The organism is Thiemannella venezuelensis (assembly GCF_014203605.1).
In the GTDB taxonomy this organism is placed as follows: domain Bacteria; phylum Actinomycetota; class Actinomycetes; order Streptosporangiales; family Streptosporangiaceae; genus Planomonospora_A; species Planomonospora_A venezuelensis.
Genome location: NZ_JACHJJ010000004.1, coordinates 56,160 through 167,761, shown reverse-complemented (window position 1 = coordinate 167,761; position 111,602 = coordinate 56,160). Strand labels below are relative to the sequence as shown.

Below are 111,602 nucleotides of genomic sequence, written 5' to 3'. Positions count from 1 at the left end.
GCGCCGGGCTGACCACCCCGGGTGACGGCTACACGGCCCCGCTGAGCGGGATGTCCACCCTGGGCGAGTGGCTCGCCCATCCCTCCGGCGGCGCGGCGCTGCGCAAGGTGCTCGGCGACGCGCCCGCCCTGGCCGCCCTCGACCAGGTGGATCCGGCGCTGCTCGGCATGGCCCTCGGCTTCCCGCTGATCAAGTTCAGTACCTTCGGCATCGGCCTGACCCCCGAGGTGGTGGACCGGCTCGTCGCCACCGCCCGGGAACTCGGCTCCGCCGCCGCTGCCGAGGGACTCGGCTCCGCCACTACTGCCGAGGGACTCGGCTCCGGCGGGGCGCGCTGAGCCGCACCCCGTGGCGCCCCGCCGTACCGGGCCGGAAGGGCACCGGTACGGCGGGCGCGCGTCGCGCCCGCCCGCGCCGGAGTGACCGGCGCGGGCGGAGCGGCCCGGCGGGACGCGGTCACCGGGCCGCCGAGCGGATCCGGTCAGGCGGGTGACAGCTCCTCGCGGACCGCCCCGGCCGGGAGCACGCCGGTCCGGGCGATCCCGCCCAGCCAGCGGGCGCTCGGCTTGACCGTCCGCGCGAACGTCTCGCGGTCCACCTCGACCAGCCCGAAGGTCGGCCGCCAGGAGCCCCACTCGTAGTTGTCCAGCAGCGACCAGTGCAGGTATCCGCGCACGTCGATCCCGTCGGAGATCGCGTCGTGCAGCCCGGTCAGGGCGCCGTGCGTGTACTCGACGCGCTCGGCGTCGTCCGCCGTCGCGATGCCGTTCTCGGTCACCAGGATCGGCACCCCCGGCAGCCGCGCCGCCGTGTGCCGTACGGCGTTGCCGAGCGCCGCCGGGTAGAACTCCCACCCCATGAGGGTCCGGCGGGCGTCGTCCGGCACCGGGAGCGCGCCGTCCGGCCCGATCAGCACGCGCGTGTACGCCTGCACGCCGATGAAGTCGTCACCCGCCGCGGCGTCCAGGAACCGGTCCTCGCGCGGCCACGCCCACGCGTCGCACTCCGCCTCCGCACCGCCGGCGGCCTCGAAGTTCTGGTTGGCGACCGTCCAGCCGGACTTGACGCCCAGCGTGCCGAGTTCCTCGCGTGCGGCGCGGTGGGCGGCCACGAGGGCGTCGGCCACCGCCTGGTCGGGCGGGGGCATGGCCCCGGCCACGCCCTCCTCGCGTTTGCCCTGCTTCATCATGCTGGCCACCATCGCGAGCATGTTGGGCTCGTTGATGGTGCAGACCCACTCGACGCCGTCCAGGATCGGCAGCACCGCGCGCACGTAGCGGCGGAACCGCTCGACCGCCTCGCCGGACGACCACCCGCCCGCCTGCTGGAACCAGAGCGGGCTGGTGAAGTGGTGCAGCGTCACCACGGGGGTCAGGCCGCGCTCCAGGCAGCCCTCGACCACGCGGCGGTAGTGCGCCAGTGCCGCCCGGGAGATCCGTCCCTCCACCGGCTCCACCCGCGCCCACTCGACGCTGAAGCGGTAGGCGGTCAGGCCCAGGTCCCGCACGATGTCGAGGTCCTCTCGCCAGCGGTGGTAGCCGTCGCAGGCGTCCCCGCTGCGCTCGGGCAGGCTCCCGCCGGAGCCGTTCTCCATCGCCCACAGGTCGCTGGCGACGTTGTTGCCCTCGGTCTGGTGGGCACTGCCTGCCGCCCCCCACAGAAAACCTTCCGGGAACGAGAGTCCCATACCGCCTCCCCTTGTCTGCCTCGACGTACGGGTCGACGCGAGGACTGGCAGAAAACCTACCATCTGGTTAGTTTTTGATGCACGGGAAGCCGGGACAAAAGGTCCGCGAAGGGATCCGCACGGTGCCCGTTCCCCCATCCGGACCGAGCAGGGGTGGACGTCGGGCACCATGGACAGGTGACTCAGGCGGTGGGCGAGGGTTCCGGCGGCGTCTCCGGCGCGCCGCCCGGACACCCGGACAGGGTCTCGGGCGTACTGCAGGGCCGCCCGGACACGGTCTCCGGCGCGCTGCCGGACCACCCGGGCACGGGCTCCGACCCCCGGCTCCGGATGCTGGCCGATCTCGTCGCGGACGGCGAGGTCGTGGTCCTGAGCGGGGCCGGCATCTCCACCGAGTCCGGCATCCCGGACTACCGCGGGGAGAGCGGCCGCAGGCGGCGGGCCGAGCCGATGACATACCAGGCGTTCACCGGCAGCGCCGAGGCCCGCAGGCGGTACTGGGCCCGCAGCCACCTGGGATGGCGGCACATCGCCCGCGCCGCGCCCAACGCCGGCCATCACGCGGTCACCGCCCTCCAGGAGCGCGGGCTGGTCGCCGGCGTCATCACCCAGAACGTCGACGGCCTCCACCAGGCCTCCGGCACCCGGGAGGTGGTCGAGCTGCACGGCGGCCTCGACCGCGTCCGCTGCCTCGGCTGCGGCGAGCGCACCCCCCGGCGGCTGCTCGACGAACGCCTGCGCGCGGCCAACGCCGACTGGCAGGCCGATGCCGGAGCGATCAACCCCGACGGCGACGCCGTGCTCGCCGACGAGCGGGTCGAGTCCTTCCGCGTCGTGGACTGCCTGGGCTGCGGGGGCGTGCTCAAGCCCGACGTGATCTTCTTCGGCGAGAACGTGCCCCGGGCCCGGGTCGAGGAGTGCTACGCGCTGACCGAGCGCGCCGGGCTGCTCCTGGTCCTCGGCTCCTCGCTGACCGTGATGTCCGGCTACCGGTTCGTCCTCCACGCCGCCGAGAGGTCCATCCCCATCGCGATCGTCAACCAGGGCCCGACCCGCGGCGACGCCCACGCCCTCCTGACCCTCGGCGTCCCCCTCGGCCCGGCCCTCACCGCCCTCCTCGCGGAGCTCGACCGGACGCCGTGACCCCGTCCGGGGCCGGCCGCCTCCCCGGTCCCGCACGGCCGCCTCGCAGCGCGGGTACGGCCGCCGCGCCTCAGGCGAGCCTGGCGAGCACGACGCCGCCGACGATCAGCGCGAGGGCGGCGACGCGGGTGACGGTGACGGGGTCGTCGTTCAGCAGGACGCCGAGGACGACCGCGCCGACGGCTCCGATGCCGGTGAAGACGGCGTAGGCGGTGCCGACCGGGACGCCGTCCATCGCCTTCGACAGCAGCCAGACCGCGCCGGCCGCCAGCACGAAGCAGACCAGGGTGGGAAGCGGCCGGGTGAAGTTCTCCGTCGGCTTGATGCTCTGCGACCAGGCGACCTCGACCAGCCCGGCCAGGACCAGGAACGTCCAGCTCACCGCTTCGCCTCCGCCAGGACGCCGAGCCGGGCCGCGGCGTGCGAGTCCGCCTGCCTGCCGCGCAGGTGCGCCAGGCCCGGGTCGATCAGGGCGTTGGTCAGCTCGGCGTGGACGAACACGACGTCCTCGACGGCGAAGTGCCCCTTGAAGAAGTCCCGCAGGTAGCGCTCCTCGTGGTCCACCGGCTCGCGGGGAGTGCCCGGCCCGTAGGCGCCGCCGCGGGCGCCGGCCACCACGAACCGGCGGCCGGCCAGGGACATCTTCGGGAAGGTCACCTGGTCGAGCCAGGCCTTGAGCGCCGACGGGATCGAGAAGTTGTACATCGGCGTGCCGATGAGCACGACGTCGGCGGCCACCAGCTCGTCCAGCAGCGGCGAGAGCACCGCCCACGCCGCCTCCTGCGCGGGGGTCCGCACCGCCTCCCGGTAGCGGCCGATCTCGGTGATGCCGTGCTCCAGCACGTGGTCGCAGAGCTCGGTCCACGCCTCGGTGATGTGCGGCACGGGGTCGGCCGCCAGGTCCCGGTAGGTGTAGCCCCCGTCCGGGTGGGCCGCGCGCCAGGTCTCGGCGAACGTCCGGGAGAGCTCCCGGGAGATCGAGCCGCGACGGGCGCTGGCGTCCAGGTGCAGCAGGTGGCCCATGGTGCCTCCCCTCGATTATATGGACACCGTGTCCACTTCGCCGAAGGTAGCGGATAAGCGGACACTCTGTCCATATATGCTGTGTCCCGTGGAGAGAGCCGACGCCGCACGCAACCGCGCCCGGATCCTGGAGGCGGCCGCGCGCCTGTTCGCGACCGCGGGCGCGCCGAACGTCACCATGGACGACATCGCCCGCGCCGCGGGGGTGGGCCGCGGCACCCTGTACCGGCGCTATCCGGACCGCGCCTCGATCGCCCTCGCCCTTCTCGACGAGCACGAGCGCGCCCTCCAGGAGGAGCTGCTGCGCGGCGCTCCTCCCCTGGGCCCCGGGGCACCGCCCGCCGAGCGCCTGGCGGCCTTCTACTCCGCCATGGTGCGGCTGCTCGAAGACCACGCCCACCTGGTCCTCGGCGCCGAGACCGGCCGTTCGCGGTTCGAGACCGGGGCGTACGGCTTCTGGCGGGCCCATGTCCGGTCCCTGCTGACCGCCGCGGGCCTGCCGGACCCCGACGCGCTGGTGGAGCCCCTCCTCGCCCCGCTCGCCCCGGAGGTGTACGGCTTCCAGCGCACGGACCGCGGCCTGACGCCCCGGCAGATCGCCTCCGCGCTGGCAGGGCTCGCCGCCGGGGTCCTGGGCGGGAACGGGGGCGGGCGCCCCCCGTCCTGAGCCGGTCCTACCGCCGCCGCAGCGCCTGCCGTACCTCCATCGACGCGAACCCGAGCAGGTTCAGACCCTGCCAGGCTCCGGCCGCCCGGCGACGGCATCGCGTGTTCCCCTCTTGGGGAGGTTCACCCGTGCCGGTCCGCCCGCGCGGGAGTGAGGACCTCTCCGGGGTCGGCCGGGGCGTGACCCGGGGCTCGGCTTACGGGGGCGGGGCACGGGATCCGCACGGAGAACGTGGCGCCCTTCCCCTCCCGCGCCGTGACGCTCGCCGTACCGCCGTGTGCGGCCGTGATCGCCGCCACGATGGACAGCCCGAGCCCGGCTCCGCCGTGATCCCTGGACCGGGAGGAGTCGGCCCGGAAGAACCGCTCGAAGACGTGCGCGCTCTGCTCCTCCGTCATCCCCGGGCCCTGGTCGGCGACCTCGATCACCGCGTGACCCGCCGTCGTCCCCACGCGCACGACGGCCGGGGTGCCCCCGGGCGTGTGGTGCAGGACGTTGGACATCAGGTTGGCCAGCACCTGGCGGAGCCGCGGCGCGTCGCCGAGCACCGGCACCTCGCCGTCGCACTCCAGGGTCAGGGGCCTGTCCGGCTCCCTCGCGCGCGCGTCGGCGACGGCGTCGGCCGCGAGCACGGCCAGGTCGACGGGCCGCATCTCCAGGGGCCTGCCCTCGTCGAGGCGGGCCAGCAGCAGCATCTCCTCGACGAGGGAGCCCATGCGCGTGCCCTCGGACTCGATCCTGTCCATGGCCTTGGCGAGGTCGTCGGGGCGCGAGGCCGCGCCCCGACGGAACAGTTCGGCGTAGCCGCGGATGGAGGCGATCGGGGTGCGCAGCTCGTGGGAGGCGTCCGCGACGAACCGGCGGAGCCGCTCCTCCGACGCCTCGCGTTCCCTGAACGCCGACTCGATCTGGCCCAGCATCTCGTTCAGGGCCAGGCGGAGACGGCCGACCTCCGTCCGCTCGTCGCCCTCCCCAACCCGCTGCGCCAGGTCCCCCCGGCCGATCGCGCGAGCGGTGACGGCGATCTCGTCGAGCGGCCGCATCACCCGCCGCAGCGTCCTGCGGGCGACCAGGGTGATGCCCCCCAGGACGCACAGCGTGACCACGGTCTCGACACCGGCCAGTCTGCCGACCAGGTCGTCGAACTCCGCGGTCCGCAGCCCCACGATGAGGATCCGGCCGTCGGCGAGCCGGGAACCGCGGATGTCCCAGTCCTCGACCCCGCCCCGCTCGCCGTCCACGCGGCCGACCACGGGCGCCTCGGCGGGGATCCTCCGCACCAGGTCCGCCAGGTCCGCGGCGGCGGGTTCGCCGTCGAGCGCGAGTGCGTCCGCCACCCGGCCGTCCGCGGTGCGGACCTGGAAGAAGGACGGGACCCCCCCGTCCAGGACGGCGGCCTTCATCAGCCTGTCGTCGCCGAGGGTCAGCGAGCCGAGCGGGCGCTCCTCGGCCAGCAGGCTCACGACCGCGTCACCGGCCTGCGCGAGCTTGCGCTTCGCCCGTTCCCCCGCGAAGTCGCGGGTGGCCTCGAACGTGGCCACGGCCATCCCCACCAGCCCCAGGGCCAGAAGCCCCAGCACCGCGATGGTGAGCCTGGTCCGCAGCAGCATTCAGGCCTCCCGGGGCAGGCGCATGATGTAGCCGACCCGCGGAACGGTGTGGATCAGCGGCGGGCCGCTGGCGTCGACCTTGCGGCGGAGATAGCTGACATAGGTCTGCACGACGCCGTCGTTGCCGCCGAAGTCGTACTCCCAGACGTGGTCGAGGATCTGCCTCTTGGACACCACCCTCCCCGCGTTCACCAGAAGGTACCGGAGCAGCTTGAACTCGGTCGGGGTCAGATCGATCAACGTGCCGTGGCGGCGCACCTCGTGGGCGTCCTCGTCTATCTCCAGGTCGGCGAGGGACAGCCGCGCGGATCCCTGTTCCGCGCGATGGGTGCGCCGGAGCACCGCCCTGATCCGTGCGATCAGCTCCTCAAGGCTGAACGGCTTGGTGACGTAGTCGTCGCCGCCGATCGTCAATCCCGCGATCTTGTCTTCCGGGGCGTCCTTGGCGGTGAGGAACACCACGGGGGCCTCGCAGCCGTCCCTGCGCAGCCTCGCGCAGGTCTCCATTCCCGAGCCGTCCGGAAGCATGACGTCGAGCACGATCAAATCTGGCCGGAAGGCGCCCACCTGACTGAGCGTCTCGGCGCCCGACCTCGCGATGGCCGTCTCGAAACCCTCGTACCGCAAGGCCGTCGCCACGAGGTCGGCAAGGTAGTGCTCATCATCGACAACCAGGATCCGGATTGTTTGCGTCACGGTCCCAGTGTCACCTGTCGTTCTGTGTAAACGCATAGAAAGACTATATTACTCGCGATGTAAAGTATGGATTACTCATAATGTGTAATCTCGTCCGAGCAGCTCCGGACCGTTCCCGCCGATTCGTTCCTCCAGCTCAGGAAATGCCTTCCCGTCCCGCCGCGGCCCGGTGCCGCTCCCGCGCCGAGCCGCGGCGGGGCCGCCTCAGTGCGAGGCGTGCGCGTTCGCGCCCGCGTCGGGGTGCGGCGGCGGCGTCGTGCCGGCCGGGCAGGTCACCCGCGGGTTCCACGGCTTGGCGAGCCCGGCGGGGTTGTACTTGTACAGCCAGAAGTGCTTGTCGAAGTGGATCGGCATCCAGCCGCCCGGACCGTGCGTCATCGGCACGTGGCCCAGCATCGGGCCCTCGAACGGCATGCCGAGCATGCTCGGCCGGTCGTCGTCGGTCGCGAGGTTCTGGTCCTCGTCGATCTTCCCCCACTCGGCGACGGCGAGCTCCATGCGCCCCGACGGCGTCCGCGTGTACACCAGGATGTGCGGGTGTTCGAGGTCGTAGACGCCGGTCCTGGCCGTCTCGTCGATGTAGGTGTGGTTGCCGAGGTGGAAGCCCATGCCGCCCACCCCCGGCTTCTCGACGCAGTACATCGTGTTGGGGCCGGGCGAGTAGCCGTCCGCGAGCGCCTTGTCGATGTCGCGGTACTTCAGGGTCGCGCGGTAGACGCGGGCGAGTTCCCGGGCCTTCCCGCTCTTCAGCACCTGCAGGGCGATGCGCGGCCCGTCCGGGACCCCCGCGAGGTACGCGCGCGTCTCCTTCATCGCCTTGGCGTCCGCGGCGCTCTGCGCGGGCGCCGGTCCGGGGTCGCCGCCCCCGGCGCGGTGGGTCCCGTGATCCGGGGCCGAGGCGCCCGCCATGCCCGACAGTCCGAGCATGACTCCGGCTCCGACCAGCCCGGAGGCGATCACGTTGGCCAGCCTTCTGTTCTTCCGGACAACCATCGTCGTCTCCTCTGTCGTCTCAGTCGCGCTGTGCTACGGCGAGCCAGGTCTCCAGCTCGCGGGGACCGCCGGGGAGCACCGCCTCCAGCACCTCCGGCCGGAGCGAGTGCAGCGTCCAGCCGTCGGCGAAGGCGTCCCGCAGGGTCTTCTCGTCCACCAGATGGGGGCCGGGGATCCGCGCCCGGTCGCTGATGCACAGCAGGTACACGGTGGCGCCGGTGCGGCAGACCCGGTGGAGGGCCGCCAGGTACCGGTCCCGCCCCGCCGGGTCCAGCGAGTGGAACAGCCCGACGTCGAGCACGGTGTCGAACCGGTCGTCGTAGCCGGCCAGCTCGACGGCGTCGGCCACCTCGAAAGGCACGTCCAGGCCCCGCCCGGCGGCCTTGTCGCGCGCGGCGGCGATCGCGGTGGGCGCGATGTCCACACCGGTGACCTTGTGGCCCCGCTCCGCCAGGTACAGCGCGTTCTCACCGGTTCCGCAGCCGGCGTCGAGCACCTGACCGCCGATCAGGCCGGCCTCCTCCAGCCGGACCACGGCGGGCTGCGGCCGACCGATCTCCCACGGCGGCGTCGCCAAGGGCGAACCCGTCGTCCCACCACCCTGATAGGCGGTGTCGAACCTGCTCTCCGTCATCGGCCTCTCCCTTTACTGGGTCTGTGCCTTTCGTTGTATCGGCGCTGTCTACATCCACCCGGACATCGCCTCCCCCCTGCGGAGGGGCTCAGATCCGTACGGCAGGCGGAAGACATTCCTTGAATGACCGGACATTCTGCGGAGAATGATTAGGGAACGCTTCCACGTGGCCGTCATCGGCGGCGGCATCGGCGGGCTCTGCCTCGCCCAGGGACTGCGCAGAGCGGGAGTGAGCGTCACCGTCTACGAACGGGACCGGTCGGCCGTGGACCGGAGCCAGGGTTTCTACCACATCCGGATCAGCCCCCAGGGTGCTCGCGCGTTGCACGACTGCCTTCCCCCCCGCCTCTGGGACGCCTTCGTGGCGTCCACGGTGAGCGGAGGGCAGGATTTCGCGTTCCTCACCGAGCAGATGAGGGAACTCCTGACGGTCAAGGCCACCGCCCAGCCCGACCCGGTCAGAAGCCACCACGCGGTGAGCCGGATCACGTTGCGCGAGGTGCTGCTGTCCGGGCTGGAGGACGTGGTCGTCTTCGGCAAGACCTTCGAGCGCTACGAGCGGGCCGGCGACGGCAAGGTCGTCTGCCATTTCGACGACGGCTCCACCGCGGTCGCGGACCTGGTGGTCGGCGCGGACGGCGGCAACTCGCGGGTGCGGCGGCAGTACCTGCCCCACGCCCAGCGGATCGACACCGGGATCATCACGATCGCCGGCAAGTTCCCCCTGACCGAGCAGACCAAGAAGCTGATCCCGGCGCGGCTCTACGAGGGCCCGAACAACGTCATCCCCCCCAGGGGCTGCGGGATGTTCATCGCCCCGCACGAGCTGGACGAGAACTCCCCCGAGTGGGACGCGACCAGCTATGTCCTGTGGGCGTACGGCTGCGCCCGGCGGATGCTGCCCGCCGGAGTCGACCTCCGCTCCTGCACGGGCGAGGACCTCCGGGACGTCGTCGCCGTGATGGTCCGCCAGTGGCATCCCGATCTGCGCACGCTCGTCACCGAATCGGACCCGCAGACCGTCGCCCTGCTGCCCATCCGCACGTCGGTGCCGATCGACCCGTGGGAGACCGGCAACATCACCCTGCTCGGCGACGCCATCCACAGCATGACCCCCATGCGGGGCATCGGCGCGAACACGGCGCTGCGCGACGGGCACCTGCTCAGCCGGTGCCTGACCGACGCGTGGAACGGCGAGAAGGATCTCCTGCAGGCCGTCGAGGAGTACGAGACGGCCATGCGGGAGTACGGCTTCGCCGCGGTGCGCGCGTCCCGCCGCACCGCGCAGCAGTTCGTCGCCGACAGCGGCCTGGGCCGGATCGCGTTCAAGCAGTTCCTCCGCTTCGCCGAGAGGTTCCCCTGGCTGAAGCACAGGATGTTCAACGACACCGGCCACCGGGAGAGCTGAGGCGTCCGCCCGCCGCCCGCCGTACGGCGGGCGGCGGGCGGACGGGCCAGGTCCGGGTCAGGCGAGCTGCGCCCACCAGCCCGACTGCGACTCGATCGACCGGTAGGCGCCGCCGTAGTAGAGCAGCGGGTCCTCCGCGGCTCCGGGCGCCGCCTCCACCATGACCACCCTGCCGATGACGATGTCGTGGTCGCCCGCGGCGACGATCTGCTCGGTGGCGCACTCGATGACGGCGAGCGTCCCGTCCAGCAGCGGCGTTCCCCTGAGCCCCTCCCGCGGGCGGATCTCACCGAAGCGGTCGAAGCCGGGCGTCGCGAAACGCTGGGAGATGTCGCGCTGCCCCTCCCCCAGCATGTGGACGGCGAAGGCCTCCGCCTCCGCGAAGGCGGGATGCAGGCGCGAGCGCCGGTTGACGCAGAACAGGACGAGGGGCGGGTCCAGGGAGACCGACGAGAACGAGTTCACCGTCATCCCCACCGGCCCGCCCGGCGACGCCGCGGTCACCACGGCGACGCCGGTGGCGAATCTGCCGAGCACCGCCCGCAGCGTCCTGGGCTCCAGCGGGTCCGTCGCGGGCGGGTCCATCGTGGGCGGGTCCATCGTGTCCTTCACGTGCCGGCTCCCTCTCTGGAACGACTCTCTGCGGGACGGCTCCGCCAACCGCTCCGGCGTGCCCACCAGGAGACGCCGTTCAGGAGCGGCACGGTGAGCGCCGTCGTGATGAGTGCGACGAGGACGAGCACCGTGAACAGGTACGCGTCGATGATCCCGAGCTGGAACCCGATGTTCGCGATGACCAGCTCGGTGAGTCCTCTGCAGTTCATCAGCACGCCCAGCGACAGGGCGCGCTCGGGCGGCAGGCCGGCGATCCGGCCCACCACGGTGACCCCGAGCAGTTTGCTGCCGACCGCCACGGCGAGGACCGCGGCGAAGACCAGCCACTCCGCCGCGGACGCGCCGAGGGCGCTGATCGAGGTGTGGATGCCGATGTGGGCGAAGAAGAGCGGGAGCAGGACGGTGAGGGTGATCCCCTCGATCCGCCCGGTCAGCCGCTCGACGACCGCGGACCTCCTCGGCATCATGATCCCGAAGAGGAACGCGCCGAAGATCGCGTGCACTCCGATGAGCTGCGTCACCACGGCGCTGGCGATGCTTCCGAGGAGCACGACGGGCAGCAGCGTCCCCTCCCCGGACCGGTCCTCCTCGCAGCGCCGTACCAGGGCGGCCAGCAGCGGCCGCACCAGGAGCGCCATCACCAGGACGAACCCGGCCGCGAGCACGAGGGTCATGACGGCCTCCGCGCCGCCGGCCGCCCCGGAGCTCGCCAGGACGAACGCCAGCACGGCCCAGGCCACCACGTCGCCGATCACCGCGGAGGTGAGGGCGAGCGTTCCGGTGGCCGTCCCGGCGAGCCCCTTGTCCCGCAGGATCCTGGCCAGTACGGGCAGCGCCGTGATGGATATCGCGAGCCCCATGAAGAGCACGAACGTGGACGGGGACGCGGCGGGGCCCGCGTGGTCCCGGAAGAGGGGGATCGCGAGCGGGATCGCGCAGAGGAAGGGGACCGCCAGATTGCTGCTGCCCACCGCCGCGGCGAGCGGACCGGCCCCGCGCAGCCGGTCGGTGCGGAGCTCGCACCCCAGCAGGAACATGAACGCCACCAGGCCGAGCTGGGCCGTCATGTCGAGGGCCCCGAGGATCTCCTCGGGGAACACCCAGGCCCAGGCCCCGGGGCTCACCGCGCCCAGCAGGGTGGGCCCCAGCAGGATGCCGGCGAGGATGTCGCCCACGACGGGCGGCTGGCCGAGCCGCCCGACGAGGGCGCCGACGGTGTGCGTGGAGGCGACCACGAGGATGACCGCGAGCAGGAAGTGGGTCGCGGGCTCCCACTGCCCCAGCACCCGGGAGGCGGCCTGCTGCGAACCCGTCCCCCGCCCGTCGCCGCCCATGCTCAGCACGTAGGCGACCGAGAGCGCGGTGGCCCCCAGCAGGACGGCGACGGCCAGCCGGAGCCGTCCGTTGCGCGCCCTGCCGGTGAGGCCTTCGACCGCGTCCAGTTCCTTCGTCACCACGCGCGATCACGGTCTCCGTCGCGTGCCGCAGCGGTCATCGCGGGGCTCCGGGCGGGAAGTGACCACCCCCGGGCAGCGTGGCGAGGTAGCGCATCTCCTCGGGCCCCTCGGTGCCGAGCCAGCCGAACAGCTTCATCAGCGACGGAGGCTGGGGGTAGATGAAGCGGTGGTCCCGCTCGTCGAGACCGATGAAGGGCAGGACCGCCTCGGACTCCTGGACGAGCTTCATGAGCTCCCGGCCCGCCTCCGTGGCATCGCGCTCGGACCGGTCGACCGCCTCGCACAGCCGCACCATCTCGGCGAACAGCTCCTGGTAGGCCGCGTTGTCCGGGACGAAGGAACCGGGGTACGGCGCCTTCTCCATCTCCCGGAACACGTTGTCGTCGCCCGACGCCTGGTAGCGGTCCAGGAAGCGCTCGAAGCGCAGGTTGATCGGGATCTCCGCGGCGGCCCACACCCGGCAGACCGCGTTCCACAGCTCGTAGTCGGAGAAGGAGATGAACGAGCAGTTGACCATCTCGTCGTTGTACTTGATCAGACCGCTCTGCAGCTCGTCGATGTAGGCGAAGCGCTCCTGCGAGAAGTCGTCCTCCTGCAGCGCCTCCAGCAGCCGCCAGGCGAGCGAGTTGATCACTTCGCCCGTGTTGGTGAGGCCGCGCGAGTAGAGCGGGTCGATGAAGCCGGCGGCGTGCGACATCAGGCACCACCGGTGGCCCACGGTCTTCGTGGAGGTGTACTGGATCCGGTCGGTCGAGACCCAGGGCCGCACCGTCTTCGCGTCGGCGAAGATGCGCTCGAGCACCGGGTACCGGCTGACGTGGTGGTGGAACTCCTCCTCCGGGGTCATGTCGGAGGGCTTGGGGTAGACCCGCTCGTCGAAGGTGAGGCCCACGCTCACCAGGGGGTTCTTGGACCGCGGGTCGTTGTTGAACGGGATGATCCAGAACCAGCCGCGCTCGATGAGATGGTGCATGGTGCCCTGCTCCCACGGGATGGGGGGCATCTCGCTCTGGGGCATGTCCAGGCACTCGTCCGTCGGGCGCACGTCGAGCATGTGGGTGAACAGCGACCGCGAGTGGTGCTTCAGCGCGGACGGCTCGGCCCGCAGGCCCAGCTGCGTGGCCAGGGGGGAGCGGAAGCCGCTCGCGTCCACGAGGTAGCGGGCGGTGAACCGCTCGCCGCCCTGTCCGGTGATCTCCACCTCGTCGTCGCCGAGGTTCACCCCGGTGACGCGCAGGCCCTGCCGGGCGACGCAGCCGTACTTGATCGCCGTGTGGAACAGGTACGTGTCGCTGTCCTGCCGGTGCAGGTGGCTGGTCTGGAGCTTGAGCGAGGGCGGGCTGAACTGGTTGACCTCCCGGGGGTCCGGCTCCTCGCCCTCCCGGTGGATCATGAAGCCGAAGTTGCGCTTGGTGCCGAAGGTCGGGCCGATGTGCTCGTAGCACGCGTCGGTGGTGAGGAAGTTCGCCAGCTCCGGCACGCCGTACCGCTCCGCGAGCACGCGGAACATGTTCAGCGTGTAGAGGGTGGTCGACTCTCCGACGGCGAACCTGGGGTGCACCCCGCCGTCCACCAGCAGCACGCTGGCGCCGTTCTTGGCGAGGATGGCGCCGAGCACGGACCCCGCGATCCCTGATCCCAGGATGGCGACGTCGAACCGGGAATGTGTCATGGCTGCTCCAGATCGATTCAGGCGGCTTGGTGGCGGGGCGAGCGCAGCACGGCCGCGGAGTTGAACCCGCCGGTCCCGCGCGCGACGACGAGTGCCGTGCGGAGGTGCGGAGCCTCGCGGGCCTCGGTCACGAGGTCGAGCCCGTGCCCGCCCCCGGCGGCGTCGAGGTTCACCGAGGGAGGGATCACGCCGTGGGTGAGCGCGAGCGCCGCCCAGGCGAGGTCGAGGGCCGCTCCGCCGGAGTACAGGCGGCCGGTCATCGTCTTGGGGACGGTGACGGGCACCCGCCTCCCGCCGAAGACCTCGCGGATCGCCGCCGCCTCGTGGCGGTCGAGGGTCACGTCCCCGGAGCCGTCGGCGAAGACGACGTCCACGTCGCCGGGCGAGCACCCGGCGCGGTCGACCGCCTCGCGCATGGCCCGGGCGAGCTGGCGGTGGTCGGCGGGCGGCTCGGTGGGGTGGTGGGCGTCGTGGGTGGAGGCCGTGCCCGCGATCTCCGCGTAGACCTGCGGCACCCCGCGGGAGTGCGCCCTGGCCCACTCCTCCACGACGACGATGGCGCCGCCCTCTCCCGGGACGTAACCGCCCGCGTCCGGGGCGAAGGGGCGGTAGGCGGTCGCCGGGTCCGTGCTCCGGCTGAGGGTGTCCTGGCTCGACTGGCAGACGAGCGCGTACGGCGACAGCGGCGCCTCGGTGCCGCCGGCGACGACCGCGCCGGTCCCGCGCCGGATCAGCCGCTTCGCCTGGGCGACCGCCTCGATCCCGCCGGCGGAGTCGGCCACGAGCACCGAGCAGGCTCCCTTGAGCTGGTGGCGGATGGAGATCTGGCCGCTGCTCGCCGCGTAGAACCAGCCGATCGACTGGTAGGCGCTCACGGCTCGCGGGCTGTCCCGCCAGAGGGCCTGGATCTCCCGCTGGCCGAACGCGTTCCCACCCGACGCGCTCGCCGTCACCACCGACAGGCCGAACGGGTACTCCCTGTCCGGATCCAGGGCGGCGTCGTCCAGCGCCAGCCGGGTGGCGGCCAGCGCCATCCAGGTCCAGCGGTCGGTCTGGACGAGGAGCTTGCTCGGGACGAACTCGCTCTCGTCGAAGCCGGGGACCTCGCCCCCCAGGCTCACCGGGAGCCCGGAGGTGTCGAAGGTCGTGATGGGCCCGATCCTGCACGTTCCGGCGAGGGTGTTCTCCCAGTGCTCGGCGATGCCGATGCCGGTGGGGGCGACCACCCCGATCCCGGTGATCGCGGCGCGGCGGCTCATGACACCTCACTCGGCTTGGAGAACACCATGGCGGACTGGAACCCGCCGAACCCGCTGCCCGCCGAGAGCGCGTGGTCCACCTCGGCCTCGCGCGCCACGAGCGGCGTGTAGTCGAGGTCGCAGTCGGGGTCGGGGGTGGTCAGGTTCGCGGTCGGCGGGATGACCCCGCGGCTGACCACCAGGGCGCAGGCCGCCATCTCGATCGACCCGATCGCGCCCAGCGAGTGGCCGATCACCGACTTGATGGAGCTGATCGGGACCTGCCGGGCGGCCTCGCCCAGCGCCCGCTTGTAGGCGGCCGTCTCGTGCCGGTCGTTCTGCTTGGTGCCCGAGCCGTGGGCGCTGATGTAGCCGAGGTCGTCCGGGTTCAGCCGGGCGCGGTCCATCGCCTCCATGATCGCCTCCCCCAGCTCGAACCCGTCGGGCCGCAGGCCGGTCATGTGGAAGCCGTTGGCGCGGGCCGCGTATCCGGCGACCTCGCAGTACACCCGGGCTCCCCGGGCCAGGGCGTGTTCGAGCTCCTCGATCACCAGGATCGCGGAGCCCTCTCCGAGGACGAAGCCCTGGCGGCCCGCGTCGAAGGGGCGGGACGCCTGGTCGGGCTCGTCGTTGCGGGGGCTGGTCGCCCGGATGGCGTCGAAGCAGGCCACCGTGATCGGGGAGATCGGCGCGTCCGACGCCCCGGCGATCACGATGTCCGCCTCCCCGTCCTGGATCAGGGAGTGGGCGTGGCCGATGGAGTCGATGCCCGAGGTGCATCCGGTGGACACGAGCGCCGCGGGACCGTGCGCGCCGTAGCGCACGGCGAGCTCGGTGGCCGCGCTGGACGGGACGAGCGACTGGTACAGGAAGGGCATGGTGTGCCGGTGGTCGGTGACCCAGTCCCTTCCGTGGTTGCTGGCCACGACGTACTCGTCCTCAAGGGTGATCGTGGCCCCGACCGCGGAGCCCAGGCAGACGCCGAGCCTGTCGGTGTCGACCCTCCCCAGCTCCAGCCCCGAGTCCGCGACGGCCTCGTCGGCGGAGGCGATCGCCATCTGGACGAACCGGTCCATCCGCCGGATCTCCTGGGGAGTCAGCCCGTACCGCGCGGGATCGAAGTCGCACTCGGCGGCGATCTGGGACCGGTACGCCGTGGGGTCGAAGGTGCTGACCCGGCGGATGGCCGGCTTGCCGTCCACGATCCGCGCCCAGAACTCCTCCCGGCTTCCTCCGCCGGGGGCGACCACGCCCACTCCGGTCACGACGCTGCGCCTCACGTCGGCACCTCGGCGGGCTCGGTGTCGACGTGCCCGAGCTCCGGGCGCGGGGCGAGCGGGCTGAGCTGGAAGACCGCCAGCGCCTCGCTCCCGCCCGTGTTCACCAGGCGGTGCCTGACGTTGCGCGGGATCAGCAGGGCGTGCTCGGCGGGCACCTCGACCGGCTCGTCGTCGAGGTCGACCCGCAGGGTGCCCTGGGCGACGAACAGGTACTCCTCGGAGTAGGGGTGGTAGTGCTCGGAGACCTTCTCGCCCGGCGCGAGCCGTACGGCGCCGCAGAAGCCCGAGGAGGATCCCACCGTGTTCGGCGCGACCATCGTGCGCAGGTCCCCGCCGCGGCGCTGGTTGGAGGGCACGTCGCCGAACCCGATCACCGCCTGCCTGCGCTTCTCCACGCGCTCCTTGATGAGCTCCATCTGCACCTTGGAGTTGCGGTTGATGATGTCGGTCATGCCCGAGGTGTCGACGGGGGCGTCCGGCTTCATGTGGAAGTCCTGCACCCAGCGCATCCGCGTGCGGTCGGGCTCCAGCGCCTCGTACGTCCAGCGGATGTTCATGAACTCGAAGGGCCCGGTCTCCACCCGGCGCGCCATCACGGTCCAGGTGTCGCGGTTCCAGCTCCGCTCGGAGACCCACGACCACACCCTGCCCTGCTCGTCGGGGTGCATGGTGAGCCGGAAGGTGACCGATTCCTCGGTCTCGTCGAGCACCTCGACCTTGGCGTACTCGGAGAACAGCTCGGTCCAGCCCCGCACGTCGTTGGTCTGCTCCCAGAGGAATCCGATGGGCGCGTCGATCTCGACGGCGTTGTCGGTGTGTCCGATCATGGTGTTCCTGCTCCTCACTTGGCCGCGGCGGTGAGCCGCTCGTTGACGAGCCGCCTCAGCCCTTCGGGCGTCTCCTCGGCGGTGACCTGCTCCTCGACGTCGACGCCGAACCGGTCCTGGATGCGGGTGGCGATCTCGACCCGCGCGAGGGAATCGAGGTCCAGCTCCTCGAAGGAGCGCGAGTACCCCTCGACGCCGGCCTTCGCCTCCAGGCCCACGGCCTTGAGCAGTTCGCGCATGTCGTTGTCAGTGAATGCCATGGTTTCCGTCCTTTTTCAGGGTGTAGAGATGTGCGGGGGTGTCGAGGACGGCCAGCGCGTAGCGCCGGCCGAGTGCCCGCGCGATGCGGGCCGTACGGCGCCGCCCGGCGACCACCCGGTCGGCCCCGCGCCGGACGGCGGCCGCGCCGATGGTGGCGACCGGGTCGTACGTCACCGGCTGCGGATCCCACCGGACCCCGTACGGGTCCAGCAGCCGCGACAGCCGGGTGACCATGTCGATCTCGGCGTCGCCGGCGGAGTGGTAGGCCATCGCCAGGGGTTCCAGGGCCAGCGTCCACGGAGTCGTGAGCAGGAGCGCGACCGTCAGGGCGGAGCCGGAACCGGCGGCCAGGGAGCCGGCGTACCCGGCCGCCGTGTAGCCGTCCGCGCTTCCGTCCACGACGACCACCAGGGGCCGCGCGCCGTCCGCCCCGGTGCCGGGCCCGGTGCCGGGCCCGGTGCCCGGCAGGGGGGCCGCGCGTGCGGTCACGCCGCCCACCTGGTCGTCGGCTGCTCCGCCATCAGCTCGTCGACGAAGCGCGTCGTGTGCTCGGCCCGCTCGAACGACGGGTGGGCGAGCAGCTGCCGCAGCAGGGGGATCGTGGTCGCCACGCCCGGCCCGCCGACCTCGAACTCGGCCAGGGCACGCTGCGCCCGCGCGATGGCCTCCTCCCGGCTCGGCGCCCAGACGATCACCTTGGCCACCAGCGAGTCGTAGTTCGGCGGCACCGTGTCCCCCTGCGCGAACCCCGAGTCGACCCTGGTCCCCGGGCCGCCGGGGACGCGGAAGACCTCGAGCCGGCCCGGCGTGGGGCGGAAGCCCGCCCTCGGGTCCTCGGCGTTGACCCGGCACTCGACGGCCGCGCCGGTGAACCGGACCTCCTGCTGCGTGAACGGCAGCGGGTGACCCGCCGCGACGCGGATCTGCTCCCTGACGAGGTCGATTCCGGTGAGCATCTCGGTGACCGGATGCTCCACCTGGATCCGGCCGTTGATCTCCATGAACGTCACGTTGCCCGCCGGGTCCACCAGGAATTCCATGGTCCCCGCGCCGGTGTAGCCGACGCTGCGCGCCCCGGCGACCGCGTACTCGCCGAGCAGCGCCCGCAGCCGCTGCGGCAGGGCGGGCGAGGGAGCCTCCTCGATCAGCTTCTGGTTCCTGCGCTGGAGCGAGCAGTCACGCTCCCCGAGATGGACGGCGTTGCCCAGCTCGTCGCAGAGCAGCTGGATCTCCACGTGGCGCGCCGCGGGCAGGTAGCGCTCGATGTAGACGTCGCCGTTGCCGAACACCTGCCGGGCCAGGGCGGTCGTCCTGCGGTAGACCTCCTGGAGCTCGGCGCGGTCCCCGGCGACCTCGATCCCCCGCCCGCCGCCGCCCGCCGCCGCCTTCACGATGACCGGGTAGCCGATCTCGCCGGCGATCGCCTCCGCGTCCCCGAGGGTGGGAACGGTCCCCTCGCTTCCCGGCAGGACCGGCAGGCCCGCGGCGGCCATCAGGGAGCGGACGCGCGCCTTGTCGCCCACGCACTCCATGACCTCGGGGCGCGGCCCGATGAAGGTGATCCCGTTCTCCGCGCACACCTGCGCGAAGTCCGCGTCCTCGGACAGGAAGCCGTAGCCCGGGTGGATGGCCTCGGCTCCGGTCCGGAGCGCGGCCTCGATGACGTTCGGCACGTACAGGTAGCTCCGCTTGGCGGGCCCCGGCCCGATGTGCACCGACTCGTCGGCGTAGGAGACGAAGCGGGCGTCGCGGTCCGCGGTCGAGTGGACGGCCACCGTCCGGATGCCCATCTCCCGGCAGGTGCGCGCCACGCGCAGGGCGATCTCCCCCCGGTTGGCGATGAGGACCTTGTCGAAGAGCGGTTTCATGCCGTGTCCGTCCTCACTCGCACCAGGCACTGGCCGAACTCGACCGGTTCGCCGTCGCCCACCAGCACCTCCACGACCTCGCCCGCCCGCTCGGCCGCCACCGGGTTCATGAGCTTCATCGCCTCGACGATGCCGATCGTCTGCCCGGCCTCGACCCGGTCGCCCCGCTTCACGAACGGACCGGCCCCCGGCTCCGGGGCGACGTAGAAGGTTCCGACCAGGGGGGCGGTCACCTCGTGCAGCGCGGCGTCCCTGGCGGCCTCCGCCTCGCCCGCCGGCTCGGCGGCGACCACCTGCGCGACCGGCGCCTGCGCGACCTGCGCCTGCGGGCCGGCCGCGGACGCCCACGTGACGTCGAGGGCGCACTCCCCGATGCGGAGCGAGACGCTCGCGACGGGCCCGGGGACGGTCTTGACGAGGCTGCTCACCTCTTCGCGGAGCATCTTGAGCGTGTCGCTCCAGCCGACGTGCCCGTCGGCCGTCTCAGGCCGTTCGCTCTCAGACACCGGCGATCACTCCCAGTCCGCGGAACCGCTCGTACCTGTGCTTGCGCAGTTCCTCGGGGGACAGACCCGACAGCCCGTCCAGGGCGGTGAGGATCGCCGCCTTCAGGTTCGCCGCCGCCTGCGCCGGTGCGGCCTGCGCGCCGCCCTCCGGCTCGCGGACCACCCCGTCGACGACGCCGAGCCGGAGCAGTTCGGGACCGGTGATCCGCAGCGCCTCGGACATGGCCGAGGCGTGCGAGGGGTCGCCGTGCAGGATGGTGGAGCAGCTCTCGGGGCTGATCACGGAGTAGGACGCGTTCTCCATCATCAGCACCTGGTTCGCGACGGCCAGCGCGAGCGCGCCGCCGCTGCCGCCCTCTCCGGTGATCGTGGACACCACGGGGACACCCAGCTCCGACATGCCCGCGATGCACTCCGCGATCGCCCACGCCTGCCCCCGTTCCTCGGCCCCCACCCCGGGCGCGGCGCCCTGGGTGTCGACGAAGGTCACCACGGGCAGGCCGTGCCGCTCGGCCAGGAGCATCAGGCGCAGGGCCTTGCGGTACCCCTCGGGGTGGGCCATGCCGAAGTTGCGCGCGACCAGTTCCTTGGTGTCGTGGCCCTTCTGATGGCCGAGCACCAACACGCTGGTCCCGTCGATCGACCCGATGCCCCCGACCACGGCGGAGTCGTCGCCGTGCCCGCGGTCACCGTGGAGCTCGACGAAGTCGTCGCACATGTGCCAGACGTAGTCGAGCGTCGTGGGGCGGCTGATGTCGCGCGCCAGCCGTACCGTCTCCCACGCCGCGCGGTGCGGGCGCAGCTCCCCGGGATCGCGGACGATCGCCGAGAGCTCGGAGAACGTGGCCCGCTTGCCGCCGCGGTGCAGCGCGAGCAGCCGCGTGAGCAGCGGGCGGACGCCCTCGCGCGTCTCGACCCGGTCCAGCATGCCGCGGGCGTGGAGGTACTCGGCGGTCTGGAAGCCCTCCGGCAGCCGTTCCCGCGTCGCCGACGCGATGACCCGGGGGCCGGCGAAGCCGATCAGGCTGCCCCGCTCGGCGATCAGGATGTCGGCGAGCGTCGCGAACGACGCGGTGACGCCGCCGAACGTCGGATCGGTGAGCAGGCACACCGACAGGACGCCGCTCTGCTGCAGCCGCCGCATGGCCTGGCTCGTCTTGGCCATCTGCATCAGCGACAGCGCGCCCTCCTGCATCCGCGCCCCGCCGGACGCGGAGACGAGGATCAGAGGCGTGCCGGTGTCCGCGGCCTCCCCGGCCGAACGGGTCACCGCCTCGCCCACCGCGGAGCCCATGCTGCCGCCGAGGAAGGTGAAGTCCATCGCGAGGACCACCACGGGGTACCCGCCGACGGTGGCCCTGCCGTACACGACCGCGTCGTCCAGGCCGGTCCGCCGCACCGCCTCGGTGAGCCGGTCGGCGTAGGGGCGGGAGTCCACGAAGCCCAGCGGGTCCGTGCTCCGGACCGGGTCGGCGGCGGGACGGAAGGAGCCCTCGTCGACGAGCCCCCGGATCCGCTCACGGGCCCCGATCCTGTGGTGGTGGCCGCACTCGGGGCAGACGTGCTGCCCCCGGACGAGCCGCGGCACGTAGACGGTCGTACGGCAGCGGCCGCACACCGTCCACCGGTCCTCCTGCGCCTGGCCGGCTCCCTGGACCACCGGCGAGATCGTCACTTCGGCTCCCAGGAGTAGAAGCCCCGCGCCATCGCGTCGGCGGGGCTGCGCCACGTTTCGGGGTCGAACGGCTTGACGTAGGGGCTCAACCGGTCGCTCAGCTCCCGGAAGTCGTCCCGGTCCCGCGCCTTCCCCATCGCCGCCGAGGCCTCTCCCTCGAATTCGGCGTAGTGGAAGTACAGGTCGTGGTAGCTGAAGAGATGGCGGCGCGTCACCCCGAGCACCCGGGGCAGGTCGGTCTCGTCCGACGCCGCGAACAGCTTTGCCACATCGCCCTGCGCGCCCGGCTCCATGCGGGCCACGATCAGAATCCGATCGCTCACGAGACTCCTCGGTATCCGGCGGATCAGGTCACCGCAACGCTAGGAAGCGCCGGCTCCGCTGTCGCCCACCGGGAAAACGAACTGCGGTCTCCCCCTCCCAGGGGAACGGCTCCTACGAGTGAGGGACCCGCTTCCCTCTTCCGGCCCCCTCCTCCACCGCGCGGTGGAAGACGGAAACCTGATTTGCCACCAGGCTTCCGGCAGAGCTCGCGACGAACCCAAGGAGACGACCCGTGTCCCGAAGCCCGATCAAGGAGGTCGTCGTCGTCGGCGGCGGCATCGGCGGCCTCACGACGGCCCTCGCCCTGCGCCGGGCCGGCATCTCCGCCCGCGTGTACGAACGGGCCTCCCGCCTGCGTGACATCCAGGCCGGCGGAGGGCTGGTCCTGTGGCACAACGCGATCCCGGCGCTGCGCGGGATCGGCATGGAGGAGCCGGTCCAGAAGATCGGCCACGAGCTCAGGCGGTACCGGTTCAGGTCGTGGCGCGACAGGGACCTCGCCGACTGGTCCATCGAGCGGATGGCCGGCCGGCTGGGCGCGCCCGCCTACACGGTCAGCCGCGCGGAGCTGCACCGGACGCTGAGCGCCGAGGTCGGCGACGACCTGGTCCTCGGGGCCCGGTGCGCCGGGTTCGACTCCGACGCGGACGGCGTCACCGTGCGGTTCGAGGACGGGCGGGAGGAGCGGGGAGACCTCCTGGTCGGCGCGGACGGGCTGCGCTCCGCCGTACGGGGCGCCATGATGCCCTACGAGCCGCCGCCCCGGTACGCGGGCGTCACCGCCTGGCAGGGCATCGCCCACGTCCCCGGCCTCGGCACGCCCGGCCACACCTTCGTCAGCACCTTCGGCCGGGGCCGCTGGTTCGTGTACTACCCGCTCACCGACGGCCACGTGTACTGGGACGCCATCATCAGCGACCGGATCAGCCGCCGGATGGACGCCTTCGGCCAGACCTGGCGGGAGATCGTCACCCGGGAGTTCGCCGGATGGCCGGTACCGGTCGCGGAGCTGGTCGAGGCCACCCCGATGGGAGGGGTCTCCCCCATCGACATCTTCGACCGCGACCCGGTGACCCGCTGGAGCACCGACCGCGCCACGCTGGTCGGGGACGCCGCGCACCCGATGACGTTCAACCTCGGGCAGGGGGCCAACCAGGCGATCGAGGGAGCGGTGGTCCTGGCGTCCTGCCTCGCCGGAGCGCGTGACGTGCCCGGGGCGCTCGCCGAGTACGAGCGGCGCAGGGTCGCCCGTACCGCCAAGGTGGTCAGGCGGTCGCGCGCGAACGGCGCGTTCAGCCGGTGGAGCGCCCCGGCGGCCTGCTGGTTCCGGGACGCCTTCATGCGGCTCACCTTCGACCGGCTGGTCTACCGCAAGACCTACGAGCTGACGATGGACACCGGCCTCTCCCACTGAGGGGCGGTGCTCCTCCGCCGAGGGGAGGCCGCATCTCATGCGGCCGGCGGAAGACGCGGCGGGGCGGGGGCGGCAAGGCTGGCCACGACCTCCAGAGGAAGGACCACGATGCAGCGCTACGCGATCATGTTCCGGATCAAGCCGGGAAGCGAGGAGAAGGTGAAGACCCTCCTGTCCGGTTACGCCCCGCCGGAGTGGGTCACCCCCGACGGCACCCGCCTGCTGAGCACCTCGGTGTTCCTGAAGGACGGCCTGCTCGTCCGCCTGATCGAGATCGACGGGAACCTGCCGAGCCTGATGGCGCACCTCGCGACCCAGCCGAGCGTCCAGCAGCTCGAACGGGAGCTCGACGAGCACATCGTGGAGGAGGACCGGCGCGACACCGGCACCCCCGACGGCGCACGCGCCTTCTTCCGGCGGGCGATGATGGAGCACGTCACCACCCGAGTGGCCACGTCATGACCGGCCCGGTCGCGAACGGGCCGGGATCCGGATCCGGATCCGGCAGGGCGTTCCTGATCACCGGTGCCACCGGGCATCTCGCGGAGGCCTCGATCAGGCTCCTGTCCGAGCGCGGTGACAGGCTGCTCCTGACCGCGCGCAACGCCGAGCGGCTGGAGGAGCTGGAGAAGTCGTACGGCGCGCCGGGCCGGGTGGAGGTCCTGCGGACCGACGTGAGCGAGCCGGAGGGCGCCCAGGACGCCGCCGCCGAGGCGGTGCGGCGGCTGGGCCGGCTGGACGGCCTCGTCCACCTGGTCGGCGCCTTCCACGCCGGACCGGTGGCGATGACCGGCCTCGACCGGTACGACGAGCTGATGCGGGCCAACTTCCGGTCGGCGGTGACCGCCACCCAGGCGGTCCTGCCCCACCTCGGCGAGGGGGGGCGGCTGGTCTACTTCAGCAGCCCGCTGGCCGACGAGCCGCTGCCGGCCCTGTCGGCCTACGCCGCCTCGAAGGCCGCGCTGATGGCCTGGATGCGGTCGATGTCCCACGAGGTGAAGCGACGCGGCATCCACGCCAACGCCATCGTGATGACGATCGCGGACACCGAGCAGATGCGCAGTTCCCGGCCGCACATCGACTTCGACCAGACGGTCACTCCCGAGCTGGTCGCCCGCGTCGTGGGTTTCCTGACCGACTCCGCCTCCGACGGCCTCTACGGGAGCTGCGTCCCGGTCCTGGGCAGGTTCGGGTTCACCTCGGCGCTGGCGGGACCTCCCCCCGGCGGGCCGGGCGGTCCGGGCCGCCCCGGAGGTCCGGGCGGGCCGGGCGGGCCAGGAGGCCCCGGGGGTCCGGGCGGGCCGGGAAGCGGGAGGTGAGCGTGTTCGTCGACGTCCACGGCCACCTCGCCGCTCCGGGCGGCGAAGGCTTCGGTCCGCCGAGCCTGTTCGACGCCGAGGGGTCGATCGCCGCGAAGCAGGCGCTCGGCATCGATCTGACGATCATCGGCAGCCCTTGCGGGGCCGGATCCATGCGGCCGGGGTCCGGCGCCGCCAACTACGCGCAGTCGGCCGACCAGGTGCGCGCCTACAACGAGGCCATCGGCGACCTCGTCGGCCGCTTTCCCGGCGCCCTGCGGGCGTACGCCTATCTGGACCCGTTCGGCGGCGACGCGATGCTGTCCCAGGCGGCGGAGCTCGTCAAGGACTGGCGGTTCGTCGGCCTCATCGTCAACACCAGCGTCAACGGCGAGTATCTGGACTCCGCGGCCGCCGGGGACTTCTTCGCCATGGCCGCCGAGACCGGCGTCCCGGTGCTGCTCCACCCCCCGGCCGAGCCGGTGGGCACCTCCAGCGTCCGGCATCCCGGCCTGGTGGAGCATGTGGCCCGGCCCGGCGACGTGACCATGGGGGTCGCCGCGCTGATCTGCGCGGGGTGGCTGGAACGCCATCCCGGGCTGCGTCTCATCGCGGCGGCGGGAGGCGGCGGGCTGGCCGGCCTCCTGGAGAAGCTCGACCTGGCCGTGGCTCCGCGCCCCGGTGCGGAGCCCTCGCGGCTCGCCTCCCGCCCGAGCGAGTCCCTGCGACGGATCTTCGTGGAGACGTCCGTCCCCAGCAGGGTGCAGCTCAGGGCGAACCTCGAGGTGTTCGGGGCCGGGAACATCCTGTTCGGCACCGACGCGCCCCCGCTCATGAACTCCGTGAGCCGCATCCTCGACGCCGTCCGGAGTGAGGTGACGGACGAGGAGGAGCTCCGGGGCATCAGCAGGGGCAACGCCTCGCGCCTGTTCGCGCTCACCGAAGAGCTTGTCGGGGACGGTGTCTGAGATGGTGTCCGAGATGTCCGAAAGATCACACGGTAGGGCCAGGATCGTGTTCCTGGTCAAGGTTCCCGTCGAACGGCGGGACGACTTCCTCGCGGCCTACGAGCAGATCCGGTTCCTCGTCGCGGAGGGCGTGCCCGGCCACCTGGTGGACCAGGTGTGCCGGTCGGCCACGGACCCGGAGCAGTGGCTGATCACCAGCGAGTGGTCCGACCTGGAGTCCTTCCTCGCCTGGGAGGCCACCTCCGAGCACAGGGACCTGGTCAAGCCGTTGCGGGACTGCATCACCGAGGCCAGGTCGCTGCGCTTCCTCATCGAGGCGGAGACGGCCGGCCGGGTGCCGGCCTGACCGGCGAGGAGGCGGGAGCCGGACGCCGGCCTCGCGGTGACCGGCGAGGGCGCCCCCACGCCCTCGCCGGTCCGCGTCTCCGGCCCCCGGCGGCCGGACGAGCGGCTGCGCCGTGTTCCCGGGATCCGGGCGGGGCCGCGTGACGGGGCGGCTAGACCAGGCCGTTCTCGTAGGCGTAGATGACGACCTGAACCCTGTTGCGCACACCCAGCTTCTGGTACAGGTGCTGCACGTGGGACTTCACCGTGCTCTCACCCAGCACGAGCATCTTGGCCATGTCGTCGTTGCCGTATCCCCGGACCAGCAATTTGAAGACGTCGAGCTCGCGATCGGTCAGGTTCGCCAGCTCCGGGGCCGTGGCCGTGGAGAGGACCGGCCTGCGGGCGAACTCGGCGATGAGCCTGCGGGTCACCGAAGGCGACAGGAGCGCCTCACCCGTGGCGACCTCGCGCACCGCCTCGATCAGCTTCTCGGTGGGGGCGTCCTTCAGGATGAAGCCGCTCGCCCCCACTCTGAGCGCCTCGAAGACATGCTCGTCCTGGTCGTACATGGTCAGGATGATCACTTTGGTCGCGTCGTTCTGCTGGAGCTCGTAGATCTCCCTGGTGGCCTCCAGCCCGTCCATGCGCGGCATGTGGATGTCCATCAGCACGATGTCGGGATTCAGCCTCCGGACACCGCGCACCGCCTCGACGCCGTTCACCGCTTCACCCGCGATGATGATGTCCGGTACCGCATCGAAGGTCGCCTTCAGCCCGCTGCGGACCAGTGGCTGGTCATCGGCGATCAGGATGCGTATTTCGCGCATTCAACCTCCATCTCGTTCGGTCGTTGCCCCGGCTCCGGAACGGGGAAGCACGCGCGCAGGAGGAATCCTCCCTGCGCGGTGTGCCCGCCCTCGAAGGAGCCGCCGTGCACGGCGACCCGCTCGCGCAGGCCGATCAGGCCGTACCCCTTCGGGCTCCGCAGGCCGCCCACGCCGCACCCCGCCGGTACGGCGCCGCTCGCCACACTGACGGCGAGTTCGTCGCCGAAGGAGAGCACCACCCGGACGGGCTTGCCGGCACCGTGCTTGATCGCGTTGGTGATGCCCTCCTGGACGATGCGCAGGACGGTGTTGCGCAGCTCGGGCGGGATGTGGTGCTCATGCCCCACGTTCTCCAGGGTGAAGGCGAGCTCCCCGCCCGGCAGCCGGGCTCCCAGCTCGGTGATGGCCTGGGAGAGCGGCCGCGCGGCCCGCCGGGCGTCTCCGGGATCGCTGTCGCGGAGCGTTCCGATCAGCTCCCGGACGTCGCGCATCGTCACCCTGGCCATGTCGTCGATCGCCCCCGCGATCGGACTCGTCTGCCTGGCCATCCCCGGAAGCCGGCGAGCGTGCATCGCGATGACGAGCAGTCCGTGCCCGACGATGTCGTGCAGCTCCCGGGCGATACGGCGCCGCTCCCCGCGGACGGCCGTGACGGCGTCGTGACGCGCCTGCCGGATTCTTCGCACGGAGAAGAGCAGTGCGGTGAGAACGCCGAGGAAGAACCCGGACAACGCACAGAGTCCCCCCTCAAATAACATTACCGACCCCCTCCGGCGCCGCAGATCCTGCGACCGTGGAGGCGGCGGACTTCAGGGACGCGACCGGGCTCCCGCCCAATAGAAAGCGGTCCTCAAAACTAGCCCCCCGTTTTGAACTCATGACAGATGACACTAATCTGTTCCCCACACATTCTCAAGGGATCCCTAAGCCGACTCCCAGTTCTCGGCGTCACATCTCGCAATGCCGCAGTCACTTAACGCGAAATGCCGTGGCGGCCCGGCGGGAGGCGTCTAAATGAAACAATATTCGGTTCTGCCGCGGCATACCCGAGCGACCAGCGGAGACAGGCGACCCCCGGGGCCTCGGAACCCGAGCGACCCGCTCGATCCCGTCTGGCCTGCGAAAATTTCCACCCGACCGCCCCGCTCGAAGCCGGCGGATACTACACTCCCACTGCGCCCGAGATGCTCGGCGATCCCTTAGAAAGCCCTGTGGAATCATCGCCCCTCCGGGGTTCGACAAAGGTTGGAAGCGCCTCGGAAAACGTTCCGCAATCAAGTTAATGATTCAATGATCCACGGCGGGACGAACTGTCCGCGTCCGTTCACGACTGTGTCCCGATTCCATTCTGAATTGTGAAGGAGATGCACAGGGCTCTCTCAGGGAGATCTCACCGCGGCAGAAGGCCGGGACGGTCTACTGACCGCATGCAGAGATTCTCTGAGTTCGTGCTGCGGCACAAGCTGCTGGTGACCCTGATATGGCTGGCCCTGTCGGCGGCCGGAGTGGTGGCGATCACCCGGATGGAAGGGCGCCTCTCCGAGGGGTTCTCCCAGCCCGGGCAGGCCGCCTTCGAGACGAACCAGGCGATCGCGCGGACCTACGGCAGCGAAGCGGGCAACGAGCCGCTCATCCCGGTGATCACACTCCCCGAGGGGCGGACCGTGGACAGCCCCGGCACCAGGGAGGTGCTGGGCAAGGCCTTCGCGTCGGTGGCGGAGACGACAGGAGCCCGGGTCGTCTCCTACGCCGACACCGGTGACCCCCGCTTCGTCGGCCGCGACGGCCGTACCACCTTCGCCTTGGTCTTCACCCCGGACGTCGCCGAGGAGTTCCGCGGCGCGGACCAGAGCGGTCCCGTCGCCGCGGCGCTCGGATCCGCGCTGCCCGACGGCACCGCGGTGCAGGTCACAGGCATGGACCCGCTGGAGGAGAGCGGTGACGGCGGAGGCGGCGGAGGCGGGATCAGCCTGCTGGCCGAGACCCTGATCGGCGGCGTGGGCGCACTGGCGGTCCTCGCCTTCGTCTTCGGGTCGTTCCTCGCGCTCGTGCCGCTCCTCATCGCCGCGGTCTCGATCCTGGCGTGCTTCCTGTCCATCTACGGGCTGGCGGGGGTCACCCCGGTCAGCGACATCGTGCAGTACATCGTCGCGATGCTCGGGCTGGGGGTGGCCATCGACTACTCGCTTCTGCTGGTCACCCGGTGGAGGGAGGAGCAGTCGAGCGGCCACCGCGGGGACGAGGCGGTCCGGCGGGCGATGGCGACCGCCGGACGCGCGGTGATCTTCAGTGGGGTCACCGTCGCGATCGGGCTGTTCGCCATGGTGCTGCTGCCCGTGCCGTTCCTGCGCAGCGTCGGTTACGGCGGCCTGCTGATCCCCGTGGTCAGCATGCTGGCGGTGATCACGCTGCTGCCCGTGATCCTGGCCACGATGGGCCGGCGGCTGGACTGGCCGAGACTGCGCAAGGACTCCTCGGCCAGCCCCGGCTGGACGGCCTGGGCCCGGCGCGTCGTGCGGTACCGCTGGCCGGCCGCCGTGGCGTCGTGCGCCGTGCTGCTGGCACTCGCCGGGACCGCCCTGGGCCTCCGGCTGGGTGAGGCCGACAGCGGATCGCTGGCCAAGTCGGGGCCCGCCTACGAGGCTCTGACCACCCTCAAGAGCCAGGGCGTCTCCTCGGGCGTGCTGACCCCGATCGACGTCCTGGTGTCCGGCGACCCGGCGCCGGTCGCCGCCCGCCTCGCGGCCGTTCCCGGAGTCCGCACGGCCGCCGCCCCCGACTCTCCGGCGTGGCGCAAGGAGGGCACGGCGCTGATCACGGTCGTCCCCGCCGCCGAAGGCAGCTCCCGGGAGGGCCAGGAGACGGTCGAGCGGGTCCGCGCCGCCGTACCGGAGAGCGCCCGGGTCGGCGGCCCCACCGCGGAGAACATGGACTTCGTCCAGGCGGTCTACGGGTCGTTCCCGCTGATGCTCCTGCTCATCTCCGTGGTGACGTTCCTGCTGCTCGCCAGAGGATTCCGGTCCCTGCTGCTCCCGCTGAAGGCCATCCTCCTCAACCTGCTGTCGCTCGCCGCCGTCATCGGCGCGATGGTGCTCGTCTGGCAGTACGGCTACGGCTCCAAGCTGATCTGGAACATCGAGCCGACCGGCGCCATCGTCGACTTCGTCCCGGTGATGGTCTTCGCGTTCCTCTACGGCCTGTCGATGGACTACGAGGTGTTCATCCTCGCCAGGATGCGGGAGGAGTACGACCGCACCGGCTCGACCCACTCGGCGATCGTCGAGGGCATCGGCCGTACCGGGCGGCTGGTGACCAGCGCGGCGCTCATCCTGTTCCTGGCGTTCGCCTCGCTGGCGGCGGCCCCCGCCGTCGAGCTCAAGATATTCGCGACGGGGCTGGGCCTGGGCGTCCTGCTGGACGCCACGGTGATCCGCGCCCTCCTGGTCCCGGCCCTGGTCTCCCTCATGGGGAGGTGGAACTGGTGGCTGCCCGTGTGGGCGGCCCGCCTGCTCCGGGTGCCGCCCTCCGCGGCGGAGTCCTCCCGCCCCGACCCCGTTCCCGTCACCGTCCCCTGAACCGGCGGTGGCGGCGGAGGGCGCTCAGTCCTTCACCGCACCGCCCAGCCCGGCGACCAGCCGGCGCTGCACGGCGATGAAGAAGACCAGGACGGGGACGGTCATCAGCGTCGACGCGGCCATGATCCCGCCCCAGTCGTTCTCGTCGGGTTTGAAGAAGACGAGCAGCGCCGCGGGCAGGGTCTGGTTGTGGGTGGCCGAGATGATGAAGGTCCTGGCGAAGATGAAGTCGTTCCAGGCGGTGATGAAGGAGAACACGCCGGTCGCGACGAGGCCGGGGGCGACCAGCGGGAAGATGATCCGCCACAGGATGACCGCCCGGCTCGCTCCGTCGATCATCGCCGCCTCCTCGATCGCCTCCGGCACCGCGGCGACGAAGCCCCGCATCATCCAGATCGCGAACGGCAGCGAGAAGGCCAGGTGGACCAGGACGAGCGAGCCCAGGGTGTTGAGCCCCACGCCGGGCACCACTCCGCCCAGATCCCGGACCAGGAAGAACAGCGGGATGGTGAGCGCCTCGACCGGGACCATCTGCGCCACCAGAAACATGATCAGCACGCTCGTGCGGAACCTGAACCGGAACCGGGTCACCGCGAAGGCCGCCAGGAACGCCACCACCGCGGAGAGCACGACGACCGAGAGCGCGACGGCCGCGCTGTTGAGGAAGTACCGGCCGAAGTTCTCGGCGCCGAGCACCCGCCGGAAGTGCTCCAGCGTGGGCGCCAGGGTCCACGGGCGGGCCTGGAGCGACTGGATCTCACCGGCCGGTTTCACCGCGGAGAGAACCATCCAGTAGATCGGGAAGAGCGTCACGGCGGCGGCGGCCACCGCCACCGCGTTCGCCGCGAGCCGGGACCTGTTCAAAGACTCTCCCCCCTGCGGTGCAGCGCGCGGATGTAGAGCAGGGTGACCGCGAGCAGGATCAGCGTCATGACCATGCCGATCGCCGAGCCGAGGCCGTACTCGGAGGATCCGAAGGCGGTCTGGTAGGCGTACACGTTGAGCACCGAGTTCTGCCCCGCGATGCCTCCGCCGTTGGTCATCACGTAGATCTGGGTGAATATCTTGAAGTCCCAGATGATCGACTGGATGACCACGATCGTGATCAGCGGCCGCAGGATCGGCACGAGGACCTTCCAGAACGACTGCCACGCCGAGGCCCCGTCCAGCGCGGCGGCCTCGATGACCGAGGCGGGGACCGCCTGGATCCCGGCGTACAGCGTCACCATGACGAAGGGGAAGGAGTGCCAGACCACGGTGGCGCCGACCACCCCGAACGCGACCCACCGGTCGTAGAACCAGTTGAAGCCCTCGATGCCCAGCACCTGGTTGACCAGGCCGAGGTCGGCGTCGAACAGGAACATCCAGACGGTGGAGCCGGTCATCGCGGGAGCCGCCCATGCCGCCATCGCCGCCAGGGAGAGCAGCAGGCGCGGCACCCGACCCGCCCTGGACAGCACCACGGCCAGCGTCGCTCCGACGGCCAGCGTGGCGACCACGAGCGCCGCCGCGAAGGCCACGGTCTGCCCGAGGACCGACCAGAAACGCTGGTCGCCCAGGAGGGTCGCGTAGTTGCCGAATCCGACGAAGGTCGTCGGTTCCCCACCGCTGACCTGGGCCTGCCGATAGTCGAACACCGAGAGCAGGCCCAGCATGTAGATCGGGTAGCCGAGCAGCGGGAGCAGTACCGCCGCCGCGGGCAGCAGGTAGAGCCAGGGCCGCAGCCCGTCCCTCCGGCGGGGGCGGGGCCCCGCCCGGCGGGCCCGGGCCTGCGGGCCCGCCGGGGTGGTGGCGAGCGTGGTCATGACCGGCCGAAGGCGGCGTTCACCGCCGCGGCGGCCTCGGTGGTGGCCTGCTCCACCGTGGCCTGCCCGGTCGCGACCTTCTGCAGCATGGTCGGGATGACCTTCTGATTGTCGATCTTCACCCAGGCCGGGTCGACGGGCACGAAGCGGGTGCCGGCGGCGACCGTGTCGAGGAACGGTTTGAGGAAGGGGTCCTTGGCCGCCAGTTCCTGCCTGGCCGAGGTCAGCGTGGGCAGGTTGCCCATCGCCTCGTACATCTTGACCTGGTAGGTCTTGCCCGCGAGCAGCTGGACGAACTGTACGGCCAGTGTGCGGTGCCCGCTGCTGCGCATCACGCCGAGGTTGTTGCCGCCGGCGAACGCGGGGGCGGGCGTGCCCGCCGTGGACCCCGGGAGCGGCACCACGGCGTACTTGCCCGCGGCGGGTCCCGCGTCCACGGCGGACCGGCTGAAGTTGCCCAGGATGCCCATGGCGGCCTTGCCGCTCGCGAACAGCTCGACGGTCTTGCCGCCGGTCAGCGCGGCGCACGCCTGCGGCGGGCAGACGTCGTCGCTCAGCAGGTCGGTGTAGGCCTTGACGCCCTTGCGGGACTCGGGGCCGTCGAGCTTCTCGATGTCGCCGCCCGCGTCCCAGACGAAGGGCAGCGCGCCGAAGGTGTACTCGCCGCCGACCGCGATGCCGTACAGGTCGGGCTTCTTCTCGCGTACGGCGCGGGCGGTGGTGGCCAGTTCCTCCAGGGTGGCGGGCGGCTCCAGGCCGAGCTCGGCGAAGACGTCGGTCCGGTAGTAGAGCGCGCGGACGCCGATGTACCACGGCACGCCGTACAGCTTGCCGCCCGCGGTGGCCGACTTCAGCAGGTCGGCGCCGATCTCCTTGCCCTCGGCCCAGGCCCCGACGTCGGCGCCGAGGTCGGCGAACCCGCCCGCGGCGGCGTACTCGGCGAGGTCGGTGTTGCCGTACTCGGCGACGTCGGGCGCGCTGGCGGGATCGTTGAACGCGCCCTTGAACTTCTCGTGCCGGGCCGGGGAGGTCGGGATGTAGGAGACCTCGACCTTCACGTCCGGATGGGCGGCGGTGAACTCCTTGACCGCCTCGGCGACGACCTTCTCCTTGGGAGCGCGGTTCGGCTCGTCGAAGAGCCACACCCGCACGGTCCCGGTCCTGTCGTCCCCGCCGGCCGACGACGGCGCGGTGGACGGTGCGCAGGCGGCGAGGGTCAGCAGGGCCAGCCCGGCGGCATACGACTTCAGGATCTTTACGCGTTTCATGGTGTTCGTTCCTTCTCGTACGGCTGGCTCAGTCTGGGCAGTCCGTTGACAACTCGTCAATATGCTTAACAGAATTTCTATAAAGAAGATGGCCGGGGGCGACGGTCCGCGGCGGACCTGAGAAGCTGTCACCAGCGCCGGTTCGAGAAGGAGTCCCATGTCCACCCCTCCCTCGCCCGAGACCTCGGTGGCCCGAGATCTCGCCGATCTCGAACCGATCCTGCGGCCGATCATGAAGGCCGTCGCGGCCGCGGTCGGCCCGCACTGCGAAGTCGTCCTGCACGACCTCTCGGGCGACGGCATGGAGCACACCATCGCCGCGATCGAGAACGGGCACGTGACCGGGCGTGCCGTCGGCGGGCCCTCGACCAACCTGGGCCTGGAGATGCGCCGGAAGGAGGCCGAGGACCACGACGAGTACGGCTACCGCGGACGCACCGGTGACGGCCGCGAACTCCGCTCGTCCTCGGTCTACCTGCGCGACCCCGACGGCCGGGTCATCGCCGCCCTGTGCGTCAACGTCGACATGACCCCGCTGCAGGTCGCCCGGGCCAGCCTCGACGAGGTGCTCAAGAGCGCCGGGGCCGCCCCCGACCGCGACGAGATCTTCGCCGGCGACATCAACGAGGTCCTGGACAACCTGATCGAGACCGCCATCGCCAACACCGGCAAAGCCGTGGCCCTCATGGACCGGGAGCACAAGATCGAGGTCCTCCGGTTCCTCGACCAGAAGGGCGCGTTCTTCGTCAAACGCGCCGTCGACCGGGTGGCCCGGCGGCTCGGGGTCTCCCGCGTCACCGCCTACAACTACCTCGACCAGATCCGGGCCGGGACCGGCTGACCGCCGGCCGGGGAGGGGCAGGCGGACGGCCGCGCCGGGAGAAGGAGCGCCGCACGGGAAAGGGCGCCCGAGTCCCGCCGGTCGCTCACGCGCCGGTCGGGCCCGGACGCCCTGCCTACTCCTCCTTCACTGCGGCGCCTTCCCGCAGCGGGTCAGGCGCCGGAGCCGTACTCGCGCGCCTGCGGATCACCGCCGGCGGTCGCGCCGAGCCGCCTCTCCGATAACGCCGGCGGTTGCGGCGGGGCCGCCGACGGGCCCGGGAGTCCGCGGTACCGGGCCAGGAGCGCGTCCAGCGCCCAGGGGCCGCCGCCGACCACGGCCACCAGCAGGAAGGACCAGGAGAAGAGCGCCGCGGGCTCGCCTCCGTTGACGAGCGGGAACAGTCCCTTCGGCTGGTGCACGACGAAGTAGGCGTAGGCCATCGTTCCTGAGCAGAGCAGGGCGGCGGCGCGGGTCGCCAGGCCGAGCAGCACGAGGCCGCCGCCGGTCAGCTCGATCGCCGCCGCCCACCATCCCGGCCAGGCGCCGAACTCCGGTGTCCGCCCGCCGTGCGGGCCGCCGAGGACGCCGAACAGGCTCGCCGCTCCGTGGCAGGCGAACAGCAGCCCGACCACTGCCCTGAACAGCGACAGCACTGCGCCGTGGATGTGATCCATCGGTCTCCTTTCGAGAAGACGAGCGCCGCTACCGGCCGGTCAGAGCCGCTGCCACAGCGCGGGGACGTTCGGCGGCTCCCAGCCGGCGTAGGCGGTGTGCGCCTGGCGGCACCGGTAGGTCGCGCCGCCGTAGGTGACCTGGGCGCCGGCCGCGTACGCGGTGCCGGCGGACCAGGTCCCCGAGGGAGTCGTCGGGTCCGGAGTCGGGGTGGGCGTCGGCGTCGGGTCCGGGTCCGGGTTGCCGCCGCCGATCTGCAGGTCGATGCAGGAGTAGAAGGCCATGGCGGTGTCGGCGATGTTCCAGATGGCCAGGACCTTCTGCCGCCCGCTGTAGCCGGACAGGTTCACGTTGTGCGTCACCGTCGCACCCGGCTGGCGGCCCTGGTCGTTGAAGACCGCGATCCGGGTGCCGCCGATGTAGTACTCCCAGGTGCTGGTGGCGTGGCGCGCGGTCAGCACCCAGTTGAAGTTCACGCTGGTGCCGACGGAGGTCGCGGGCCAGTTCTTGCTCTCGTCGCTGAGCTGGGCGAACCGGCCGACGCCGCCGTGGCAGTTGCGCTGGCCCTTGGGGCCTTCCACGCTCTGCGGCTCGTAGATGATGGGACCGCAGTTGGAGACCTTGCCCTGGGCGCACATCGCCTGGCGGCTCGGCGGCGACGACACGTAGCCGTGCGCCAGAGCCGGGGAGGCCGTGAGGACGGTGGCTCCGGCGGCTATCAGCGCCATCACCACAATCATGATCGTTTTTCGCATGGAGCACTCCTCTGCTGGGGGGTTGCTTGAAATGTAAAAGAAAGTTTCCTAACAGTAAATGCCCGCGTAACTGTTTTTTTCTGGACCGTGTCAGACAGGAGCGCGTGTTTCCCGGCGCGTGCCGAGCGGGAAAACCTGCCGTCCCGGCCGTACGGCCCCGGCCCCGCCGCCTCCGGAGATGAGCCGGCGGGAGCCCGTAGGGTCGGCTCATGAGCGACTCAGAGCGAGAGCCCGGCCAGGCCGTGTACGGCTGCGCGGTCGCGGTCGAGACCGAGCCGGAGAGCGTCCTCCTGCCCGGTCACGACGTGCCGCTGGGCCGGTACACCACGGTCCGGCGGCTGCTGCCGCAGCGCAGGCGCCGGATGGTCGGCGCCTGGTGCTTCGTGGACCACTTCGGTCCGGACGACGTCGGCGGGCGGCCCGGCATGCAGGTGCCGCCGCACCCGCACACCGGCCTGCAGACCGTCACCTGGCTGGCCGACGGCGAGATCATGCACCGCGACAGCCTCGGCAGCGCGCAGGCGATCACCCCCGGACAGCTCAACCTGATGACCTCGGGCCGCGGCATCGCGCACTCCGAGCAGTCCCCGCCGGACCACCCCCCGGGCATGCACGGGCTGCAGCTGTGGGTGGCGCTGCCGGAGGAGGCCCGCCACGGCGAACCGCGGTTCGAGCACCACGCCGAACTGCCGGTGCTGCGCACGGGCGAGGCGACCGTCACCGTCGTCGCGGGAGCGCTCGGGCCGGCCCGCTCCCCCGCACGCGTGCACACCCCGCTGGTCGGCGCCGAGATCCTGTTCGCCGGACCCGGCGGCTGCGTGATCCCGGCCGATCCCGGCTTCGAGAACGCCGTCCTGGTCATGTCCGGCGCCGCGGAGGTCGCCGGCACGCCGCTGTCCCCCGGTTCACTGCTCTACCTCGGGCGGGGCCGGTCCGAGATCCCCGTCGGAGCGGCGGGCCCGGCCCGGCTGTTCGTGTTCGGCGGCGAGCCGTTCGACGAACCCCTCGTGATGTGGTGGAACTTCGTCGGCCGCTCGCACGAGGAGATCGTGCGGGCGCGCGACGACTGGGCGGCGGGCCGGCGCTTCGGCACGGTGGGCGGCTGCGACGCCGGTCCGCTGCCCGCCCCGGAGATGCCGACCGTCCGCCTGAAGGCACGCGACCGGCACGGCCGTACGACCGGCTGACCGCCGCCGCGGCGCCTCCGCCCGATGATCGGAAAATGTCGGTGGCCGGTCATAGGCTGGGCCGGCCGACGACATCGAAGGGCGGACCCATGACCACGCATGAGAAGACCACGACCGGCGAGCGCGCCGACCTGCTCCAGACGCTGGACAAGCACCGCGGCTTCCTGCGCCAGACGGTCCGGGGCCTGACCGACGGGCAGGCGGCGCTGCGCCCCACCGCCAGCGAGCTCTGCCTGGGCGGCCTGATCAAGCACGTGGCCGGGGTGGAGGAGAGGTGGATGCGGTTCGCGGTCGGCGGCGCCGAGGCGATGGAGCGCGAGCAGATCGACTGGGAGGGCCAGTTCCGCATGCTCGACGGCGAGACGCTGGACGGCCTGCTCGACGACTACGAGCGGGTGGCGCGCGAGACCGCGAAGCTGGTGGAGACGCTGGACATGGACGCCTCCCACCCGCTCCCTGAGGCGCCGTGGTTCGAGCCGGGCGCGCGCTGGTCGGTCCGCCGGGTCCTGCTGCACGTCATCGCCGAGACCTCCCAGCACGCCGGGCACGCCGACATCATCCGCGAGTCCATCGACGGCGCGAGGACCATGGGCTGACGCCGCGGTCGGCGGGCCGCCCGGGGGCGCGGCCCGCCGCGTCCGGCGGGCGGTCCGGCGCACGCGGACCGAAGCGGCACAAATCCCTTGTCGGGGGAGACCGGCGGCCGCACGCTGGGATCATGCATCTGACCCATCTGGGCCTGCCCGTGCGCGACGCCCGGCGCAGCCTCCGGTTCTACGAGACCTACTTCGGGTTCGACCCCGCGACCGCGCAGCGGTACGAGGACGGCACCGTCATCGTCCGCAACGCCGACGGCTTCGACCTGGCGCTGCACGGCGGCCAGGAGGTGGGCCCGCTCCCCGCCTTCCTGCACTTCGGCTTCCGGCTCGGCGAGCCCGGCGAGGTGCGCGCCCTGCTCGACCGCGTGCGCGCCGACGGGATCGCGGTCGCCGAGCACCACGACGGGCCCTCCTACGTGGCGTTCAAGTGCGCCGACCCCGACGGCCACCGGGTGGAGGTCTACTGGGAGCCCCCGGCCTGAGGTGCTCACCCGCCGGACCCCTTGGGCCGCATCGTCCGGCGCCGCCGTTCGCCCAGCACGCTGAGCACGACCGTCATCAGCGTGATCCAGCCCCAGGCGACCCGGGCGAGCGTTTCCGCGAGGCCGAGATCCTCCGACGGTTCCAGCGGTTCGAGCACTCCCAGGGGGTCCGTGAGCACCTCGACCCGCGCGCCGATCTCCAGCCCGTCCCGGTGGCTCTCGAACTCCTCCGCGACCAGCCGCCCGTCGCCGGTGCGCAGGACGTACTCGTAGTGGTCGTATTTCCGCCTCGAACCCTCGACCCACTCCCGCTCCGCCACGACCGCGCTCACCGGCTCGCCGTACGCGCGCATGTAGTACTCGCCCGGAAGACCGGCCGTCAGCGCCAGGACGAGGAAGAACGGCCACATCCCCCAGACCGCCCAGGGCACGTCCTCGGAGATCCCGACCAGCTGCACGATGGAGACCCCGAGCAGGACGGCGAGGGCGAGCAGCCCCGGCAGCCACCACCATCCTCCGGCCGCGTACGCCACGCCCAGGACCGGCCAGGAGACGGCGACCGCCGCCAGCAACCGCGCGCCCCTGCCGATGGTCCGCCACCAGCCCGCCCGAAACAACGCCTCTTCGACCACGCCTCGAATCGTGACGAACCAGAACACGGTCCGGCGTCACCCGCGCGGATGACATGTCCGCGCAGAGCGGTCCCCCGTCAGGCGTCCTCGTCGAAGGACGCCACGAGCCGCTTGGGCGCGCTCATCCGCCAGGCCTCCGTGACCAGCTCGCGCAGCTCGTCCGCGGCCGGCTCCGCCGTCCGCACCAGCATGTACGGGTACTTCTCGTGGTGCGGGGTGACGAGGAAGACGTCGGGCCGCTCCCCGGCGAGCGCCTCACGCTCCTCCGGGGAGACCTTGACCACCGTGAGACCGGGCTCCTCGTGCAGGCGCAGGAACATCCCGCCGCGCCCCTCCGCCCCGGCCTCGTCCGCACGGGGGAGGCCGGATCATCCGTACGGCTGGCGTGACCAGGCAGGACGGCCGGATACCGTGTCACGGCGGCGAGCGGAACCCGCCCGCCGCCCCGCCCTGCGTCCCGGAGCCCTGTGCCCCGTCAGAGCGCGCGGCGAGGAGCTGACGGGCACGGAAAGGTGATATCGGTGGGACGCAGGTCGTGGATCGGAATCGCACTGCTGGTGCTGGGCCTGGTGGTGGGGGCGGTGAGCAGCGTCCCGTTCTCCCGGGCGAGTGAGACGGGTGCGCGGATCGAGGGCCACCTCGCCAAGGCCGAGCAGGCGGCCCGCGACGCCGACGCCGTCAAGGAGAGCGACCCGGCCCGGTACGACGAACTGACCCAGGAGGCCCGGAGGTGGGCCGGGTTCGCCGAGACGGGCCAGGAGGAGCAGTCCACCCAGCAGACGGGCGCGTGGGCCATGGCCGGCGGGGCCTTCGTCCTCGTCGCCGCGGGCGCGCTGGTCTTCGCGACCTCCCGCCGCAGGCCCGCCTCCCAGGCGGATCCGCACAAACTCCAGTACCGGTAGGACCGCTCCGCCGTACGGCACCGCCCTCCGCACAACGTGAATTTGATACACGATCCGAGCCTTCGGGCGACGTACGATCAGGATACGGTGTGTCCACGTGCTGGGACGGGCAGAAAGGCGGGCTCACGGTGTCAGCGGACGAGGCGACCGTCACCGCGGCCGACATCGCGCGGATGGCGGGGGTCGGCCGGGCGGCCGTGAGCAACTGGCGGCGGCGGCACGAGGACTTCCCCGAGCCCGTCGGCGGGACCGCGACCAGCCCGGCCTTCTCCCTCAAGGCCGTCGAGACGTGGCTGCTGAGCCAGGGCAAGGTCGAGGAGCTCCCCCTGCGGGAGCGCGCCTGGCAGCAGATCCGGACCGCCGCCGACGACCTGCGTCTCGGCGAGGTGGTCGCCGAGGCGACCGAGCTCCTGCACGGCCGGGACAGGCCGGAGGTGGTCCCGGCCGCCGCGTGGGAGCTCGTCAGGCGGTACGCCCGGGAGCGCGGGACCGCGGAGGCCACCCGTTTCCTGCTCGACCGCTACGCCGACGTGCACTCCCGGCGGCTGTCCGAGACCCCGGACGAGGTCGCGGAGTTCATGGCGCGGCTGGCCGGGCCGGGCGTGCGGTCGGTCCTCGACCCCGCCTGCGGCCTGGGCGTCCTGCTCGCCGCGGCGGCTCGGACGGCCGGGGCGGAGCAGGTCCTCGGGCAGGAGCACGACGGCTCCCTCGCCCGCCTGGCCCGGTCCCGGCTGGCGCTGACCGGCGCGGAGGGCGAGGTCAGGACGGGAGACTCGCTGCGGCGCGACGCCTGGCCGGGCCTGGCGGCCGACGCCGTCGTGTGCCATCCGCCCTTCAACGAGCGCCACTGGGGATACGACGAGCTCACCGGCGACCTGCGCTGGGAGTACGGCCTGCCGCCCAAGACCGAGTCCGAGCTCGCCTGGGTCCAGCACGCCCTCGCCCACCTGAAGCCGGGCGGCGTCGCGGTGCTGCTGATGCCCGCGATCGCGGCCAACCGCCGTTCCGGCCGCCGCATCCGCAGCAACCTGCTCCGGCGCGGCGCGCTCCAGGCCGTCATCGGCCTGCCCCCGAAGATGGCCTCCGGCACCGGGCTCCCGGTGCACGTGTGGGTGCTGCGCAGACCCGCCGCCGGGAACCGCACCCCGTCGCGGGTGCTGCTGGCCGAGGCCGAGCCGGCGACCTTCGACGCGGTCGCCGAGCAGTGGCGGGCCTTCCTGGCCGATCCGGAGGCGGAGCCCGGCCGGCCCGGCGAGAGCCGTACGGTCCCGATCATCGAGCTGGTCGACGAGGACGTCGACATCACCCCCGCCCGCCATCTGAGGACGGGCGAGCAGGTCACGGCGGCCGGATACCTCTCCGCCCGCGAGCACCTCCTCCGGCGGCTCGGACGGCTCCCCTCCCTGGTCCCCGAGGCCGCCCCGGGAACCGGCCGGGAGCTGCCGATGGTCGCGCTCTCGGAACTGGAGCGGATCGGAGCGCTCACGGTCCGGCAGGCCGGGCGCTACGAGATCGACCACTCGGGCGAGCCGGTGATGACCGACCGCCACGTGCTGGACGGGGCCGCCCCGGAGGCGCGTACCGGCCCTGAGGGCCGGATCCGGCTCGAACCGGGCGACGTGGTCGTGGCCACCCGCGGAAGCGTCCTGGCGACCGCGGTGGTCGAGGAACCCGGCCTGCTCCTCGGTCCCCGGCTCACCCTGCTGAGGCCCGACCCCGGCCGGCTCGACCCGTTCTTCCTCGCCGGGTTCGTCCGGACGCTCTCTCCTCCGGCGGCGCTCGGCACCCAGTCGGGCTCGACCCGTTTCGACCCGCGCCGGGCCCAGGTACCGCGGATCCTCCCGGCGGAGCAGGCACGGTACGGCACCGCCTTCCGGAAGATCTTCGTATTCGAGGCCGAGCTCCGGGAGATCGCCCTCAACGCCGGTCTGACCGCCGAGGCGATCGCCCGCGGCCTGTCCACGGGGGCCCTCGACCCGCTGCCCTGAGCCGTACGCCCCGCCGGCCGGTCTCAGGCCGTCCGGCGCGCCGCGGCCGGGCGCACGGCCTGCTCGATGCGGTTGCGGCCCAGCCGCTTGGCCTCGTAGAGGGCCTCGTCGGCGGCCTCGAGCAGCTCGGTGCTGCTCTGCGCGCCGGTGAAGGCGGTGACGCCGATGCTGACGGTGACCTGGAGCTCGTGGCCGGCGGTCCGGGTCCGCGCGTCGGCCACCAGCTCCCGCAGCCTCTCCAGGCGGGCCACGGCCGCCTCCGGGGACGCCCCGGGCAGGACGATCACGAACTCCTCCCCGCCCAGCCGGGCCACCAGGTCGTCGTAGCGGACGCCGGTGGCCAGGAGCTGCGCCACCCGGATCAGGACCGCGTCGCCGCAGGCGTGACCGTAGGTGTCGTTGACCTTTTTGAAATGGTCGATGTCGACGACGGCCAGGCTCAGCGGGGTCTCGGCCTCGAGGGAGCGGGTCAGCAGGGCCGGGAGCGTGTCGGTCAGGTGGCGGCGGTTGTACAGGCCGGTCAGCGCGTCCCGCACCACCTGCTCCCGCAGGAGCACGTTGGCCTCCTCGACCTGGCGGCGCAGCCGGTTGGCCTCGGTGATGTCGTGGGCGGTCAGCGCCCAGCCGATGCAGCGGTCCCTGCGGTCGCGCAGCGGGCTGGTCCGCAGGTGCAGGTCGACGACGCCTCCCCCCGCACCGGCCAGGATCCGGTCGGCCACGGAGTCCTCGGTCATGGGCACGTCCGGGCCGAACACCTCGGTGACCGGCGACCCGGAGATCCGGCCCGCCAGGTCGGGGCGGATCCGCCGGACCAGTTCGCGGGCGGCGGCGTTGTGGTCCAGGATCCGGCCGGACCCGTCGACCACGACGACCGCGTCGGCCAGGGTGTCGAACACCTGCTGCCGCGCCACCGGGATCTGCTCCGGCAGGGTCGGGTGGGCCACCATCCGGTACGCGATGATCACCGAGAGGACGAACCCGACCGAGGTCAGGTCCGCGATCTGGTTCTCCAGGGGCAGCCCCACCAGGTTGACCGCCAGCGGCGGCAGCGCGGTGCCGACGGTCCAGGTGTAGATCCGGCGCTGCCCGCGCGGCGCCGCCCGCCGGGCCCGGAGCACGCGGACCAGGCCGGCGAGCACCAGCATGTAGCCGTAGGCGACGTGCACCCAGTACAGCGGTCCGAGCTGCAGGACGAGCTCACCCTGCCAGCCCACCCGCTCGACTCCGGCGAAGAACAGGTGGTGCCACGGGTTGGTGCCGAGCAGGACGAGCACGGTCACGGGCTCGACCGCCAGCAGCGCGGCCGTACGCCGGGAGGGCCGCCAGGTCCGGTCCATCACGGCCGAGGTCAGGCAGAAGAAGCCGATCACGACGGCGGCCTCCGACGGGAACAGGACGCTGCCCCACAGCAGCAGCGGCCCCGGGTCGGTGACCAGCAGGTTGAGCACGTCGGAGACCGCCCACACGACGACGCCCGCGGCGAACAGGGCCAGCGCCCCGAAGACCGGCGCCTGACGCCTCCGCCTCCAGCCCACGGCGGCCACCGCGGCGGCCACCACGGCCGCCAGCCCGAACACCAGAACCAACCCGAACACGACCACCATGTCACCGCCTTTCCGACGCCGTACGCACGAGCCGTCGAAGGACCATCGGCGGCGGACCCGCGGAGCTGAGGAGACCCGCCGTCTCACAGCGGGACGAAGACGCCCCGGGAATGGTCGGCGACGGCCGCGGCGACCACGGTGGCCTCGATGGGCAGCACGTCCATGCAGAGCCGGAGCGCGTCGAGCAGTTTGGGGAACGGCACCCGCATGGACAGCGTGCAGTGCGGTGTCCACCGTCCGGGGCGGTAGACCTCGAAGCCGCCGATCCCGGCCTCGGCGAGCCGCGCGTGCACCGCCGCGTGGTGGGCCAGCAGCTCCGCCGTGGGGACCGGGCCGAGCCAGAGCACCCGTCCCAGGAACTGCCCGGCGAAGTCGAAGCGCAGGTCGAGCGGGACGGCGACCCGCATTCCGCGCAGGGCAGCGGCCACCGCGGGGCCGTCCAGCTCGGGGGCGCCGATCAGCGAGACGTGCGGGCGGTGCCGGCCCTTCAGCAGGTCGCGCATGCTCGGCACGCCCGCCCTCGCCAGCGCGTCCCACAGCGTCCTGATCCGCTTCTCGGCGACCGGGTCGAGATAGAGCTCCAGCGCGGCGACCATCATTCTCCTCGCGAGCGGACGTCCGGGTTCACCCGGCGGGGAACCGCTTCCCTGTCATGCCTCCTGTGCCCGCAACGGCCGGGCCCCGGCCGCCGGTGCCCCCCTTCGCGGGAAGCGGGGACCCGGTCTTCCCGCAGAGCCGTACGGCTCGCACCCGCGGTCCCGAGGTCCCCTCCCGCAGGGACCTTCGCCCCCTCCGTCCGCTCAGGCCGCGCCCAGCCACAGGTCGGGACCGAACACCTCGTAGTGCACGTCGCGCGGGGCGACGCCCGCCGCGATGAGCCGGGCCCGCGCGTCGCGCATGAACGGCAGCGGACCGCACATGTAGACGACCGCGCCCCGGGGGATCTCGATGCCGTCCAGATCCATCCGGCCGGTGCGGGCGCAGCCGCAGCCGCCCTCCTCGTACCAGAAGACCCGCTCGCCGCCGGGCAGCGCGTCGGCGAGGCGCTCCATGTCCTGGCGGAGCTGGTGAACGCCGTCGGGCAGCCGTACCCGCACGCTGACGTACTGGCCGCACGGAGCGGGCACGGCGGGTCGTCCTCGCATCCCACCACGTCCCCGGCGGACTCCAGCTCGCGCACGACGGCGCCGACCGGGGCGCGGTGCCCCGCGGCGGTGAGCCGCATCCCTCCGCCGCGTCCCCGCCGCGCCTCCACCAGCCCGAGCTCGCTGAGGCGCGCCACCGCCTTGGCGGCATGTGTGTACGGCACCGCGAGCATGTCGGCGACCGCACGGGTCGTCAGCAGCTCGTCCTCCCGCGCCACGGCCAGCCGCATCACGATGCGCAGCGAGATGTCGGTGAAGGCGGTCAGGCGCATGCTCACACGGTAGGCGCTCACGGGTCGTGGGCGCTCCGCCGAGACCGGGGACCCGCTCCTCCGGCGGGGAGGCGCCGCGGCTCGGCGGGGGCGCCCGACGGGGCGTGGACGGACGGGGCGTGGATGGACGGGTGCCCGCCGGGTAGGTGCCCAGCTGAGGTTTCCCAATGGAGGAGAGACATCGATGAGCGAATACGAGCGTTCCCGCACGATGACCGCCCCGCCCGAGGTGGTCTTCGACCGGGCCTGCGACCTGGACCGGCTCGACGGCTGGCTCCCGCACGACCTGCACGTGCGGTCGGAGGAGCCGCCCGCGGTGACCGTGCACGAGGACAGCACCGGCAGGGACGAGCGCGGGCTCTTCCGCGCCCAGCGCGACCAGCTCCGGGTGGAGTGGGGCACCCGCGACGACGGCCGCTACGCCGGCTGGCTGCAGGTGGCGGGCATCAGCGACCAGGCGAGCGACGTGACCGTGCACCTGTCCTTCTTCGACGAGGAGCACGCTCCCCCCGCCGACCAGATCGATCACGAGCTCGAGAAGAGCCTGGAGCGACTGGCGGAGATGGTCCGGGCCTGAGCGCCCGGTTCCGCCCCTCCCCCCGTTTCCCCCGCCCGCCGCGGACCCGGCGGCGGATCACACGGCCGCGGATCACACGGCCGCGGGCTTCGCGACGGGGGTGGGCGCCGGGACCCGGCGGGGGCGCAGGGCTCCGGCGAGCAGGGCGCCCGCCAGGGTGATCGCCGCGATCAGGCCGAAGGTGGCGGGCAGCGAGGTGGCATGGGCGATCCAGCCGGTGGCGGCCGGAGCCAGGAGGCCCGAGAGATAGGTGATCGTCGCCACTCCCGCCACTCCCTGGCCGGGCACCGCGGTGGCGTTGCCACCGGCGGCGAAGGCCAGCGGGACGACCACCGCGACGCCCAGGCCCAGCAGGGCGAACCCCGCGATCCCGAGCGGCGGGGTACGGCCCGCGACGACCGTGATCCCGCCGGCGGTGGCGAGCAGGCCGCCGAGGCGGACGGTCGTGACCGGCCCGAGCCTGCGGACGATCAGGTCTCCGGCCAGCCGGGTGACCGCCATGGAGAGGGCGAAGATCGCGTAGCAGGCGGCCGCGACCCCGTCGCCGCCGCCCGTGACGTCTTTGATGTACACCGCCGCCCAGTTCTGGCTGGCCCCCTCGGCGAAGGTCGCGCAGAATCCGACGGCTCCGATCGCCAGGATCGCCCGGGAGGGCGCGGCGAACCGCGGCGGGGCCTGCTCGCCGGGCTCCGGCCGGGTGTCGAGCAGGGTACGGCCCGCCGCGACGCCAGCGGCCAGCAGGACCAGCGCCATGACCGCGTGATGCAGCCGGGCGTCGATCCCGGCCTGGGCGGCGACCACTCCGGCCCCGGCTCCCGCCAGGCCGCCCACGCTCCACATGCCGTGCAGCCCGGACATGATCGAGCGCCCCAGCCGCCGCTCGACGATCACCCCTTGGGCGTTCATGGTGACGTCGCACATGCCGGCGGCGGCGCCGTACAGCAGGAAGGCGGCGCAGAGCCAGCCGAACCCGGGGGCCAGGGCGGGCAGCGCCAGGGCCGCGCACCACAGGGCGAGCAGTACCCGGGTGACCGGGCGCCCGCCGTACCGGTGGACCAGGCGGGCCGACATGGGCATGGCGACGAAGGCGCCGAGAGCCGGGCAGAAGAGGGCGAAGCCCAGTTCGGCGGGGCCGAGCTGGAGGTGGTCCTGGAGCCAGGGGATGCGGGTCGCCAGGCTGCCGGAGACCGCGCCGTGGACGGCGAACACCGCCGCCACGGCGATCCGGGCACGTTGAGCATCGGTATGCATGGTCCAGAAATTAACAGGTAGGCTCCCTGATTAAAAGAGGATATCCGGCCGACGCCGGGGATCCGGATAATCGAGGCATGAAGACCGCGATGCCGCCGGGAGCCGTGATCACCCCATGAAGACCGCGACACCCCAGATGGCCAGGGCGATCAACGACCGTCTCGCCCTCGACCTGCTGCTGGAACGCGGCCCGCTGACCGCCCCCCAGCTGCGGGCGCTCACCGGTCTGTCCCGCCCGACCGTCTCCGACCTGATCGAGCGGCTCCGGGTCAACGGGCTGATCGAGGTCACCGGGGAGTACGGGGAGGACCGCCGGGGACCGAACGCGCGCCTGTACGGCATCGTCGCAGGCCGCGCCCACGTGGCCGGCGTCGACATCCGGCGTGACGCGGTCAGCGCCACCGTGGCCGACATCATCGGCCGGACCGTCGGCGCCGCCGCCCGCCCTCTCGGACCGGGCGGCGACCTGGCCGAGCTGGTCGTCGGCGCCGTCGCGGAGGCGTCCGGTTCCCGGACGATGCACGCGGTGGTGCTGGGCGCCCCCGGCATGGTCGACCCGGGCGCCGGGGACCTGACGTCGGACAACGGCGTGCCCGGCTGGCGGCCGAACCTCCTGCAGACCCTGCGCCACCGGATCGACGCCCCGGTGACCCTGGAGAACGAGGTCAACCTCGCCGCCGTCGCCGAGCACCGCGCCGGGTCCGCCCGGGGGCGCGAGGACTTCGTCCTGCTCTGGCTGGACGACGGGGTGGGCGCGGCGGTCACCCTCGGCGGACGGCTGCGGCGCGGCGTCTCGGGGGGCACCGGCGAGATCGGGCTGCTCAGGCTGGGCGGCACGCTCTTCTGCGACCTGGTGGCCGCCGAAGCCCTGCGCGGCCTCGATCCGGACACCGCCGCGGCCAGGATCGCGGAGGTTGCCTTCGCGGCGGTCGCGATCCTCGACCCCGGCCTCGTCGTCCTCGGCGGAGGGACCGGCCACCGCGGCGGGGACGAGCTCGCGGCGCGGGTGGGCGAACGCCTCGCCGCCCTCTCCCCCGTCCCCGCCCAGGTGCGGCCGAGCACCGTGGAGGGCAACGCGGTCCTCGCGGGCGCGCTGTTCACCGCCCTGTCCATCGCCCACCGGGACGTCTTCGGCGGCGTCCCCGGATGACGGCCCGCCCGGAGGGCAAGGCCTTCTCCGGGCTTTCCCCGGCCGGGCGGAAACCGTTCCTAAGGCTTTCCCCGGCCGGGCGGAAACCGTTCCTCAGGCTTTCCCCGGCCGGGCGGAAACCGTTCCTCAGGCTTTCCCCGGCATGCGCGGCAACCGCTCCCCCGAACCTCGTACGGCTCCGGCGGGAGCCGCTCCGAGCTCTTCGGCGCAGCCGCGGACATGATTTCCCGGCCGTTTTCCAGAACGGCCGGGAATGGATCTCCACTTCCCCGCCGACATGAATCTTTCATCCGCTCCGCCCGCCGTGCCCGCTTGCTGAACTGCGCGGACGGTCCCGGCTGCGACGCCGTACACGGCGTCTCGTTTACACTTCCGCAGACCCCGGCCTAGAGTCCGAATCGCGTGAGCGCTTCGCTGCATCGATCGGTAATCCATCGTTCCGAAAGGTCGGTCATTCCCGTGCGCAACTGGCGAAGTACCGCTGTCGCCTGCGTGGTCACCTTCATGTCCGCGCTTCTCGCGGTCGTTCTCATCCCGAGCACGGCCTCGGCTCACGGCGCCATGATGGTGCCCGGCAGCCGGACCTTCTTCTGCTGGCAGGACGGGCTCTCCCCACAGGGCAACATCGTCCCGATCAACCCCGCCTGCTCGGCCGCCGTGGCGGAGAGCGGCGCCAACTCCCTCTACAACTGGTTCAGCGTGCTCCGGTCCGACGGCGCCGGGCGCACCCGCGGATTCATCCCCGACGGGCAGTTGTGCAGCGGCGGCAACCCCGGCTACAGCGGGTACGACCTCCCGCACGCCGACTGGCCGGTGACCCACCTGACCGCCGGGGCGCAGATCCAGTTCCGCTACAACAAGTGGGCCGCCCACCCCGGCTGGTTCTACCTCTACGTCACCAAGGACGGCTGGGATCCCAGCAAGCCTCTCACCTGGGACGATCTGGAGGAGCAGCCCTTCCACACCGCCGACCACCCGCAGAGCGTCGGCTCGCCGGGCACCAACGACGCCCACTACTACTGGAACGCCACGCTGCCCTCGGGCAAGTCCGGCCGCCACATCGTCTACTCGGTGTGGAAGCGCTCCGACAGCGCCGAGACCTTCTACAACTGCTCCGACGTCGTCTTCGACGGCGGGAACGGCGAGGTGACCGGGGTCGGCCGGCCAGGCCCCACCCCGACCGTCACCCCCACGGCGACCCCGACGGCGACCCCGACCGGCGATCCGGACGCCGGATGCACCGCCACCTACCGGACCGTCACCTCCTGGCCGGGCGGGTTCCAGGGCGAGGTCACCGTGCGCAACCCCGGAACCGCCGCCGTCAACGGCTGGACCGTCCGCTGGACGCTCGGCGACGGCAGCGCGATCAACAGCCTGTGGAGCGCCACCCACACCGTCTCCGGGTCCACGGTCACAGCCAAGAACGCCGACTGGAACCGGACCGTCCCGGCGGGCGGCTCGACCACCTTCGGGTTCACCGGCAGCGGCGCCGGCGGCTCCCCCACCCTCACCTGCACCAGCCCCTGACACCTGCGGTCCCGGCCGGCCTCCCCGGCCGGGACCGCCCCGCATCCCGGGGAGGAGGACCACCGTGGCCGGATCCGGCGGGAGACCCTGCGGCGCACCCGGCGAGGAGCCGCCCGGCACACCCGGTGCGGACCCGCCCGGTGAATCCGGTGCGGACCCGCACAGTGAGTCCGGTGCGGACCCGCACGGCGCACCCCGCAGGAAGACCGCGGCGGTCCTGGGCTCCGTCCTCCTGGGCGCGGCGGTGGCGCTGGTCGCGGCCGCCTGCGTCGGCGGAGCCGACGCGCCCCGGCACACCTCCGCGCCCCGGCACACCTCCGCGCACCGGCTCCCCTCCGGGAGCGCCACGGCCGGTCCCTCCGCCCAGGGCGGGGGCGGGCCCGCCGTCCGGGACGCCTCCGCACCCCCGCCGTCCCCGCACGCGGTCCCGGCCGCCGGGTGTACGGCCACACTCGCCCTCGTCGAGTCCTGGCCGGGCGGTTACCGGGGCACCGCGACGATCAGCAACACGACCGGCCGCCCGATGAACGACTGGTACATCCAGTGGCTCCTCCCGCAGGGCGCGACGATCACCCAGGCGTGGAAGGGCACGCACATGCAGAGCGGCCCCATCGCGATGATCCACGCCCCGGCGGACGACCCCGTCCTCGCCCCGGGGGCCACCGTCTCCGGCATCGGCTTCGTCGGCGCCGCCGCCACGCCCCCGGCCTTCACCGAGATCACCTGCGGCTGACACCCGTACCCGCACGACGGGATGCCGGCCGGGTACGGTTCCGCCTCCTGCTCCGGAATGCTCCGGAAGCCGAGGCCGGTGAGTTCCGCTGCCGCCGGCGCCGGGGCGCGGAATCGCCGAGGCCCGACCGCCGGTAGGGTGCGGGCGTCAGGTGAACAGGAGTGTGGTCACCCGTGGCCTCGAACGACGACATCGTGCCCGCCGTTCGCGCGGTGCGCTCGATGCCGCCGGTCTTCACCGCCGGGGCGGCGGTCGGCGTCCTGGGCGGGATGATCGGCCTGGGCGGCGCAGAATTCCGCCTGCCCCTGCTGATCGGCGTGTTCGGCTTCGCCGCGCTGGCAGCGGTCATCCTCAACAAGGCCATGAGCCTGATCGTGGTGGTCACCGCGCTGCCCGCCCGCCTGGCCGCCGTCCCGCTCGCCGAACTCGGCGCGCACTGGAGCATCGCGGCCAACCTGCTGTCCGGCAGTCTTCTGGGCGCCTGGGTCGGGGCGTCGTGGGCGGTGCGGATGCGCAGCGCCACCCTGCACAAGGTGCTGGCGGTGTTGATGGCCGTCATGGCCGGCGCCCTGCTGCTCACCCACACCACCACCCTGGGCGCGCCGGCCCTGCCCGGCCCGGTGCGGACGGCCGCGGGAGTCGCGGCCGGGTTCGGCATCGGCGTGGTCGCCGCCATCATGGGCGTGGCCGGCGGGGAGCTGCTGATCCCGGCGATCGTGCTGCTGTACGCCGTCGACATCAAGACCGCCGGCAGCCTGTCGCTACTGGTGTCCCTGCCCACGATGCTCGTGGCCTTCGCCCGCTACAGCCGCGACGGCGGCTTCGCCGTGCTCGGCGCCAACCTGCGCTTCACCGCGGTCATGACCGCGGGCTCGATCACCGGCGCTCTGCTGGGAGGCCTGCTGCTCGGCGTGGTCCCCGACCTGATCCTCATCCCCGTCCTCGCCGCCATCCTGCTGGTCTCGGCGGTCAAGCTGGCCCGCCACACCCCACCGAACGGGTGACGGGCGTCGGCGTCGCGCCCTGCGGTCCCGGTCCGTGAACCCGAGCCCTCATCCGGCGTGGTCGAGGCCGTCGCCCTCGGGTTCCGGCCAGAGACCGTTTCGGAATTCGCGGGGGCTACCATCTCCTCCAGTCGTGTGAGCGGAACGTACCAATCGGCGAGGTCGCGTGTTCGGAATCATCCGCCCGTGCAGCGAGCACGGGTGCCCGTCCCTCCAGCAGGCGTGGCGGGCCCACCTGTGCGGGCTCTGCCTGACCCTGCGGGACGGGCAGGGTCAGGGGGCGCGGCTGACCACCAACTACGACACCCTGATCATCTCGGTCCTCACCGAGGCCCAGCTGCCGTCGGCCTCCCCGCACCGGACGGCGGGACCGTGCGCGCTGCGCGGGTTCCGCTCCGCCGACGTGGTGGACGCCCGGGCGCAGGGGGCGCGGCTGGCGGCCGCGGTCTCGCTCGTGCTGGCCGCGGGCAGGATCCGCGACCAGGTGGCGGACGGCGACGCCGCCGCCGGGACCGGCCCGGCCCAGCGGATGCTGGCGGCCCGCTGGGAGGCGGGCGGAGCCCGGCTGGGGACCGGCGTCGGCTTCGACACCGCCGTGCTGGCCTCCACCGTGGACCGGCAGCTCGACCTGGAGCGCCGGGCCGCCGCCCCGGCCGGGCCCGGCGGCGCCGGGGAGCGGCCGATCACGCTGCTCGACCTGACCGGCCCGGCGGAGGAGGCGGTGTCCGCCGCGTTCGCCCACACGGCCGTGCTCTCCGGACTGCCGGGCAACGCCGCCGCGCTGGCCGAGGCGGGCCGGTTCTTCGGCCGGGTCGCGCATCTGCTGGACGCGGTCGCCGACCAGGACGACGACGACGCGCGGGGCGCGTTCAACCCGCTGACCGCCACCGGCACCACTCTCGCCGAGGCGCGGCGGCTCTGCGACGACGCCGTGCACGGCCTCGCTCTCTCGCTGCGCGAGGCAGAGCTCGCCGAGCGGCACCTCGTGGACGTGCTCCTCGGAACCGAGGTACGGCGAGCGGTCGAGCGCACCTTCCGCGAACGCTCCGAGGCGGCCTCCTACGAACGTCCGGGGTGGATCCGCAAGTCGGCGGCGGGAGTGGCGACCTTCCTCACCTGCGGGATGTGGCGGCCCCGGTGGAGCAGGCGCAAGGGGCTTCCGTGCGACAAGCGCTGCTACCTGCGCAACGCCGACTGCTGCTCCTGCTGCGACTGCTGCTCCTGCTGCGACTGATCCCTCCCGCTCCCGCGGGGGAAGACCGCTCCGGGGACCCGGTGCGGGTCCCCGGCCCCCCACCGCACGGCGGAGGGGGGTTCCGCGGCGTGTCTAGACTCTGACCATGATTCGCCCCGCCACGCCGGAGGACGTTCCGGCCATCATCGAGATGATCCACGCGCTCGCCGAGTACGAGAAGGCGCCGGACGAGGTCGAGGCCACCCCCGAGCAGGTGCACGAGGCCCTCTTCGGCCCGGAGCCCAAGGTCTTCTGCCACCTCGCGGTCGACGGCGACGAGATCGCGGGGTTCGCGGTCTGGTTCCTCAGCTTCTCCACCTGGCAGGGCAGGCACGGCATCTACCTGGAGGACCTCTTCGTCCACCCCCGCCACCGGGGCGGCGGGCACGGCAAGGCGCTCCTGACCGAGCTGGCCCGCATCTGCGTGGAGCGCGGCTACGGCCGGTTCGAGTGGTCCGTGCTGGACTGGAACACTCCGGCCATCGAGTTCTACCGCTCGATCGGCGCGGAGCACACCGAGGAGTGGCACCGCTACCGGCTGACCGGCCCGGCCCTGGAGAAAGCCGCCGGAACGCGGCCCTCCGCCGGATGACCGGTCGAACCCGGAAAACAGCGCCCGGTACGGCCCGCTGCGATCGGCGGGAAGGCGAGCCCCCGGCTGGGTGAAAGGCCCCGGTAAAACGTGTTGCGCCGGGATGCCCCGGCGCGGCACGATCATTTCACAAGCACCTGGGAAAGGGACGAAGAATGCGACTCCGACGCCGAATGAACATGCCCCGGTGGGCTCGCATGTGACGATTGGCGACGTCACGTGCGAGCCGTCCCGGACATGTTCCCGGGGCGGCTTTTCGCATTCCCGGCGGGTGGGGGCGCTGGCGTGCCCGGTGGTTTCATACGCCACTCCAGGTGGGTTCGATTCCCACACCCGCCACCGGCTCCCCTCCTTTCCGGAGGAGCCCGGCCTCCGTGGCGCAGAGGAGAGCGCGCCTGCTTGCGGAGCAGGAGGACGCTGGTTCGAGTCCAGCCGGAGGCACCAGGAAACACAGGGCGCAGGGCCGCTTCCCGGTCCGGGAAGCGGCCTTGCGCGGGACGGTATCCGTTCACACCTGTGATCGATCAGGCGTTCTGGCGCGCCTCAGGCAGGTTGGAACGGATACGTGGGGTGGAACTGCTTGTGGACCTCGTTGGAGCGGATCTCGTATGAAGAACCGTCCGCCCGGAAGAACAGGTTCCTCGTGTAGATCTCATCCCCGGTTCTGGCGTCCTCGTTGAGGTCGAACTTGCTCACGACGAAATTGTCCGTGAGGGGAGGAGCGACCCGGTCGAACATCTTCAGCCAGTCGTCGGGGTCCGGCCAGTCCGCTCCGTAGTACCTGGTCTGGGTGAGCCTGTCGGTGGCCGCGCGGGGGGTGCAGATGTTCACGATCCGCTCGCTGAACCTGATCTGGGGATGGGTCGAGGTGATGAGGAGGGTGCAGCGCCCGGGTGCGGGCGCCTGCGTGGACTGCGCCTGCGTGGACTGCGCCTGCGTGGACTGCGCCTGCGTGGACTGCGCCTGCGTGGACTGGGCCAGGGCGGGCCGGGCCAGGGCGGGGACGGCTGCGAGGGTCGTCAGCGCCGCCACGGCCAGCGTCCGCGCGACCCGTCCGTGGACCGCGATGAGCTTCATCGGTTCTCCTCCTGGTTCGATCGGGACATCCGGAGAGGGCCGCCGGGAACCGCCGATGCCCGGCGGTCCTCGTACGGACGCCGGCGGCGACGCCTTCCGCCGCCGGCGGCTCTCCCTGATGCCGCGGCCCCCGGTGCACAATCTGCCGCCGAGGTGTTGTCGCGCGGTTGCCGGTCGGACCACTGCCTCCGCGGAAGCGGCGGGGCGATCACCGCGGCACGGATGCGGGCGGACGGAGACCCGGCGCCGGAGCCCCGGTGAAGCCCGTCGGCCGGTCGCAGATCCCGTGAGGCCGGGAACGGCCGTACGGGCGTCATCTTCCGGAAACCCTCCGGTCACCCGCCGCCTGTTGGCTGGAACCCATGCCATGGCCGGACACCGACATCGTCGGAACGCACGTCAGCACCCCCGTCACCGTCTACGGGAAGGCCGAGCGGACCCCGGACGGGGAGCTCGCCCACGAGGGGAACCGGGTCCCCGACATCGTCGCGCTGGACGCGCGGCGGCTGGTGGTGGGCTGGCGGGCCGGGGTGCGGGACGCGCGGGACCCGTCCCCGAAGGACCAGGGATCGATCATGTTCGCCCGCTCGGAGGACGGGGGCGCGACCTGGGCGGTGGGCACGCTGGCGGCGGCGACCGCCGCGCACCGCTACCACTACGTGGTCTTCCTCCGCGACGGCGACGTCCTGTACGCGCTGCTCGGGCTGATCGACGTCGAGCGGGACAGGGACCGCGAGGGGGACGTGGACGGTTTCCCGACCACGATGACGGCGAAGCGGAGCACCGACGCAGGCCGCACCTGGACCGACTTCCCGATCACCGTGGAGGTGCCGGGCAACGGCAGGGGCGTGGTCGTGGCCGGCAAGCCGCTCCGGTACGGCGGGCACTGGCTGGTGCCGTACTGGAGGCAGGCGGGCGGGACCACCCGGGCGGGGGTGCTGCGCTCGGCGGACCTGAGGACCTGGCGGTCCGGAGCGCTCGCGGAGAACCCTCCCGGCGTGGCGGTCGAGGAGCCGCAGATCGCGATCGCCCACGACGATCCCGGCGCACTCGTCATGGTCACCCGCACGCTGGACCTGCGGGGCGGGGCGTCGGCGGCCGAGCGCGACGCCCGCTACCGGACCGGAGCCGCCCACTGCGCCACCGCGACCAGTACCGATGGGGGCCTGACCTGGTCGCCGATGACGCTGGACGAGGACCTGCCCAACTACTACGTCAAGACGTTCTTCACCCGGGACTCCGAGGGGCGCCACCTGGCGATCTACAACACGCTGGCCGGGCCGTTCACCGGCCCGCCGGAGAGCAGGCCCGACCAGTACCGCGAGGTGCTCCACTACAAGGTGCGGCGGCCCGGCGAGCCGTGGGGTCCCGGGCGGCTCTTCGCCGACGGCAGGCGGCTGACGCGCGGGGCGGCGCGCGGCTGGGACGTCTACCCGAGCGCCGACGAGTACGCGCCGGGGAGGTTCTTCGTCGTCTGGGAGCACAACCAGATCAACATCAGGGTGGCCGGGCTCGACATCACCCGGGGGTTCACCGGCGACGACCTGCTCGCCGGGGAGTGGGAGCTGTACGGCGGCGCGCGGCGGACCCCCGGCGGCGGGTTCGCGCTGCGCAGCGCCGGCGCCCGGGCCAGCGGCGCCACCTGCCCGCTCGACGTGCGCGCGGGCTGCGACTTCGTCCTGGAGTTCCGGGGCCGGGTGGACGACGACAGCGCCCTGGACCCCCGCACCGGCAGCGGCGTCTGCCTCGGCGCGAAGGTCGCCAACGGGGCCAGGCGGCTGATGCTGGCCGTGCAGCGGAGCGGGGTCTGGACGATGCGCAAGGGCTCGTCCGCCTGGGAGAAGGTCTGCTCCCTAAAGGACGCCGGGCGGCTCGCGACCTGGCGGGTGACCGTGGACGGCTCCGGTGTCGCCCGGCTGTCCCGCGACGGCACGGACACCGGGGTCACCTGGGTGGTCCAGGACAGCAGGGAGACGCCGCAGCTCACCCACTGGGTGACCGGCACCCCGGGCGGCAACGCCGCCGCGGCCACCGTCGAGTGGACCCGTCTGGCCCCGGCCCTGCCGGAGGTGTGACGGGAGGCCCGGCCCGGAGTCGTCCGCCTGCCGGGCGGCATCGCCGCTCCCGGTTCCCCGCCGCACGATAGCTTTGGGGCGTCCATCACAAGGGGAAGAGACCGTGACGACTTCTATTGACCAGCGGATCGCCGACGAGCTGGGTGTGCGCGAGGGCCAGGTCCGGGCGGCGGTGGAGCTGCTCGACGGCGGGGCGACGGTGCCGTTCATCGCGCGCTACCGCAAGGAAGCCACCGGGATGCTCGACGACGCGCAGCTGCGCACACTCGAGGAGCGGCTGCGCTACCTGCGCGAGATGGAGGAGCGGCGCACCGCGATCCTGGAGTCGATCAGGAACCAGGGCAAGCTCGACGAGGCTCTTGAGGCCCAGATCATGGCGGCCGACTCCAAGGCCCGGCTGGAGGACATCTACCTGCCCTACAAGCCCAAGCGGCGCACCAAGGCGCAGATCGCCCGGGAGGCCGGGCTGGAGCCGCTGGCCGACGGGCTGCTCGGCGACCCGTCGGTCGACCCGCAGGCCGCGGCCGCGGCCTTCGTCAGCGAGGGCGTGCCGGACGCCGCCGCCGCGCTGGAGGGGGCGCGGGCCATCCTGGTCGAGCGGTTCGGCGAGGACGCCGACCTGGTCGGCGAGCTGCGCGAGCGCATGTGGAGCCGGGGCCGGCTGGTCGCGGCGGTTCGGGAGGGCAAGGAGGAGGCGGGGGCCAAGTTCTCCGACTACTTCGACTTCGCCGAGCCGTTCACCAAGCTGCCCTCGCACCGCATCCTGGCGATGTTCCGGGGTGAGAAGGAGGAGGTCCTCACCCTCACCCTGGAGCCGGAACAGGAGCCCACCGGCACCTACGAGGCGGCCGTCGCCCACCGCTTCGGCATCTCCGACCGGGGGCGGCCCGCCGACAAGTGGCTGGCCGACACCGTGCGCTGGGCGTGGCGCACCCGCATCCTCGTCCACCTCGGGATCGACCTGCGGATGCGCATGTGGCAGGCGGCCGAGGACGAGGCGGTCCGGGTGTTCGCCACCAACCTGCGCGACCTGCTGCTCGCCGCCCCCGCCGGGACCCGGCCGACGATGGGCCTGGACCCGGGCCTGCGGACCGGCGTGAAGGTCGCGGTGGTCGACGGCACCGGCAAGGTCGTGGCGACCGACACGATCTACCCGCACGAGCCGCGCCGCCAGTGGGACCAGTCGCTGGCCACCCTGGCGAAGCTGGCGAAGGACCACGGCGTGGAACTGGTCGCCATCGGCAACGGCACGGCCTCCAGGGAGACGGACAGGCTCGCCGCCGACCTGCTCAAGCTGGTCCCCGGGCTGACCAAGATCGTGGTGTCGGAGGCCGGGGCCTCGGTCTACTCCGCCTCCGCCTACGCCTCGCAGGAGCTGCCCGGCCTGGACGTCTCACTGCGCGGCGCGGTCTCCATCGCCCGCCGCCTGCAGGACCCGCTGGCCGAGCTCGTCAAGATCGATCCGAAGTCCATCGGCGTCGGCCAGTACCAGCACGACCTGGCCGAGAGCAAGCTCTCCCGCTCACTCGACGCGGTGGTCGAGGACTGCGTGAACGCCGTCGGCGTCGACGTCAACACCGCCTCGGCGCCGCTGCTGACCCGGGTCTCGGGCATCGGTTCCGGGCTCGCGGAGAACATCGTCGCCCACCGCGACGCATGCGGCCCGTTCCGCACCCGGCGGGCGCTCAAGGACGTGGCCCGGCTCGGCCCCAAGGCCTTCGAGCAGTGCGCGGGCTTCCTGCGCATCCCCGGCGGCGACGACCCGCTCGACGCCTCCAGCGTGCACCCGGAGGCCTACCCTGTGGTCCGCCGGATCCTCACCGCCACCGGCGGCGGGATCAAGGAGCTGGTCGGGAACGGCACGGCGCTGCGGGCGTTGAAGCCGCAGGACTTCGTGGACGACACCTTCGGCCTGCCGACCGTCACCGACATCCTCACCGAGCTGGAGAAGCCGGGCCGCGACCCCCGGCCCGCCTTCAAGACCGCGGCCTTCAAGGAGGGCGTGGAGAAGATCTCCGACCTGCAGCCCGGCATGCTGCTGGAGGGCGTGGTCACCAACGTCGCCGCGTTCGGCGCGTTCGTCGACGTCGGCGTGCACCAGGACGGCCTGGTGCACGTCTCGGCGATGTCGCGCACCTTCGTCAAGGACCCCCGCGAGGTGGTCAAGTCCGGTGACGTCGTCCGGGTGAAGGTGCTCGACGTCGACATCCCGCGCAAGCGCATCTCCCTCACCCTCCGTCTGGAGGACGAGACCGAGGCCCGTCCCGAGCAGCGCGACCGCTCCGGCGGACACCGCGACGGCGGCCAGGGAAACCGGCAGGGCGGAGGCCAGCGCGGCGGTCAGGGCGGCCAGCGCGGACAGGGCGGTCAGGGCGGTCAGGGCCAGGGCCGCGGCGGACAGCAGCAGCGTGGCGGCCGGCGCGGGGACGAGCAGCGCAACGCACCGGGCGGCGCCATGGCCGAGGCCCTGCGCCGCGCCGGCCTCGACGGCTCCGGCGGCGGTCGCTGACAGGCTGATCGGGAACCTCGGGCGCAGACCCCCGGATTCATCCGTGGGGAGGAAGTCAACGAATAGAACGCACGGGCCACGGGCCACGGGAGTACCGTACGGTCGCCGCCTCTCGTGACGGCGGCGGCCGTACGGCTATCCTGAGCGCAGACATTCCCGTCGATGGTTCCGGGCGCACCGCCGAAGCGCCCTCAGCATGATCTGTCACCTTCCCGCGGAGGCCGTCCGCACCCGGTCGTGACCGGCCCCGCCGTGCGGGTGCGCACCCGCACGGACCTGCGGGCCGCCCGCCGTACCCGCCCTCAGCGATGCCTCGGTCACCTGTGCGTCGCCCCGCTCTGGCCGATGCACGGGCTCAATCTCGGCACGCTGCTGCGGACCTGCGACGCGGTCGGCGCGTGCATGGCCGTACCCCGCCTGCCGTGGGTCCCCGAAGCCCTCCGGCGCGGCAACACGCTGCGCAAACCCGCCTGTGTGCACTGGGTCCGCGAGCCGCTGTCCTGGCTGGCCGAACGCAGGACAGCCGGGGACCTCGTCCTCGGCGTGGAGCTGGCGGAGGAGGCCGTCCGCCTGGCCGACCTGCCCATGGCCCGCCGTCCCACGGTGGCCGTCCTCGGCCACGAACGCGACGGCATCCCGCCGGAGGCCCTCGACCTGCTCGACGCGGCCGTGGAGATCCCGATGATCGGCACGGGGGCGAGCCTCAACGTGGCCGTCGCGGGCTCGCTCGTCCTCTACAAGCTGGCGGGGTTCACCTGAGCCCTGCGCCTGGACGCTCCGGTCGGCGACTCGCGAACCGCCCTCTCACAGCAGCCGTCTCTGCACGACGTCGGCGATGACCGCGGTCACGATCCTGCCGACGGCTCCGGCCTCCGCCGGGGCGCCTTCCCGGTCAGCGAACAGAAGGTGCCCGGCCCCGATCAGTGAGAGCGCGAGCGCGTCGGCGTCGGTGTCGACCGCGATGCGGCCCAGCTCGCATTCGTCGTTGAGATAGGAGGCGATCATGGCTACGGCCTCTGTCAAGACCGGGATGCCGCGGTCCGGTCCGGCTTGGCGCAGCCGGGCGCGCAGTTCGTCCCGGAAGATGATGAGACCGACGATCGCCACCGCGACCGGGTCGAACAGGTCCATCAGCGCGCCGGTGAGGTTGCCGGCGACGGTGCCGGTCCCGGCAGACTCACGCAAGGCGGCGGCCTGATCGTCGATCCGGGCGATGCGGTCTCGCACGAGCTCGACGAGGAAGGCATCGAAGTCGGCGAAGTGCCGGTGCAGGACGCCCTTGGCGACGCCTGCCTCGGTGGCTATCGCGCGGCTGGTCAACGCATCCGGCCCGTCCCGGAACAGGATGCGCTCGGCGGCGTCGAACAGGTGCCGACGGGCGTCGCGGATGTGCACTCCGGTCGGCATCGCGCGTTCCCTTACGTCCAGCGTTAAGCGCCACCCCTTGCCGAGTGGGCGCACGCCCACTATGGTGGGCGCATGCCCACTATACCGCAGGGGCAATCACGCCCTTCTGAGAATGAGTCCCACCGCGCCAGGCAGATGGCGGAGTCGTTCGGGGTGGACGCCGAACGCTACGACCGGGCCCGTCCCCCCTATCCCGGCGCTCTGGTGCGGCGGATCGCCGCCGCCAGCCCTGGGCCTGACGTCCTGGACGTCGGCTGCGGTACCGGCATAGAGGCCCGGCAGTTCCAGGCGGCCGGCTGCACGGTGCTGGGCGTCGACCCCGATGAGCGGATGGCCCGGTTCGCGCGCCGCAGCGGGGTCGAGGTGGAGGTGGCGGCGTTCGAGGACTGGGATCCGGCCGACCGCACATTCGACGCGGTCATCGCAGGCCAGGCCTGGCACTGGGTGGACCCGGTCGCGGGCCCCGTGAAGGCGGCCCAGGTCCTGCGACCCGGCGGTCTGCTGGCGGTGTTCGCGCACGTCTTCGAGCCTCCCCCACCTATCGCGGAGGCCTTCGCTGCGGTCTACCGGCAGGTGGTGCCCGACTCCCCGTTCAACGGCCGGCCTCCGAAGCAGGCCCTGGACATCTACCAGGCGATGTTCACCACGTTCGCCGACGCGATCCGGAAAGCGGGCGAGTTCAGCGACCCGGAGCGGTGGCGATTCGACGGGAAGCGATCCTACACCCGCGACGAGTGGCTGGATCTGCTGCCCACGACCGGCGGCCTCACCCGGCTCCCGGCGGACAGGCAGGCGGAAGTACTGGCAGGCGTCGGAGACGCCATCGACGCGATCGGGGGCGGCTTCACGATGCCCTGCACCACACTGGCGGTCGCCGCGGCGCGGACCGGCGCTCTCCGGCGATGATGCGGAGCGGACGCCCCGCGGCCCGGCACGGCGCGATCGAGGGCCGGTCGCCCTCCCGTGCCCGGTTCCCGCCTCCGCCCACGCGAACACCGGGTGCCGAGGCGTGATCGCCCATAACAGAGGCTTCCGCTGGATCACCTGGTAGAACCACCGCAGACGGCACCCGGTGATCGGGAACCTCTCTCCGGTCGCCGGCGCCCTCTCAGGCGAACTCCTCGGCGAGCAGCCCGAACAGCGCCTCGTCGACGAAGGCCCCCAGCACCCAGGCGTGGGCGCGGCGCGTGCCCTCCCGGCGGAAGCCCGCCTTCTCCGCCGCGGCGATCATCGCGGCGTTGGTCGCGAGGGTCTCCAGTCCCAGCCGGTGCAGCCCGCGGATCCGGAACGCGTAGTCGCAGAGCACGCGCAGCACGTCGGGGGCGTATCCCCGGCCGCGGGCCTCCGGCAGCAGGGAGACCCCCAGGTGGGCGTTGCGGTTGAAGGAGTCGATCCCCCAGACCAGAGCGCTGCCGAGCACCTCTCCCCCGGGCAGGGACTCCACGGTGAAGGACACGTTGGCCGGGTCGGGCCTGCGCCCGTCGTAGCGGGCGAGCGCCTGGTCCAGCGCCTCCGGCGCCCACGGTGTCTCGTGGGCGCTGACGGCCGTCTCGACGTCCTCGTACAACCGGTGCAGCGCCGCCAGGTCGTCCCTGGTCACGGCTCTGAGCACCACTCTCTCTCCACGGAGCATGCCCACACCCTAAACCGGTGCCGGGACGGGGACCCGTCCCGGCACCGGTGGCCGTCCCGGTGTCAGAGCAGGCGGCGGATGTCGCCGTAGGCCCGGTAGAACCCGCCCCGCCCGGAGGCCCGCACGCCCTCGACGAGGTAGCGGACCCCCGCCTCGCGCACGTTCTTGGGGAACTGCACGTTCCAGCCGGAGTCGTAGCCCTCGCTGACCACCCGGACCCGCAGCCGCCCGCCGTCCTGGAAGCACTCCACGACCACGCCGCCGTCCGCCTGCGCCTCCACCGAGACGGTCTCCACCGTCGCGGCCGGCTCCACCGCGGCCAGGCCGGTGGCGGCCTTGACGTCCACCGGCTCGGGGACGGTGCCCTCCTGGGCGGCCCTGATGGCCGCCTCGGTGGCGTCGATGCAGGCCAGGGTGCCGTCGGTGGTGACGATGTAGAGGCGGTCGTCGAGATACTGCATGGAGAAGGCGGAGCCGCAGCCGGTGGCGAGCTTCCACAGGCGCGTGCCGTCGGCGTCGAAGCAGTAGATCGAGGAGTGGTTGTCCCCGGCGAAGACGTACCGCCCGCCGGGGGCGGTGGCGCAGGAGAAGACGGTGGCGTCGCAGCGGTAGACCGCCTCGGAGCGGCCGTCGGACTTGCGCAGCCGGTGCACGGTGCCTCGCGAGGTGCCCGCGTAGACCGAATCCGCCTCCTGCCAGCCGAACAGCACCGCACCCTGAACCCCGGCCTGCCAGACGGGGGTGCCGTCGGCGGCGTCGTAGCGGGCCACCCCCGCGGAGTGGCCGTGGTAGACGGCCTCGTCGTCGCAGCGGACCATCCAGGCGGAGTCGCCCTGGCCGGTGCGCGCCCACTGGAACTCGTCCTCGTGGTCGATGGTGGTGATCCGCCCGGCCCGGTCGGACACGCCGAGCACGCCGTCGTGGATGTCGAGCCAGTAGATGTCGACGTCCTCGGCGATCTCGTAGGCGACCCGCGGCACCTTGCCGCTGAGGTCGTAGACCTTGCCGTCGTCGGCGCCGGCGTAGATCCAGAAGTCGTCGCCGACGATGCACTTGACGCCGTCGGGCAGCCGGAAGCGGCCGGTGACGGTGCCGTCGTGGGTGACGGTGTAGACGTCGCCCCGCTGGTTGCCCACCCAGCAGCGCTCGGCGTCCACGAAGATGCCGAACGCCGCCGCGCCGCTGGCGAAGCGCCACAGCACGGGGGCCTGGCGGGCGGTGGAGCGGGAGCTCGCCACGCTGCGCCGGGTGACCGCCCGGGCCTGCCGTACGCCCCGCACGGCGGTGGCGTACCCCTTGCGGACCTTCTCGCCGACCTTCTTCGCGGCGGCCGCCGCGGCCTTCTCCTCGGTGGCGAAAGCGGACGTCTTGCTCTGCCCCGACTCCCCGATCCGGCCGTAGGTGATCGTCACCTGCGTCCCGTCGAGCACGACCTCATAGAACTTGTGCGAGCCGCCGTCGTCCTCCGACAGCTCCAGGTACGTGCTCTGCGCCGCCATCTCTCGCCTCTTTCACTGATCGACTTTCCGGGGAGCGTACGGCAGTCGGGCGACAAATCACGACACGGGCTGTCTGCTCCATAGGACGGCCGGAAAGGCGGTCATCGGCCGCGACCCGGGGCCCGGGAACGTACCGGGACCGTCCGCCCGCCGCCCCGTCTCCCGCCTCATTCCGGCCCGCCGCCGCGGCCTCCGGCCCGCCGCCCGCCCGGGCCGGCGTCCGCCGGTCCGCACGCCGTACGGGGCGGCCCCTGCCGGGCCCGGCGCCGAGGGCCAGGCCGAGCGTGGCCAGGACCGCGACCTCGAAGGCGACGACCAGCCGCTGGGTCACCCCGGCGGGGATGTCGTCGTTGGTCAGTTCGACGCCGAACATCCGCACCACGTACGGGATCACCACCAGCAGCAGCAGGCCCAGCGAGGCCAGGCTCAGCCCCTTCACCACCCTGGCGTACGGCCTGCCCTCGTTCCGCCGCGCCAGGATCAGCCCGGCGACCGGCATCGCCAGGAAGGCCGCGAACGCGGCGTACCGGTGGATGCCCCCGGACATCGAGAGCGGCACCCCGGGCCGGTCGGTGGGGAAGGCCCCGATCAGCAGCATGCACAGGCCCCAGAGGCCGACCAGCAGCGCCGCCTTGCGGTCCTGGCCGCGGCGGGCCAGCAGGACCGCGAAGGCCGTCGCGCCCACGGCGAAGAGCGTGAGCGAGGCGGGCAGCAGCCAGCCGTCCCGCTCGAACGCGTACTCGCTGATCACGGTGTGCACCGGATCGAGGCCCGTCACCACGTGCAGCCCGAGCATGGAAACGGCCCCGGCACCGATCGCCGCGTACCCGCCGAGGACCAGCCCGGATCCCGAAAACGCCTTGCTCTCCATGCCTTCAACCATCGCGACGGGCCAGGTCACGGAGTATCCGAAATGATCCCGAACCGCCCCTGAGCCGTCCCCGAGGGGGGTCGGGGCGGGGTGGGGGACGCCTCAGGGGGACCCCGCCGCGGGCACGCCGGTGAGCTGCGCGAAGAACGCCGGAGGGGGTGCCCGCCCCATCAGGGTCGGCACCCCGGGGAGGCGCCCGCCGGAATCCCGGTGGGAAGGGGGTGCCCGCTTGACTTCAAGTGCACTCGAAGATGCAGGGTTGTGCCCATGGGGATCACCATCCAGGAGGCCTCGCGCATCTCGGGGCTGAGCGCGCACACGCTGCGCTACTACGAGCAGATCGGGCTCATCCACCAGGTCGGCCGCGACACCGGCGGGCGCCGCAGCTACACCCAGCCGGACCTCGAATGGCTGGACTTCCTCACCAAGCTGCGCACGACCGGGATGCCGATCGCCGACATGTGCCGCTACGCGGAGCTGCGCCGCCAGGGCCCGGCGACCGCGGCCGAACGGCGGCGCATGCTCGAAGCCCACCGGGAGCGGGTCCTGGAGCGGATCGCCCAGCTCAGCGAGGACGTCTCGGTCCTCGACTACAAGATCGACTTCTATCACGCGATGGAGAACTCATGAACAAGCGGCGTCTCGGCAACGGCGGCCCGGAGGTCTCCGCCCTCGGACTCGGCTGCATGGGAATGTCGGAGTTCTACGGCTCGACCGACGAGGCCGAGTCGATCAAGGTGATCCACCGGGCGATCGACCTCGGGATGAACTTCCTGGACACGGCCGACATGTACGGCAGAGGCCACAACGAGGAGCTGGTCGGCCGGGCGATCGCCGACCGCAGGGACCGGGTGGTGCTGGCCACCAAGTTCGGCATCGTCAGGGGCGACGACCCGCGCGCGCGGAGCGTCGACGGCAGCCCCGAGTACGTCAGGAAGGCCTGCGACGCGTCGCTGCGCAGGCTCGGCGTCGACCGCATCGACCTGTACTACGCGCACCGCCGCGACCCGCAGGTGCCGATCGAGGAGACCGTCGGGGCGATGGCCGAGCTGGTCGCCGCGGGCAAGGTCGGCCACCTGGGCCTGTCGGAGGTGAGCGCGCGGACCCTGCGGGCGGCGCACGCCGTCCACCCGATCGCCGCGCTGCAGAGCGAGTACTCCCTGTTCACCCGGGGCATCGAGGAGGAGATCCTGCCCGCCGCCCGGGAGCTGGGCGTCGCGTTGGTGGCCTACTCCCCGATCAGCCGGGGCCTGCTCGGCGGGAGCCTCCCGCCGGCCGGGGAACTGCCGGCCGACGACTTCCGCAGACACCTGCCCCGGTTCGCCGGGGAGAGCGGCGCCCGCAACGAGGCGCTCGTCGCGGAGGTCCGGAAGATCGCCGAGGAGGCGGGCTGCACCCCCGCGCAGCTCGCCCTGGCCTGGGCGCTGTCCCGGGGCGAGGACGTCGTCCCCATCCCGGGCACCAAGCGGCTGGCCTACCTGGAGGAGAACGCCGCGGCGGCCGGCATCCCGCTGGACGCCGGCGTGCTCGCCGCGCTGGAGGCCGCCGTGCCCAGCGGAGCCGTGCACGGTGCCCGTTATCCGGACATGTCGCTCATCGAGGGGTGATCACGCCGGCTGCGAGGCGGGCTCCCGGCGGGCCTGCCTCCACTCCTCGCCGGTCATCCGGATCATCGTCACGCCCACGGTGCCGAAGACGGCCAGGAGGACCACCGGCCCGGCGTAGCCGAGCGGCGGGAACCCGCTGCGCGCGCCCGCGATCCAGATCACCAGTCCGGCCAGCACCCCGGCCGGGAACCACCATCCGGCCCGGCCGGCCCGGGTGAAGGCCACGGCCACCAGGACCAGCCCGAGCAACGAGCCGATCATGCCGGGGAGCTGCCAGGCGAAGACCAGCGCCGGCTGGAGGCTGTCCTCCAGGATCCCGGTGGCCTGCTCCGCCGGGAGACGCCGGTAGAGCACGATGTCGAAGAAGTCCACGATCATCAGCGACGAGAAGTTGATCAGACCGAGCACGGCCACCGCGCCGGCCGCGTTGGCCAGGACCACCCCCCGGCTCCGCACCAGGTGGACCAGGCCCAGCACGCCGGGGACCCAGAGCACCCAGGCGTAGTGCAGCAGGGTCGCGCTGATCCCTGCGGCGACGGGTTCCTGCGCGTAGGCGAGCGTCTCGTCGCCGCCCCGCGTCAGGGGGTCGACGACCATGCCGAGCAGGAGGCAGAGCGGGGCGAGGACGAGGCTGACGCCCGCCGCCCGGCGGCGGAAGGCGTCGGGGTCGGTGAAGTCGAACATGGCGCAGACGCTACGGAGCGGCCGGGGCCGCGTCGTCAAGGCCCGCTTCGATCCCGTGTCCGCCTCACGGCGGATGCGGGAGCTCCCGAAACGGAGCGCCGCGACCGCGCCGGACGGATCCATGGGCTTCCGAGGCCCGGGCTTATCCATCTCAAGGTGGATTCCCGAGCCCGTATGCCCCCTTTACCCTCACCTCATGAGTCACCGCCCGCCTCCCACCCTCGCCGACTGGCTGGTCTCGGCGGCCGTCCTGCTGTTCGGCGTCGCCGAAGAGCTCGGCGGGCGCGGGCTCGCTCCGGATCCCGCCCTTCCCTGGTGGTGGATCGGGGCGGCCGCGGTCGCCGCGGCCCTGGTGCTCCTGCGGCAGCGGGCGCCGTTCACCGTGCTGGCCGTCTACACGCTGGCGAGCACGGCCTCGATCGCGTACGTCGGCGAACTGCCGGCCGCGTGGCAGCTCTACACCCAGCTCGTCCTGCTGTTCACGCTGCTCGGCGCGTACCCGCCGGGAGAACGGCGGGTGCTCGCGGGGGCGGCCCTCACGGTCGTGTTCGACCTGGCCATCCTGTGGCGGACCCCCGGGGACGTGGGACCCGGCGACGTGGCGGTCCTGATCGCGATGACCGCCATCGCGGGCGGCGCGGGCGTCGCCGTACGGCGCTACCGGCAGATCGCCCTCCAGGCGCAGGAGCGCGGCGAGCTGATCGCCCGGGAGGCGGTGACCGAGGAGCGGTTCCGGATCGCCCGGGAGCTGCACGACGTCGTCGCGCACAGCGTCAGCGTGATGGTCATGCAGGCGGGCGCGGCGCGGCTGATGCTCCTGCCCGACCAGACCACCGAGCGCGAGGCGCTGAAGGTCGTGGAGGAGACGGGACGCGAGGCGGTGGAGGAGCTGCGCCTCATGGTCGGGCTGCTGCGGACCGGCTCCGGGCACGAGGGGCTCGCCCCGCAGCCGAGCCTGGCCCGGCTGGACGAGCTGGTGGAGCAGGTGCGCCTGGCGGGTCTCGACGTGCGGCTGACCATCGAGGGCAGCCCGGTGCCGCTCCCCGTGGGCCTGAACCTGTCGGCCTACCGGATCGTCCAGGAGGCGCTCACCAACACGCTCCGGCACGCGGGCCCCACCCGGTCCGAGGTCACGGTCGCCTACCGCTCCCGGATGCTCTGCCTGGACATCGTCGACGAGGGCCCCCGCGACGGCCGCCGGGCGCCCGCCTCCGGCGGACCCGGCCACGGGCTGGTCGGCATGCGCGAGCGGGTCGCGCTGTTCCACGGCCGCCTGTCGGCCGGCCCGCTCCCGGACGGCGGGTACGGCGTGCGGGTCTCCCTCCCGCTGAACGGCCGGATCCCCGTGGTCATATGACCGTCTCCATCCTCCTCGCCGACGACCAGGCGACGGTCCGCCGGGGACTCCGCCTCGTCATCGGCACCCAGCCGGACTTCGAGGTGGTCGGCGAGGCCACCGACGGCCGGGAGGCGGTGGACGCCGCCCGCCGCCTGGAGCCGGACGTGGTGCTGCTCGACATCGCGATGCCCGGCATGTCGGGCATCGCCGCGGCCCGGGAGCTCCTGGCCGCCCCCCGGCCGCCCAGGATCGTCATGCTGACGACCTACGACACCGACGAGAACCTGGAGGGTTCCCTCCGGGCGGGGGTGAGCGGCTTCCTGCTCAAGGTGTCGCCGCCCGAGCGGCTGTTCGCGGCGATCCGGACGGCGGCGAGCGGGCTGGCGACCCTCGACCCGGCGGTCACCGCCCGGGTGATGGCGGGCTACGTGGGAGCGCCGGCGACGCCGGACGGCCTCACCCGGCGCGAGCGCGAGGTCCTCGTGCTCATCGGCCGGGGCCTGAGCAACGCCGAGATCGCCGCCGTCCTGTTCATCGGCCCCTCCACCGTCGGCACGCACATCAACCGCCTGCTCGCCAAGCTCCGCCTGCGCGACCGCGCCGAGGCCGTCCGCTACGCCTACGAGCACGGCCTGGTCCGCCCCCGCGATCCGTAGGCGCCTCGGACCACGGGGGCGGAGGCTCGGCCTCGCGGTCCCGTCAGCGCCGGAACCGCGAGGCGATCGCGTTGAGGCTCTGCGCCAGCCCCGCGAGTTCCGTGGCCGCTGTCTCGGTGTGGGTGGCGCCGTCGTGGGTGGTCCGGGTCGCCTCGGCGACGTTCTGGATCGAACTGGTGATGTCGCTCGACGAGCGGGAGACCACGTCGATGCCGGCGCCGATGGACCGGGTGGCCTGGCTCTGCACCTCGATCGCGGCGACGATGGACCGCTGGATCTCGTCGATGCGGTTGATCACCGTGCCGATGCGCCCGATCGCCTCGATCGCGTTCTCGGTGTCCTCCTGCATCGCCGCCACCTTGTTCTCGATGTCCTCGGTGGCGGAGGCGGTCTCCTGGGAGAGGTCCTTCACCTCGCCGGCGACGACCGCGAAGCCCTTGCCCTGCTCGCCGGCCCTGGCCGCCTCGATGGTCGCGTTCAGCGCGAGCAGGTTGGTCTGCTGCGCAATCGAAGTGATCATGTTGACCACGGCGCTGACCTCGCTGCTGGAGGTCCGCAGCCGCTCGATCGTACGGTTCGTGCTGGTGGCCAGGCCGACCGCCTCGGCCGCCACCTGCACCGCCTCGGCCACGGCGCCGTTGATCTCACGGATGGACTCCTGCAGGCTCTGGGCCGCCTCACTGGTCGAGCTGACGCTCCGCGCGACCTCGTCCACGTTGGACGAGGCGTTGTGCGCCTGGTCGGCCGCGGTCTGCGCGCCCGTCGCCAGGTCGCGGCTGGTGCCGGAGAGCCTGTCGGAGGCGGAGATGAGCGCGGCGCCGTTCTCGGCGATCTCGCCGATCGCCGCGCGGACGGTGCCGACGACCTCGTCGAGGCTCCTGCCGAGCTCGGCGAGCTCGTCGTTGCCGCCGATCCCCGCCTGCACGGTCAGGTCCTTGTCCGCCAGGGCCTTCATGGCCGAGACGAAGGAGCCGATGCGCCGCGAGACCCGGCGGGCGAGCAGTACGGCGGCGCCGCCCAGCAGCACCGCGGCCAGTCCCGCGGTGACCAGGGTGAGGGTCTTGGCGCCCGCGGCGATCTCCTCCGCGGCCTCGGTGGTCTCCTTGGCCTGCGCGGCGATCGACCGCTCCAGTTCGGGCAGGGTCTCATCGAACCGCTGGTAGTGGCTCTCGAAGTCCGGCCGGGCCTTGGCCGCGCCGAGCTGCTGCGGGTCGCTGACCACCCTGCTGGCCAGGGTCACCATCCGCTGCCCGGCCGCGATCATCTGGTCGGCCGCGCCCTCCAGTTCGCTCACCTGCGGGACCAGCTCCGGCTGGACCCGCGCGATGTGCGCCAGGTTGGCGCGGAGCACCGACACATGGGCGCCGAGCAGGTCGAGCACGCCCTGCCGCTCGGCACTGTCACGTGTGGTCAACGCGTTGAGGACGTCACCGCGGAAAGCGACCCGGGCGGTGTCGGCCGCCCCCATGGCCTCCAGCGCCGTCGCCGCGGAACGTGCCTCACTCTGTGCCTCCTCCAGCTGGGAGATGCCCCGGTAGCCGATGAGGCCGGCCGTGGTGACAAGGAGGAACCCTGCTGCTGCCAGGGCCAGGATCTGGTGTCGGATCGTCAGTCTCATGATTGCGCCTCTTCACTCGCTTGCGAGGCAGATCGGCAGGGGAAAGCCGGAGCTGAGGGCTCAGGTGAGATGAGTCACTGCCGATTCTCCAGGCAAGAACCGACAGGCCCCCCGAGCATGCAAGGACACCCCATGCGAATCACCCCGTGGCTCGCCGCGCTCACCGCCGGCGTTCTCCTCACCGGCTGCTCGGCCGATCCGGCCGCCCCGGGCGCCCCGGGCGGCTCGGGCGGCTCGGGCGGCTCGGACACCCCGGCCGCCTCCGCCTCGGCCGCGCGGGCGCACGTTCCCGACGACATCCGGCGGGCGGGCGTCCTCGTGATCGGCTCCGATCTGTCCTACGCGCCCATGGAGTTCATGGACGGCGGCGAGCAGGCCGGCTTCGACGTCGACCTGGCGCGCGCGATCGCCGCCAAGCTGGGCCTGAAGCTGGAGATGCGGCAGACGGGCTGGGGCGACCTGCTCGACAAGGTCGAGTCCGGCGAGTTGGACGCCGCCATGGCGTCCATCACCGACACCGCCGAGCGGCAGGCCCGCGTCGACTTCGTCGACTACCTCAACGTCGGGTCCGTCGTCGTGGCGGGGGTGAAGACGGACTCCGAGGGCATCACCGCCCTGTGCGGGCGGCGGGTCGCCGTCCCGGCGGAGACCATCTACGTCGGCCTCGCCGAGGCGCAGAACAAGCGCTGCCCCGCGGGCGAGAAGCTGACGATCGTCACGGTCGCCGGGCTGGCCGACTCCAAGCAGGCGGTGCTCGACGGCAAGGCCGAGGTCTACCTCGACGACTTCCCGCCCGCGGCGGTCGCCGTGCAGGAGCACTCCACGCTGCGCATCTCCGGGGCGCAGATCGAGGCGGCGCCGTACGGCATCGCGATGGGCAAGCGGCAGGGCACGCTGAACAAGGCCGTCCAGCTTGCCCTGTACGAGCTGTTCGAGGACGGCACCTACGACGGGCTGCTGGAGAAGTGGAAGATCTCCGAGGGCTCCCTCAAGACGGGCGCCATCAACGGCGGCGCCTGACACGACTCACCCGTCCGACCGCATATGACCGCCGAGCAGTAAGAACGTCGCGACCGGGCAGCAACCTCCACAGGTTGCCGCCCGGTCGCATGCACAGTTCCCGGGCGTGGACGCGGTGCTGTCCGGGCACACGCACAACGAGGTGGCGCAGAAGTTCGTCACCAACAAGGCGACCGGGCGGCAACGGCCGGGCAACGGCGCAGCGGCCGCCTCCGCGGCGGGGGACGTGAGAGGATCGGCACCGTGTCGCGAGATGTCCGGCGTCTGCTGATCGTGCACCACACCGCCTCGCCCACGCTGCAGGAGCTCTTCGAGGCGGTACGGCAGGGCGCCGCCACCGACGAGGTCGAGGGCGTGGAGGCGGTCGCCCGCGCGGCGCTGCGCGCCACCGCCGTCGACGTGTTCGAGGCCGACGGGATCATCCTGGGCACGCCGGCCAACATCGGCTACATGAGCGGAGCGCTCAAGCACTTCTTCGACACGGTCTACTACCCCTGCCTGGAGGAGACCCGGCGCCTGCCGTACGCGCTGTACGTGCACGGCGGCAACGACACGACCGGCGCCGTCCGCGCGGTGGAGTCGATCACCGCCGGACTCGGCTGGGAGCGGGTCCACCCGCCGGTGGAGGTGACGGGCGCGCCGGGCAAGGACGACCTGGCGGCCTGCTGGGAGCTCGGCGCCACGGTCGCCGCGACGATCAGCCCCGTATGACGGCGGGCCCCGGGCACGACCGGGGCGGGGTCGTGCCCGTGACCTCGGGCGCGTTCGGCGTCGTCTGGGGTCTGGTCCGCGGGAACGCGGCGGGCTGGGGCAGCGCGGAGGTGCTGGGCGCGCTGGTGCTCGGCGTCGCGCTGGTGATCGCCTTCGTGCTCTGGGAGCGGCGCGCGAAGGCGCCGATGCTGCCGATGCGGTTCTTCCGGCTGAGGGCGTTCGCCACGGCCAACCCGGCGAACTTCTGCGTGTTCGCCTCGCTGTACGGCACGCTGTTCTTCCTCGCGCAGTACTTCCAGACCGTGCACGGCGAAGGGCCGCTCGGCGGCGGCCTGCGGCTGATGCCGTGGACCGCGACGCTCATGGTGTGCGCGCCGATCGCCGGCGCGCTGGCCGACAGGTACGGCGAGCGGGCGTTCACGGCCGGCGGGCTGCTGCTCCAGACCGCCGGCATGGGCTGGATCGCCGTGGTCTCCGGCACCGGCACGGACTACCTCGAGATCCTGCCCGCGCTGGTCATCGGCGGGGCCGGGCTGACCATGGCCATGCCCGCGGCGCAGAAGGCGGTGGTCGGCGCGGTGCGGCCGCAGGAGGTCGGTCAGGCGTCCGGCGCGTTCATGATGCTGCGGATCTTCGGTGGGGTGTTCGGCGTCGCGGTCGCCGTCTTCGCGGGAGTCGGAGGCTACGCGTCGGCCGAGGAGTTCGGTGCGGGTTTCTCCGCGGCCATGGGCGCCGCCGGGACCGGGGGCGCCGCGGCGACGCAGACCGCGAAGCCGGCCCTCTGCGCCCCTTCTGCGCCCCTCTGCGGGCCCCTTCTACGCCCCCTCTACGCCGCTCCTACGAGCGCCCTACACCCATCGGAGAGGCTCGTTCCGCGGGGTCGTCCGGCCCCTTCCCAAGGAGGTCATGCATGATCCGGAAACTGGAGGAACTCGGCGACCGGCTGCTCGGCCTGGCACTGCCGAAGTTCTCGGCGTCCGCGGCGGAGTACTGCTACTGGGGCAGCTGCGGCTGCGGGGGCGTCCGGAAGTGGCGCGCCTACACCTGCTGCCTCAACGGCCGGTGCGGCACCCAGTGCAAGTACTACTACGACTGCGGCTGACCCGGACGTCCCGCGGGTGGAACGCCACCCGCGGGGCCCGAGATTCGGGAGACCGATGGACTATCTCGTCGTCGCGGTCCGCTGCGCGCTCTTCGTCGTCTTCGCGGCCTCCCTGGTGAGCAAGGTCCGCAGCCGCGCGTCCTTCACCTCGTTCGCCGCGTCCCTGCCCGGCTTCGGGGTTCCCGGCGGCCGGGCCGGCGGCTCGGCGGCCGCCGTCGTGGCCGCCGAGTTCTCCGTCCTCGTCCTCCTCCTGCTGCCGGGCGCGGTTCCCGCGGGATTCGCCCTGGCCGCGGTCCTGCTCACGGTGTTCTCCGCGGCGATGGCCCTTGCCCTCCGCCGCGGGGTCCGCGCGCCCTGCCGGTGCTTCGGCGCGTCGGCCGCCCCCGTGTCGGGCCGGCACGTCGCCCGCAACCTCGTCCTGGCCTCGGCGGCTCTGGCGGCGGGGACGCTCTCCGCCGCCGTCCGCCAGCCGACGCACCCGGCGGGCCTGGCGATCGCCGCGACCGCCGGTGCCGTGCTCGCCGTCCTGGTCATCATGCTCGACGACATCGCCGGGCTGTTCACCGCCTCACCCTCTCACCTCAAGGACCGGAGATGACGTACCTGACCGCGGCCGTGGTCTTCGTCGGCCTGCTGTGCCTGTTGAACCTCGTGCTCGTCCTGGGTGTCGTGAAGCGCCTGCGGCAGCACTCCGAACTGCTCGCCGGGAGTGGCCACCAGGCCCCCGCGACGATGCCCGAACCGGGCGGGGCGATCGGCGACTTCCTCGCGCACACGACCGGTGGCGCCGCCGTGGACAGGGCGCGACTGGCCGGTGGGACGATCGTCGGCTTCTTCTCCCCCGGCTGCGCGCCGTGCGAGCGGAAGCTACCCGGATTCATCCGGTTCGCCGCCGCGGACGCACGCCCCGTGCTGGCCGTGGTGGTCGCCTCGGCCGAGGAGGCCGGGCCCACCGCCGAGGCGCTGTCCGCCACCGCCACCGTGGTGGTCGAAGGGCTGGACGGGCCGGTCGCGCGGGCCTTCGGGGTCGACGCGTTCCCCACCTTCTGCCTCGTCGGCGACGACCACACCATCGCAGCGATCGGGCTCGACTACCGCGACCTGCCCGCCGTCGTCACGGCATGATCGACGCCTCCTCGCCCCGGGCCACCCCGGCGGGGGCGCGGCGGGCCGTGGCCCTGGCCTGGCGCTCCGCCCCCGGCTGGCTGCTGTGCCATGCGCTGCTCACCCTGGCCGGGGCCGCGACCCCGGTCGCCGCGGCATGGCTGACCAAGCTCCTGCTGGACGCCCTGGCCGCCCGCGCCGACGTGGCCCTGCCCCTGCTCGGGCTCGCGGCGGCCGGTCTGGCCGCCGCCGCGACGCCACAGCTCCTGTCCTACTCCAGGGCCGAGCTGAACCGCGCCGCGCGGCTGCGGGCGACCGAGGAGCTGTACACGGCGGTGAACGGGTTCACCGGGCTGTCCCGGTTCGAGGACCCCCGTCTCCTGGACCGTCTCCGGCTGGCCGAGCAGGCCGCGCTCACCGCGCCGAACCAGGTGGTCGAGAGCGGGCTCGACGCCGCCCGGAACCTGCTCACCTTCTGCGGGTTCCTCGCGTCCCTGGCCGCGCTGAGCCCGGTCATGGCGGCGATTCTGACCGCTTCGGCCGTCCCGGCCCTGCTGGCCGAGCTCGCGCTGAGCCGCCGCAGGGCGCGGATGTTGTGGCGTATCAGCCCGGCCGAACGCCGTGAGCTCTTCTACGGCGGCCTGCTGAGCACCGCCGAGGCCGCCAAGGAGATCCGGCTGTTCGGCGTCGGGGAGTTCCTGCGGGGGCGGATGCTCGCCGAGCGCCGCGCCACCGACGCGGCGAAGCGGGCCGTGGACCGGCACACGCTGCTGGTCCAGGGCGGGCTGGCCGTGCTCGGCGGAGCCGTGGCCATGGGCGGCCTCTTCTGGGCCGCGTCCGGCGGGCGGCTCACCGTCGGCGACGTCGTCCTGTTCGTCGCCGCGGTCGCCGGTTCGCAGGGCGCGATGGGCGGCCTGGTCGGCGAGCTGGCGCAGACCCACGAGGCGCTGCTGATGATGGACCACTTCGTCGCCGTCGCTTCGGCCGGCCCCGACCTGCCCGAACCGGCGCGTCCCCGGCCCCTTCCACCGCTGCGGGACGGGATCGAGCTCCGCGATGTCTGGTTCCGCTACGCGGACGACCAGCCGTGGGTGCTGCGCGGAGTCAGCCTGCGCATCGGGTGCGGCCGGTCGGTGGCGCTGGTCGGGCTGAACGGCGCCGGCAAGAGCACGCTGGTCAAACTGCTGTGCCGGCTCTACGACCCCGTGCGGGGGACGATCCTCTGGGACGGCGTGGACATCCGGGAGGTCCCGGTCCAGGAGCTGCGCCGCCGGATCAGCCCGGTCTTCCAGGACTACATGTGCTACGACCTGACAGCCGCGGAGAACATCACGATCAGCGATCTCCACGCCGCTCCCGGCGTCGTCGAGGCGGCCGCGCGGCGGGCGGGGGTCCACGACGTGCTGGCCGGCCTGCCGCACGGCTACGACACCCTGCTCAGCCGTACCTTCTACAGCGAGGCCGATCACGAGGTCCCCGAGACCGGCGTGCTGCTGTCCGGCGGCCAGTGGCAGCGGGTCGCGCTGGCCCGGGCCCTGCTGCGGGGTGAGCGCGACCTGATGATCCTGGACGAGCCGAGCTCCGGGCTGGACCCCAGGGCGGAGCACGAGATCCACACCATGCTGCGCGAGCACCGGGCGGGGCGGACCAGCCTGCTCATCTCCCACCGCCTCGGAACGGTCCGGGGCAGCGACCTGATCGTGGTGCTGGAGGACGGCCGGGTGAGCGAGGAGGGCGGCCACGAGGAGCTCATGGCCGCCGGCCGGGGCTACGCGCGGCTGTTCGATCTCCAGTCCGAGGGCTACCGCACGGGTACGGCGACCCCGGGGTGGTCCTGATGCCGGTGGCCGCGGTCCTGATCGCGGCCCTCGCCGCGGCCCTGCTGTGGTTGCGCGGGCGCCTGTTCGTCATCACCGTCGAGGGCCGGAGCATGGAGCCGTTCCTGCGCGCCGGACAGCGGGCCCTGGTCAGAAGGGTGCCGGGCGGCGGTGTCCGCGCGGGCCAGGTGGTCGTGGTCACCAGACCGGATCTCGGCCCGGCCGCCGAGATCGTCGGCTGGGACCCCGGCCGGTGGATGGTCAAACGGGCGGCCGCCGTCCCCGGCGACTCGGTGCCCGGCGTGCTCGCGGACACGGCCGGCGCGCCGACGGTGCCGCCCGGCCGCATCCTGGTGCTGGGCGACAACCCCGCGGTCAGCCTCGACTCCCGGACGTTCGGCCCCGTGCCGGCCGAGCGGGTGCTGGGGGTGGTGATCCGCCGGATGCGCGCACCCGCGTGATGACGGGACGGCTTGGTTCCGCCCCGGTACCCGGATATCCTCCTGATCATGAAGGCGACCGGTCCGGCGCTGCGTTTCCGATGCCTTGGCCCGCTGTCGATCCGGGACGGCGCCGACTGGGTGACTCCGGGAAGCGCGAAGGTCCGCCACCTCCTGGCCCTCCTCCTGGTCAACGCGGGGCGCAGCGTGCCCGCGGAGGTCATCGTCGCCGAGTTGTGGAACCGGGATCCCCCGGCCACGCACCGAACGCTCGTCCGCGGTTACGTGCGGGAGCTGAGGCGGCTGCTGCGCGACTCCGATCAGGACACCGTACGGCACCACCACGGCGGCTACCTGCTCAGGACCGAGCCGGGCGAAGTGGACGCCGAGCGGTTCGAGCTGCTCTGCGACCAGGCGTGCGAGGTGTACGGCTCGGCGGACCCGGAATCGGCGGGCCGGCTGTTCGACCAGGCACTGGCGCTGTGGCGGGGCCCAGTTTTCGCGGGCGTCCCCCCGTCGCTCGCGCTGCTGCCCCATGCCTCGGCACTGCAGGAACGGCGGTTACTGGCGCTGGAGTCCCGCGCCGACATCGACCTGCGCGCGGGCAGGCACCGGGAGGCCGTCCCCACGCTGCGGCGGCTCGCCGGGAAGCATCCGCTGCACGAGCGGTTCACCCTGCTCCTGATGCGGGCGCTGCGGGACGCCGGCCGGCGCGCGGAGGCCCTGGACGCCTACGCCCGGCTGCGCCGGCACACGGTTCAGGAGCTGGGGCTGGAGCCCGGGCCGCAGCTCCAGCAGTTGCACACGCTCCTCCTGGCCGAGGAGGACGCCGGACGGGCGCCCGTGTCCGCCCCGCCCGTCCCCGCCCAGACGCCCCCGGACATCGCCGACTTCACCGGGCGGGAGAAGGAGGTCGCGCAGTGCCTCTCCGTGCTCTCGGCGGCGGACTCCCGGGCTCCCAGGATCCTGTCGGTCTCCGGGCGCGCGGGGGTCGGGAAGACCGCGTTCGCCGTACATCTGGCGCACCGGTTGCGCGAGGTCTATCCCGACGGCCGGCTCTACGCCGACCTCTCCGCGCCGCACACCACCCCGCACTCGGTTCTGGGCCAGTTCCTCCGCGCGCTCGGCCTCCCCCGCGCCGCCGTGCAGGGCGGCCTCGCCGAACGCCTCCAGTCCTATCGGAGCGTCCTGGACGGCCGCCGGGTTCTGGTCATCGTCGACGACGCCCGCTCCGAGTCGCAGGTCCGCCCGTTGGTACCGTCCTCACCCGGGTCCGCGCTGCTGGTGACCGGCCGTACCCGCCTGCTGGGCCTGGAGTCGGCGCACTTCACCGACCTCGACGTGTTGCCCCACGACGCCGCCCTCGAACTCCTGGCGGCCATCGCGGGAGCCGAGCGGGTCGGGAACGAGAACGGGGCGGCGGCGGAGATCGTCGAGCTGTGCGGCAGGCTGCCCCTGGCGATCAGGATCGCGGGAGCGCGCGCCGCCGCCAGGGCGGCCTGGCCGCTGTCCGCGTTCGCCGCGGAGCTGTCCGACGGGGCCTCCCGGCTCGACCTGCTCAAGGCGGGCGACCTCGACGTCGGAGCGGCCATCACCGGTTCCTACACGAGCCTGGACCCGCACCACCGGCGGCTCTTCCGGCTGCTCGGGCTGCTCGATGCGCCCGACTTCCCCCTGTGGGCCGCCGCCGCCCTGGCCGGTCTGCCGGAGCGGGAGACGGGCCGCCTGCTGTCGTCGCTCGTCGACGCCCGGCTGGTCGACGAGCTCGGCCGCTCCAGGTTCCGGCTGCACGACCTCGTCCGGCTCTTCGCCCGCCGCCGCGCGGAGGCGGACGATGACGCGGCCGCCCGGTCGGCCGCGCTGCGCCGGGTGTTCGGCGGACTGCTCCTGCTCGCCGAGGAGGCCGGCAGCCGGCTCGGGGTCCGGACCCTGGCCCCCATCCGCCCGGCGGTCTCCTCGTGGTCGCCCGACTCGCCCGAACTCCTCGTGGCCGACTCTTCCGAGTGGTTCGAGTCGGAGCGGAAGACCATCTCCGCCTCGGTACGGCAGGCGGCGGCGACGGGCCTGACGGAGCTCGCCTGGGGCCTGGCGGCCGCCGCCCAGGCCTTCTACGAGCTGAGGGACGTCGGTGAGGGCGCCGACGTCCACCGGATCGCGCTGGCCGCCTGCCGGAAGTCCGGGGACCGCCGGGGCGAGGCGGTCATGCTGCGGAACCTGGCGGACCTCCACGCGGGAATGCCCGGCGCCCCGCTCGACGACAAGCTCGAACGGGCCGAGGGCGCCCTGTCGATCTTCCGGGATCTCGGTGAGCGCGAGGGCGAGGCCGACGCGCTCTACCTCTGCGGTGACGTGCACAGGCTGCGCGGCGACCACGAGCGGGCCCTGCGGTGCTTCCACGAGAGCGCCGCCATCGCCGGCGCCCACGGCTACCCTCTCGGCGAGCTGCACACCCTCCAGCAGCTCGCGGCGATCAGCCAGGCGCGGGGGAGCCCGGACCTCGCCCTCCGGTACGCCGGGCGTGCGCTGGACATCGCGCAGGAACTGGGGAGTTCCCGGGACGAATGCGTCGTGCGGGGGCTGCTCGGCATGACCTACCGCCGGCGCGGTGAGTTCACCGCCGCCGAAGAACAGCTGCGGCGGGCGGCCGCGAAGGCCAGGATCGCCGCGGACCCTCTGATGGAGGCGCAGATGCTCGCCCATCTCGGGCAGCTCTACGCCGAGAACGGTCACATCGAGGCGCGGCAGACCCTGGAACGGGCCCTGTCGCTCAGCACCGTCCACCACTACGACTTCGGCCGCGCCGTCGCCCTGCACGGACTCGGGCTGCTGGAGATCGCCGAAGATCGTTCCCCGGAGGCCGTCGGCAGACTCCAGGCCGCCGTGGAGATCTGGGACAGGCTGCAGAACGCCCTGGGCAGGGCCCGCACGCTCACGGCGCTCGGCGAGGCCCATGCCGGGACGGGCGACCGGGCCGCCGCGCACGCCGCCCTGACCGCGGCCCAGCGCGAGTACCGCAGGCTCGGCGACGAGCAGGAGGCCGACAGGATCGGCTCCCGGCTCTCCCCCTGACCCCGGTGCAGGGCCGGAGCGGCCCGATCGACGCCGCCGTCCGCGGGAGGCTATCGTGGTGCGCATGGAGTGCTTCGCCACCTGGCGTACCCGTCGCTGAGGGCCGGCTCGCCGCCGACATCAGGCCGTGAGCGGGCCGACCGATGCCCTCTTCCGTTCGGGTGTCAAGCCCTCAGTCTGAAAGGCGCACTCCCATGCTCATCCGCCCGTTCGTCCAGCACGACCTGGCGCGGCTCACCGAACTGACCATCGAGACGTTCCGGCCGTTCTACGAGGACCACTTCCGCCCTCTGGTGGGCGAGGCCGTCTTCGCCAACCAGCACGGCAACTGGCGCGACGACTACCGCGAGCAGGTCGCCGGGCTCCACGACCCGGACCGGCACAAGTACGTCGCGGTCGCCGAGACCGGCGATGCCGTCGCCGGCTACGTGGCCTGGAGCGTCGACCCGGTCCGCCGGAACGGAACCGTCACGCACCTCGCCGTCTCCGCCGGGCACCGCCGCCACCACGCGGGCACCGCCCTGTGCGAGCACGCCTTCGGTGAGATGCGGGCCCTCGGAGCCGAGGTGGTCGAGATCGGCACCGGGGGCGACCCCTTCCACGCGCCCGCCAGAGCCCTCTACGAGAAGCTCGGGTGCACCCCGCTTCCGGTCGCCGTCTACTACAGGAGGCTCTGACCGGACCCTCTCCGGGACGGCGCCCTCACCGCCCGTCCCGGAGGGGCGATCACCTGTTTCGAGACAGCCCTCAGCGCAGGTCGTCCACTTCCTTCAGCAGCGCGGCGGTGGAGTCCTGCGGGGCGGCGGGAGCGGGAAGGGAACGCCTGCGGTCGCGGAAGATCCAGCCGCCCAGCAGCCCGGCGATGAAACCGGACAGGTGTCCCTGCCAGCTGACGGTCTCCTGGGGCAGCAGCCCGCCGAAGAACTGGTAGGCGAAGCACAGCGCCATGACCACGCCCACCACGATGTCGATCAGGTGCCGGTCGAACGCCCCGCGCACCAGCACGTACCCGAAGTAGCCGAAGAGGACCCCGCTCGCGCCTGCGGTCACGCTCTGCGGACTGGAGGTGAACCAGACGCCGAGGCCGCTGAGCAGGATGATGAACCCGGTCACGCCGAGGAACTTGGCGACGCCCCGGTAGGCGGCCAGGAAGCCGAAGACGAACAGCGGCCCGGAGTTGCCCTGGATGTGCTCCCAGCTCCAGTGCAGGAACGGCGCCGACACGATGTCGGGCAGGCTTCCGGGGCTCCAGGCCTGGATGCCGTGCTGGTGGCTCAGCGCGTAGCCCGACACCCAGTTGGCGATCTGTACCAGCCAGATGACGGCCACGAAGCCGACCATCACCCAGAACGCCTTCCGGGCCTCGGCGATCATGATCTCGGCCGTACGGCCCTTGGCCTCCACCGGCGCCTCCCTGGCTGTCCGCGTCCTGCTCGCGGGAAGATTATCCGGATACGAGGTCACGAACGCAGCAGAGGTCACGAACGCAGCAGAGGTCACGAACGCAGCAGACGCGGGCGACCGGGAGAGGTCAGCCCAGGCGGGAGGTGAGGACCTCGGCGCGGGCGAGCTGGACCTCGCGGGCCTTCCTCGCCGCGAAGTTCAGCAGCGGCCGGGCCCAGGCGCGGACCACCAGCATGTCCTCGACCTCGGTCCCGCCGTCCCTGCCGGTCAGCCGGAACCGGTAGTCCAGCCGGACCCCGCCGGGGCTGGCCACCTCGCCCTCGACGGCCTCGGGCGTGCTCCGCAGCGTCACCCTGATCAGGTTGTCGTACTTCACGCCCATGAACCTGAACCGCTCGACCGAGACGTAGCGGGTCTCCCTCTCCCCCGCCTCGACGTCGCGGACCGCGACGACCAGCGGCGAGAGCCCCACGTAGCTCTGCGGCTGACTCAGGTGCGCGCGGAGCGCGGCCGGGCTGTTGCGCACGTGGAAGGTATGTCGCAATGTGACTCTCGGCATGCTTTGCCCCCATATGAAGATCTTTATGGGGAGACACTAGCCGGTTCCGCCAGGTACCACCGGGCATGTTCCTCACCTCGTCTGAGGGAGTCGAGGCGGCGGGGCAGCTCCCGGCGGGAGAAGGGGTCGGTGGCGGCGTTGCGGAGGTGGATGCCCACGGCGTACATGTCCCGCACCTCCATCAGGGTGGAGTAGCCCTCCCAGGAGCGCAGGTCGCTGCCGTACGCGTCGGCGAACGCGTCCACGTCCGCGGCGGTCAGGCCGAAGCGGCGCTCGCCGTGGTAGGTGTGGACCAGGTCCCACTCGCGGGGGCCGACGGCCACTCCGTCCCAGTCGCAGAGCACCACGTGTCCGTCGGTGCGGCGCAGCAGGTTGTCGATCCAGGCGTCGCCGTGCAGCAGCACCTCCGAGCCCTCCACCTCCAGACCCGCCCAGCGCTCGGTCAGCTCGGCGATGCGGTCGCCCAGCCAGGCGCGCTGGCCGGGGGTGAGCACCGCCGATCGGTCCGCCGCCCGGCGCACCCCGGCCAGCGGGTCGGCGAACCTCTTCAGCGCGACCGGCGGCACCGGCAGCCGGTGCAGGCTGCGCAGGATCCCGCCCAGCTCGGTCGTGGTGGGCCGGCCGCTGGCCGGGACGTAGTGCCAGAACGTGACGACCCCGCCGCCGTGCACCACCGGCTGGTCGGAGATCTCGTCGGCCGGGCGGACCGCGGGGAACCCCTGCTCGGCCAGCCAGCGGGCCACCGCCAGCACCGCCGGGAGCCGGGCCGGCGCGTTGGGCGCGGTGGCGATCCTGACCACGATCTCGCCGCGCAGCTTGAAGACCGCGTTGCTCCGCACGCGCAGCAGCTCCGCGTCCCGGTGGTCGATCCCCAGCTCGTCGCAGACCTCGCCGAGGATCGTGAACGCCTGCACCGCCAGGGAACCGCTCATGGCACGGCCGGGACGGCGCCGGCGAGCAGGTCCGCCAGGTGGCGCACGGCGGCCGCCCGGCGCTGCCCGTCCGGGACCTCCGCCAGCAGGGCCCGCGCCCGGTCGACCACGATCGAGGTGCGGTGCTCGGGCGGGGCCTGGAGCAGCGCCTTCTCCGCCAGCCGGCAGCCCTCCTCGGCCCTGCCGTCGCGGACCAGGTGGGCGGCCTGGTCGAGCCGGATGAGCACCGGGTCGATGGTGTACGGCCCCGCCGGGGCGGGCGTCCAGTCGACCTCCTCGCCCAGCTCGATCAGCGTGCCGATCCGGTAGAACTGCAGCCGCCGCTCCGAGAAGCGGAACGCCAGGTGGTCGCGGCCCTCCGGGGGCATCCTGGCGAAGATCTGCTCGGCCTCGGCCAGCGCGACCCGGGCGGCCTTGTGCTCGCCCATCCTGGCCAGCGCCCGCGCCTCCGCCGCCGCGCCGAGCGCCGCCGGGGAACTGGGCGCGTTCCCGGCCAGCATCCGGGCCTCGCGCGCCAGCCGCACGGTCTCGGCCAGGTCCCCGTAGTAGTAGGGCAGCATGGCCTGCTGCGCCCGGACCAGCGCGCGCAGCCGCAGGTCGCCCATGTCGTCGGAGGCGGTGCGCGCGGTGCCGTACCAGGCGTGGGCCTGGCGGGTGTCGCCGAGCTTCATCAGCGCGTCGGCCGAGAGCAGCGCGAGCATCACGGTGGCGTTGAGCAGGCGGCGCTGGACCATCGCGGGCTGCCGGGCGGCGGCCAGCGCGCGTACCTCCGACAGCTCCAGCATCAGCCGGTAGAGCATCGGCAGCGGGGCGCTGGTGATGTACTCGCGCCGGTAGCGCAGCACCTGCTCGTCGAGGAGGTCGAGCTGCTCGTCCGTCACGCCGCCCGCGGCGAGCGTGCGGTCCAGGTCCTGGCGGGTCCGCTCGACCTCGGCCATCAGCCGCCCGCTCATCGCGACGCGCGAGCCGAGCAGCGCGTGGTGGAAGAGCGCGCGCCGCTCGGCGTCGTCCGCCGTCCGCTCCCGTGCCGTCCGGTACGGCGCGCCGGACTCGCCGCCGGAGACGACCACGACCTCGGCCTGGCCGCCGTCCTCGCAGTAGTCCCCGGCCAGGCCGAGCCGTACGGCGTTGGCGCGGTAGAGCCGCGCCAGCAGCTCGGCGGTCTGCGGCCGGGGTCTGGCGCGGTGGTTCTCCCAGGCGTTGAGCAGGTCGATGCCGGCCCGCGGCGCGCCGAGGCCCTCGCGCTCGCAGAGCTCCCGCAGCTCCTGGACCGCCTGCCTGGCCGACCACCCCCTGGCCAGCCGGTGCGCCTTGAGCAGGCTCACCCCGCAGCAGCCGTGCACGGCCTGCGTGGTCTGCCAGAGCGTCCACTGCTGCGCCTTCGCCTGCTCCCGCCAGCGCCTGGCGCAGGCGGGCGAGTGCTCACCTCGGGCCACGGTGCCCCTCCCGGTCGCCGTTGACGCAAGATTAACCAGCGCACACCACAGAGTAAGCATGCCTGTGCATGACATTCCCTTTGTCCGCGGTTTCCGCACGGAATACCGATGGGTTTCTCCGTTGTTCCGCGTATTCTCACGCTTTCGCAGAATCAAGATCGATTGTCTGGCCTGTCACGGGATATCACGTTCATAAGGAACCCGCAGCACCCGCCAGGAGTGATCCGGATGACCGCCGACCGCCACGAGGCACTCGAGCACCTGCGCCGCCTCGCGGCCCAGCTCGAGGCGCACTCCTTCCGGGTGCGCCTGGAGACGCCGGCGGAGCCGTTCCCGCACCTCCACGTCATCAACCCGATGGTCCCGGCGAGGACCGAGGACGTCCTCGCCGCCCACGAGGAGGACGGCGAATGGTGGTTCTGGCTCTCCTGGGCCGGGCGCCTCGGGCACGCCGGCGACGTCGCCACGGTGGCGGAGCGGGTGGTGAGCGTCCTGCACGTGATACGTCGATAGGTGTTTCTTGAGTGCCACATGGGTAACACAGGTGATCAAGAGTAGAAAGGAGCGGCATCGTGAAGAGAGTTCAGATCGTGCAACGTCCGCGTCCGCCACGTAAGCCGGTGTCGCTCGACCTCCGGACCCCGTCGGGCCGGATCCTCCCCTTCTGACCCCCGCCTTCTGACCCTCACCGGGGCGCCAGCGCCCCGGAGAGGTCGTCGGAGTAGAGCCAGCCGGTGGCCTTCTCGTAGAAGTGCCGGAAGAACACCGGCATGACCAGGTCGTTGATCCGGCGGCCGACCGGGCCCGCCGTCTTGGCGTCCCGGTTGGCGCTCGCCATCCTGACCAGCCGGGCCAGGCGGGCGCGGCGCTCGCGGTCGTAGCGGGCCAGCCCCGCGGCCGCGGACCCCTCCTCGCGTACGGCCCGCGCCAGGACGACGGCGTCCTCCACGGCCATCGCGGCGCCCTGGCCGGACCCCACCGGATGGGCCGCGTCACCGACCAGCACGGTCCGGCCGTCCTGCCAGACCGGCACCTCGGCCAGCACGTGGTGCAGGGCCGGACGGTGCAGCCGGGTGGCCGCCCGCAGGATCGCCGAGGGCGCCGCCTCGAACCGGTAGAGCTCGCACAGCCGCTCCAGACCGGTGTCCACGGGCTCCGCGGGGTCGGCGACCTGGGCCGACCACCAGACGGCCCCGTCCGGAGCGGTGACGTGGATGAAGGCGCCGCTGCGCGCGAAGACCATGTTGAACACGCCCGGCTCGGCCGCGACGCCGCCGGGGACCCGCTCCGAGACCCCGGAGACGGTGTAGATCCCGGCGTAGCGGGGTTCGGGGGCCGCCGGGTCCAGCGCCTTCCTGGTGGCCGACCAGATCCCGTCCGCTCCGACCACGAGATCGGCGCCGGCCGTACCGGGCTCGAAGCGCCTGCCGGTGACGATCTCGGCGCCCGCGCGGACCGCCGCGGCGCGCAGTTCCTCGACCAGGTGACCGCGCATGAGCGTCACGCTGTGGAGCGGGTCGCCCGAGAGCCGCCCGCGGGGGACGTCGCCGAGCAGCCTGCCGGAGCTCCCCCACATCCGCTGGCGCGGCACCGCGAACCCGCGCCCGGCCACGGCCTCCATGCAGCCCAGCGCGTCGAGCGCCCGCAGCCCGTTGCCCGCCAGGCTCAGGAAGGAGCCGACCTCCCCCGCCGGGTCCTCGTACGCCTCGACGACGGTGACCTCGATCCCCGCCCGCCGCAGCGCGACCGCGCTCGCCGCACCGGCCACTCCCCCGCCCACCACGATGGCACGCATGGTCTTCTCCCTGAATCTCGATTCACCGAATGTTGATTCAGTATGGGGATTGCTACCGTCGGAGGTCAAGAGGGAAGGGGACGATCCGGTGGGCGTACGCAAGGCCAGGGCGGCGGAGACCGAGGCCGCGCTGAAGGAGGCGGCCCGCCGCCTGTTCGCGGAGCGCGGCTACCTGAACACCAAGATCACCGACATCACGGCCGCCGCCGGACGGGCCACCGGCTCCTTCTACGACCACTTCGCGAGCAAGGAGGAGCTGCTCCAGTCGCTCCTGCGGGACATGCATGACCAGGCCGACTCGGAGATCGGCGCCCGCGACCACCCCCGCGACCACGACCTGACCGACCGCGCCCAGCTCCGCGCCCACGTCGCCGTCGTCTGGAACGTCTTCCGCGACCACCTTCCGGTGATGGTCGCCCTCTTCCAGTCGGCGATGACCGAGCCCCTGGACTCCGGCCGCGCATGGGAGAGCCTCGCCGAGGACACCGCCGTCCTCCGCGACCACCTCGAACACCTGCGGGAGCGGGGCCACCCCCTGCCCGGCGACCCGGCCCTGGTCGGCGCGGCGATGGGCTCGATGCTCTCGATGTTCGCCTACTCGGTGCTGACCGCCGGGGAGAAGGGGCCGGGCGTCACCGGCGACGAGGCGGTGGACACCCTCACCGACCTCCTGCTGCACGGCCTGGCGGGCCCCGGCGCCGGCCGCTGAGCCCGCCGCTGCGGCACGATCCCGATCGTGCGCTACATCGTGGTCGGGGCGGGGGCCGTCGGCGGGACCATCGGGGGACGGCTCTTCCAGGCCGGGCACGACGTGCTGCTCGTCGCCCGCGGCGCCCACCACGACGCGCTCGGGCGAGACGGCCTGCGCCTGGTCACCCCCGGCGAGAACCTGACGCTCCGCGTCCCGGTGACCCGCGGCCCGGTACGGCTCCGCGACGGCGACGTGCTGGTCCTGGCGGTCAAGTCACAGGACACGGTCGCCGCACTGGACCCCTGGCCGCGCCGCGTGCCGGTGGTGTGCGCGCAGAACGGCGTGGCCAACGAGCGCACGGCCCTGCGGCGGTTCGAGCGGGTCTACGGCATGTACGTCTGGCTGCCCGCGCTGCATCTGGAGCCCGGCGTCGTGACGGCCTACGGGTCTCCCAAGTCGGGCCTGCTCCAGCTCGGCCGCTACCCGCACGGCACCGACGAGCTGTCGGAGCGGATCGCCGGGGACCTGTCGGCGAGCTCGTTCACCGGCGTCGCCGTACCGGACGTGATGCGCTGGAAGTACGCCAAGCTGCTCGGCAACCTGGGCAACGCCTGCGAGGCGCTCTGCGGCCGCGCTCCCGGACAGGAACCGATCATGGAGCGGGTGCGCGCCGAGGGCCGGGCGGTGCTGGACTCGGCCGGGATCGCCTACGCCTCCTCCCAGGAGGAGCGGGAGCGGCGCGGGAAGGATGTCGAGGCCCTGCCGGTCGGAGGAGCCGAGCGGGGCGGCGGCTCGTCCTGGCAGAGCCTGGCCAGGGCCGGCGGCTCGATCGAGGCCGACCACCTCAACGGCGAGATCGTCCTGCTCGGCCGCGAGCTCGGCGTCCCCACGCCGGCCAACGAGGTCCTGCGCCGCGAGGCGGACCGCGCCGCCCGCGAGCACCTCGCCCCCGGATGCATGTCCCCGGAGGAGCTGTCCGCCCTCGTCGACTCAGAGGCGGACCGGACCGGGGCCGCGGCGGGCTGACCCCGGTCCCCGCCCGGGCGCCCGTCCGGGCGCGGGGCCGTTCCGCCGGCCGCGATCAGGAGACCGGCGTCTCCGGGCGGTCCTGCAGGTCCTTCGGTGGTTTCGCCGGCGCCGTCCGGCTAGGATCGGATCTTGTTCGGATCGGGTCCCCGTTCCCCGATCCCGTGGCGGGTCCGGAGCTCCGGACGCCGGACGGTCAGGAGCGTCACCGCTCCGGCGAACGGCGTCCTCGGCGCCTCGGCAGCCGCTTGGGCGAAGCCCGAAGACCGTGGGCGGTCGGCCCTCCTCCGGGCGGCACGCTCTCACCCGCCCGCCGCGAGCGACATCACCACCGAAAGGATTTCCATGTCCGTTCTCGACCCCGTCGTCGGCGACTACCTGCTCGCGCACTGCACACCCGCCGACGAGCTGCTCCGCGAGCTCGCCGACGAGACCCGCCGGGCCACCGGCGGCGCCGCCGGGATGCAGGTCTCCCACGACGAGGGCGCCCTGCTGACCATGCTGGTCCGGATGTCCGGGGCCCGCCGCGCCGTCGAGGTGGGCGTGTTCACCGGCTACTCCTCCATCTGCATCGCCCGCGGCCTGCCCGCGGACGGCCGCCTGCTCGCCTGCGACGTCAACCCCGAGTGGACCTCCGTCGCCGAGCGCTACTGGGACCGCGCGGGCGTGGCGGAGCGCATCGAGCTGAGGATCGCCCCCGCGATCGAGACGCTGCGGGCGCTCCCCGCCGAGCCGCACCTCGACTTCGCCTTCATCGACGCCGACAAGGCCGGCTACCCCGCCTACTACGAGGAGATCGTCACCCGGCTGCGCCCCGGCGGCCTCGTCGTCCTGGACAACGTGTTCCTCGGCGGCCGGGTGTTCGACCCCGCCTTCCAGGACGAGGACGCCGTCGCCATGCGCCGCATGAACGAGATCACGGCCGCCGACGACCGGGTCGAGTCGGTGATGCTGCCCGTGCGCGACGGCGTCACGATCGCCCGCAGACGCTGACCTTCCCCGCGGTGTCCTCCCGCGACCCCGCCGAATCGCGGGAGGACACCACCCGCTCCGGGCCGGGAGCCGGATCGGTCGTCAGGACGGGCGCGGAGCGAAGATGTCCGCGGCGGTGACGCACAGGACGTCGGCATCCGCGTTGGAAACGGTCTCCCTGGCGCACACGGCGTAGCGCAGCTCACCCGGATTCCTGGCCAGGTGCGCCGCCTTCGCCACGAGGTCGGCCTTGATCCGGCCCGCGTTCACCTTCCGGCCCCACTTCGCCTCTCCGACCAGGACCGGCGTCCTGGACCGGCCGCTGAGCGCCACGGCGTCGATCTGGTGCTGGCCGTCACCTCGCCACCAGGGCCCGATCGCCACCACCTCGGGCCCGATCTCCGCGGCTCGGAGCCTCAAATGATCACGGAAGGCCTCCTCCCAGACGTCCCCCATGTGGTCGTCCAGCGACGCCGCCAGCACCGGCAGGACGGTCTCACCGAGCCCACGGTCGATCTCGGGCAGCACACGTGAGAGCGTGCCCAGGTAGAAGGCGAGGAAGTTGTCGGTGATGCGGTAGACCTTCCTGCGGGTCCGCGCGGACTCCGTGACCGGCTGGAGCCTCTCCACCAGGCGCAGTGCCAGCAGGTCGTTGAGGGTGCGGGTGGGGTCGGCGCCGATGGCGTCGGCGATCTCGTTGTGCTTGGTGCAACCCTCGGCGATGGCCTGCAGCGTGGCGGCGAGATGCACTCCCTGCCCCGCCTCCGTCGCGAGGACGAGGTCCCCCTCACGGATCATCCTCGCGTCGGGACGGCAGGCGAGCCGCCTGAGGTTGTCCTCGATCGAGAGCTCCTGCCGCCACCACGACAGGTAGAGCGGCATACCTCCGAGAAGGCCGTAGACCAGCGCGCGGTCCGGCGGGGTCAGTTCGGGCAGCATCTCGGCCGCCTCGTGCGGGCGGAACGGGTGCAGCTGCATCGTCAGGTCGAACCGGCCGTAGAGAGGCGCACGGTATTCCTGAATCGACCGCATCGTACGCACGGCCGAGCCGCAGAGGATGATCCGGAGCTTGGTCCGCCCGTGGGAGTGATCGAGGAAGGCCCGGAGCACGCCCTCCAGCTCGGGCGCCCTGCTGATCATCTCCGGGAACTCGTCGAGCACGAGCAGCAGCGGCTCGTCCCGCGCCTCCCGGCCGAGGTGGTCGAGCACCTCGTCCCAGTTCCCGAAGGGCCGCGAGAGAAGATCACGGGTGGAGGACGGCGTGCCGGCCGCGACCCGGTAGGAGAGCTCCTCCAGCTCGCGATGGGGCGTGCGATTCCCGCCGGTATGGAAGATCACCGGCTTGTCCGACGCGAACTCCTGCAGGAGAGCGGTCTTGCCCACCCGCCGCCGCCCCCAGAGGAGAGCGGGCCGGGCATTCGGCTCCTCCCACCATTCCCGGAGCGCTTCCAGCTGCTCCTGCCGTCCGACGAAAGTCATGGGAATACGGTAACCGACATGGATGTCGGCGACGTCGATGTCGCCGACATCCACGTCGGTTACTTCCGGTATCCCTGCCGTTGGCGGCCGACCGTTCCGCGAGCCCGGGGACGGGCATTCTGGGGGGATGCGGCGGATGACGAAGATACGGGCGGCGGGCGCGGTCCTCACCGCCTGCCTGATGGCGGCGTGCACCCCCGGCCGGACGGCGGCGCCCGGCCCGTCGCCCGCGCCGGAGCGCACGACGGTCTCCGGCTCCTCGCCTGCGCCGGGCCGTACGGCCACCCCGGGCGCGGCGGCGAGCCCGCGGGCCACCGGGCGAGTGGCGGCGGCCCCGGAGTGGAAGGCCGCGCCCGTCCCCGAGCTGGAGGGAAGCGCCGCGCTGGTGGACGTGGCGGTCGCCGGGCCCGAGGACGTCTGGGCGGTGGGCTACCAGGCGAGCGCCGAGGACCGGGAGGGCTCACCGGCCGTCGTGCGGTGGGACGGGGCCCGGTGGCGGGAGACGCCGGTGCAGGGGCACGGCCTCCACCACGTGGAGGGCGTCAGCGCGAGCGGCCCGGACGACGTGTGGATCGTCGGCAACGGCGAGGTCCCGGTCGCCGTCCGGTGGGACGGGCGGCGGTGGGCGGGGGAGCGGCCCTTCGGGGTGGCCCGGGACTACCGGCTCACCGACGTCGCCGCGACCGGGGACCGCACGTGGTTCACCGCGACCGGCCCGTCGGAGACGGTGGTCCTGGAGCGGCGCGGCGGCGAGTTCCGCAACTTCTTCCAGACCGCCGGCACGTTCGCGGCGGTCACCGCGAGAGGCGAGCACGTCTGGGCGGTCGGCCACGACGGGAGCGGGCCGCTGGCCTGGCACGGCACCACCGGCGGCCTGTGGGAGACCATGGAGACCCCGCGGATCCCCGGTGGCAGGCTGAACCGGGTCTGGGCGGTCTCCCCATCCGATGTCTGGGCGGTGGGCGAGATCGCCACCGGACCCGAGGACGTGTACGGCAACCGGGAGGCCGAGCCGCTGGTCCTGCACTGGGACGGGTCGGGGTGGCGGCGCTCGCAGGTGCCGGTCGCCCGAGGCTCGCTGCACGGCCTCACCGCGTTCGGCGCCGGCGACGTCTGGGCCAGCGGCGTGGACGCCGACCACTCGGGCCAGCCTCTCCTGCTGCACTTCGACGGCACGCGGTGGAGCGCCCGGTACGGCCCGCTGCTCCGTGCCCGGGAGGAGGACCAGCAGTACGAGGTGTCCGACGACGTCGGCCGCACCGGAATCACCCGGGTCCCCGGCACCGGGACGGTCTGGGTGGTGGGCTCGGTCGGCTGGGGGGACAACGAGTCCGGCTTCGTGCTGCGGCGCTGACCTCGCGCTTCCGAGACAGAAAATCTCACGAAGCGGACGAAAATGTCAGTCGGGTCGCATAGTCTCTCCATACTCCAACAAAAGGGAGTAGGACATGAAAAGGGTTCAAATCCTCCAGCGGCCCCGGCCGCCACGCCGGCCCGCCCCGCTCGACCTGCGCACGCCCTCCGGACGCCCCCTCCCCTTCTGACGGGACGGAGACGACAAGAGCGGACAGTCGCCCCTTGACGTGAACAGACAGTCACGAACCAGCGGATCACACCGGCCCGGCCGGTGCGGGCGGCCACACGCGCGACGCGCCGGGCGGCGCCCGCCCACCTGGGCGAAAGCACGGTGAACGCCAGATGTAAGCCCGATGTAAGTGATCCGCAAGGAGGGCCCCATACTCTTCTGGTCGTCACAGTTTGCAATGAAAGGCAAGCAATGTTCCGCGTCCTCTCCCCCCGCCGTATCGCCGTCGCCGTCGCGGGGGCCGCACTCGTCTCCATGTCCGCCGCCTGCGGCGCCGGCGCCAACACCGCGCTCTGCGCCGACGCGCAGAAGCTCTTCACGGACTACTCCAGCACCGCCGCGGGTGCCGCCGGCGACCTCAACAAGTTCAACGAGGCGAACCAGAAGCTCTCCGCCGACCTGAAGGCGCTGGCGGACAAGGCCGACGGCGAGCTGGCCTCGGCCCTCAACGACTTCTCCGCCACCTGGGGCGCGCTGAAGATCGACCCCAACAACCCGGCGGCGGCCACCACCGCCCTGCAGGACCTGGGCACCAAGGCCCAGCAGGCGACCACCAAGCTCGCCAGCGCCTGCTCCTAGGGGAACGGCCCGGGTCCGCGCCGCGGACCCGCCGCGGCCTCCCCGACGAGACCCGTGCCCTCCCGGGGAGGAGGGCACGGCCGGACGGGCCGCCGCTCCGCCTGCGGGGGGCAGCGCGGCGCGGCGGTCCGGCCGCCCGCCCCGCGCTCACCGCCTGGTCGCGCGGGCCTGCTCGTAGCAGCGGTCGAAGCCCTCCAGCACGGCGGGCCAGGAGGTGGCGACCGGCTCCGTCCCCCGGTTGTGCGCGGCGATCGCCTCGCGCAGCTCGCGGTCGCGGGCCAGCCGGGCGACCGAGGCCACCAGGTCCTCGAAGCTCCGGCCGAGCAGCCCCTCCTTGCCCGGGTGCACGAAGTCGGCCACGCCGCTCTGCGACCGCGCCACCACCGGGACCCCGGCCGCACGCGCCTCCAGCGCCGCCAGCCCGAACGACTCGCGGGGCGCCGGGGCGACGAACACGTCCGCCGAGGCGAGGAGCTCCCTGATCTGCTCGCGGCTGTAGCGGCCGGGCAGCGAGACCCAGCCCGTCATCCCGTTGGCCCGCAGGTAGCGCTCCATCTGCGCGCGCGCGGGGCCGTCCCCCACCACGGTGGCCCGCAGCGGCACCTCGGGCGGCACCTGGGCCCGGGTCTCCTTCAGCAGCCGCAGCAGCCGGACCGGCTGCTTGCGCGGGGCCAGCCGCCCCACCGCTACGACGTGCACCGGCCCGTCCCCGGAGTCCCGCCGCGCCTGCTCCGCGGGACGCCAGCCGGAGACGTCGAGCCCGTTGGAGACCACGTGCACCGGCACGCCGCGCCCGGCCACGACGCGGATCCGCCGGGCGGCGGCCTCGCTCACCGCGGTGCCCACCAGCCCCCAGCGCTCCCACTCGAACGCCATCCGGAGCCCCCGGTAGAGCCCGCGGGTGACCGGGTCCCACATGCTGTGCACGGTCACCACCGCGGGCAGCCCGGCACGTACGGCGGCGCGCGCGCCCATCCAGGCGAACGGCGAGACCGCGCCCGCGTGCACGTGCACCACGTCGGGGCGGCGAGCCGCCGCCAGCCGGAGCAGATGGCCCGTCCCGAACGGGTGGACCGGCAGGTCGAAGGGGAGCCGGGCGACGATCCGGTGCACGCCGGGAAGGGGCTCCCCCGGGGTCGCCGTGGCCACCTCGACCTCGTGCCCCGCCTCGCGCTGCATCCGGATCAGATCGGCGACCTGTACTTCGATCCCGCCCAGGCGCGGCAGGTAGCAGTCACTGACGTGGAGGATCCTCACGCTGCCAGAGTAGCCCCGCATGAGATCATGCCTGCGTGGCCGCTTCCGTGACTTCCGCGACTCCCAGGACCGCAGTCTTCTTCCACGCCCACCCCGACGACGAAGCCCTGCTGACCGCGGGCACCATGGCCATGCTCGCCGCCGAGGGGCACCGCGTGGTCGTGGTCGTGGCGACCTCCGGCGAGCGCGGGCAGGCCGATCTCGCGCCCGGCGAGGCGCTCGGCGAGGCCCGCGTGGCGGAGCTGTACAAGTCGGCGGCGGCGCTGGGCTGCGCCCGGGTGGTGAACCTCGGCTACGGCGACTCCGGGCTGGCCCCCGGCGGCGGGATCGCCGAGGACCGCCCGGCGAACGCGTTCATCGACGCCGACACCGAGGAGGCCGCCCGGCGGCTGGCCGAGGTCCTCACCGAAGAGGGGGCCGACCTGCTGACGATCTACGATCCGGCCGGGGGGTACGGCCATCCCGACCACGTCCAGGTGAACCGGGTCGGCGGGCGGGCCGCGGAGCTCGCGGGCACCCCGGTCGTGCTGGAGGCCACGGTCAACCGCGACCCGCTCCTGGCGAGCCTGCGGCTGGTCCGCAGGTTCTACCCGCAGTTGGACGTGCGGGCCTTCGAACGGGCCTACTCCCCCGCCGAGGAGATCACCCACCGGGTGAACGTGCGGCGCTTCGCCCGGCAGAAGCGCGCGAGCATGGCGGCCCACGCCACCCAGGCCACCGGCGCGGACACCCGCACCCTGGGCGTGATGCTCAAGATCCCCCATCTGCTCTACCGGCTGGTCTTCGGCACCGAGTGGTACGTCCGGCGCGGCCTGCCGCCCGGCACCCGGCTGAGGCACCCCCTCGAATCTCCTCCCAAAGGATGAGCCCCGGACCGGCACACTTGCTCCAGGGGGTCATATGAAGAACAGATGGGTTCAGATCGGGCTGTCGGCCTTCTCCCTGGGACTGGCCGCCATGCTCGTCGTCTTCCTGCCGCAGCTCGTACGGACGCTGACCGGCAAGACGGTCTCCTGGACCGAGATCGGCGCCCGGTTCGCCGCGCTGAGCTGGCAGACGGTCGCGCTGATGGCCGCCGTCTGGCTGGCGAGCCTGCTCGCCTACACCTTCGTGCTGACCGCCTCCCTGCCCGGGCTGACCCACCCGCAGGCGCTGGCCCTGAACGCCGCGGGCAGCGCGGTCAGCAACCTGCTCCCCTTCGGCGGCGCGGCCGGGGTCGCGCTGACCTTCGCGATGACCAGGGGGTGGGGCTTCCCGGCCCGGGCCGTCGTGGTCTCCACGCTGGCCAGCGGGATCTGGAACACCCTGTTCAGGTTCGTCCTGCCCGCGCTGGGCATCGTCGCGCTCCTGGCCAGCGGGCAGGCGCTCAACCCCGCCGTCGTCAGCGCGGGCTGGGCGGGCGCGGCGTCCATCCTGGTCCTGGTCGCGGTGGTGGCCGCCGCCCTGTACTGGGACCGCGCCGCCGCCGTGCTCGGCCGCGTCCTGGACGCCCTCGCGCGGCTCGCGCCCCGGAAGATCCGCCCCGCCGGGCACGCCGCCTCCGGCGCCCTGGAGAAGCTCCGCGCCGACACCTCCGCGGTCGTGCGGGGCCGCTGGCCCGGCCTGACCCTGGGCATGATCGCCTTCCTCGGCCTCCAGTGGCTCATCCTCGTCTGCTGCCTGCACGCCACCGGCGCCTACCCCGGCCTGGCCCAGTCGATCGCGGCCTTCGCCCTGTCGCGGGTCCTGACCACCGCGGTCGTCACCCCGAGCGGGGCCGGGATCATGGAGGCCGGGACGGCCGGCGCGCTGGTCTTCTTCGGCGCCCCGCTGGATTCGGCGACCGCCGCGGCACTGCTCTTCGGCTTCTGGACCTACACTGTCGAAATCCCCTTCGGCGGTCTGGCGCTGGGCGCGTGGGCCCTGCTGCGCAGGCGCGCGGGCGTCACTCCGGCGCCCGAAAAGGAGCCGGTCGGCCGTTAAGGGTGCGTACGGACCTCCGTCCCATGGGGGTCCGCGGGCATCCGGGGCGTGCTCACACCTGCCAGATTGGGAAAGACCTTGTGCGCGATTCGAAAGCCCGCATAGCGTGGCGGCTGACATGGTGGCGTTCCGGGTTCTCGGTCCGGTCGAGGCGCACTCCGGTGACGACGGGCTCGACCTGGGCGGGTTGCGGCAGCGTGCCGTCCTCGCCCGGTTGCTCGTCGCCCGGGGGCAGGTCGTGCCGGTCGACTCGCTCCTCTACGACCTGTGGGACGACGACGCGGCGAAAGGCGCGCAGTCGGGCCTGCAGGTCTACATCTCACGCCTGCGCCGGGTCCTGGAGCCCGGTCGCCCGCGCGGGGGTCCCAACCGCCTGCTGGTGACCGTCGCCTCCGGCTACGCGCTGCGCATCGCGCCCGACCAGGTCGACGCGCTCCGCTTCGAGTCGCTGGTCCGCACCGCCGGAGAGCAGCTGGAGGGCGACGACCCGGCCTCCGCCCGGGCCGCCCTGGAGAAGGCGCTCGGCCTGTGGCGCGGCACGCCGTACTCCGACTTCGCCGACCAGCCGTGGGCGGAGGCGGAGGTGAACCGGCTGACCGAGCTGCGCCTGATCGCCCGCGAGCGGCACGCCGACGCCGGCCTGCGCCTGGGCATGGCCGCCGAGGCGGTCCCCGACCTGGAGGCTCTGACCACCGAGCACCCGCTCCGCGAGGAGGGCTGGCGCCTGCTCGCCCTGGGCCTGTACCGGTCCGGACGCCAGGGCGACTCGCTGGCCGCGCTGCGCAGGGCCCGCACGATCCTCGCCGACGAGCTGGGCATCGACCCGGGCCCGGCGCTGCGCAAGCTGGAGTCCGACATCCTCTCCCAGGATCCCGGCCTGCAGCTGCCCGCCCCGCAGCGCCAGCAGCGTCCTGCGGTGGTCGCCGACACCTGGCCGCCCCGGCCCGCCATGGCCCCGGTGGAGCTGCCTCCGCTGGAGCCGGAGCCGTTCGTCGGCCGCGACGCCGAGCTCGACCGGCTGGTCACCGCCGCGGTCCGGACCGGCCGCTTCACCGTCGCGGTGATCAGCGGCGACGCGGGCGCGGGCAAGACCACGCTGGTCCGCCAGCTCACCAAGCGCCTCTCCGCCGACGGCTGGGGCACCGCCTCCGGAGCCTGCCCCGACAGCAGCGCCACGCCGCCCGGCTGGGCCTGGGTGGAGATCCTGCGGGCCCTGATGGCCGCGGCCGGGCCGGGAGAGTACGCCCCGCTGCTCGCCCCGCTGCTGGACGACGCCGCCCCCGCCCCGGACGACGACCAGGCCTCCGGCGGCTTCCGGCTGCACCGGGCGGTCGGCGGTTACCTCGCCTCGGTGGCCAGGGAGACCCCGCTCCTGCTCACCCTGGAGGACCTGCACTGGGCCGACGACCAGACCCTCGCGCTGCTGCGCGCGCTGCCGAGCCTACTGGCCGGCAGCCGGGTGCTGCTGGTGGTGACCTGCCGTGACAGCGAGCTGACCGACCAGCAGGCCGACGTGCTGGCCGCGCTGGCCAGGCTCGGCCCGGTCCGGGTGGCCCTGTCCGGGCTCGACCCCAAGGCGGTGGCCGAGCTGGTGCGGGCGACCTGCGTGCGCCAGGTGGACGAGGAGGCCGTCGAGAGCATCGTCGAGCGCACCCGCGGCAACCCCTTCTTCGTCCGCGAGACCGTGCGCCTGCTCGACGCCGAGGCGGTCAGCGACCGCGCCACCGCCGCCGAGGTGATCTCCGGGGTGCCGTCCGGCGTGCGCGACGTGCTCCGGCGGCGGATCTCCCGGCTGCCCGCGGCGGCCCAGCAGATCCTGCTGCAGGCCGCGGTGATCGGCCGGGACGTCGACGTGGACGTGCTGGTCGACGTGGCGGGCGACGAGGACGCCGTGGTCGACGCCGTCGAGGCGGCGCTGCTGGCGGGCCTGGTCACCGAGCCGGGCCCCGGCAGGCTCCGCTTCGACCACGACCTGGTCCGTGACACGCTCTACTCCGACGCGTCGAGGCTGCGCCGCTCCCGGCTGCACGCCGCGGTGGCCTCGGTGATCGAGCGCAGGAACCCCTCCGACGTGGCCGCGCTCGCCCACCACTACGACTCCGCCGGGACCACCGAGACCGCCGTCAAGGCAGTGCACTACGCGGGCCTGGCGGCCGAGCAGGCCGAGCGGCGTTTCGCCCACCGGGAGGCGGCCACCCTCTGGGAGCAGGCCATCGCGGCCTTCGACCGGTCCGGGATCACCCACACGCCGGAGTCCACCCGCGAGCGGCTGCTGCTGACCCTCCGGCTGATCAAGGCGCTGGCCCTCTGCGGCGACATGGCCGCGGCCCGGCGGCGGCGGCGCGAGGCGATGGAGGCGGCCAGGCCGCTGGGCGACCTGGAGCTCACCGCCCGGGTGGCCGCCTCGCTGGCCGTGCCGCACAAGGGCATGGCCCGCGACTTCACCCGCACCGCCTGGGAGATCGTGGACGTCGCCGAGCAGGCCCTGGTCGAGCTGCCCGCCGCCGAGCAGTCGCTGCGGGCGAGCCTGCTGGCCACGGTCGCGCTGGAGCTGGAGGGCTCGGCCACGCCCCGCGGCGAGCAGGCCTCGCTGGAGGCCGAGGAACTGGCCCGCAGGACCGGTGACCCGGCCCTGCTGGCGACCGCGCTGAGCGGGCGCCTGCGCCAGTCGTACGGCATCACGCCGGTCGGCGAGCGGGAGGTCATCGGCCGGGAGCTGCTCCAGGTCGGCGCGGCCAGCGGCCAGGTCGCCGTCCAGGCCCTGGCCCACCTGGTGCTGATGGAGTGCGCGGCCGCCTCGGGCTCGTTCGCCGAGGCCGACGCGCACGTCACCGCCGCCGAGCAGCTGGCCAGGCAGTACGGCCTGCCCGCGCCGGCCGCGGTCGGCGCCTGGTACGCCGGGCAGCGCCTGATGATCGCCGGTGACTTCGCCGGCGCGGAGCAGGCCTACCGGGAGGCCGCCCGGCTGACCGCCCGGGCCGGCATGCTGGAGGGCCGCCAGGACCTGCCGCTGATCACCACGTTCTGCCTGCACCTGGTCAACGGCCGGGCCGCGGAGATGGTCGAGCCGCTGGGCGAGGCGCACCAGCGCGGCGCCAAGTGGACCCTGGACGCCTACGCGGTGGCCCTGGCCTCGGCGGGGCACATGCGCGACGCCCGGGCGCTCATCGCCGTGCGGACCCCGGTGCGCCCCGACTTCCTCTACGAGCTGGCGATGATCTGGCGGGCGCTGGCGGGCATGCTGCTCGACGACCGCGAGCGGATGGTCGAGGCCTACGACACGCTGAAGCCGTTCGCCGACCGGATCGCCGGGGCGGGCACCGGCGTGGTGGCGCTCTGGCCGGTCGCGCTGACCCTCGGCGACCTGGCGCTCCGGCTGGGCTTCGCCGACGCGGTCAAGCCGCACTACGAGAAGGCGCTGGAGGTCGCCCAGCGGGTCGGCGTGCCGCGCTGGGTCGAGGCGGCCCAGCGCTCGCTGGGGGCGTGAGATCCGCCGGTGCGGGATTCTCCGGGCCGGTCGGGCGCGCGGGGTTCGCCGGACGCGCGGGCCCGCCGGGCGCGTGACCGGAGAGGCCGCGCGCGGCGGGCGGCCGGGCGTGCCCGCCGGGCGGGCGCGGCGGCCGGGTCAGCAGCTGACCTGGAACTTCTCGCTGTTCAGCACGTCCCCGCCGGAGACCGAGAGCTTCACCCGGTACCAGCCGGGGTTGTTGACGATCCGGGGCCGCCACTCGACGGTCCGGGAGGCGCCGGTGAACCCGGAGTCCGAGGTCAGGTAGGTCCGCCACTTCTTGGCGGCCGGGCTCCAGCGCTCCAGGCGCCAGCCGTACGAGACGGTGTCCTCGGGGTCGGCGTTGTCGACCACGCTCTGCGCCCGGTAGGGCTTCTCGCAGGACTGGGCGGAGGCGACCGCGCTGACGGTGATCACACCGCTCTTCGGGGTCTTCGCCGTGGTCACGGGCATCTCCTCGGCGGAGAGGACCACCGTCTGCACCGGGCCGTCCGCGACCACGCTCGCCCGGGCCTGGCCGGAGGCGTTCTGCGACGCCTCCACCCCCACGTAGGCCCCGGTGAAAGCGAGCGTGGCGACCAGCAGCTTCACGGCACTCGCGGTTCCACTCGCCACCACCGGCGTGACACTGCTTCGCGGACTCATGACCATGCACCTTCCTTTCACCCCCAGGTTTACGCCGGTCGGGTTGATCTCTGCTTGCGGTCGGCTTGCAGGGCTCCGGGCCGGCTTGCAGGCCTCCGCAGGGGCGGGAGGAGCTCTCTTGGGATGAAGTGAGGTAAGCCTCCCCTAATATCAGAAGAACGGTTAAAGTGATCCTGGCGGTGGTGTTCGGTGATGCGACTTCTTGCGGCGGCTGTCCCCGACCCCACGTCCCCTGCGGTCCTGATCCCCTTCCTGCTCGGCATGGTCGGGCTCTTCGCCGCCTTCCAGGTCTACTACTGGGTCGGCCACAAGCTCGGCCCGAAGATCTACGCCTCCCGCCTCGGCAGGCGGATCGGCGACGAGAAGATCCTCAGGGCCGAGCGGTTCGTCGCCCGGTGGGGTGCGCTCTCGGTCTACGCGTGCTTCTGGGTTCCCGGCGTCCGCCACACCCTGCCCTGGGTGGCAGGGGTCCTGAAGATCTCCTATCCCAAGTACGTGGCGGCCAGCGCTCTGGGCTGCCTGACCTGGTGCCCGGTGACGTACTTCGGCCTCTACTCGGTGATCTGGGGCTGGCTCGCCCTGGCCGGGCGTTCTCCGGCCGCGGCGGGAGCCGCCGCCGCCGTCGCGGTCGCGGCGGCCGCCCTCCTCGTACGGCGCCGCCGCGCCGCCCTCCGCGCAGAGAAGACGGCGGGCCCGGAGAGAACGGCGGACCCGGCGGGGGCGGGGAGCACCGCGGGAGCGGGCAGCGCGGCCGCGCAGGGCTCCGCCTCCCCCGGCGAGCACGGCTGATCGCCGCCGTCCGCGGGCGACACGGACGCCAAGGTTCGACAGCCGGGACGTCAAGGGGCACGCTCCGGAGGCGGGTTCTGCCACGATGATCCGCATGTACACCGGGGGAATCCGCCTGACCGCCTGCGCCGCCCTGGCCTGTCCGGCCCTCCTGGCCGCGGGGCTCGCCGCACCCGCCCACGCCGTGCCCGCCGCCGCTCCGCGCACTCTCACCGGCCCCTCTCCCGCCGCCGCCCCGTTCCCCTCCGGGGCGGCCGGTCCCTCCGGGCCTGCCGCCCCGGCCGCCCGCCGCGAGGCGCCCGCCGTACACGCCCGTGCCGGATACCTGGTCGACGCCACCACCGGAGTGGTCCACCTCGGCAAGCGCGCCACCGTGAGGATGCCGGTGGCCAGCCTGACCAAGGTCATGACGGCCTACGTCGTGCGGCGGGAGGCCCGGCTGACCGACGTCGTCAGGATCACCGCCGGGGACGTCGGGCACGCCAGGCGCAACGACGCCACCGACGCCTCGCTCCGCGCCGGGGAGCGGCTCACCGTGCGCGACCTGCTCTACGGCGCGATGCTCCCCTCCGGCGCGGACGCCACCCACGCGCTGGCCCGCGTCTACGGACCCGGCCAGGCCGGGTTCACCGCCAAGATGAACGCCGCCGCCCGCTCCCTGGGCCTGGCCGACACCGCCTACGCCAACGCCGACGGGCTGCCCCGACCGCGCGGGGGGTACTCGACGGCCGCCGACCAGGCGAAGCTGGCCGGGATCGTGCTCCGCGACCCGGTGCTGCGGACCGTCGTCTCCACCCGGAGGTACGTGCTGCGCAAGACCGGGGCGCACCGCGCCCACACCTGGACCAACACCAACGAGCTGATCGGCGAGGTCCCCGGCGTGCTGGGCGTCAAGACCGGCTACACCCGCGCCGCCGGCTACTGCCTGTCCTTCACCGCCGACCGCGCGGGCCACCGGCTGATCGGCGTCCTGCTCGGCGAGTCCAGGTCCGCCCGGCGTTTCCGGACCGCCGAGCGCCTGCTGGAGTGGGCCGCCGCCGAGGCCGCGCACGGCGACGGCACGGACGCGGGCGCGGGCGCGGGCGCGGACACGGGCGCGGGCGCGGACATGGGCGCGGACATGGGCATGGGCATGGACGACGGCGCGGGCACTGAAACGGGCACTGACACGGGCGGGGACGACGCCGCGGAACCGGGTGCGCGTGTGGAGAGCGCCGCCCGGACCGGCGGAGGGCCCATCCGGGGAACCGCCGCCCCCGTCCGGGGTGCGGGGCCCTGACGAGGGGCCCCGCACCGCATCTCAACCGGGCAGGGCGGTGACCGTGCCGGCGCCGACGGTTCGGCCGCCCTCGCGGACGGCGAAGCCGAGACCGGTCTCCAGGGCCACCGGCCTGCCGAGCTCGACGGACGCCTCGACCGTCTCACCGGGCAGCGCGAGCCCGTCCCCGCCCAGGTCCACCCGGCCCGGCACGTCGGTCGTGCGCAGGTAGAACTGCGGCCGGTAACCGGTGGTGACAGCCGTACGGCGCCCGCCCTCGGACTCGGTGAGCAGGTGGATCCGGGCGGTGAAGCGCCGGTGGGCCGTCTGGGTGCCGGGCGCGGCCAGCACCAGGCCGCGCCGTACCTGCTCGCGCCGGACCCCGCGCAGCAGCAGCGCCGCGTTGTCTCCGGCCTGGCCCCGCTCCATCGGCTTGCCGAAGGTCTCCACCCCGGTGACCACCGCGGTGAACCCGTCCCCGAGCCCCACCGCCTCGACGGTGTCGCCGACCGCGACGGTGCCGCGCTCGATCACTCCGGTGACGACGGTGCCCCGGCCGGTGACGGTGAGCACGTTCTCCACCGGGAGCAGGAACGGCGCGCCGGTGAAGCGGACCGGCACGGGCACGTGGTCGTCGACCGCCCGGAGCAGCGCCTCGACGGCGGCCGTCCACTCGGGCTCGCCCCGGAGGGCGCCCAGGCCGGAGACCCGTACGACGGGGACGCCGTGGTAGCCGTGCCCGGCGAGCAGGTCCCGCAGTTCCAGCTCGACCAGGTCGGCCAGCTCCGGGTCGGCGGCGTCGGCCTTGTTGAGCGCGACGACGACGTGCCCGACCCCGACCCGCCGGGCGAGCAGCACGTGCTCGCGGGTCTGCGGCATGATCCCGTCCAGCGCGGAGACCACCAGGATCGCGCCGTCCAGCTGCGCCGCGCCCGTGATCATGTTCTTCACGTAGTCGGCGTGGCCCGGCATGTCCACGTGGGCGTAGTGGCGGGTCGCCGTCTCGTACTCCACATGGGAGATGTTGATCGTGATCCCCCGGGCGGCCTCCTCGGGGGCCCGGTCGATCCGGTCGAACGGGACGAACGTGGCGCCGCCCCGGTCGCTGAGGACCTTGGTGATCGCCGCCGTGAGCGTGGTCTTGCCGTGGTCGACGTGGCCCATCGTGCCGATGTTGAGATGCGGCTTGGCCCGCGTGTAGGCCTGCTTGGCCCTGCTCCCCGTGCTCCTCATGTTCCTTTTCCTTCGGTGCTCGCCTGAGGCGGTGACCCGTGCGCTCGGCCGACCCTCCCCCACCGGGTCACCAGGACGTCCGGGGAAGGGTCAGCGCTCCGCGCCGCCGAAGGGGACCGAGACACGCGGCGTCGCACCCGCGGCTGCGGGCGCGACGGTGAAGGCGTGCCGGAACATGGCATCAATGATCGGTACGGCGCCGCCCGTCCGCAAAGGGTTTTCTCCCGCCTCGGCGGGCGGTTGGCCGGTCGGGGCGGGAGCCACCGCCGGGCGGTCAGGCGGCCGCCGCCTCGGCCGCCGGGGTGCGCAGGGTCCGCCGGGCGGCGGTGAGGCTGGTGGCCACGCCGATGGCGGCGGCGACGGCGACGACGGCGAGATAGGGGGCGGGCCCGCCTCCGGGGATGGCCGAGCCCGTTCTGGCGATGCTGAACGGGATGACCGTGACCAGCGAGGCGACGGTACCGAAGATCACTCCGGTGGCGGTGAGCACGGCGCTCTCGCCTGCCACCATGCACAGGATCTGGCGGGGCGTGGCGCCGATGAGCCGCTGCCGGCCGAACTCCCCCCGGCGATGGATCATGGTGGCGGCCAGGGTGTTGACCACCATGATGGCGGTGAACACCAGGATCATGCCGATGACGGCCATGTTGGTGGTCTGGGCGGCGTGGTGGTCGGCGGTCGGGGTGACGCCGGCGAGCGCGTTGGCCGCGGCGTCGGTGCTCTGCATGTAAAGGGTGCCGGTGGCGATGCCGGTGAACAGGATGACGGGCATCACCGCGGGGGCCAGCCGGTCGCTCCGTCCCGTGAGGTTCAGCCCGGCGAGGTGGCCGGCCGCGCCGCCGAACCGCTCCAGCGGGGCGACGAGCCGGGTGGCGACCAGCCTCAGCAGGGAGGGGGCCAGCAGCGCCAGTCCCGCGGAGAACCAGATGGAGGCGGGCCCGGCGGTGGCCATCGGCTCGAAGTCGCTCTTGCCGCGCATCACGGTGGCGGTGACGACGGCCAGGTCGGCACCGAGGAAGAGGAACAGGCCCGCCGCTGCGGCGCGCCTCCACCCCGGAGCCGTGCCGCCGGTGGCGGCGTCCAGCGCGGCGCCGGCGGCGCTCGGCCGCGTGACGCGCCGGGCGGCGAGGGCGGCGGAGACCACGGCCGCCGCGACCGTGACCAGGACCCCGAGGTGGACGGCGAACCCGCCGAAGTGGGGGTGGACGGACCCGCCGATCTGCCCGGAGCCGGCCAGCCACTCCACCAGCACCCGGCCGGCGAGCACCGCCGGCGCGACGGCCAGCACGACCGCGACGACGGCCAGCACCAGCGCCTCTGTGACGATCAACCGGTTGATCTGGGCGGGGGTCGCCCCGATGTTCCTCAGCAGCGCCATCTCGCCGGCGCGCTGGCGGACCGAGAGGGTCAGGGTGGAGGTGACCGCGAAGGTCACCAGGATCAGGCCCCAGCCGCCGACCACGGCGGCCAGGGTGTTCAGCATCTCCCGGCTCACCGCGTCGACGCCCGGCCCGCCGCTGGTGTCGAACAGGGAGCCGAAGGCCATCAGGATCGTCGCGCCGAGGAACATCGCCAGGAAGCTCGCCAGGAACCCGCCTGCGCGGCCGCGCAGCGAACTCAGTGCCAGAGCGGACATGCTTTTCACACTCCTTCGAGGATCCGCCGCTGCGCGGCCGTCTCACCCAGGCCGGCCATGCGCTCCGCGACCGCGTCGGCGGTGGGCTCCGGCAGGTGGCCGACGATCCGGCCGTCGGCCAGGAACAGCACCGAGTCGGCGTAGGCGGCGGCGACCGGGTCATGGGTGACCATGACCACGGTCTGACCGTGGTCGCGGACGGACTCCGCCAGCAGGTTCAGGACGTCGCGGGCGCTACGGGTGTCCAGGGCGCCGGTCGGCTCGTCGGCGAAGATCACGCTGGGGCGGGTGACCAGGGCCCGGGCGATCGCGACCCGCTGCTGCTGCCCGCCCGAGAGCTCGGCCGGCCGGTGGCCGAGCCGGCCGGCGAGGCCGACCCGCTCCAGCACCGCGACGGCGTGTCCGGGGTCGGCCTTCTCGCCCGCCAGCCGCAGGGGGAGCAGCACGTTCTGCAGCACGGTCAGCGTGGGCAGGAGGTTGAACTGCTGGAAGACGAAGCCGATCCGCTGCCGGCGGAGCCTGGTGCGGGCGGCCTCGTCGTGTCCGGCGAGTTCGACGCCGTCGACCACGACACTGCCGCCGGTGGGCCGGTCGAGCCCGGCCGCGCACTGCAGCAGGGTGCTCTTGCCCGAGCCGGAGGGCCCCATCACCGCGGTGAAGGTCCCCGGCGGCAGGGCGAGCGTGATGCCGTCGAGCGCGGTCACGGCGGTGGGTCCGGCGCCGTGGACCTTTCGGACGTCGTCCAGGCGTAGCGCCTTGGTCTGCCTTGTCATTTCCGGCTCCGCTCCGTCGGGGGGCTGTCGTGTACGACGGTACGAGGCTCTTGTTCATTTGCGCAAGGCAGTTGCCTAAATCGTTTGACTGAGGCGAATGATTAAGGCGTTTGCGCTATGGTGGAGTCATGGGAAACCGTGAAGACCTCCTCGACGGAGCGACGCGCTGCCTGTACGACAAGGGCTACGCCCGCACGACGCTCCGCGACATCGCCGGGGCGGCGGGCGTCAGCATGGCGGCCGTCGGCTACCACTACGGGTCCACCGAAGCGCTTCTCAACGCCGCGCTCATCCGGGCCATCGAAGAATGGGGAGCGGAGTTCGGCCGCGCCCTGGCTCCCGGCGGGCAGGACTCCGGCGTCCGGCGGCACGAAGCCATGTACGACCGGATCATCGACTCGGTCTCCGCCCACGCGCCGATGGCGCTGGCCAGCTTCGAGGCGTTCGTTCAGGCGCAGCGCACGTCCGAGATGCGGGAGCAGATCGCCGCGGGCCAGCGGGAGGGCCGCCGGGGCCTGGCCGCGATGCTGAGCGGCACGCCTGAGCAGGCCGTCGCCGACGACACCGCACGCACGCTGGGGTCGGTGCAGCTCGCCCTGATCACCGGGCTCATCGTGCAGTGGCTGACCGACCCGGAGAACGCGCCGTCGGGCGCCGATGTCGTCGAAGGGCTGCGCGCGCTCAGCGCCGGCATGCGCGACTGATCCCGGGCCCGCCCGCCCGGGGAGTCCCGGGCGGAGAGCCGCCCCGGCCTCCGGTCACCAGTCGCGGGCGGCCAGCTCGTAGCAGGCGATGGAGGCGGCGGCCACCACGTTGAGCGAGTCGACGCCCCGGGCGGTCGCGCGCGGGTCCATGCCGATCCGCACGGCCTCGTCGGCCTCGTGGAGCCACCGCGACGACAGCCCGTCCCCCTCCGTGCCGAGCATGAGGGCGCAGGCCGAGCGGAGGTCGAGACGGTTGAGCGGCGTGGCGTGGCTCGCCGGGGTGAGTGCGAGGAGGCGGTAACCGGCCGCCCTGATCTCGGCGAGGCCGCCGTACCAGTCGGCCATCCGGGCGTACGGCACGCTGAACACCGCCCCCATGGAGACCTTGACCGATCGCCTGTACAGGGGATCGGCGCAGCGCGGCGAGAGGACCACCGCGTCGATCCCGAGCGCCGCGGCGCATCTGAAGATCGCCCCGACGTTGCCGTGGTCGACGAGGTCCTCCAGGATGAGGATCCGCCCGGGATCGGCGGGCGTCCCGGCGGTGCGCTCTCCGCGCAGGGCGCCGTGCAGGAGGTCCCCCACCGAGGGCAGCTCCCGCCGCTCCATCGAGGCGAGCGCGCCCCGGTGCACCGGGAACCCGGCGATCTCCTCCATCACGTCGTCGTCCACCACGTGGACCCGGTCACCGAGGCCGTCGAGGACGTCGGCGAGGGAGCCGAGCCAGCGGCGGGTCAGCAGCACCGAGCGGACCGGGTAGCCGGCGGCGACGGCCCGGCGGATCACCTTCTCGCCTTCGGCGATGAAGAGGCCGTGCTCGGCCTCCAGGCTCTTGCGGAGCTCCACGTCGCGCAGGCCCGTGTAGTCGGCCAGGCGGGGATCTGAGGCGTCAGGCACGTTCGAATACTGCCATGACCTGCCGGAGCCGCCAGACCAGCGCGTAGGCGAACAGCCCCAGGAAGCAGCCGACCACCACCCCGGCGCCCAGTCTGGTCGCCATCGCGGCCCGGCTGTCCGGAGGGAAGACCAGCGGCCAGGTCGCCGCTCCCAGCAGGGTCGAGACGGCGGTCGCCGACAGGGCGCCGAACCTGGCCCTGCCGGAGACGGCCAGGCGGCCGGGCACGGGCCGGGGCTCCATCCGGGTCAGCCCGCGCCAGGCCCACCAGAGCACCGCGGCCAGGCCGACGACCGTCGAGACGTACTGGAAGACGCGGAACACCTGGATCGTCCCGGCCAGCCGCGCGTCCAGCCAGGCCCAGCCCCAGATGGCCGAGCTGTAGGAGTGGGTGAAGGAGTCCCACGCCATGTGGGTGAACGCGCCCAGCACCCCTCCGGCGAGCACGCCGGGCAGGTGGCGCAGGCCGTACCGGCGGGGGGCCAGGGCGGCGGCGCGACCGACCAGCGAGGGGGGCAGGAGCGTGGTCAGGGGGTCGCGGAGGAACCCGTGGAAGAGCACCATGAGCAGCACGACCGCGGGCGGCGCCAGCACGAGGACGCCCTTGGCGGAGTGCCAGATCGAGTAGTCGGGCAGGAAGGGCAGGAAGATCGGCAGATCGGGGACCATCGTGCCCAGTGCCAGCGCCCAGGGATCGAGCACCCGGCGGACCCGCTCCGAGGAGACGAGCGGAAGCACCGCCGCGATGTGGCTGGGTGTGAACGGCACGGCTCTCCTCGGTGATCGGCTGGCATGTCCCCGACGGAGCTTACGCGGCCGGGATCATCGCCGAGCGCCTGCGGCCGCCGCAGCGCAGTAACGTAGCGTGATGAGCAAACTACCCGACGTCGCCGTGCACGGAACCGGGGTGGTGCCGGCGGAGGCATGGCTGCGCGACGCGCGCAGGGCACGCACCCTGTCGCTGGTCACCCTGGGCTGGTTGGGCGCGGAGAGCGCGCTCGGCATCGCCGCAGGACTGTGGGCGCACTCGGTCGCCCTGATCGGCTGGGGGGTGTGGTCGCTGGTGGAGGCACTGGCCAGCCTCATCGTGGTCTGGCGGTTCACCGGGTCGCGGACCCGCTCGGCGGAGGCCGAGGAGAGGGCGCGCAAGGCGGTGGCGGTGAGCTTCTGGCTGCTCGCCCCCTACCTGCTGGTCCACGTGGTGCACGACCTGGACGCCGGGCACCGGGCCGCGCCCAGCGCGCTCGGGGCGGTGGTGACGGCGGTCAGCCTGGTGAGCATGCCGCTCCTCGGGGTGGCGAAGCGGCGGCTCGGCGCACGGCTGCACTCGGCGGCCACCGCGGGCGAGGGCACCCAGAACCTGATGTGCGCGGCGCTCGCCGCGGGGGTGCTGGCCGGGCTCGTGCTGAACGACGCCGGCTGGTGGTGGGCCGATCCGGCGATGGCGGTGTGTCTGGCCGCAACGGCCGTTTGGGAGGGCCGGAAAGCCTGGCACGGGCACACCTGCTGCCACTGACCGCATCCGCTCGCGGAGGACGCAGGCATTCATTACCGTCACGTAGCGTGATATCTACACCAAAAGGGGTGTTTTGCCACGGTAAGTGTTCCCAGTACAGTTCCGTGAATATTGCGGTTTACCTCCCGATAGGGTGGCCCGCTAGCTGCAGACATCGACACCGAAGAGGGCATCGTGGGCGGACGGCACCGGACGGATGAACTCGACGACGGCTACACCTCGTACCGTGAGTCGGCCCGCGAACCGGCCCGCCGCCGGCGGAGCAGCCGGGGCAAGGTGCTGGTCCCGCTGGCGGGATCGGTCGCCCTCGCCGTGCTGCTCGGTGTGGCCGCGTTCGTGATCATCAACCGGGACCGGGGCGGGTGCTCCGGGGACGAGGTCACGCTCCGCGTCACCGCCTCACCCGACATCCAGCCCGCCGTGGCCGAGATCGCGGGCCGCTTCACCAAGGCCGGCCACGAGGTCGGCGGCGGGTGCGCGAGCGTCAAGGTGACCAAGACCGCCTCGGCGACGGTGGCCGCGGGGCTGGGCGGGAGCGGCGGCAAGGTCGGCGCGATGGACCTGTGGATCCCGGACTCCTCCCTGTGGGTGAGCGGCGTCCGCGCCAAGAACCCGGCCGTGCCCGAGCCGACCGGTTCGGCCGCCCAGTCGCCCGTCGTCATGGCGGCCTCCGGCTCGATGGTCCCCAATCTGAAGAAGAGCTTCGGCGAGGCGAGCTGGAGCGGCATGATCAACGCCACGAACGCGGCCAACGTGGACGGTCCCGGCCGCAAGGTGCGCGTGCTCGCGCTGGACCCCTCGCTCAACGCCGCCGGGCTCGGCGCGCTGCTGGCCGCCTCCGGGGTGGCCACCGCGGCGGGCGTCGGCCAGGAGCAGCTGGTCGGCGCGATGAAGACGCTCTCCGGCTCGACCGTCAAGGACCAGGAGGCCCTCCTGGCCAGCCTGGGCGTGAAGGGCCGCCGCGTCCCGCTGGGCATCTCCTCGGAGCAGGGCGTCTGGGCCTTCAACAGCACCAAGAAGCCCGAGGTCCCGGCGGTGCCGCTCTACCCGGCCGAGGGCACCTTCAACCTGGACTACCCGATCGTGGTCACCACCACCGACGACGAGATGCGCGAGGTGGCCGCGGAGTTCGCCAAGGAGCTCGGCACCGACGCCGCCAGGAAGACCCTCCAGGAGCACGGCTTCCGCACCCCGGACGGCAAGGGCGGCGCGGCCATCTCCGAGAAGGGCGGCTTCCAGGCCAAGGCCCCGCAGGCGCTGGAGATGCCCGACGCCAAGACCGTCGCGCGCATGTCGCAGTCGTGGTCGCGGATGAACCTGGGCACCCGCCTGGTCACCCTGCTGGACGTCTCCGGCACCATGGCGCTCCCGGTGGAGGGTACCGGCGCGACCCGGATGCAGATGATCGCCAGGATCGCCGTCGAGGGCATGAAGCTCTTCCCCGCCAACAGCGAGATGGGGCTGTGGGAGTTCTCCACCCACCTCGACGGCCAGGGGGTGGACTACCGGGAGACGGTCTCGGTCGGCCCGCTGACCGAGACCGTGGACGGCGTGCTCCGCACGGACCTGATCAAGCAGAAGCTCTCGACCACCCAGGCCAAGGCGACCGGTGACACCGGACTCAACGACAGCCTCGCGGCCGCCTACAAGATGATGAAGGACGGCTACAAGAGCGACAAGATCAACACGATCCTCATCATGACGGACGGGGCCGGCAACGACGACCCCGACGGCGGGATGAGCAACCAGGAGATCGTGCGGTTCCTCAAGAAGGAGTTCGACCCGGAGAAGCCGGTCAGCATCATCCTGATCGCCTTCGGCCCCGACGCCTCCGCGGGCAAGCGCCAGATGGACGCCCTGGCCAAGGCGACCAACGGCGACGCCTACATCGCCAAGAACGTCCTGGAGATCCGCAAGTTCTTCCTGGACGGCATGGCCCGCCGCCTCTGCTCGCCCAACTGCTGAACTTCCTCCCCGCTGTACGGCCGGTGCCCCACGGGTACCGGCCGTCTCAGTTTCCCCAGGTCATGCCAGGTTGGCATACCAGGACAACCCACCATGAACAGGTGACGTCCTACGCGTGTGGGGTCTCGGGCATGGCCCGTGAACGAACCCGTACCGCGGGAGGAAAAGTCCGTGCCCGGATGGCCGACCGTCGGCCGAGCCGACGACCAACGACTCGTGGAGGCGCTCCGGCGCGCCGACACCCAGGCGCCCGCAAGCCTCTTCGACGCCTACGCCGAACGCCTCAACGACTACGCGTGCTCCCTGCTCGCCGACCGGGACGGCGCGGCGGAGGCCGTGCACGACGCCCTGGTCACCGCCCAGGGGCGCGCCGACCTGCTCCAGGACGCCGGGCGGCTGCGCTCCTGGCTGTACGCGCTGGTCCGCTCCCGGTGCGCGGCCCGGCCCCGGGGCGGGCACGGCGCGGCGCCGCCCTCGCTGCCCCTGCCCGCCGTGGACGGCCACGACGACCCCCGCGAGCGCGAACTCGCCGCGCTGGTCCACGAGGTCCTGGGCGAGCTGGGCGGACAGGAGCGGGAGGTCCTGGAGCTGTCGCTCCGGCACGACCTGGGCACCGGCGAGGTCGGGGCGGTGGTCGGGCTCAGCTCCCGGCAGGCCGCCGCCCGGCTCGGCCGGGCCCGCGACCATCTGGAGAACGCCGCCGCCGCGGTCGTTCTCGCCAAGGTGGGCCGGGCGCACTGCCCCGACCTGTCGGCGATGGTCGACTCGTGGGAGGGGCCGCTCACCCCGATGCTGCGCAGACGGCTCTCCGGCCACATCGCCCGGTGCGAGGTCTGCACCGAGCGCCGGGGCCGGCACGTCTCGGCCGGACGGCTGCTCGACATGGTTCCGGTGGTCTTCCCGCCGCTCTCCCTGCGCCGGCGGGTCGTCGAGACCTGCGTCAATCCCGAGCTGGACGAGGTCCGCGCCGCGATCGTCGAGGCGGGCGGCCCCTTCGACCGGACGGGCTTCCCCGTCGCGGGCGGATCGCGGCCCTCCGGGGCGGCGGGAGCCTCCGGATCGCGGCGCGCGGTGCGGCGGCGGAAGCCGAGGCGGAGCGTTCCGGTGATCGTGGCGGCCGTGTGCGTGCTGGCCGCCACGGCAGGCATGATCACGCTCACCGGGCTGGACCTCAGCGGAGGCCGCACGGGGACGGCCGAAGCCGCTCCCGGCACGGAGCCCGCGATGATCACCTTTGCGCCGCCCGCCGAACCGGCGCCCTCGGACACCGCACCGACGGAGACCCCCTCGGCGGAGGAGAGCCCGCCGCCGGAGCCCATCGCGGAGGGGACACGCCCGGCGGCGACGGTGCCGGTGCCCGCGCCCGGCACGGACCGGCGCCCCTCGTCGCGGCGGCCCAGGGCCACGCGCCCGCCCACCCCCCGGCCCGCCCCCGCGCGGCTGGCCGTCTCCTGCCCCTCCGACATCGGCCAGGGTTCCGGGCAGATCAGACTCACCGCGCACAACGCCGTCATCGAGTGGTCGGCCACCGCTTCGGGCGGGCTGGTCATCCAGCCCGCCCGAGGTCGGCTCAGGTCAGGGGCCAATGGAGTGATTTGGGTCACTTCTACCGGACTCGCCGAAAGTGGATCCGGCCAGGTGGTGTTCCGGTCCGACGGAGGGGGCGTCAGCTGCGCGATCTCGTGGGAAGCCCCTGAACCAGCGGCTTCCGAGCCCCCGCCGGACCCGTCTGAGCCGCCCTCGGAGCCCCCCTCGGCGACCTCCAGTCCGGCTCCGGAGATGTCTTGACCTTTTGACCACAGCTTGGAAGGTGGACGCACAACTCTTTGCCATCGGGTAAACCATGGACAGATGCCAGACGTCGGCATTGACGTCCGCACGGGGCGGTTGGTCACATGAGGTGGCGATCAGCCGTCCCTTTGTCCATCCCGGGAGCCAGAGATGTCGACCAACCGAAGAGTGTTCAGGTGGATACTCGCTCTGACATGCCTCTCCGGGGCTGTGTTGGCACTTGCAGAGATCGAGACACCACTCCGCCTGATTTTGACTCCTATGTTCCTTCTGATCGTTCCTGGGGCCGCAGTCATGGGACTGTTGCGTGATCGTGACCCTCTTGCGGCACTATCAGTCGGTGCGGCGGCAAGTCTCGTCATAAACGTTCTCCTTGCCACCGCCATGCTCTCCTTTGACGCATGGTCGCCCCGGGCCGGGGTGGCGACGATCGCGGTGCTGGGCGGCTTCATATACGTGCTGCGTGTTTTGTACCGGGGGGGCGGAAGCTTGCAGACCGAACAGGGGGCCAGGTCACGGTGAACATCAGCGTCGTTCGCCCAGGAGAACTCGGGGAGTCCGAGATCTCCCGTTGGCGGGAGTTGCAGGGGGCGGATCCCGCCCTCGACAATCCCTTTCTTTCCGTGGAGTTCGCACTGGCCATGGGGCGGTTGCGGGACTACGTCCGGGTGGCCGTCATCGAGGACGGCGACAAGATCGTGGCCTTCTTCCCCTACGAACGGCACAGCTTCGGGATCGGCAAACCGCTGGGCGGGTTCCTCACCACCTGCCACGGGCTG

General features: G+C 72.8%; 111 protein-coding genes, 2 tRNA genes and 1 pseudogene (2 of these 114 cut by a window edge). 61 read left to right on the top strand and 53 right to left on the bottom strand.

Going from position 1 to position 111,602, the window contains the following annotated elements:
- Positions 1–338, top strand: partial view of a glycoside hydrolase family 3 C-terminal domain-containing protein gene (locus FHS22_RS08465; protein ID WP_184939909.1) — the 3' portion only. 2,029 nt of this gene lie to the left of the window's left edge; only the last 338 of its 2,367 coding nucleotides appear in the window; its start codon lies off the left edge, out of view; its stop codon occupies positions 336–338.
- A 143-nt stretch (positions 339–481) separates the two neighbouring features.
- On the opposite strand, the gene FHS22_RS08460 is transcribed toward FHS22_RS08465, so the two are convergent.
- Positions 482–1,687: a glycoside hydrolase family 1 protein gene (locus tag FHS22_RS08460; protein WP_184939908.1), complete on the bottom strand. Its 1,206-nt coding sequence runs from the start codon at positions 1,685–1,687 to the stop codon at positions 482–484.
- Positions 1,688–2,017: 330 nt separating this feature from the next.
- Here FHS22_RS08460 and FHS22_RS08455 point away from each other — a divergent pair, with 330 nt between their 5' ends.
- Positions 2,018–2,830, top strand: a complete 813-nt coding sequence (locus tag FHS22_RS08455; RefSeq protein WP_184940228.1) for an NAD-dependent protein deacetylase — start codon at positions 2,018–2,020, stop codon at positions 2,828–2,830.
- 70 nt (positions 2,831–2,900) lie between these two features.
- Here FHS22_RS08455 and FHS22_RS08450 read toward each other — a convergent pair whose 3' ends face one another.
- The gene (locus tag FHS22_RS08450; protein WP_184939906.1) at positions 2,901–3,212 is read right to left on the bottom strand and encodes a DMT family transporter; all 312 of its coding nucleotides are present in this window, start codon (positions 3,210–3,212) and stop codon (positions 2,901–2,903) included.
- Positions 3,209–3,853 carry an FMN-dependent NADH-azoreductase gene (locus tag FHS22_RS08445; RefSeq protein ID WP_184939905.1) on the bottom strand — a complete coding sequence of 215 codons (645 nt, stop codon included), beginning with the start codon at positions 3,851–3,853 and terminating at the stop codon, positions 3,209–3,211. Before FHS22_RS08445 ends, FHS22_RS08450 begins: the two co-directional genes overlap by 4 nt.
- 88 nt (positions 3,854–3,941) lie before the next feature.
- On the opposite strand from FHS22_RS08445, the gene FHS22_RS08440 reads away from it, so the two are divergent.
- Entirely contained in the window at positions 3,942–4,520 is a 579-nt protein-coding gene (locus tag FHS22_RS08440) for a TetR/AcrR family transcriptional regulator (protein WP_338047657.1), read from the top strand.
- A 122-nt stretch (positions 4,521–4,642) separates the two neighbouring features.
- Here FHS22_RS08440 and FHS22_RS08435 read toward each other — a convergent pair whose 3' ends face one another.
- The 4 genes from FHS22_RS08435 to FHS22_RS08420 all read right to left on the bottom strand — a co-directional run bounded on the left by FHS22_RS08435 (position 4,643) and on the right by FHS22_RS08420 (position 8,453).
- Positions 4,643–6,130 carry a sensor histidine kinase gene (locus tag FHS22_RS08435; protein ID WP_221473390.1) on the bottom strand — a complete coding sequence of 496 codons (1,488 nt, stop codon included), beginning with the start codon at positions 6,128–6,130 and terminating at the stop codon, positions 4,643–4,645.
- Entirely contained in the window at positions 6,131–6,826 is a 696-nt protein-coding gene (locus tag FHS22_RS08430; RefSeq protein ID WP_338047656.1) for a response regulator transcription factor, read from the bottom strand.
- A 204-nt stretch (positions 6,827–7,030) separates the two neighbouring features.
- Positions 7,031–7,819, bottom strand: coding sequence for a hypothetical protein (locus tag FHS22_RS08425; protein WP_184939900.1), 789 nt, complete (start codon positions 7,817–7,819; stop codon positions 7,031–7,033).
- 19 nt (positions 7,820–7,838) lie between these two features.
- Complete coding sequence (locus FHS22_RS08420; RefSeq protein ID WP_184939899.1) at positions 7,839–8,453, bottom strand: class I SAM-dependent methyltransferase; 615 nt, start codon at positions 8,451–8,453, stop codon at positions 7,839–7,841.
- A 145-nt stretch (positions 8,454–8,598) separates the two neighbouring features.
- Between FHS22_RS08420 and FHS22_RS08415 the strand changes: the two genes are divergently transcribed.
- Positions 8,599–9,861, top strand: a complete 1,263-nt coding sequence (locus FHS22_RS08415) for an FAD-dependent oxidoreductase (protein ID WP_184939897.1) — start codon at positions 8,599–8,601, stop codon at positions 9,859–9,861.
- 57 nt (positions 9,862–9,918) lie between these two features.
- On the opposite strand, the gene FHS22_RS08410 is transcribed toward FHS22_RS08415, so the two are convergent.
- The 12 genes from FHS22_RS08410 to FHS22_RS08355 are packed head-to-tail and all read right to left on the bottom strand — an operon-like array spanning position 9,919 to position 21,583.
- A complete protein-coding gene (locus tag FHS22_RS08410; protein WP_184939895.1) occupies positions 9,919–10,473 on the bottom strand; it encodes a flavin reductase family protein in 555 nt (184 codons plus the stop codon).
- Positions 10,470–11,933 (bottom strand): cation:proton antiporter domain-containing protein, encoded by a 1,464-nt coding sequence (locus FHS22_RS08405; RefSeq protein ID WP_184939894.1) that lies wholly within the window; start codon positions 11,931–11,933, stop codon positions 10,470–10,472. Before FHS22_RS08405 ends, FHS22_RS08410 begins: the two co-directional genes overlap by 4 nt.
- Before the next feature lie 34 nt (positions 11,934–11,967).
- Positions 11,968–13,605, bottom strand: a complete 1,638-nt coding sequence (locus FHS22_RS08400) for an NAD(P)/FAD-dependent oxidoreductase (RefSeq protein WP_184939892.1) — start codon at positions 13,603–13,605, stop codon at positions 11,968–11,970.
- A gap of 17 nt (positions 13,606–13,622) precedes the next feature.
- Positions 13,623–14,864 carry a beta-ketoacyl synthase N-terminal-like domain-containing protein gene (locus tag FHS22_RS08395; protein WP_184939891.1) on the bottom strand — a complete coding sequence of 414 codons (1,242 nt, stop codon included), beginning with the start codon at positions 14,862–14,864 and terminating at the stop codon, positions 13,623–13,625.
- Complete coding sequence (locus tag FHS22_RS08390; protein ID WP_184939889.1) at positions 14,861–16,123, bottom strand: beta-ketoacyl-ACP synthase II; 1,263 nt, start codon at positions 16,121–16,123, stop codon at positions 14,861–14,863. The genes FHS22_RS08395 and FHS22_RS08390 overlap by 4 nt, the downstream gene beginning before the upstream one ends.
- Positions 16,120–16,950 carry a cupin domain-containing protein gene (locus FHS22_RS39170; protein ID WP_184939887.1) on the bottom strand — a complete coding sequence of 277 codons (831 nt, stop codon included), beginning with the start codon at positions 16,948–16,950 and terminating at the stop codon, positions 16,120–16,122. Before FHS22_RS39170 ends, FHS22_RS08390 begins: the two co-directional genes overlap by 4 nt.
- Before the next feature lie 14 nt (positions 16,951–16,964).
- Entirely contained in the window at positions 16,965–17,210 is a 246-nt protein-coding gene (locus FHS22_RS08380; RefSeq protein ID WP_184939886.1) for an acyl carrier protein, read from the bottom strand.
- The gene (locus FHS22_RS08375) at positions 17,197–17,700 is read right to left on the bottom strand and encodes a universal stress protein (protein ID WP_184939884.1); all 504 of its coding nucleotides are present in this window, start codon (positions 17,698–17,700) and stop codon (positions 17,197–17,199) included. The genes FHS22_RS08380 and FHS22_RS08375 overlap by 14 nt, the downstream gene beginning before the upstream one ends.
- Positions 17,697–19,079: an acetyl-CoA carboxylase biotin carboxylase subunit gene (locus FHS22_RS08370; protein WP_184939883.1), complete on the bottom strand. Its 1,383-nt coding sequence runs from the start codon at positions 19,077–19,079 to the stop codon at positions 17,697–17,699. Before FHS22_RS08370 ends, FHS22_RS08375 begins: the two co-directional genes overlap by 4 nt.
- Positions 19,076–19,585 carry an acetyl-CoA carboxylase biotin carboxyl carrier protein gene (gene accB / locus FHS22_RS08365; protein WP_338047655.1) on the bottom strand — a complete coding sequence of 170 codons (510 nt, stop codon included), beginning with the start codon at positions 19,583–19,585 and terminating at the stop codon, positions 19,076–19,078. Before accB ends, FHS22_RS08370 begins: the two co-directional genes overlap by 4 nt.
- The gene (locus FHS22_RS08360; protein ID WP_338047654.1) at positions 19,578–21,260 is read right to left on the bottom strand and encodes an acetyl-CoA carboxylase carboxyltransferase subunit alpha; all 1,683 of its coding nucleotides are present in this window, start codon (positions 21,258–21,260) and stop codon (positions 19,578–19,580) included. The genes accB and FHS22_RS08360 overlap by 8 nt, the downstream gene beginning before the upstream one ends.
- Positions 21,257–21,583, bottom strand: a complete 327-nt coding sequence (locus FHS22_RS08355; RefSeq protein WP_184939881.1) for a TcmI family type II polyketide cyclase — start codon at positions 21,581–21,583, stop codon at positions 21,257–21,259. The genes FHS22_RS08360 and FHS22_RS08355 overlap by 4 nt, the downstream gene beginning before the upstream one ends.
- 233 nt (positions 21,584–21,816) lie before the next feature.
- On the opposite strand from FHS22_RS08355, the gene FHS22_RS08350 reads away from it, so the two are divergent.
- The 5 genes from FHS22_RS08350 (at position 21,817) to FHS22_RS08330 (ending at position 25,610) form a co-directional block, all read left to right on the top strand.
- Entirely contained in the window at positions 21,817–22,998 is a 1,182-nt protein-coding gene (locus FHS22_RS08350) for an FAD-dependent monooxygenase (protein WP_221473389.1), read from the top strand.
- Positions 22,999–23,106: 108 nt separating this feature from the next.
- Positions 23,107–23,460, top strand: a complete 354-nt coding sequence (locus FHS22_RS08345; protein WP_184939880.1) for a SchA/CurD-like domain-containing protein — start codon at positions 23,107–23,109, stop codon at positions 23,458–23,460.
- On the top strand, positions 23,457–24,317 hold the full coding sequence (locus tag FHS22_RS08340) for an SDR family oxidoreductase (protein WP_184939879.1): 861 nt from the start codon (positions 23,457–23,459) through the stop codon (positions 24,315–24,317). Before FHS22_RS08345 ends, FHS22_RS08340 begins: the two co-directional genes overlap by 4 nt.
- Positions 24,314–25,264 carry an amidohydrolase family protein gene (locus FHS22_RS08335; protein ID WP_184939877.1) on the top strand — a complete coding sequence of 317 codons (951 nt, stop codon included), beginning with the start codon at positions 24,314–24,316 and terminating at the stop codon, positions 25,262–25,264. The genes FHS22_RS08340 and FHS22_RS08335 overlap by 4 nt, the downstream gene beginning before the upstream one ends.
- 13 nt (positions 25,265–25,277) lie before the next feature.
- Positions 25,278–25,610 (top strand): antibiotic biosynthesis monooxygenase family protein, encoded by a 333-nt coding sequence (locus tag FHS22_RS08330; protein ID WP_184939875.1) that lies wholly within the window; start codon positions 25,278–25,280, stop codon positions 25,608–25,610.
- Between the two features lie 151 nt (positions 25,611–25,761).
- Here FHS22_RS08330 and FHS22_RS08325 read toward each other — a convergent pair whose 3' ends face one another.
- Both FHS22_RS08325 and FHS22_RS08320 read right to left on the bottom strand, forming a co-directional pair.
- Entirely contained in the window at positions 25,762–26,418 is a 657-nt protein-coding gene (locus tag FHS22_RS08325) for a response regulator (protein WP_184939874.1), read from the bottom strand.
- Positions 26,397–27,149 carry a sensor histidine kinase gene (locus FHS22_RS08320; protein WP_184939872.1) on the bottom strand — a complete coding sequence of 251 codons (753 nt, stop codon included), beginning with the start codon at positions 27,147–27,149 and terminating at the stop codon, positions 26,397–26,399. The genes FHS22_RS08325 and FHS22_RS08320 overlap by 22 nt, the downstream gene beginning before the upstream one ends.
- Positions 27,150–27,845: 696 nt before the next feature.
- Between FHS22_RS08320 and FHS22_RS08315 the strand changes: the two genes are divergently transcribed.
- A complete protein-coding gene (locus FHS22_RS08315; RefSeq protein ID WP_184939871.1) occupies positions 27,846–29,993 on the top strand; it encodes an MMPL family transporter in 2,148 nt (715 codons plus the stop codon).
- 24 nt (positions 29,994–30,017) lie between these two features.
- Here FHS22_RS08315 and FHS22_RS08310 read toward each other — a convergent pair whose 3' ends face one another.
- The 3 genes from FHS22_RS08310 to FHS22_RS08300 are packed head-to-tail and all read right to left on the bottom strand — an operon-like array spanning position 30,018 to position 33,066.
- Positions 30,018–30,857, bottom strand: coding sequence for a carbohydrate ABC transporter permease (locus tag FHS22_RS08310; protein WP_184939869.1), 840 nt, complete (start codon positions 30,855–30,857; stop codon positions 30,018–30,020).
- The gene (locus FHS22_RS08305) at positions 30,854–31,798 is read right to left on the bottom strand and encodes a carbohydrate ABC transporter permease (RefSeq protein WP_184939868.1); all 945 of its coding nucleotides are present in this window, start codon (positions 31,796–31,798) and stop codon (positions 30,854–30,856) included. The genes FHS22_RS08310 and FHS22_RS08305 overlap by 4 nt, the downstream gene beginning before the upstream one ends.
- Complete coding sequence (locus FHS22_RS08300; RefSeq protein ID WP_184939866.1) at positions 31,795–33,066, bottom strand: extracellular solute-binding protein; 1,272 nt, start codon at positions 33,064–33,066, stop codon at positions 31,795–31,797. The genes FHS22_RS08305 and FHS22_RS08300 overlap by 4 nt, the downstream gene beginning before the upstream one ends.
- Before the next feature lie 157 nt (positions 33,067–33,223).
- On the opposite strand from FHS22_RS08300, the gene FHS22_RS08295 reads away from it, so the two are divergent.
- The gene (locus FHS22_RS08295) at positions 33,224–33,907 is read left to right on the top strand and encodes a helix-turn-helix transcriptional regulator (protein WP_184939864.1); all 684 of its coding nucleotides are present in this window, start codon (positions 33,224–33,226) and stop codon (positions 33,905–33,907) included.
- A 152-nt stretch (positions 33,908–34,059) separates the two neighbouring features.
- Here FHS22_RS08295 and FHS22_RS08290 read toward each other — a convergent pair whose 3' ends face one another.
- Together FHS22_RS08290 and FHS22_RS08285 are read right to left on the bottom strand one after the other, a co-directional pair.
- On the bottom strand, positions 34,060–34,563 hold the full coding sequence (locus FHS22_RS08290) for a DoxX family protein (RefSeq protein ID WP_184939862.1): 504 nt from the start codon (positions 34,561–34,563) through the stop codon (positions 34,060–34,062).
- 39 nt (positions 34,564–34,602) lie between these two features.
- Complete coding sequence (locus tag FHS22_RS08285) at positions 34,603–35,316, bottom strand: lytic polysaccharide monooxygenase (RefSeq protein ID WP_184939861.1); 714 nt, start codon at positions 35,314–35,316, stop codon at positions 34,603–34,605.
- A gap of 209 nt (positions 35,317–35,525) precedes the next feature.
- Between FHS22_RS08285 and FHS22_RS08280 the strand changes: the two genes are divergently transcribed.
- From FHS22_RS08280 to FHS22_RS08270, 3 genes are all read left to right on the top strand, one after another.
- Positions 35,526–36,503: a pirin family protein gene (locus FHS22_RS08280; RefSeq protein ID WP_184939859.1), complete on the top strand. Its 978-nt coding sequence runs from the start codon at positions 35,526–35,528 to the stop codon at positions 36,501–36,503.
- Between the two features lie 89 nt (positions 36,504–36,592).
- Positions 36,593–37,099: a DinB family protein gene (locus tag FHS22_RS08275; RefSeq protein WP_184939858.1), complete on the top strand. Its 507-nt coding sequence runs from the start codon at positions 36,593–36,595 to the stop codon at positions 37,097–37,099.
- A gap of 122 nt (positions 37,100–37,221) precedes the next feature.
- A complete protein-coding gene (locus FHS22_RS08270; RefSeq protein ID WP_184939856.1) occupies positions 37,222–37,584 on the top strand; it encodes a VOC family protein in 363 nt (120 codons plus the stop codon).
- A 5-nt stretch (positions 37,585–37,589) separates the two neighbouring features.
- On the opposite strand, the gene FHS22_RS08265 is transcribed toward FHS22_RS08270, so the two are convergent.
- Both FHS22_RS08265 and FHS22_RS08260 read right to left on the bottom strand, forming a co-directional pair.
- The gene (locus tag FHS22_RS08265; RefSeq protein ID WP_184939855.1) at positions 37,590–38,216 is read right to left on the bottom strand and encodes a hypothetical protein; all 627 of its coding nucleotides are present in this window, start codon (positions 38,214–38,216) and stop codon (positions 37,590–37,592) included.
- Positions 38,217–38,293: 77 nt separating this feature from the next.
- Positions 38,294–38,536, bottom strand: a complete 243-nt coding sequence (locus tag FHS22_RS08260; RefSeq protein WP_184939854.1) for an MmcQ/YjbR family DNA-binding protein — start codon at positions 38,534–38,536, stop codon at positions 38,294–38,296.
- A 201-nt stretch (positions 38,537–38,737) separates the two neighbouring features.
- Between FHS22_RS08260 and FHS22_RS08255 the strand changes: the two genes are divergently transcribed.
- Both FHS22_RS08255 and FHS22_RS08250 read left to right on the top strand, forming a co-directional pair.
- Complete coding sequence (locus FHS22_RS08255; RefSeq protein WP_184939852.1) at positions 38,738–39,118, top strand: hypothetical protein; 381 nt, start codon at positions 38,738–38,740, stop codon at positions 39,116–39,118.
- Between the two features lie 128 nt (positions 39,119–39,246).
- Complete coding sequence (locus FHS22_RS08250; protein ID WP_184939850.1) at positions 39,247–41,106, top strand: N-6 DNA methylase; 1,860 nt, start codon at positions 39,247–39,249, stop codon at positions 41,104–41,106.
- Positions 41,107–41,129: 23 nt separating this feature from the next.
- Here FHS22_RS08250 and FHS22_RS08245 read toward each other — a convergent pair whose 3' ends face one another.
- The 4 genes and pseudogenes from FHS22_RS08245 to FHS22_RS08230 form a co-directional block, all read right to left on the bottom strand.
- Complete coding sequence (locus tag FHS22_RS08245; RefSeq protein WP_184939849.1) at positions 41,130–42,710, bottom strand: GGDEF domain-containing protein; 1,581 nt, start codon at positions 42,708–42,710, stop codon at positions 41,130–41,132.
- A gap of 83 nt (positions 42,711–42,793) precedes the next feature.
- Positions 42,794–43,309: a 2'-5' RNA ligase family protein gene (locus FHS22_RS08240; RefSeq protein ID WP_221473388.1), complete on the bottom strand. Its 516-nt coding sequence runs from the start codon at positions 43,307–43,309 to the stop codon at positions 42,794–42,796.
- 201 nt (positions 43,310–43,510) lie between these two features.
- Positions 43,511–43,837, bottom strand: coding sequence for a ferredoxin reductase domain-containing protein (locus tag FHS22_RS08235; protein WP_184940272.1), 327 nt, complete (start codon positions 43,835–43,837; stop codon positions 43,511–43,513).
- Positions 43,819–44,127: pseudogene (locus FHS22_RS08230) on the bottom strand (Rrf2 family transcriptional regulator); the annotation flags it as partial. The gene FHS22_RS08235 and the pseudogene FHS22_RS08230, both read right to left, overlap by 19 nt.
- Before the next feature lie 184 nt (positions 44,128–44,311).
- Between FHS22_RS08230 and FHS22_RS08225 the strand changes: the two are divergent.
- On the top strand, positions 44,312–44,704 hold the full coding sequence (locus tag FHS22_RS08225) for an SRPBCC family protein (protein WP_184939847.1): 393 nt from the start codon (positions 44,312–44,314) through the stop codon (positions 44,702–44,704).
- Between the two features lie 72 nt (positions 44,705–44,776).
- On the opposite strand, the gene FHS22_RS08220 is transcribed toward FHS22_RS08225, so the two are convergent.
- The gene (locus FHS22_RS08220; RefSeq protein ID WP_184939846.1) at positions 44,777–45,955 is read right to left on the bottom strand and encodes an MFS transporter; all 1,179 of its coding nucleotides are present in this window, start codon (positions 45,953–45,955) and stop codon (positions 44,777–44,779) included.
- A 115-nt stretch (positions 45,956–46,070) separates the two neighbouring features.
- On the opposite strand from FHS22_RS08220, the gene FHS22_RS08215 reads away from it, so the two are divergent.
- From FHS22_RS08215 to FHS22_RS08180, 8 genes are all read left to right on the top strand, one after another.
- Complete coding sequence (locus FHS22_RS08215; protein WP_184939844.1) at positions 46,071–47,105, top strand: ROK family transcriptional regulator; 1,035 nt, start codon at positions 46,071–46,073, stop codon at positions 47,103–47,105.
- Between the two features lie 504 nt (positions 47,106–47,609).
- Positions 47,610–48,632, top strand: a complete 1,023-nt coding sequence (locus tag FHS22_RS08210; RefSeq protein ID WP_184939842.1) for a lytic polysaccharide monooxygenase auxiliary activity family 9 protein — start codon at positions 47,610–47,612, stop codon at positions 48,630–48,632.
- A gap of 64 nt (positions 48,633–48,696) precedes the next feature.
- The gene (locus FHS22_RS38935) at positions 48,697–49,365 is read left to right on the top strand and encodes a cellulose binding domain-containing protein (RefSeq protein WP_184939840.1); all 669 of its coding nucleotides are present in this window, start codon (positions 48,697–48,699) and stop codon (positions 49,363–49,365) included.
- A gap of 173 nt (positions 49,366–49,538) precedes the next feature.
- Positions 49,539–50,369, top strand: a complete 831-nt coding sequence (locus FHS22_RS08200) for a sulfite exporter TauE/SafE family protein (RefSeq protein ID WP_338047653.1) — start codon at positions 49,539–49,541, stop codon at positions 50,367–50,369.
- Between the two features lie 166 nt (positions 50,370–50,535).
- The gene (locus tag FHS22_RS08195; protein ID WP_184939839.1) at positions 50,536–51,603 is read left to right on the top strand and encodes a DUF5685 family protein; all 1,068 of its coding nucleotides are present in this window, start codon (positions 50,536–50,538) and stop codon (positions 51,601–51,603) included.
- Positions 51,604–51,709: 106 nt separating this feature from the next.
- Positions 51,710–52,195, top strand: a complete 486-nt coding sequence (locus FHS22_RS08190; RefSeq protein WP_184939837.1) for a GNAT family N-acetyltransferase — start codon at positions 51,710–51,712, stop codon at positions 52,193–52,195.
- Positions 52,196–52,461: 266 nt separating this feature from the next.
- A tRNA-Met gene (locus FHS22_RS08185) sits at positions 52,462–52,534 on the top strand.
- 29 nt (positions 52,535–52,563) lie between these two features.
- Positions 52,564–52,639: transfer RNA gene (locus FHS22_RS08180), tRNA-Arg, on the top strand.
- Positions 52,640–52,738: 99 nt separating this feature from the next.
- Here the strand turns inward: FHS22_RS08180 and FHS22_RS08175 are convergent.
- The gene (locus tag FHS22_RS08175; RefSeq protein ID WP_184939836.1) at positions 52,739–53,272 is read right to left on the bottom strand and encodes a hypothetical protein; all 534 of its coding nucleotides are present in this window, start codon (positions 53,270–53,272) and stop codon (positions 52,739–52,741) included.
- A 362-nt stretch (positions 53,273–53,634) separates the two neighbouring features.
- Here FHS22_RS08175 and FHS22_RS08170 point away from each other — a divergent pair, with 362 nt between their 5' ends.
- From FHS22_RS08170 to FHS22_RS08160, 3 genes are all read left to right on the top strand, one after another.
- A complete protein-coding gene (locus tag FHS22_RS08170; protein WP_184939834.1) occupies positions 53,635–55,347 on the top strand; it encodes a sialidase family protein in 1,713 nt (570 codons plus the stop codon).
- Positions 55,348–55,450: 103 nt separating this feature from the next.
- Entirely contained in the window at positions 55,451–57,856 is a 2,406-nt protein-coding gene (locus FHS22_RS08165) for a Tex family protein (protein ID WP_184939832.1), read from the top strand.
- Positions 57,857–58,093: 237 nt separating this feature from the next.
- Positions 58,094–58,615 carry a TrmH family RNA methyltransferase gene (locus tag FHS22_RS08160; protein WP_338047652.1) on the top strand — a complete coding sequence of 174 codons (522 nt, stop codon included), beginning with the start codon at positions 58,094–58,096 and terminating at the stop codon, positions 58,613–58,615.
- 45 nt (positions 58,616–58,660) lie between these two features.
- On the opposite strand, the gene FHS22_RS08155 is transcribed toward FHS22_RS08160, so the two are convergent.
- Positions 58,661–59,263: a TetR/AcrR family transcriptional regulator gene (locus tag FHS22_RS08155; protein ID WP_184939829.1), complete on the bottom strand. Its 603-nt coding sequence runs from the start codon at positions 59,261–59,263 to the stop codon at positions 58,661–58,663.
- Between the two features lie 135 nt (positions 59,264–59,398).
- Here FHS22_RS08155 and FHS22_RS08150 point away from each other — a divergent pair, with 135 nt between their 5' ends.
- Positions 59,399–60,169: a class I SAM-dependent methyltransferase gene (locus FHS22_RS08150; RefSeq protein ID WP_260407766.1), complete on the top strand. Its 771-nt coding sequence runs from the start codon at positions 59,399–59,401 to the stop codon at positions 60,167–60,169.
- 202 nt (positions 60,170–60,371) lie between these two features.
- Here FHS22_RS08150 and FHS22_RS08145 read toward each other — a convergent pair whose 3' ends face one another.
- The 3 genes from FHS22_RS08145 to FHS22_RS08135 all read right to left on the bottom strand — a co-directional run bounded on the left by FHS22_RS08145 (position 60,372) and on the right by FHS22_RS08135 (position 63,296).
- A complete protein-coding gene (locus tag FHS22_RS08145) occupies positions 60,372–60,896 on the bottom strand; it encodes a GNAT family N-acetyltransferase (RefSeq protein WP_184939826.1) in 525 nt (174 codons plus the stop codon).
- Between the two features lie 62 nt (positions 60,897–60,958).
- Positions 60,959–62,395: a WGR domain-containing protein gene (locus FHS22_RS08140; RefSeq protein ID WP_184939825.1), complete on the bottom strand. Its 1,437-nt coding sequence runs from the start codon at positions 62,393–62,395 to the stop codon at positions 60,959–60,961.
- On the bottom strand, positions 62,331–63,296 hold the full coding sequence (locus FHS22_RS08135) for a DUF998 domain-containing protein (RefSeq protein ID WP_184939824.1): 966 nt from the start codon (positions 63,294–63,296) through the stop codon (positions 62,331–62,333). The genes FHS22_RS08140 and FHS22_RS08135 overlap by 65 nt, the downstream gene beginning before the upstream one ends.
- Before the next feature lie 237 nt (positions 63,297–63,533).
- On the opposite strand from FHS22_RS08135, the gene FHS22_RS08130 reads away from it, so the two are divergent.
- Both FHS22_RS08130 and FHS22_RS08125 read left to right on the top strand, forming a co-directional pair.
- Entirely contained in the window at positions 63,534–63,896 is a 363-nt protein-coding gene (locus tag FHS22_RS08130; RefSeq protein WP_184939822.1) for a MerR family transcriptional regulator, read from the top strand.
- A complete protein-coding gene (locus tag FHS22_RS08125) occupies positions 63,893–64,873 on the top strand; it encodes an aldo/keto reductase (protein ID WP_184939820.1) in 981 nt (326 codons plus the stop codon). Before FHS22_RS08130 ends, FHS22_RS08125 begins: the two co-directional genes overlap by 4 nt.
- Here FHS22_RS08125 and FHS22_RS08120 read toward each other — a convergent pair whose 3' ends face one another.
- Positions 64,874–65,557, bottom strand: a complete 684-nt coding sequence (locus tag FHS22_RS08120; RefSeq protein WP_184939818.1) for a hypothetical protein — start codon at positions 65,555–65,557, stop codon at positions 64,874–64,876.
- A gap of 196 nt (positions 65,558–65,753) precedes the next feature.
- Between FHS22_RS08120 and FHS22_RS08115 the strand changes: the two genes are divergently transcribed.
- Together FHS22_RS08115 and FHS22_RS08110 are read left to right on the top strand one after the other, a co-directional pair.
- Positions 65,754–66,914 carry a sensor histidine kinase gene (locus FHS22_RS08115; RefSeq protein ID WP_184939817.1) on the top strand — a complete coding sequence of 387 codons (1,161 nt, stop codon included), beginning with the start codon at positions 65,754–65,756 and terminating at the stop codon, positions 66,912–66,914.
- A complete protein-coding gene (locus tag FHS22_RS08110; RefSeq protein WP_184939816.1) occupies positions 66,911–67,552 on the top strand; it encodes a response regulator in 642 nt (213 codons plus the stop codon). Before FHS22_RS08115 ends, FHS22_RS08110 begins: the two co-directional genes overlap by 4 nt.
- A gap of 43 nt (positions 67,553–67,595) precedes the next feature.
- On the opposite strand, the gene FHS22_RS08105 is transcribed toward FHS22_RS08110, so the two are convergent.
- Positions 67,596–69,170, bottom strand: a complete 1,575-nt coding sequence (locus FHS22_RS08105) for a methyl-accepting chemotaxis protein (protein WP_184939814.1) — start codon at positions 69,168–69,170, stop codon at positions 67,596–67,598.
- A 132-nt stretch (positions 69,171–69,302) separates the two neighbouring features.
- Here FHS22_RS08105 and FHS22_RS08100 point away from each other — a divergent pair, with 132 nt between their 5' ends.
- The 11 genes from FHS22_RS08100 (at position 69,303) to FHS22_RS08050 (ending at position 79,110) form a co-directional block, all read left to right on the top strand.
- Positions 69,303–70,190: a transporter substrate-binding domain-containing protein gene (locus tag FHS22_RS08100; protein WP_184939813.1), complete on the top strand. Its 888-nt coding sequence runs from the start codon at positions 69,303–69,305 to the stop codon at positions 70,188–70,190.
- 106 nt (positions 70,191–70,296) lie between these two features.
- Positions 70,297–70,461, top strand: coding sequence for a hypothetical protein (locus FHS22_RS08095; RefSeq protein ID WP_184939811.1), 165 nt, complete (start codon positions 70,297–70,299; stop codon positions 70,459–70,461).
- Entirely contained in the window at positions 70,434–70,901 is a 468-nt protein-coding gene (locus FHS22_RS08090) for a flavodoxin family protein (protein WP_184939810.1), read from the top strand. The genes FHS22_RS08095 and FHS22_RS08090 overlap by 28 nt, the downstream gene beginning before the upstream one ends.
- Positions 70,898–71,815 (top strand): MFS transporter, encoded by a 918-nt coding sequence (locus FHS22_RS08085; RefSeq protein WP_221473386.1) that lies wholly within the window; start codon positions 70,898–70,900, stop codon positions 71,813–71,815. Before FHS22_RS08090 ends, FHS22_RS08085 begins: the two co-directional genes overlap by 4 nt.
- The gene (locus FHS22_RS08080) at positions 71,812–72,003 is read left to right on the top strand and encodes a hypothetical protein (protein WP_184939808.1); all 192 of its coding nucleotides are present in this window, start codon (positions 71,812–71,814) and stop codon (positions 72,001–72,003) included. Before FHS22_RS08085 ends, FHS22_RS08080 begins: the two co-directional genes overlap by 4 nt.
- Positions 72,004–72,058: 55 nt before the next feature.
- Positions 72,059–72,601 (top strand): MauE/DoxX family redox-associated membrane protein, encoded by a 543-nt coding sequence (locus FHS22_RS08075; RefSeq protein ID WP_184939807.1) that lies wholly within the window; start codon positions 72,059–72,061, stop codon positions 72,599–72,601.
- Positions 72,598–73,128, top strand: a complete 531-nt coding sequence (locus FHS22_RS08070; RefSeq protein WP_184939805.1) for a TlpA family protein disulfide reductase — start codon at positions 72,598–72,600, stop codon at positions 73,126–73,128. Before FHS22_RS08075 ends, FHS22_RS08070 begins: the two co-directional genes overlap by 4 nt.
- Positions 73,125–74,945 (top strand): ABC transporter ATP-binding protein, encoded by a 1,821-nt coding sequence (locus tag FHS22_RS08065; RefSeq protein ID WP_184939804.1) that lies wholly within the window; start codon positions 73,125–73,127, stop codon positions 74,943–74,945. The genes FHS22_RS08070 and FHS22_RS08065 overlap by 4 nt, the downstream gene beginning before the upstream one ends.
- Positions 74,945–75,385 (top strand): S26 family signal peptidase, encoded by a 441-nt coding sequence (locus tag FHS22_RS08060; protein WP_184939803.1) that lies wholly within the window; start codon positions 74,945–74,947, stop codon positions 75,383–75,385. Before FHS22_RS08065 ends, FHS22_RS08060 begins: the two co-directional genes overlap by 1 nt.
- A gap of 48 nt (positions 75,386–75,433) precedes the next feature.
- Positions 75,434–78,433 carry an AfsR/SARP family transcriptional regulator gene (locus tag FHS22_RS08055; protein WP_184939801.1) on the top strand — a complete coding sequence of 1,000 codons (3,000 nt, stop codon included), beginning with the start codon at positions 75,434–75,436 and terminating at the stop codon, positions 78,431–78,433.
- 194 nt (positions 78,434–78,627) lie between these two features.
- The gene (locus FHS22_RS08050; protein WP_184939800.1) at positions 78,628–79,110 is read left to right on the top strand and encodes a GNAT family N-acetyltransferase; all 483 of its coding nucleotides are present in this window, start codon (positions 78,628–78,630) and stop codon (positions 79,108–79,110) included.
- 70 nt (positions 79,111–79,180) lie between these two features.
- On the opposite strand, the gene FHS22_RS08045 is transcribed toward FHS22_RS08050, so the two are convergent.
- The 4 genes from FHS22_RS08045 to FHS22_RS08030 are packed head-to-tail and all read right to left on the bottom strand — an operon-like array spanning position 79,181 to position 82,764.
- Positions 79,181–79,915, bottom strand: a complete 735-nt coding sequence (locus FHS22_RS08045) for a rhomboid family intramembrane serine protease (RefSeq protein ID WP_221473385.1) — start codon at positions 79,913–79,915, stop codon at positions 79,181–79,183.
- Between the two features lie 49 nt (positions 79,916–79,964).
- Positions 79,965–80,396 (bottom strand): SRPBCC family protein, encoded by a 432-nt coding sequence (locus tag FHS22_RS08040; RefSeq protein WP_184939798.1) that lies wholly within the window; start codon positions 80,394–80,396, stop codon positions 79,965–79,967.
- Positions 80,397–80,419: 23 nt separating this feature from the next.
- Positions 80,420–81,328 carry a phosphotransferase enzyme family protein gene (locus FHS22_RS08035; RefSeq protein WP_184939797.1) on the bottom strand — a complete coding sequence of 303 codons (909 nt, stop codon included), beginning with the start codon at positions 81,326–81,328 and terminating at the stop codon, positions 80,420–80,422.
- Positions 81,325–82,764: an NsdA family TPR-like regulatory protein gene (locus FHS22_RS08030; RefSeq protein WP_184939795.1), complete on the bottom strand. Its 1,440-nt coding sequence runs from the start codon at positions 82,762–82,764 to the stop codon at positions 81,325–81,327. The genes FHS22_RS08035 and FHS22_RS08030 overlap by 4 nt, the downstream gene beginning before the upstream one ends.
- Before the next feature lie 228 nt (positions 82,765–82,992).
- Between FHS22_RS08030 and FHS22_RS08025 the strand changes: the two genes are divergently transcribed.
- Entirely contained in the window at positions 82,993–83,277 is a 285-nt protein-coding gene (locus tag FHS22_RS08025; protein ID WP_184939794.1) for a hypothetical protein, read from the top strand.
- 172 nt (positions 83,278–83,449) lie between these two features.
- On the opposite strand, the gene FHS22_RS08020 is transcribed toward FHS22_RS08025, so the two are convergent.
- Positions 83,450–84,559: an FAD-dependent monooxygenase gene (locus FHS22_RS08020; protein WP_184939792.1), complete on the bottom strand. Its 1,110-nt coding sequence runs from the start codon at positions 84,557–84,559 to the stop codon at positions 83,450–83,452.
- An 88-nt stretch (positions 84,560–84,647) separates the two neighbouring features.
- Here FHS22_RS08020 and FHS22_RS08015 point away from each other — a divergent pair, with 88 nt between their 5' ends.
- The 3 genes from FHS22_RS08015 to FHS22_RS08005 all read left to right on the top strand — a co-directional run bounded on the left by FHS22_RS08015 (position 84,648) and on the right by FHS22_RS08005 (position 87,269).
- On the top strand, positions 84,648–85,268 hold the full coding sequence (locus FHS22_RS08015; protein ID WP_184939790.1) for a TetR family transcriptional regulator: 621 nt from the start codon (positions 84,648–84,650) through the stop codon (positions 85,266–85,268).
- A gap of 27 nt (positions 85,269–85,295) precedes the next feature.
- Positions 85,296–86,276 (top strand): ketopantoate reductase family protein, encoded by a 981-nt coding sequence (locus FHS22_RS39165; RefSeq protein ID WP_184939789.1) that lies wholly within the window; start codon positions 85,296–85,298, stop codon positions 86,274–86,276.
- Positions 86,277–86,621: 345 nt separating this feature from the next.
- Positions 86,622–87,269: an O-methyltransferase gene (locus FHS22_RS08005; protein WP_184939787.1), complete on the top strand. Its 648-nt coding sequence runs from the start codon at positions 86,622–86,624 to the stop codon at positions 87,267–87,269.
- Positions 87,270–87,350: 81 nt separating this feature from the next.
- On the opposite strand, the gene FHS22_RS08000 is transcribed toward FHS22_RS08005, so the two are convergent.
- Positions 87,351–88,727 (bottom strand): ATP-binding protein, encoded by a 1,377-nt coding sequence (locus FHS22_RS08000; RefSeq protein ID WP_184939786.1) that lies wholly within the window; start codon positions 88,725–88,727, stop codon positions 87,351–87,353.
- A gap of 136 nt (positions 88,728–88,863) precedes the next feature.
- Here FHS22_RS08000 and FHS22_RS07995 point away from each other — a divergent pair, with 136 nt between their 5' ends.
- Together FHS22_RS07995 and FHS22_RS07990 are read left to right on the top strand one after the other, a co-directional pair.
- On the top strand, positions 88,864–90,081 hold the full coding sequence (locus FHS22_RS07995) for a hypothetical protein (protein WP_184939784.1): 1,218 nt from the start codon (positions 88,864–88,866) through the stop codon (positions 90,079–90,081).
- Between the two features lie 423 nt (positions 90,082–90,504).
- Positions 90,505–90,891, top strand: a complete 387-nt coding sequence (locus FHS22_RS07990) for a hypothetical protein (RefSeq protein ID WP_184939783.1) — start codon at positions 90,505–90,507, stop codon at positions 90,889–90,891.
- 147 nt (positions 90,892–91,038) lie between these two features.
- Here the strand turns inward: FHS22_RS07990 and FHS22_RS07985 are convergent, their stop codons facing one another.
- A complete protein-coding gene (locus FHS22_RS07985) occupies positions 91,039–92,148 on the bottom strand; it encodes a glycosyltransferase (protein WP_184939781.1) in 1,110 nt (369 codons plus the stop codon).
- Between the two features lie 35 nt (positions 92,149–92,183).
- Between FHS22_RS07985 and FHS22_RS07980 the strand changes: the two genes are divergently transcribed.
- The 3 genes from FHS22_RS07980 (at position 92,184) to FHS22_RS07970 (ending at position 97,597) form a co-directional block, all read left to right on the top strand.
- Entirely contained in the window at positions 92,184–93,014 is an 831-nt protein-coding gene (locus FHS22_RS07980; RefSeq protein WP_338047651.1) for a PIG-L deacetylase family protein, read from the top strand.
- A 34-nt stretch (positions 93,015–93,048) separates the two neighbouring features.
- Positions 93,049–94,110, top strand: coding sequence for a lysylphosphatidylglycerol synthase transmembrane domain-containing protein (locus FHS22_RS07975; RefSeq protein WP_184939779.1), 1,062 nt, complete (start codon positions 93,049–93,051; stop codon positions 94,108–94,110).
- A gap of 106 nt (positions 94,111–94,216) precedes the next feature.
- Positions 94,217–97,597: an ATP-binding protein gene (locus FHS22_RS07970; RefSeq protein ID WP_338047650.1), complete on the top strand. Its 3,381-nt coding sequence runs from the start codon at positions 94,217–94,219 to the stop codon at positions 97,595–97,597.
- A 138-nt stretch (positions 97,598–97,735) separates the two neighbouring features.
- Here the strand turns inward: FHS22_RS07970 and FHS22_RS07965 are convergent, their stop codons facing one another.
- A complete protein-coding gene (locus FHS22_RS07965) occupies positions 97,736–98,263 on the bottom strand; it encodes a hypothetical protein (protein WP_184939775.1) in 528 nt (175 codons plus the stop codon).
- A gap of 192 nt (positions 98,264–98,455) precedes the next feature.
- On the opposite strand from FHS22_RS07965, the gene FHS22_RS07960 reads away from it, so the two are divergent.
- Positions 98,456–99,052: a DedA family protein gene (locus FHS22_RS07960; protein WP_184939774.1), complete on the top strand. Its 597-nt coding sequence runs from the start codon at positions 98,456–98,458 to the stop codon at positions 99,050–99,052.
- Positions 99,053–99,146: 94 nt separating this feature from the next.
- Positions 99,147–100,331 (top strand): D-alanyl-D-alanine carboxypeptidase family protein, encoded by a 1,185-nt coding sequence (locus FHS22_RS07955; protein ID WP_260407765.1) that lies wholly within the window; start codon positions 99,147–99,149, stop codon positions 100,329–100,331.
- A 21-nt stretch (positions 100,332–100,352) separates the two neighbouring features.
- Here FHS22_RS07955 and tuf read toward each other — a convergent pair whose 3' ends face one another.
- The 3 genes from tuf to FHS22_RS07940 form a co-directional block, all read right to left on the bottom strand.
- Positions 100,353–101,543: an elongation factor Tu gene (gene tuf / locus FHS22_RS07950; protein ID WP_184939770.1), complete on the bottom strand. Its 1,191-nt coding sequence runs from the start codon at positions 101,541–101,543 to the stop codon at positions 100,353–100,355.
- A 274-nt stretch (positions 101,544–101,817) separates the two neighbouring features.
- A complete protein-coding gene (locus FHS22_RS07945; RefSeq protein ID WP_184939768.1) occupies positions 101,818–103,179 on the bottom strand; it encodes an FtsX-like permease family protein in 1,362 nt (453 codons plus the stop codon).
- A 5-nt stretch (positions 103,180–103,184) separates the two neighbouring features.
- The gene (locus FHS22_RS07940) at positions 103,185–103,952 is read right to left on the bottom strand and encodes an ABC transporter ATP-binding protein (RefSeq protein ID WP_184939766.1); all 768 of its coding nucleotides are present in this window, start codon (positions 103,950–103,952) and stop codon (positions 103,185–103,187) included.
- A 128-nt stretch (positions 103,953–104,080) separates the two neighbouring features.
- Between FHS22_RS07940 and FHS22_RS07935 the strand changes: the two genes are divergently transcribed.
- Positions 104,081–104,656 carry a TetR/AcrR family transcriptional regulator gene (locus FHS22_RS07935; RefSeq protein ID WP_184939764.1) on the top strand — a complete coding sequence of 192 codons (576 nt, stop codon included), beginning with the start codon at positions 104,081–104,083 and terminating at the stop codon, positions 104,654–104,656.
- A gap of 54 nt (positions 104,657–104,710) precedes the next feature.
- Here the strand turns inward: FHS22_RS07935 and FHS22_RS07930 are convergent, their stop codons facing one another.
- Positions 104,711–105,553: a TrmH family RNA methyltransferase gene (locus FHS22_RS07930; RefSeq protein ID WP_184939763.1), complete on the bottom strand. Its 843-nt coding sequence runs from the start codon at positions 105,551–105,553 to the stop codon at positions 104,711–104,713.
- Positions 105,546–106,319: a DUF4184 family protein gene (locus FHS22_RS07925; RefSeq protein ID WP_184939761.1), complete on the bottom strand. Its 774-nt coding sequence runs from the start codon at positions 106,317–106,319 to the stop codon at positions 105,546–105,548. Before FHS22_RS07925 ends, FHS22_RS07930 begins: the two co-directional genes overlap by 8 nt.
- Before the next feature lie 100 nt (positions 106,320–106,419).
- Here FHS22_RS07925 and FHS22_RS07920 point away from each other — a divergent pair, with 100 nt between their 5' ends.
- From FHS22_RS07920 to FHS22_RS07900, 5 genes are all read left to right on the top strand, one after another.
- Positions 106,420–107,067, top strand: a complete 648-nt coding sequence (locus FHS22_RS07920) for a cation diffusion facilitator family transporter (RefSeq protein ID WP_184939759.1) — start codon at positions 106,420–106,422, stop codon at positions 107,065–107,067.
- 174 nt (positions 107,068–107,241) lie between these two features.
- Positions 107,242–109,032, top strand: coding sequence for a substrate-binding and VWA domain-containing protein (locus FHS22_RS07915; RefSeq protein ID WP_338047649.1), 1,791 nt, complete (start codon positions 107,242–107,244; stop codon positions 109,030–109,032).
- A gap of 171 nt (positions 109,033–109,203) precedes the next feature.
- Entirely contained in the window at positions 109,204–110,820 is a 1,617-nt protein-coding gene (locus FHS22_RS07910; RefSeq protein WP_184939758.1) for an RNA polymerase sigma factor, read from the top strand.
- A 153-nt stretch (positions 110,821–110,973) separates the two neighbouring features.
- Positions 110,974–111,345, top strand: a complete 372-nt coding sequence (locus FHS22_RS07905) for a hypothetical protein (RefSeq protein ID WP_184939756.1) — start codon at positions 110,974–110,976, stop codon at positions 111,343–111,345.
- 101 nt (positions 111,346–111,446) lie between these two features.
- Positions 111,447–111,602, top strand: the 5' portion of a protein-coding gene (locus FHS22_RS07900) for a GNAT family N-acetyltransferase (RefSeq protein ID WP_221473446.1). Its footprint extends 864 nt past the window's final position; the window shows 156 of its 1,020 coding nt (coding positions 1–156); its start codon is at positions 111,447–111,449; the stop codon falls past the right edge of the window.

Bases quoted from the DNA above. Each gene is read 5' to 3' on its own strand.
- FHS22_RS07920 (WP_184939759.1), top strand. From the start codon at position 106,420: ATGAGCAAACTACCCGACGTCGCCGTGCACGGAACCGGGGTGGTGCCG.
- FHS22_RS08245 (WP_184939849.1), bottom strand. From the start codon at position 42,710: ATGGTGGTCGTGTTCGGGTTGGTTCTGGTGTTCGGGCTGGCGGCCGTG.
- FHS22_RS07965 (WP_184939775.1), bottom strand. From the start codon at position 98,263: ATGAGTCCGCGAAGCAGTGTCACGCCGGTGGTGGCGAGTGGAACCGCG.
- FHS22_RS08260 (WP_184939854.1), bottom strand. From the start codon at position 38,536: ATGTTCCTGCGCCTGCACGAGGAGCCCGGTCTCACGGTGGTCAAGGTC.
- FHS22_RS08175 (WP_184939836.1), bottom strand. From the start codon at position 53,272: ATGAAGCTCATCGCGGTCCACGGACGGGTCGCGCGGACGCTGGCCGTG.
- FHS22_RS08035 (WP_184939797.1), bottom strand. From the start codon at position 81,328: ATGAGCGGTTCCCTGGCGGTGCAGGCGTTCACGATCCTCGGCGAGGTC.
- FHS22_RS08050 (WP_184939800.1), top strand. From the start codon at position 78,628: ATGCTCATCCGCCCGTTCGTCCAGCACGACCTGGCGCGGCTCACCGAA.
- FHS22_RS08190 (WP_184939837.1), top strand. From the start codon at position 51,710: ATGATTCGCCCCGCCACGCCGGAGGACGTTCCGGCCATCATCGAGATG.
- FHS22_RS08325 (WP_184939874.1), bottom strand. From the start codon at position 26,418: ATGCGCGAAATACGCATCCTGATCGCCGATGACCAGCCACTGGTCCGC.
- FHS22_RS08395 (WP_184939891.1), bottom strand. From the start codon at position 14,864: ATGAGCCGCCGCGCCGCGATCACCGGGATCGGGGTGGTCGCCCCCACC.
- FHS22_RS08005 (WP_184939787.1), top strand. From the start codon at position 86,622: ATGTCCGTTCTCGACCCCGTCGTCGGCGACTACCTGCTCGCGCACTGC.
- FHS22_RS08145 (WP_184939826.1), bottom strand. From the start codon at position 60,896: ATGCTCCGTGGAGAGAGAGTGGTGCTCAGAGCCGTGACCAGGGACGAC.
- FHS22_RS08445 (WP_184939905.1), bottom strand. From the start codon at position 3,853: ATGGGCCACCTGCTGCACCTGGACGCCAGCGCCCGTCGCGGCTCGATC.
- FHS22_RS08150 (WP_260407766.1), top strand. From the start codon at position 59,399: ATGGCGGAGTCGTTCGGGGTGGACGCCGAACGCTACGACCGGGCCCGT.
- FHS22_RS07940 (WP_184939766.1), bottom strand. From the start codon at position 103,952: ATGACAAGGCAGACCAAGGCGCTACGCCTGGACGACGTCCGAAAGGTC.
- FHS22_RS08130 (WP_184939822.1), top strand. From the start codon at position 63,534: ATGGGGATCACCATCCAGGAGGCCTCGCGCATCTCGGGGCTGAGCGCG.
- FHS22_RS07905 (WP_184939756.1), top strand. From the start codon at position 110,974: ATGTCGACCAACCGAAGAGTGTTCAGGTGGATACTCGCTCTGACATGC.
- FHS22_RS08455 (WP_184940228.1), top strand. From the start codon at position 2,018: ATGCTGGCCGATCTCGTCGCGGACGGCGAGGTCGTGGTCCTGAGCGGG.
- FHS22_RS08125 (WP_184939820.1), top strand. From the start codon at position 63,893: ATGAACAAGCGGCGTCTCGGCAACGGCGGCCCGGAGGTCTCCGCCCTC.
- FHS22_RS08110 (WP_184939816.1), top strand. From the start codon at position 66,911: ATGACCGTCTCCATCCTCCTCGCCGACGACCAGGCGACGGTCCGCCGG.
- FHS22_RS08025 (WP_184939794.1), top strand. From the start codon at position 82,993: ATGACCGCCGACCGCCACGAGGCACTCGAGCACCTGCGCCGCCTCGCG.
- FHS22_RS08215 (WP_184939844.1), top strand. From the start codon at position 46,071: ATGAAGACCGCGACACCCCAGATGGCCAGGGCGATCAACGACCGTCTC.
- FHS22_RS08435 (WP_221473390.1), bottom strand. From the start codon at position 6,130: ATGCTGCTGCGGACCAGGCTCACCATCGCGGTGCTGGGGCTTCTGGCC.
- FHS22_RS08315 (WP_184939871.1), top strand. From the start codon at position 27,846: ATGCAGAGATTCTCTGAGTTCGTGCTGCGGCACAAGCTGCTGGTGACC.
- FHS22_RS07975 (WP_184939779.1), top strand. From the start codon at position 93,049: ATGAAGAACAGATGGGTTCAGATCGGGCTGTCGGCCTTCTCCCTGGGA.
- FHS22_RS08115 (WP_184939817.1), top strand. From the start codon at position 65,754: ATGAGTCACCGCCCGCCTCCCACCCTCGCCGACTGGCTGGTCTCGGCG.
- FHS22_RS08000 (WP_184939786.1), bottom strand. From the start codon at position 88,727: ATGACTTTCGTCGGACGGCAGGAGCAGCTGGAAGCGCTCCGGGAATGG.
- FHS22_RS39170 (WP_184939887.1), bottom strand. From the start codon at position 16,950: ATGATCGGACACACCGACAACGCCGTCGAGATCGACGCGCCCATCGGA.
- FHS22_RS08285 (WP_184939861.1), bottom strand. From the start codon at position 35,316: ATGCGAAAAACGATCATGATTGTGGTGATGGCGCTGATAGCCGCCGGA.
- FHS22_RS08100 (WP_184939813.1), top strand. From the start codon at position 69,303: ATGCGAATCACCCCGTGGCTCGCCGCGCTCACCGCCGGCGTTCTCCTC.
- FHS22_RS08295 (WP_184939864.1), top strand. From the start codon at position 33,224: ATGTCCACCCCTCCCTCGCCCGAGACCTCGGTGGCCCGAGATCTCGCC.
- FHS22_RS08220 (WP_184939846.1), bottom strand. From the start codon at position 45,955: ATGCATACCGATGCTCAACGTGCCCGGATCGCCGTGGCGGCGGTGTTC.
- FHS22_RS08275 (WP_184939858.1), top strand. From the start codon at position 36,593: ATGACCACGCATGAGAAGACCACGACCGGCGAGCGCGCCGACCTGCTC.
- FHS22_RS07945 (WP_184939768.1), bottom strand. From the start codon at position 103,179: ATGTCCGCTCTGGCACTGAGTTCGCTGCGCGGCCGCGCAGGCGGGTTC.
- FHS22_RS07960 (WP_184939774.1), top strand. From the start codon at position 98,456: ATGCGACTTCTTGCGGCGGCTGTCCCCGACCCCACGTCCCCTGCGGTC.
- FHS22_RS08380 (WP_184939886.1), bottom strand. From the start codon at position 17,210: ATGGCATTCACTGACAACGACATGCGCGAACTGCTCAAGGCCGTGGGC.
- FHS22_RS08460 (WP_184939908.1), bottom strand. From the start codon at position 1,687: ATGGGACTCTCGTTCCCGGAAGGTTTTCTGTGGGGGGCGGCAGGCAGT.
- FHS22_RS08400 (WP_184939892.1), bottom strand. From the start codon at position 13,605: ATGACACATTCCCGGTTCGACGTCGCCATCCTGGGATCAGGGATCGCG.
- FHS22_RS08370 (WP_184939883.1), bottom strand. From the start codon at position 19,079: ATGAAACCGCTCTTCGACAAGGTCCTCATCGCCAACCGGGGGGAGATC.
- FHS22_RS07990 (WP_184939783.1), top strand. From the start codon at position 90,505: ATGTTCCGCGTCCTCTCCCCCCGCCGTATCGCCGTCGCCGTCGCGGGG.
- FHS22_RS08225 (WP_184939847.1), top strand. From the start codon at position 44,312: ATGAGCGAATACGAGCGTTCCCGCACGATGACCGCCCCGCCCGAGGTG.
- FHS22_RS08055 (WP_184939801.1), top strand. From the start codon at position 75,434: ATGAAGGCGACCGGTCCGGCGCTGCGTTTCCGATGCCTTGGCCCGCTG.
- FHS22_RS08305 (WP_184939868.1), bottom strand. From the start codon at position 31,798: ATGACCACGCTCGCCACCACCCCGGCGGGCCCGCAGGCCCGGGCCCGC.
- FHS22_RS08280 (WP_184939859.1), top strand. From the start codon at position 35,526: ATGAGCGACTCAGAGCGAGAGCCCGGCCAGGCCGTGTACGGCTGCGCG.
- FHS22_RS08290 (WP_184939862.1), bottom strand. From the start codon at position 34,563: ATGGATCACATCCACGGCGCAGTGCTGTCGCTGTTCAGGGCAGTGGTC.
- FHS22_RS08120 (WP_184939818.1), bottom strand. From the start codon at position 65,557: ATGTTCGACTTCACCGACCCCGACGCCTTCCGCCGCCGGGCGGCGGGC.
- FHS22_RS08075 (WP_184939807.1), top strand. From the start codon at position 72,059: ATGGACTATCTCGTCGTCGCGGTCCGCTGCGCGCTCTTCGTCGTCTTC.
- FHS22_RS08040 (WP_184939798.1), bottom strand. From the start codon at position 80,396: ATGCCGAGAGTCACATTGCGACATACCTTCCACGTGCGCAACAGCCCG.
- FHS22_RS07935 (WP_184939764.1), top strand. From the start codon at position 104,081: ATGGGAAACCGTGAAGACCTCCTCGACGGAGCGACGCGCTGCCTGTAC.
- FHS22_RS08210 (WP_184939842.1), top strand. From the start codon at position 47,610: ATGTCCGCGCTTCTCGCGGTCGTTCTCATCCCGAGCACGGCCTCGGCT.
- FHS22_RS08420 (WP_184939899.1), bottom strand. From the start codon at position 8,453: ATGACGGAGAGCAGGTTCGACACCGCCTATCAGGGTGGTGGGACGACG.
- FHS22_RS08345 (WP_184939880.1), top strand. From the start codon at position 23,107: ATGCAGCGCTACGCGATCATGTTCCGGATCAAGCCGGGAAGCGAGGAG.
- FHS22_RS08155 (WP_184939829.1), bottom strand. From the start codon at position 59,263: ATGCCGACCGGAGTGCACATCCGCGACGCCCGTCGGCACCTGTTCGAC.
- tuf (WP_184939770.1), bottom strand. From the start codon at position 101,543: ATGAGGAGCACGGGGAGCAGGGCCAAGCAGGCCTACACGCGGGCCAAG.
- FHS22_RS08085 (WP_221473386.1), top strand. From the start codon at position 70,898: ATGACGGCGGGCCCCGGGCACGACCGGGGCGGGGTCGTGCCCGTGACC.
- FHS22_RS08060 (WP_184939803.1), top strand. From the start codon at position 74,945: ATGCCGGTGGCCGCGGTCCTGATCGCGGCCCTCGCCGCGGCCCTGCTG.
- FHS22_RS08105 (WP_184939814.1), bottom strand. From the start codon at position 69,170: ATGAGACTGACGATCCGACACCAGATCCTGGCCCTGGCAGCAGCAGGG.
- FHS22_RS08240 (WP_221473388.1), bottom strand. From the start codon at position 43,309: ATGATGGTCGCCGCGCTGGAGCTCTATCTCGACCCGGTCGCCGAGAAG.
- FHS22_RS08330 (WP_184939875.1), top strand. From the start codon at position 25,278: ATGTCCGAAAGATCACACGGTAGGGCCAGGATCGTGTTCCTGGTCAAG.
- FHS22_RS08070 (WP_184939805.1), top strand. From the start codon at position 72,598: ATGACGTACCTGACCGCGGCCGTGGTCTTCGTCGGCCTGCTGTGCCTG.
- FHS22_RS08270 (WP_184939856.1), top strand. From the start codon at position 37,222: ATGCATCTGACCCATCTGGGCCTGCCCGTGCGCGACGCCCGGCGCAGC.
- FHS22_RS08020 (WP_184939792.1), bottom strand. From the start codon at position 84,559: ATGCGTGCCATCGTGGTGGGCGGGGGAGTGGCCGGTGCGGCGAGCGCG.
- FHS22_RS08170 (WP_184939834.1), top strand. From the start codon at position 53,635: ATGCCATGGCCGGACACCGACATCGTCGGAACGCACGTCAGCACCCCC.
- FHS22_RS08140 (WP_184939825.1), bottom strand. From the start codon at position 62,395: ATGGCGGCGCAGAGCACGTACCTGGAGCTGTCGGAGGACGACGGCGGC.
- FHS22_RS08425 (WP_184939900.1), bottom strand. From the start codon at position 7,819: ATGGTTGTCCGGAAGAACAGAAGGCTGGCCAACGTGATCGCCTCCGGG.
- FHS22_RS08300 (WP_184939866.1), bottom strand. From the start codon at position 33,066: ATGAAACGCGTAAAGATCCTGAAGTCGTATGCCGCCGGGCTGGCCCTG.
- FHS22_RS08340 (WP_184939879.1), top strand. From the start codon at position 23,457: ATGACCGGCCCGGTCGCGAACGGGCCGGGATCCGGATCCGGATCCGGC.
- FHS22_RS08080 (WP_184939808.1), top strand. From the start codon at position 71,812: ATGATCCGGAAACTGGAGGAACTCGGCGACCGGCTGCTCGGCCTGGCA.
- FHS22_RS07955 (WP_260407765.1), top strand. From the start codon at position 99,147: ATGTACACCGGGGGAATCCGCCTGACCGCCTGCGCCGCCCTGGCCTGT.
- FHS22_RS08065 (WP_184939804.1), top strand. From the start codon at position 73,125: ATGATCGACGCCTCCTCGCCCCGGGCCACCCCGGCGGGGGCGCGGCGG.
- FHS22_RS08415 (WP_184939897.1), top strand. From the start codon at position 8,599: ATGATTAGGGAACGCTTCCACGTGGCCGTCATCGGCGGCGGCATCGGC.
- FHS22_RS07995 (WP_184939784.1), top strand. From the start codon at position 88,864: ATGACGAAGATACGGGCGGCGGGCGCGGTCCTCACCGCCTGCCTGATG.